The sequence below is a fragment of the Rhizobium sp. P40RR-XXII genome (genome assembly GCF_012641405.1).
Lineage (GTDB): Bacteria > Pseudomonadota > Alphaproteobacteria > Rhizobiales > Rhizobiaceae > Rhizobium.
Map to the genome: position 1 here is coordinate 112,499 of NZ_JABAII010000012.1, position 88,240 is coordinate 200,738.

The window sequence follows — 88,240 nt, forward strand, 5'->3', positions numbered from 1 at the left end:
GCTCGGAATGGAAGCGCTGGCCATCGAACGAAACGATGCCGGCCGCCTCCTGACCGCGATGCTGCAGGGCGTGCAGGCCAAGAGCCGTCAGCGCGGCCGCGTCCGGATGTCCCAGAATGCCGAAGACGCCGCATTCTTCATGCAGCGTATCGCCGTCGATATCGTCCTCGATGGAAACGGAATGGTTCATGGCTGCGGGCCTTTGCTCTCAACGTGGGCGGATCGGGGCGGCGTCACGAGTGACCATTAAAATAGCTTAAAATCCGGCCGGAAAAAATATCGGGCCGGATCTTCTATTGTCACGCCGCTCAAATGGCGATTCTCGGGCGGCAGGTCAAGCCTGTAAACGCACCGTCAATTGTTTGTCTGCGGCGCAGGCGCGTCATCCGACGGCGCGGTATCGTTCGGCGCGGCGTTTTCGCCACCTCCCTGCTGCTGCTGCTGCTGTTGCTGCTGGTTCGGCGCGATCTTGTTGATGATCTCCGGCGGCAGCATGGCCTGGACATTTTCAGGAAGCGCCGACTTCAGCTTTTCGACCATCGAATCCAGGAAGGGCTTGGACTTGGCGTTGTTGACCCAGTCCGGCCGGGCGGCGGGAGCCACCAGCCAGTTCCAGAAGGCCACGACGACGACCATTAAGAGCAGGCCGCGGGCCGCGCCGAAGAGGAAGCCGAGCGTCCGGTCGAGCGCGCCGATCCGGCTGTCGATGATGAAATCGGCAATCCGGATGGTGATGAAGGAAATGATGATCAGCGCCAGCAGGAAGATGACGGCGGCCGAGGCGATCGTCGCGATCTTGGTGTCGGCCTTGTATTGCAGGGCATAGGGAACGAGCAGCGGATAAAGATAGTAGGCCGCGACTGCGGAACCGCCCCAGCTGACGATCGATAGGATTTCGCGCGAAAAGCCGCGAACCATGGCCAAAACGGCGGAGAAGAGAAGAACGCCGATAACAATACCGTCGAAAATCGTAATGGGCATCTATAATCCACTTCAAGACTTGCCAAACCTTATGGTTGGCATCGGCCTCAATCATGAGCCTCTTCCTCGCCAAGAACGGCTGAAGTAAGGCTCAGTCTTCGTCTTCCGCGCGCTTGAGCGCGCCCTTCGATCCAGCAATGCGCGCCACCAGATCCGGCAGGCTGTCGATCTCACTCCAGCGTCCGCCGTTGACCTTCGGCAGGTCGGCGGAAGCGGCAGGCAGGACGGCCCCGGAAAATCCCAGCTTCTCGGCTTCCTTGAGGCGCTGGGCGGTGTGCGCAACCGGCCGGACGGCGCCCGACAGGCTGACTTCGCCGAAATAGACGCAATCGGCGGGCAGGGCAAGACCGGCCAAGGAGGAAACCAGTGCAGAAGCGACGGCAAGGTCCGCCGCCGGCTCGGAAATGCGATAACCGCCGGCAATATTGAGGTAAACATCGTGCTGGCCGAGGCGCACACCGCAATGCGCTTCCAGAACGGCGAGAATCATCGAGAGGCGTGCCGAATCCCAGCCGACGATAGCGCGACGCGGCGTGCCGAGCGATGTCGGCGCGACCAGCGCCTGCACTTCGACCAGCACCGGGCGCGTACCCTCGATGCCGGCGAAGACGGCCGCACCCGGCGATTTTTCGTTGCGTTCTCCAAGGAAGAGTTCGGATGGATTGGGCACGTCGCGCAGGCCGGCGTCGGACATTTCGAATACGCCGATCTCATCGGTCGGACCGAAGCGATTCTTCACGGTGCGCAGAATGCGGTAATGATGGCTGCGATCACCCTCGAAATAGAGGACGGCATCGACCATATGCTCGACGACGCGCGGCCCGGCAATCTGGCCGTCTTTGGTGACGTGGCCGACCAGCACCATCGCAGTACCCGTCTGCTTGGCGAAGCGGATCATCGCCTGGACGCCGGTGCGCACCTGCGTAACGGTGCCGGGCGCGGATTCGGCAAGCTCGCTCCACAGCGTCTGGATGGAATCGATGATGACGAGATCCGGCCGCTTGCCTTCCGCGAGCGTCGCCAGGATGTCCTCGACATTGGTTTCGGCCGCCAGCAGCACTTCGGTATCAGCCGCCTTCAGCCGCTGGGCGCGCAGGCGAACCTGTGCCACGGCTTCTTCGCCCGATACGTAAACGACCTTGTGTCCCTGCCGGGCGAGCGCTGCAGCCGCCTGCATCAGCAGCGTCGATTTGCCGATGCCGGGATCACCGCCGACGAGAACGGCCGAGCCGCGCACGAAACCGCCGCCGGTGGCGCGGTCGAGTTCGGATATGCCGGTATGGATGCGCGGCGCTTCCTCGATCTCGCCGGAAAGCGTCGTCAGCGTGACAGGCTTGCCCTTCCTCGGCGTCTTGGCCGGGCCGCCGCCGATCCCACCCAACGGATCTTCCTCGACGATGGTATTCCATGCGCCGCAGCTGTCGCACTTGCCGGCCCAGCGATTGTGGACCGTGCCGCAGTTCTGGCAAATGAATTGTGTGCGGGCTTTAGCCATCGGATGCTGTTCTCAAACTTCGAATGCTTCGCTTTTTCGCGACGAATCGCGATCGGCTGTCAGATAATGTCTTTCCCGGCCTATCAAAACTAATGATTTCCGTATCAACGATGATCGTGTCAGCTTTTATGCCGGGTTTTTATGGATGATCACCGATGTTCGACTATACGCTTGCTCACTGGATCGCGTTTCTGACTGCCGCAACGCTCCTTAACCTGTCGCCGGGGCCGGATATCGCCTTCATTCTCGGTCATACGATCAGAAGCGGCATGCGCTCGGGCTTTGCGGCTCTGTTTGGGATCTGGAGCGGCGCGTGCTTGCATGTGCTGATGGCCGCCGCCGGCCTGTCGGCGATCCTGGCCGCTTCCGCGCTGGCTTTCTCGACGGTCAAATGGATCGGTGCGGCCTATCTGATCTGGCTCGGCATCCAGGCGCTGCGCTCGAAGGGCGAGGGAGCCTGGATCAAGGAAGCGGGCAAGGCCTTGTCCTTTAGCCGCATCTATCGGCAAGGCATCATGGTCTCGCTGCTCAACCCGAAGGTCGCTATCTTTTTCCTGGCCTTCCTGCCGCAATTCGTCGTCGAAGGCGCCGGTCCGGTCTGGGCGCAGCTTTTGCTGCATGGCAGCCTCATCATCGTCGTCGCCGCCTTCATCGAACCGCCGCTCATCCTGCTCGGCGGTCGTCTGAGCGAGGCTCTCCGGCGCAATCGCAGCCTCGGCCTATGGCTCGACCGCGGTCTCGGCACGCTGTTCGTGGCGCTTGGGATTAGGCTCGCAATCGGTGTTCGCTGAGGCTATTCCTCGGTCTCTTCCGAGATATACCGCCGCTCGTGCCGCAGCCCCATGCTCGTCAGCATCTCGTAACCGATCGTGCCTGCCGCCTTTGCGGCCTCGTCGACCGAGATGTTGCTGCCGAAGAGCTCGACATAGTCGCCGGCTCTGGCCAGGTTTTCCGGCAGGTCGGTGATGTCGAAGATGGTGAGGTCCATGGTGATGCGGCCGGCAACGGGCACCTTGTGACCGGCAATGAAGCCATGACCGCCGGCAATGCCGGTCTGGCGCAGCGGAACGCCGCCGCTCGACTGGCTGCGCATGTAGCCGTCGGCATAGCCTGCCGAGACGATCGCCAGCCGGCTGTCGCGGGTCAATTGAAGCGCGCGGCCGTACCCCACGGTTTCGCCTGATTTGACCGAGCGGGTCTGGATGATCCGCGCCTCCGCCGTCGCAACCGGACGCATCGGATTGGCCAGGCCTGGGACCGCCTCGCCGCCATAGGTGGCGATGCCGGGGCGAGTGAGATCGAAATGATAGTCCGATCCGAGAAAAATGCCGGCCGAATTGGCGAGGCTCGCTTCGATGCCTTCGAAAGCGGCGCTGACCTTGCGGAAGGCCTCGAGCTGCTGCCTGTTCATCGCATTGGAGGGATCGTCGCCACAGGCAAGATGGCTCATGACGAGAACCGGCGCAAAGCTTGCCGGACGAGAGACGTCATCGGCAAGCGCGATTGCATCGTCCATCGGCAGGCCGAGCCTATTGAAGCCCGTATCGACCTGCAGGGCGCAAGGATAGTCGCCATGTTCCGCCAGAACCGACATCCAGAAGGTCAGTTGTTCCTCCGAAGCGATGACGGGCACGAGGTCGTTTTCGAAGAACCGCCGCTCCATGCCCGGCCAGATGCCGCTCAGCACGAAGATGCGCGCTTCCGGAGCATAGAGCCGCAATGTCGCGCCTTCGTCGGCGGTGGCGACAAAGAAATCGCGCGCGCCGGCAGCGTAAAGCGTTTCGCCGACATCCTCGATCCCCAGCCCGTATGCATCGGCCTTGACGACGGCTGACGTGCGCGCCTTCCCCGAGCGGCGGGCCAACTCGCGCCAGTTTTCGACGAGTGCGCCGAGATCGACCGTCAGCCGCAGGCCGGCGAAAGCAAAAGCATCATCGTCATTGAAAATATCTGTCATGGAGCCGCCTGAACAAGGAAATGGCCGGAGGTGATTTTGCTCCGGCCAGGATACTGGTCATCGATGAAAAGAAAAAGTGCTGCGGCGCACATGTGCGCCGCAAAGCGCGGTCGTCAGTGTTCCTCATACTGAATGAAGGAGGAATCGGCGAGATCGGCAAAGCGGGTGAATTCCGACTGGAAGGCGAGGCGCACCGTGCCCGTCGGTCCGTGGCGCTGCTTGGCGATGATGACGTCGGCCGTGCCCTTCACGCGCTCGAACTGTGCTTCCCATTCCGCATATTTCGGATCGTTCACATCGCGTGGTTCGGCGTTCTTCACATAGTATTCCTCGCGGAACACGAAGAGCACCACGTCGGCGTCCTGCTCGATCGAGCCGGATTCACGCAGATCGGAGAGCTGCGGCCGCTTGTCTTCGCGGCTTTCGACGGCACGCGAGAGCTGGGAGAGCGCAACGATCGGAACGTTGAGCTCCTTGCCGAGGGCTTTCAGGCCCGTGGTGATTTCGGTGATTTCCTGAACGCGGTTTTCCCCGGCCTTCTTGGAGCCGGTCATCAGCTGGACGTAGTCGACGACGAGAACGTCGAGGCCGCGCTGGCGCTTGAGTCGGCGGGCGCGGGCGGCAAGCTGGGCGATGGAGATACCACCGGTCTGGTCGATATAGAGCGGCACCTTCTGCATCATCATCGAGCATGCCACCAGCTTCTCGAAATCGGCGTCGTTGATGTCGCCGCGGCGGATCTTTGACGAGGAGACTTCCGTCTGCTCCGAGATGATACGGGTCGCGAGCTGTTCGGACGACATTTCCAGCGAGTAGAAGCCGACGACGCCGCCGTTCTTTGCCTTGGTGGAACCGTCCGCCTGAACCTCGCCTTCGAAGGAGGCGGCGATATTGTAGGCGATGTTGGTGGCAAGCGAGGTCTTGCCCATGCCGGGGCGGCCGGCAAGGATGATCAAGTCGGAGCGCTGCAGGCCGCCCATCTTGCTGTCGAGCGAATGGATGCCCGTGGATATGCCCGAAAGACCGCCGTCGCGCTCCTTGGCAACGGCCGCCATGTCGATCGCGAGCGCGACGGCATCGTTGAACGCCTGGAAACCGCCATCGTAGCGGCCGTTTTCAGCGAGTTCGAACAATCGGCGCTCGGTATCCTCGATCTGCGTCTGCGGCGGCATGTCGAGCGGCGCGTCGTAGGCGATATTGACCATGTCTTCGCCGATGGTGATCAGCGCCCGGCGCAGCGCCAGGTCGTAGATGGCCCGGCCGTAGTCCTCCGCATTGATGATCGACACGGCTTCGACGGCGAGACGTGCAAGATATTGGGCGACCGTCATGTCGCCGACCTTTTCCTCCGCCGGCAGGAAGTTCTTGATGGTGACCGGGTTGGCGGTCTTGCCCATGCGGATGATGTCGCCGGCGACCTCGAAGATCTTCCGGTGCAGCGGCTCGTAAAGATGAATGGGCTTGAGGAAGTCGGAGACGCGGTAATAGGCATCGTTATTGACGAGGATGGCGCCGAGAAGAGCCTGTTCCGCTTCGATATTGTTGGGCGCTTCGCGATAGTGCTGTTCGGCGGGAGCAATGGCGGCGAGCTTGCGCGCAGCTTCGTTCATTTTCCATCTCTTCGTACTTTAGGGTGTCGACTGGTTTGCGACGATCCGATGTCATGGTCAACCAAGCAAATGCGCAGGGCAGGGCGAACGGAATAAATCGGCCTTGGCTATCAACATTGTTCCACTCGTCCACAGGGACAAGTTTCCGCCACTTAAAAAATCCCTTGTCGCCACTTTGCAACGCAAAGATCGACACACGAATCACGTAGCAAACTATCTGTGGGGAATATTTTAGCCGGGTCTTTCGCCGTGTACATCAATTGTTGCGGCTATCATGCTTGAAAAGCTACGGAAATCCGGTTATTCCCTATTAATTAGGGTAGGATGCTAATAGTATAAAGTTGCAATAATGTCCGGTGCGCCATCAAGACAAGAGTTTTTCGACGACCTTTCTGCATTCAATCGCAAGCTGAGGGCGGCCTTTGACGCGCTCGTTCGCGAACACGGCATGACTCTTTCCCGCGCCAGGGTTTTTCGCAAACTCTCCCGTCGGGACGGCATCAACCAACGGGAACTCGCCGACGAACTGGAGCTTGAAACGCCGACGCTCGTGCGCATCCTCGATGCTATGGAGGCGCAGAACTTCATCGAGCGCCGTGCCGCCCTGGCGGATCGCCGCGCCAAGCAGATCTTCATGACCGAAGCTGGAAAACTCGTCGCCGCCGAGGTCGAGGCCCTTGCCACCGGCGTGCGCGCGGATATCTTGGAAGGCATTTCGGACGAGGATGTCGGCGTGGCGCTCAAGGTTGTCCGCGCCATGACGGCGAACCTCCAGAATGTGGGCAAATCATGAGGTAGTGCATGAGCGGTGATCCGGGCCTGGTCGCCAACGCGGAAGCCAACGCCGTCCCACCCGCTCCACCGCCTATGCCGGGCTGGAAAGTGCCGCTCTATATTGCGGCATCCGTCATGTTCTTTCTGACCCAGGGCCTGGGTCTCAATCTCGCTTTCGCCAATCTGACCCAGATCCAGGGAACCATCGCGGCAACGACCACCGAATCCGCATGGCTTTCCGCCGCCTATATGGCGCCCAATGTCAGCCTCGCCATCGCGCTCGTAAAGATCCGCCTGCAATACGGCGTGCGCAATTTCGCCGAGGTCAGCATTCTCGGCTTCGTGCTTGCCTCGCTGCTCAATCTTTTCGTTTCCGACCTGCATTCGGCGATCGTCGTCCGGTTCCTCAGCGGCATCGCCGCAGCGCCGCTTTCGACGCTGGGCTTCCTCTACATGCTGGAGGCCTTCGAGCCGGCGAAGAAGATGACGATCGGCGTCAGCCTGGCGATGATGAATACGCTGCTTGCCGCTCCCATCACCCGCCTCGTCTCGCCTTCGCTGCTGGATTACGGCGAATGGCGCGGCCTCTATACGCTTGAGATGGCGCTGGCGCTGCTCGTCATGCCGATCATCTATCTCTTGCCGCTTACGCCGCCGCCGCGCGTCAAGGTCATCGTCTTAGGCGATATCTTCAGCTACCTGCTTGTCGCGATCGGCTTCGGCTGCCTGGCGGTCGCCCTATCGGTCGGGCGCCTCTACTGGTGGCTGGAAGTGCCGTGGCTGGGGGTCGTATTGGCGATTGCCGTCGCGTCCCTGACCGTCGCCATCGTCGTCGAGCTGAGGCGATCGACGCCGCTGATCGACGTTCGCTGGCTGCTCCGCCCGGAAATTCTGCACCTGACGGCGATCCTTCTGATCTTCCGCCTCATCGCCGCCGAGCAGACCTCGGTCATCATGACCTTTTATCAGAACGCCGTCGGACTGCTCTACGATCAGCTCGCAACGCTCTACTGGATCATTCTGGCCTTCTCCATCATCGGCGGCCTCATCTGTACGGTATTCATGAGTTATGGCTTCAGCTGGCAGATCCAGTTCGTCGCGCTCATACTGATGGGAACCGGGGCGCTGATGGATTCGCAGGTGACGAACCTTACCCGACCGGAACAGATGTATCTCAGCCAGGCGCTGATGGCGGGCGGCGCGGCCCTGTTCCTGCCGCCTTCCATGTCTCAGGGTTTCAAGGCGGCCATAACCAAAGGGCCGCCTTATCTGGTGACCTTCTTTGTCGTCTTCACCTTCACGCAGAGTGTCGGCGGTCTCATCGGCTCGGCCTTCTACGGCACGCTGATCACCATTCGCGAGAAGTTCCATTCGGCCGTTCTGACCGAACGTGTGCTGCTGACCGATCCGCATGTAGCTGATCGCGTCAGCCGGCTTTCGTCTTCCTATGGCAAGGTGATCGGGGATAGCGCGCTCCTGAAGGGGGAAGGGCTGGCGCTGCTCGGCGCCCAGGTGAGCCGCGAGGCTAATATGCTCGCCTATGGAGATGCCTTCTTCCTTGCCGCCGTAATCGCCTTCCTGTCGCTTGCCGGCCTCTCAATCCATGTCTTCTTCCGCTTCATCAGGGCTCGCCTGGCCGACGATCGGGCTGAGGTCGTGACATCTAACTCATGAGGATATGAAATAGCTCCATGTCGAGGCTCGTTCGCTCCCCCATCGAAGTCATCGCGGTTCTCGCCGGCATCGGCGGCGTCATGCTGGTGCTCTATGCCTGGCATCTGCCGCCATTCAAAACCTCCGTCGAAACCACCGACGACGCCTATGTCAAAGGCTATGTCACGACGATCAGCCCCCAGGTCAGCGGCTATGTCACCGACGTGCCGATCAAGGACTACAAGCTCGTCAAGGAGGGCGACGTGCTCGCCCAGATCGACGATCGCATCTACAAGCAGAAGGTGGCGCAGGCGCACGCGACACTTGCCGGACAGAAGGCGGCGCTCGCCAATTCGCAGCAGCAGGAGCAGGCGGCGAAGGCCGGCATCGTTTCAAGCCAGGCGCAGATCGATAGCGCCAATGCAGCGCTCAAGCGCGCCCAGCTTGCCGCCGATCGCGTGACGACGCTGGTCGCCAGGGGCGTATCGACGACAAGTGATTCCGAACAGGCCCAGGCGACGCTGCAGCAGGCCCAGGCCGCGCTGAACCAGGCGAAGGCAGCCCTTGATGTATCCCAGCAGAACCTGACGACCATCATTGTCAACCGTGCATCGCTCGAAGCCGGTGTCAGCGGGGCTGAGGCTGCCGTGCAGCTTGCCGATATCGATCTGGACAATACGACGATCAGGGCGCCGCAGGATGGCCGTGTCGGCGAAGTCGGTGTGCGCCTCGGCCAATATGTGACCCCCGGTACACAGCTCATGGGGCTGGTGCCGAAGGATGTCTGGGTCATCGCCAATTTCAAGGAGACGCAGCTCGACGGCATGAAGCTCGATCAGCCCGCCACCATCGCTGTCGATGCGCTCGGTCATCGCCAGATCAACGGCCGCATCCAGCGCTTCTCTCCGGCGGCGGGTTCCGAATTCGCCGTCATCAGGCCAGACAACGCCACGGGCAATTTTACCAAGGTTGCCCAGCGTATCGGGGTCAGGATCAAGATCGAAGACGGCCAATCCCTGACGGATAATCTGGCGCCCGGCATGTCCGTCGTCGTCTCGATCGACAAGGAGTCGGCTCCATTGCCGGAGCCCAAGACCAGCGATTGATCGAAAGGTGCGCTTTGTCCTTTCAAACAAAAAAAAACCTGGGCCGAAAGACCCAGGCTTCTTCATTCGCAATCCTGCGAAGGCTTGAAGATCAAGCTTCGTCTTCAGCGTTGCCGTCGGCTTCCGGATCGAAGAAGTCTTCCGGACGCAGCGCGTCTTCGTCAACGCCGTAGATGGCGTCGGCGGAGGTGAGGGTTTCGCCCTTGGACTGACGCTCGGCTTCTTCGGCGGAGCGGGCAACGTTGAGCTTGACCGTGATCTCGACTTCAGCATGAAGTCCGATCGCAACATCGTGCAGGCCGATGGCCTTGATCGGCGTGTTCATGTGAACCTGGCTGCGGCCGACGTTGAAGCCTTCGGCGGCGAGGATTTCGACGACGTCACGAGCCGCGACCGAACCGTAGAGCTGGCCGGTTTCGCCAGCCGAGCGAACGACGATGAAGGACTTGCCGCCGAGAACGTCGGCAACCTTCTGGGCTTCGCTCTTGCGCTCGAGGTTACGGGCTTCGAGCGTTGCGCGCTCGGCTTCGAAACGAGCCTTGTTGGCGGCGTTGGCGCGCAGCGCCTTGCCGAGCGGCAGCAGGTAGTTACGGGCAAAGCCGTCGCGAACCTTGACGGTTTCGCCCATCTGGCCGAGCTTGGAGATGCGTTCGAGAAGAATGACTTCCATTTTCTTGTTCCTTTCGATGTCAGATTTTCGTGTCTGTTGTTTTGGGTGTATCGGCATTCTTGTTCGGGGTCAGCGATATCGCCTTGCGGGTATCGTAGAGGCCGAGAACAAGGATGATGAGGAGTGGCAACGTCAGCAGGAATGACGTCAGATAGCAAAGGACAAGCACGGGTATGCGCCAGTCCTTGCCGCGCGTCTGGTAGTGCAGCGACGCAAAGCCGGAAGTGATGAAGCCGGCACCGAAAGCGCCGAGGACGGCGGCGGCGATCAGGCCAATCACACCGCCAAAGAACATGGCGACGATCGCCACGAGAAAGACGAAGATCGCGTTGCGATTCATGCGCAGTGACGAGGGGATATCCTCCCGTGGGCGCAGACTGTGCTTTGAAGCTGCAACGATGCGGATTGCCACGTAATAGGCAGCGAGCAGCATCATGACCCAGATGACCCCCCAGGCGATCGGGATCATGTAGAGCATCAGCGACTTCATCTTTGCGATCGCGACCGGATCGAGCTGAAGGTCGGGAGATTGCTGGTTCACCGCGTTGAGATAGGCGTCGACCACCTGGCCGACCAGATCGGCATTGTAGCCCATGACCGCGCCGGCGATGATGACGGTTACTGCCGTGAGGCCGCAGAGATGCAGCATAATGTCGGAGAGCGGATACCAGGCCATCAGGTGGTCCGGGCCGCCGAGCTCGGAAGCCGGACGCGCCAGATTGGCGAGATGGCTGAGCCAGGCCGGTATCAGCGTCAGTACGAGTGTAAACACTCCAAAATATATCGACTGCCAGACGGCGCCGATGACACTTGCCACCACGACAGCGACAATGACGGCCACGTTGCCCCAGCCGAGACCGACGATCAGGATAGGGAGGGCGGAAAGCGCGCCGAACAGGATAAACAGCAAAGGCTGAGTAGTCGCGCCATACACGAGTAGGGCGGCGGTCAGACCGGCGAGCGCGCCGATACCAAGCTCTTTTGCATTCAACTTCTTCACGTCGCTGTCCTGCTTCATGATCGAGCAGTTAGAGGATGCCTTCGCCACTCGGGCCTGAAAGCCGTCCCCAACATGGGGTTTCAAGGTTCCGATCCGCGCCCATCGCGAAAGGGAGGAGGGAAGGCATCGCTGCCTTCCCTCTAATTCATTCTGCGTCGGCCGCTATTAGGCGACGACGTAGGGCAGCAGGCCGAGGAAACGGGCGCGCTTGATCGCCTGGGCGAGTTCGCGCTGCTTCTTCTGGGAAACGGCCGTAATGCGGGAAGGAACGATCTTGCCGCGCTCGGAAATGTAGCGCTGCAGGAGACGAACGTCCTTGTAGTCGATGCGCGGCGCATTGGCACCCGAGAACGGGCAGGTCTTGCGGCGGCGATGGAACGGGCGGCGGACCGGTGCGGAGGAAACTTCAGACATTCTCAAATCTCCTTATACGCGGTCTTCGCGCGGACGGCGCGGACGGTCTTCGCGGTCACCACGATCCGGGCGCGGACCACGATCGCCGAAGCTGCGCTCCGGGCGGTCGCCATCGCGGCGCGGACGGTCGTCGCGGTCGCGCTTCTGCATCATGGCCGACGGGCCGTCTTCGTGCTTCTCGACAGCGATCGTCATGTAACGCAGGACGTCTTCGCTGATGCGCATCTGGCGTTCCATTTCCTGGATCGCGGCAGCCGGAGCATCGATGTCCATCAGGGCGTAATGAGCCTTGCGGTTCTTCTTGATGCGGTAGGTGAGGGACTTGAGGCCCCAGTTTTCGATACGCCCGACTTTACCGCCGTGAGCTTCGATAACACCCTTGTACTGTTCTACAAGGGCGTCGACCTGCTGAGCGGAAATATCCTGTCGGGCAAGGAATACATGTTCGTAAAGAGCCATGGATAGCTGTGCCTTTCTTGCGTTGGTCTGAACCCGGTATTCGGCGGCTAAGCCTCAACGACTGCTCCTGAGAGGGATAACCCCAAGCAAGAAAAGCGTTTCCGAGACGGTCGAGAGCGGAGACACGGGAGGCTGGAACGCTTCCGTTCCGACGATTCTCCCTGCGAAGAACCGGCCCTCCGTTCAGCCACCAGCCAGAAGACCGGGTTGCGAACAGGGCGGCTTATACGGATTTTTCTCCGAAAGGCAAGGGTGCGAGCGAAATTATGCCGTTTTGCCTGGGAGTGGCGTCGAAGCCCAGGTCAAATCGTGAGCTTCCGCCTGCCGCAGCGTTGCACCGGCCGTACTCTCCCATATGATGAGTGGCGAATTGCAGCAATAGGGATGGTTCATGCGCATCTTTCTCGTTCGGCACGGCGAATCCCTCGGCAATATTGACGATCGGTCCTATCGGCAGTTCGGCGATCACAATGTTCCGCTGACCGAGTGGGGATATCGCCAGGTGCTGCAGGCGGGCCAGGCGATATCAGCCTATCTGAAAGGAGTGCCGGCCGTCGAGCTGCGCAAGCTGAGCGTCTGGTATTCGCCCTTCCTGAGGACGCGACAGAGCAAGGATGCCTTGCTGGAGGTTCTGCCGGCCGATCTGATCGAGGATGCGAGGGAGGATTACCTGCTGCGTGAACAGGACTTCGGGCTCTTCACCGAAATCTACGACCGTGCCGAACAGAGGCGGAAGTTTCCCGACGAGTTCGAGAAATGGGCAAGGCTGCGCAACAACAACGGCAAGTTCTATGCGCGGCCGCCGGATGGCGAGAGCCGCGCCGATGTCGCCCAGCGCCTGCGCCTGTTCCTGCAGACCGTCATGCACGACGCCGAAAGCGGCAGAAACAATGTCATCATCGTCGGCCACGGCGTCACCAACCGGGCCTTCGAGATGAACTTCCTACATCACCCGGTCGATTGGTTCGAGCGTTCGGACAATCCGGGAAATGCCGATGTCACCTTGATCGAGGGACGGAGTTCGGAAGGCTACCGGTCGATCCTGCTGCACAAGGCAAAGGATCGGGTGAAAGGACAGGACGAGTTGCGCGAAGCCCATGGTTCCGAATTGGCGATTGCGCCGAAGACCGCGCAGTAGATGACCTGCGCGGGATGTTTCGCTCTCATATCTGGCATTCTGAGGGACTCCGCCGGCGGCGGAGCGCTTTCATGCCTCACATCGGCATCGGATACTTCCGATGCACCTGCTCGATCTCAGCGAGTGCCTCTTCCGGCAGCGTCACATAAGCGGCGGCGATATCGGTCTCAAGCTGCGGCATCGTCGTGGCGCCGATGATGACGGAAGCCATGAAGGGCTTGGTGAAGCAATAGGCAAGTGCCAGCTTCGAAGGATCGATGCCGTATTTGGCGGCGATTTCCAGATAGGCCTTTACCGGCGGTTCCTGCAGCGGCTGCAGGCGGCCGCCGATGTCGAGGTTGATCGAGCCGCGCGAGCCGGCCGGGCGGGCGCCGCCGACATATTTGCCGCTGAGGATACCGCCGGCGAGCGGCGAATAGGCGAGCAGCCCGACATCTTCGTGATGAGACAATTCGGCCAGATCGAGGTCGAAATGCCGGTAGAGCAGATTGTACTCGTTCTGCGTGGTGGCGACGCGCGGCAGGCCCTTCTGCTCGGAAATCGTCAGATATTTCTGGATGCCCCAGGTCGTTTCGTTCGACAGGCCGATGGCGCGGATTTTGCCGGCCTTTACCAACTCGCCCATCGTCGCCAAGATCTCGGTGATCTCGGCGGCCACTTTGTCGCGATCCTGGTTGAAAGGATTGTAGCGCCAGTTCTGACGGAAATGGAAATGGCCGCGGTTCGGCCAATGGACCTGATAAAGGTCGATATAGTCGGTCTTCAGCCGCTTCAGGCTGGCGTCGATCGCGGCGCGGATATTGGCCGCATCGGCGCCCTGTCCGCCGCGCAGATACTCGCGGCCAGGGCCGGCGACTTTTGTGGCGAGCACGATATCCTTGCGCTTGCCGGTCTTTTCGAACCAGGTGCCGATATACTCTTCCGTGCGGCCCTGAGTTTCCGGCCCGACCGGCGTCGTCGGATACATTTCGGCCGTGTCGAAGAAATTGATGCCCTTCTGAACAGCATAGTCCATCTGCTCGTGCGCTTCGGCTTCGCTGTTCTGCGTGCCCCAGGTCATCGTGCCCAGGCAAATCTGCGAAACGGAAATATCGGTACGGCCTAAATTCTTATATTTCATGGGAAAACCTTGGGGGATGGGAGAAAGCCAAAATGAATGAGGTCGCGAGAATTTAGGCCCGATCTGAGCGAGCGCAAGGGAAAAATCATTGCGTTTCGCAGGCGCAAAAGCCATTGGCGAAAGGGCTTGCGCTATTGACTCCGGCGCAAACAATGTCATTGGGAAGCAAAACGACCCCCAAAAGGACGCTTTATAATGACTGTTGCTTTCACATTTCCCGGCCAGGGCAGCCAGGCCGTCGGCATGGGCAAGGACCTTGCCGACAATTTCGCCGAGGCGCGCGCCGTCTTCGAGGAAGTCGATGAAGCGCTCGGTGAAAAGCTCTCCGACGTCATCTTCAACGGTCCGGAAGACAGGCTGACCCTCACGGCCAATGCGCAGCCGGCGCTGATGGCCGTGTCGCTTGCCGTCATCCGGGTGCTGCAGGCTCGCGGCTTCGACCTGAAGAGCAAGGTCGCCTATGTCGCCGGTCATTCGCTCGGCGAATATTCCGCGCTCTGTGCCGCAGGCACCTTCTCGCTTGCCGATACGGCACGCCTGCTGCGCATTCGCGGCAACGCCATGCAGGCCGCAGTCCCCGTCGGCGTCGGCGCCATGGCCGCGATCATCGGGCTCGAACATGCCGATGTCGCCGCAGTCTGTGCTGAAGCCTCCGCGCTCGGCGCTTGCCAGATCGCCAACGATAATGGCGGCGGCCAGATCGTCATTTCCGGCGAGAAAGCCCCGGTCGAGAAGGCCGCGGAGCTTGCGACCGCCAAAGGCGCCAAGCGCGCGATCCTGCTGCCGGTCTCCGCACCTTTCCATTCCGCTTTGATGACCCCGGCCGCCGAAGCGATGCGCGAGGCGCTTGCCGGCGTCGCCAAGGCCAATCCGGTCGTGCCTGTTGTCGCCAATGTCCGGGCTGCTCCGGTCACGGATGCCGAAGAGATCGCCAAGCTTCTTGTCGAGCAGGTCACCGGCCAAGTGCGTTGGCGCGAGACGGTGGAATGGTTCGCTGCCAACAATGTGACGACATTGTATGAAATTGGCGCCGGCAAGGTGCTGACGGGCCTCGCTCGTCGTATAGATAAATCGGTCAACGGCATTGCCGTCAACAATGCCGCTGATATCGACATGGCGCTCGCCGCATTGCTCGGCTGATAGATTAAGGAACGAGGGACACACATGCTTGATTTGACCGGCCGCAAGGCCCTGGTAACCGGTGCATCCGGCGGCATCGGCGAAGAAATTGCCCGGCTCCTGCACAAGCAGGGCGCGATCGTCGGCCTGCACGGCACGCGCGTCGAAAAGTTGGAGGCGCTGGCCTCCGAACTCGGCGATCGCGTCAAGATCTTCCCGGCCAACCTGTCCGAACGTGACGAAGTGAAGGCGCTCGGTGCCAAGGCGGAGGAGGAGCTCGGCGGCGTCGATATCCTCGTCAACAATGCGGGCATCACCAAGGACGGCCTGTTCGTGCGCATGAGCGACGAGGATTGGGATGCCGTGCTGGAAGTCAACCTCACCGCGGTTTTCCGTCTGACCCGCGAGCTGACCCATCCGATGATGCGCCGCCGCTATGGCCGCATCATCAACATCACCTCCGTCGTCGGCGTGACCGGCAACCCCGGACAGGCGAACTACTGCGCCTCCAAGGCCGGCATGATCGGCTTCACCAAGTCGCTTGCGCAGGAAATCGCGAGCCGCAACGTCACGGTCAACTGCGTCGCCCCCGGCTTCATCGAAAGCGCGATGACGGGCAAGCTGAACGACAAGCAGAAGGAAGCCATCATGGGCGCCATTCCCATGAGACGCATGGGCACGGGTGAGGAAGTCGCCTCGGCCGTCGCCTATCTTGCCTCCTCTGAAGCCAGCTACGTCACGGGCCAGACGATCCACGTCAACGGTGGCATGGCGATGATCTAAACGGAATTGCTCGTTGAAGGGAACTTTCCCTCCAATAGCATGTTGAGCAACCCGGAGCCGGCTATTTTCTGGCTTTGCGACGGACTTAAACCGTGTTAAGCGGGCCATGACTGTGAACAGTCGTCCCGAAAATGCAGACGGACGGCGCCGCGCTCAAGGCGGCTCGACCGGATCTCAGTGCCGGGTTGAACGGGTTTGCCAGCGGCGTCAGGACAGATGCTGCAGGCTTGAATTAGGTAGGGATGTCACAGGGCATTCTGATCAGGACATAAGGTCGAGGAAACCGACATGAGCGATATCGCAGAACGCGTAAAGAAAATTGTTGTTGATCATCTTGGCGTTGACGCCGACAAGGTTGTTGAGAGCGCAAGCTTCATCGACGATCTGGGCGCGGACTCGCTCGACACGGTCGAACTGGTCATGGCCTTCGAAGAAGAATTCGGCGTTGAAATCCCCGACGACGCTGCTGACTCGATCCTGACGGTCGGCGACGCGGTAAAGTTCATTGAGAAGGCCCAGGCCTAATCTTTCGCGCTTTTTGAAGGGGCGGGCTGAAGAGTCCGCCCTATTTCGTCCAGCGCAGCCGGACGAAGCGATTTTATACGCATATCATTATAAAAAGACGGGGGTCTGCGGGCGATGAGACGTGTCGTTATCACGGGTACCGGCATGGTATCACCTTTGGGCTGTGGCACGGAGGTGTCCTGGACGCGTTTGCTCGCTGGGCAGAACGGCGCACGCCTCGTAACCGAATTCGAGGTCGAAGACCTCGCGGCAAAGATCGCATGCCGCATTCCCGTCGGTGACGGTACCGACGGCACGTTCAACGCTGACGATTGGATGGAGCCGAAGGAACAGCGCAAGGTCGACCCCTTCATCATCTATGGCATGGCCGCGGCCGACATGGCGCTGGCCGATGCGAATTGGCACCCGGCAGCGGATGAGGATCAGATCGCCACAGGCGTCATGATCGGCTCCGGCATCGGCGGCCTCGAAGGTATCGTCGAAGCCGGCTACACGCTGCGCGACAAGGGGCCGCGCCGCATCTCGCCTTTCTTCATCCCCGGCCGTCTCATCAATCTTGTTTCCGGTCAGGTCTCGATCCGCCACAAGCTGCGCGGCCCGAACCACGCCGTCGTTACCGCATGCTCGACAGGCGCCCACGCGATCGGCGATGCTGCCCGGCTGATCATGCTCGGCGATGCCGACGTGATGGTCGCTGGCGGCGCCGAAGCTCCGGTTTGCCGTATCTCACTTGCCGGCTTCGCCGCCTGCAAGGCGTTGTCGACGGATTATAATGATGCGCCGCAGAAAGCTTCCCGCCCCTATGATCGCGACCGTGACGGTTTCGTCATGGGCGAGGGCGCCGGTGTCGTCGTTCTCGAGGAGTTGGAACACGCCAAGGCACGCGGCGCCAAGATCTATGCCGAAGTTGTGGGATACGGTCTTTCCGGTGACGCTCATCACATTACAGCACCGTCCGAGGATGGCGAGGGCGCACTCCGTTGCATGACCTCGGCTCTGAAGCGCGCTGGACTGACCCCCGACGATCTCGACTACATCAATGCCCACGGCACATCGACCATGGCCGATACGATCGAACTCGGCGCGGTCGAGCGGCTGGTCGGCAATGCCGCGTCGAAGATTTCGATGTCTTCGACCAAATCGGCGACCGGTCACCTCCTGGGGGCAGCCGGCGCGATCGAAGCGATCTTCGCTACGCTTGCCATTCGCGACAATATTGCTCCGCCGACGCTTAACCTGGATAATCCGGAACGCGAGACCGCTGTCGATCTCGTTCCGCACAAGGCCCGCAAGCGCGAGATCAATGTCGCGCTGTCGAACTCCTTTGGCTTCGGCGGCACGAATGCGTCGCTTGTCCTGCGCCGCTATGAGGCATAATAACGGCGCGTAACTTCAAAGCGGGAGCATTCGCGGCGAGCCTGCGCTCCGCTCTAAATATTGCCGTGCGTCCGTAAACCGCGGATGTCTCGTGGCGATGTCTGATCGGTCGAAGTCGGGACCTGACGGGTTCCGCCTTATCTTCTGAACCTGTTTTTTGCCGCATTGCTTGGCCAAAGAGCAGGCAATCACAAAAAGGAAGGGATTGCCGGTGAGCGATACGAACCAGAGCAACGGAACTTCGAATGGGCAGAAAGGGCCGATTATCCCGAAATCGGCTAATGAAGCCCTGCGTCCGGAGCGTGTTCCGGATCCGCCGAAGCGCTCGCGCAAGGCTCGTAGCCAGATGGTTATCTTCCTGAACTTCCTGATGACGCTGGCGGTTTTTGTCGCTGTTGTCGCGGTCGGAGGTGCCTATTATGCATTTTCGACCTATCAAAGCCCCGGCCCGCTGACGACCAATACGAATTTCATCGTGCGCAATGGCGCAGGCCTCGGCGAGATCGCCAATCGCCTGGAATCCAACAACATCATCACCAATGAGCGGATTTTCCGCTGGCTGACGGCTACCTATCTGCATGATGGCGAGACCCTTCGCGCCGGTGAATATGAGATCAAGGCCGGCGCCTCCATGAAGGACATCATGGAGCTGCTGAAGTCGGGCAAATCGATCCTCTATTCGGTCACCTTGCCGGAGGGACTGACGGTGCGGCAGATGTTCAATAAGCTGCAGGCCGATGTCGTGCTGGAAGGCGATCTGCCGTCGGCGCTGCCGCCGGAAGGCAGCCTGCGGCCGGATACCTATAAGTTCACGCGCGGCACGAAGCGTGCTGAAATCATTCAGCAGATGGCGGCGGCGCAGACGAAGCTGGTCGACCAGGTCTGGGAAAAGCGTGACCCAAGCGTGCAGCTGGCAAGCAAGCAGGACTTCATCACGCTCGCCTCCATCGTGGAGAAGGAGACGGGCCTTGCCGACGAGCGCGCCCATGTCGCCTCCGTCTTCCTGAACCGCCTCGGCAAGGGCATGCGCCTGCAGTCGGATCCGACCGTCATCTACGGTTTGTTCGGCGGCGAAGGGAAGCCGGCCGATCGTCCCATCTATCAGTCCGATCTGAAGAAGGACACGCCTTACAACACCTACGTCATCAAGGGGCTGCCGCCGACGCCGATCGCAAATCCGGGCAAGGATGCGCTGGAAGCCGTCGCCAATCCCTGGAAGTCGCAGGATCTCTATTTCGTTGCCGACGGCAGCGGCGGCCATGTCTTTGCCGCCACGCTGGATGAGCACAATGCCAATGTCCGGCGCTGGCGCAAGCTCGTTGCCGAAAAGGGTGAAGACCCTAACGCCATTGCCGTGGACGGCCAGCCGGACGACGCTGCCGTCGCCCCTGGCTCGGGTACCCAGCAGAAGAAAAAGACCAACTGATCCTTGCTGCGCCGTAGCCTCGATAAGAAGCGCGGCGCGGATTCACTTTACATTGACCCATAATGCGAAGATTTTCGGCGGATTGGGGATAGGAACTATCGGAGGCTTGCATGGCATTGCAGTCCATGACCGGCTTTGCCCGGCGTGAGGGAACCAGCGGTCGCGGTCGCTGGGCATGGGAGCTGCGTTCGGTGAACGGCAAGGGGTTGGATATCCGTCTGCGCCTGCCGCCGGGCCTGGAGCGTCTGGAGGCCGATATCCGCAAATCGATCGCCGACCGGCTTTCCCGCGGCAATCTTCAGGTCAGCCTGTCACTGTCGGTCGAGGAGAGCCGCGTCGAGGTCGTTGTGAACCAGGAAGCGCTGGCGGCGGTCCTGGCGCTGCGCGATCAGCTTGCCGGCATCGTCGATCCCGCGCCGTTGCGGCTGGAGAGCCTCATGGCCGTGCGCGGTCTCGTGGAGTTCAAGGAAGCCGAGGAAGACGAAGAGGCGCTCGCCGCGCGCGATGCCGATATCATGGCGGGTCTCGAAACAGCGCTTGGCGATCTGCGTGACATGCGTCGGCAGGAAGGCGAGGCGCTTGGCAAGGTTCTGCTGGGCCAAGTCTCGACCATCGAGACGCTGACATCGACCGTCGAGCGCGATCCGTCCCGTTCGTCGCAGGAGATTGCCGCCAGACTGGCGACCCAGGTTTCCATGCTGTTGGATGGCTCCTCGGCCCTCGACCGCGACAGGCTGCATGCCGAAGCTGCTCTTCTCGCCACCAAGGCGGATCTGCGCGAGGAAGTCGATCGTCTGAAAGCGCACGTGGCCGCCGCACGCGATCTTATTTCCAAGGGTGGCCCTGTCGGCCGCAAGCTCGATTTTCTTGCACAGGAATTTAACCGTGAATCGAATACTATCTGTTCGAAGTCGAATGCAGCGGCGGTTACCGCCGCCGGCATCGAGCTGAAGGTGGTTATCGACCAGTTCCGCGAACAGGTCCAGAATTTGGAGTAGGCCATGAAGCCGGCGACATCCACATCCATTCCGATCGCCCGCAGGGGGCTGATGCTTGCCATCTCCTCGCCATCCGGCGCAGGCAAGTCGACGATCGCGCGTAACCTGCTGGAGAAAGACGGCGAAGTCAGCCTTTCTGTCAGCGTTACGACCCGACAGCGGCGGCCGAGCGAGATCGAAGGCGTGCATTATCATTTCGTCTCGCAGCGTGAGTTCGAGCGCCTTCGCGATTCCGACTCGCTGTTGGAATGGGCCGAGGTGCATGGCAATTTCTACGGCACGCCGCGCGAGCCGGTAGAGGTGGCCATGGCCGAAGGTCGCGACATGCTTTTCGATATCGACTGGCAGGGCGCCCAGCAGCTGCAGGAGAAGATGCCGGCCGATGTCGTTTCCATCTTCGTGCTGCCGCCGACCATGACCGAGCTGCAATCGCGCCTGCATCGCCGCGCCGAGGATTCCGAAGAGGTGATCGCCAGACGTCTTGCCAATTCGCGCGCCGAGATCGCCCATTGGCGCGAATATGACTATGTCATCGTCAACGACGATCTGACCCTGGCCTTCAACGCCGTCCAGTCCATCGTCAAGGCCGAGCGCCTGCGCCGCGACCGGCGGCATGGCATGTTCGATTTCGTTCGCGACCTGCTGGAAGAGACACCGACGCTCTGATCCCGATCAGAAATTCTGATCCCGATCGGAAGCTCCGATCCAATCAAAGGCAGTTTGCCAGCCGGCAGAATTCTTCCACGGAAAGCGTTTCCGCGCGGCGCTGCGGATCAATCTCCGCCTTCAGCAAAAGCGCCTCGCCGCCGATCGGCTTCAGGCTCTGGCGCAGCATCTTCCGACGCTGGCCGAAGGCGGCCTGCGTGACCTTTTCGAGTTTGCCGACGTCGCATGGGATCGGGTTTTCTCTCGGCGTCAGATGCACCACCGTGGAGGTTACCTTCGGCGGTGGCGTGAAGGCCTGTGGAGGCACGTCGAAGGCCATGCGAGCCTCCGTCCGCCAGCCGCAGAGCACGCCAAGCCGGCCATAATGGTCATCATCCTCCTGCGCAACGATCCGTTGCCCGACTTCCTTCTGGAACATCAGGGTCAGGGATTGCCAGAAGGGAGGCCAGTGTCCGGGCAGCAGCCAATTGACCAGAAGCTGCGTGCCGACATTGTAGGGCAGGTTGGCGATGATCCTGACCGGTCCTTCCGGTGCAAGGGCCGCAAAATCGGTCTTCAGCGCATCGCCCTCGATCACCTCAAGCCGGCCGGGATAGTGATCTGAGATTTCCGCCAGCGCCGGCAGGCAGCGTGCATCGCGCTCGACGGCGATGACCTTGGCCGCGCCGAGCGCCAGGATCGCCCGCGTCAGGCCGCCCGGTCCGGGACCGACTTCGAAGACGGTTACGCCTTTCAGCGATCCGGCCGTTCTGGCGACCTTCTGCGTCAGGTTGAGGTCAAGAAGAAAGTTCTGGCCGAGCGCCTTGCGCGCATCGAGGCCGTGCCGCTGGATCACATCGCGAAGGGGTGGCAAACCATCCAGTGCGGCCATCAGTGAGCGCTTCCGGTCTTGCCGCTGATTTCGCTCGCCAATCTGAGGGCCGCGACAAGGCTGTCCTCCTTGGCGATGCCCTTGCCGGCGATGCCGAATGCCGTGCCGTGGTCCGGGGACGTGCGGACGAAGGGTAAGCCGAGCGTGACATTGACGGAATCGTCGAAGCCGAGTGCCTTGGCCGGGATCAGTGCCTGATCGTGATACATGCAGATAGCGACGTCATAGCGCTGCCGGGCCTCGTCGTGGAACATCGTGTCGGCGGGCAGGGGACCGAAAGCATCGATGCCCTCGCCGCGAAGGATGTCGATCGCGGGACGGACAATCTCATCGTCCTCCTTGCCGAGCGCGCCGTTTTCGCCGGCATGCGGATTGAGGCCGGCAACCGCGAGGCGCGGCTTGGAAATGCCGAAGCGGTGGCGCAGGTCATGGTCAGTGATCCGGCAGGTCTCGACGATCAGGTCGGAGTTCAGCGCCTGCGGCACATCCTTCAGGGGAATGTGGATGGTGACGGGGATGGCGCGGAGCTTCGGACCGGCGAGCAGCATGACCGGCATGACTGGTTTTCCGGTTGCGCGCGTCGCGAGATCCGCGAGGAATTCCGTATGGCCGGAAAAGCCGAAGCCGGCGTCATAGAGCACCGATTTGGCAATCGGATTGGTGACGACAGCGGATGCCTGGCCGCTCATGCAGAGCGACACAGCCATTTCTATGGCTGTAATCGTGCCTTTGGCGGTGGCGACATGCGGTTCGCCGGCAATGACGCTCATTCCGGCCTCGATCGGCAGGACCGGCAGCGCATCCCGAAAGATGCCGCAGGCGGTCGCCGCATCGACTACCTTCAGGGGCACGGTCAAGCCGAGCTGCGCAGCGCGCGCCGCAAGAATGCCCGCGTCGCCGAGAAACAGGAAGGGGGGGAGATCGAGCTCGCCGCGGCGCAGCCAGGCGGCGAGCGTGATGTCGGGGCCTATGCCAGCCGGATCCCCCTGCGTGAGCGCAAGGGGGTGGGAGAAGCGCGGCGGCATCGTCAATCAGCGATAGACGATCTGCGCCTTGGAGCGCAGTTCATCCACGTACTTCTTGTCGTTGGCGCTGACGCCTCCGGCCTTATCCTTGCCGATATCCTCGGCGCGGAACACGGCGGCGGCGGCGACGTCATCGTTCACCTGACGCTGGGAGCAGATGGCGACATATTCGATGCCACGGTCGGTCACGATAGGGGAGGTCGTGTTGCCGGAAGCCTTCTCCAGCAGCGGCTTCCACATTTCGGGAACTTCCGGTGCGAGCACCCGGCCAAGATCCTGAACGGAGACATCGTGCATGGTTGCGGCGAAGACCTTTGCCTGGTCACAGCCGGGGAACTTGGAACGCGATGCTTCAGCCTCGGCCTTGCGCTTGTTCAGGATGGCGTTCCGCTTTGCCGTCGGCACAACGAAAACGATCTGTTTCAGGAAATATTCCGTTGTGACCGGTTTCGTCTTGTTCTCGGTCATGCGTGTTACGAGATCGTCGTTCGACATACGGCTTCTTGCGCCGAAGCGTGCGTTGACAACGCGAGGCCAGCTCATGGAAACGGCGATGTAGGATTTGAAGTGGTCGACACCGACTCCGGCCTTGTCAAGAATTTGACTGAGCTGAGCCGGCGACATCTTGTTGCTGGCAGCGAAACGTCCAAAGGCGGCGTCGACATCAGTGGTAGAAACGGACATGCGCAGGCGGGAGATTTCCGCGCGCTTCAGCGTCTCGTCGACAAGTTGTTCCTTGGCGACCTTGCCGAGGTCGCCCTTCTGGCGCTGCAGCTTGAGGAAAGCGACGCGCTTGGCAATGTCGCCGGACGTGATCACCTGACTGTTGACGAGGACTTTCACCTCGCTGGCCGCGAAAGCGACATCGCTGCTCGGCACGGTGAAACTCGCCATAACCAAAGCTGCTGCTCCGAACAGTAGAGCGCGCATCGGTGTCTTTCCAGAAAACATCAACTACCCCTTCCCAAAGGTCTTTCCTGCCGGCCTTGCGCCATATCGGTACGCCTTGGCGCAATACGGCAACTTTTGCGCCACATGTCTACATCAAGCGCGATGAATTGCAAAATCCTTGCGGCGAAACAATGACACCGCGAATAGCGGGCCGTCTCAACGCAAAAGAGCCGGCGATGAAGCCGGCTCCTTGCAAGTTCGATCTATGTCAGAACGTTGCGTCCTGGACGCTGCCGAGATTGACGTCTCCCAACGTACGGAAGGTCAGACGAGCGCCGATCGACCAATTGCTGGCCGAGCTGGCTGTCGTATCCTTCTTGTCGAGGAATGACACGGTGAAGATCGTGCATTCGTCCTCGTAGGAAAGACCGACGCCCTGGCGAGTGATTTCATTGTTATTGAGATCATAGCTAACGGTACCGAAGACAGACCAATATTCCTTGAACCTGATCTGCGCGCGCGACTGGATTTCATCCTGATTACTGGTGAAACCATATTGCGGCTGAGCTGCAATATGCGTGTAGATCAAGGACGTCTGGAATACATCGTTCGCGAAGCCGACGGATGTATCGCCACGCTTGAAAGCGAAATCCTTCTGGTCGAAGCGATAGGATGTCGCGAGCGAGATACCCTGCGGTGTCGTCAGACCGAACATGGTGACATAGTCGGAGCGAGTCGTTTCAAGCCCCGAATCCGAACCGACACCGGCCAGATCGTCCGTCGCAAACGAGTTGCGTCCCGCGAGCTGATAGGACTGTCCGAAGATATGCTGAAGCTTGTAACCGCTGTCGAAGCTGGCCGTATAACGCCACCCAACATTCGCGCGTGTACCACCCTCGATGCGATCGAAGCCCGAGAACTTGTCACGATCGAAAAGATTGGTGGCGTCAAAAACGAAGCTCTGTGCATCTTCGTTTGGCAACCGACCAGCAAGCTGCTCGTCCGGCCGCACATAGATCTGCGCGATCGGCTCGAACACGTGCGTGCTGTTGCTTGTCGTGATCAGGAACGGGTACTTGGCTTCGAGCCCCGCCGTGACCATGCCACGGGTGGCATAGTCGCTGGTGTCGTAATTGCCGGGATAGCTGAACGATGCGCCGAAAGAGTTGGGCGAGTTCATATCCAGACCATAGACGTCACCGCGCGCCGCCGCCAATGGCGTCAGCACAAGGCCCTCATCGGTCGTAAAGGTACGCTGCCACTGCAGTTCGGTGCTGAGACGCGTATAGTCGCCGGAGAGGCCGAGGAAACGGTCGTTCAAGTTGGCGTCGCCAAGATTGACTACGTTGTCGAGTGCGGATGTCTTCTCACGCGACAGGTGCGTGAAGTTCATCGTTGCCGACAGCTCGCCGCCATAGACCGACTTCGGATCGACATAGTGATAGTCGATGCTCGGATAGACATATGCCTGCTGCTTTTGTGCAGTGGCGTTATTATCCGTGTCCTGCACGTTATAGTAGAAGGCGCGCATATCGAAGAAATTGCGCTTTCCGATACCAGTCAGATAGGCTTGGTTCGTATGGGTGCTCTGGTTGAGCCCGTCCAGTCCATAAGTGCGCGAGAAATTGTTATCGCTCTGCACCATGACATCCCAGCCGAAAGTCCAGCGAGGATTGATCCTGAAGTCGGCCTTGGAATTGATCATGCCGCGCGTTTTGTTCTCGGCATCAGTCGTACCGGCAACGAAGGAGTCCGGATTCATCTGATTGATGCCGGCAACGCGCAGGATATGCGTGCCATTCTCGAAACGCTGGCGGAATTCACCCTCGAGCAACAGCCCCTGGTTGCTGAAGCCCGTGGCGGTGACCGTCGCATCCATGCTCGGTGAGATGACGTAATAGTACGGAACCCTTACGCCAACGCCGAGACGCTGCGAAACGCTCACCGACGGAAACAGGAAGCCGGATTTGCGCTTGACCGTATTGTCGGGAACCGTGACCCACGGAACATAGGCGATCGGCAGACCGAACAGCTCGAAGCGGGCATGCTCCAGACGGATCGTGTGCGTCACGCCGTTCTGGACGACGCGCTGTGCTTTGACCTGCCAAAGCGGCGCACGGCCCTGTTCAGAGCAGGCCATGCAAGCAGTATAGACGCCCTTTGTGAGGATCAGCTGATTGCCACCGACGCGCTCGCCCTTTTCGGCGACCATTCGGGTGTTGTCAGGCATTTCAATGCGAAGGGCGTTCACGAACCCGTCGGAGAAGCTGTCGGTGACGTCCATTTTGTCACCGTACATGCGATTGCCGTCCGGAGTGATCAGCTCGACATTGCCGAGCGCCGTCATTCGTCCGGATTTCTGATTATATTCGACCTTCTGAGCGACCATCCTATAGCCGCCATAGTTGATCTGGACCGCACCGCTTGCGGTGACGATCTGCGTATCCTTGTTGTAGACCAATTCGTTGGACGAAAGGACTAGCTTCGCGCCTTCCGGCACCTTCACCTTGATAGGGGAGGTAACAGTGCCGGCACCGCCATTATTATTGTTGTTGGCCTGGGCGTAAACCACGGCCGGGCTCATAACATATGCGCATGCAGCCGTGCCCGTAACGAGGGCAGCCACAATCTTTTTAATAGTCTCGCGGTTGCCTGCCGCCACTTAGCCATCCTCCTGATGAAGCAGGATCGTTGCTCCGAATGCCAATGCGACGATCACGGGTATCCATGTCGCCACATAGGGAGGAACCACTCCGCTGCTCCCGAATGCCTTTACAAGCACGGTGACAACATAAAGCACGAAGCCGGAGAGGATTCCACCCAGAATAACGGAGCGCGATTGATTGAATCTACTGAATTTTAGGGACACGGTTGCTGCGATCAACGTCATTGCTATGAGAAGGAATGGTTGCGATAGCAGCGAATGAAACTGTGTCTCAAGTGCGTTGGTCGATATCCCGAAGGAATGTGCGATCTTTATTCGATTAGAAAGATCATAAAAAGCAATGGTTTCCGGCTGCGCCAGACGCTGCGAAACGAAATCCTGTTTCAGATTCGTACGAACCTGTACCGAACTTTTATGATCCGGTATCTCGCCTGGCCGACGCTGGACGACATTGTTAAGAAGCCAGTAACCATCTTCCAATTTTGCCGACTGCGCGTCCTGCCGCAGGACGATATTTCCCTGTGAATCGAAGTGGATAAAGACAACGCCCATCAGCGTTGTTCCATTGTCCAAAATGGCCTTGGCGCCGATGATCGTATCGTCCTTGCCGTTCGATTGACGCAGCCACGGGACCGAAAGCTTGTTGTGATAGGAAGGGTCGCCACGCAGATCGGCTTCCATCGTTTCCGCCTGGCGCTGTCCCCATGCGGCAACCGGATTGAGGGCGAGCATGGTCAGCAACCCCACGAAAAAGGCGCCCATGACGAACGGTGTCATGAACTGCCAGACGGAGATGCCGGCCGCACGCGCAATAACCAGTTCGCGACGACGATTGAGCGCGATCAACACCGTCATGCCGACGAAGAGTGCGATGAACGGCACCGTCTGCTGCAGGATGAACGGCAATCGGACTGCTGTCATCACCAGGCCGAGCGAGACAGAATAGCCGGGCAGCCCGGCCAGTCGGCCGGCTGTCTCGCTGAAATCGACGAGATAGACGATCGAGATGACGCCCAGGAAAAACCAGAACGTCGTCACGATGTAACGCGTGAAGAAATAACGCCCGAGCGTGCCGAAAATCATGCGCCGCTCCCGTTGGAGCCGCCCGGCGCCGCCGGCATGCGATCCTGAATCCGTTGCCGCCAGTTACCGAGGCGGTTTCGGATCGATACCGGTATCGACATTTTCCGGTTACGCATGAGCAGCGCGATCGCGACAACAGCGGCGATGATATTGATGGCGTAGAGAATGCCGACGAAGCGAGGCGAATTGTCGATCTGGTTGGCCGCATAGAAATCGGCCCAGCGCAGCGCGAAGGCTATCGTCAACGCCGATACCATAGGGTGCAGCCGCGCCTCGCGATGCGAGCGTGCATCGCCGGCAATCACCAGGGATATAAGCGCGAATATCGCGGGCAGTGCCCATTCGTTGAGGCGCCGATGCAACTCGGCCTGATAGCTGCCAGGTCTTGTCTTGTAATCCGGGTCGTTCGGATCCGGATTGAGGAGGAAGCCGAGGCTGCGATCGCTGGCGCGCAGGTTCGCCTGGCCGCGGCTTTGGGTCATGTCGGAGAGATCGAAGGAATAGGAATCGAATTTGATGACCGAGACATTGCCGTCGGCCGTCTTGCGGTGCACTTCGCCGTCTTTCATCAGCAGCGACGTACCGCTCGGATCGACGGCGCCTTCCTTCGCATAATAGATGAGGTCGAAGGCGGGATCGCGGGAATCGACCACGAACAACCCTTTGAGGATGCGCCCCGACATACGCTGCGAAATCTGTACGTAGAGCCCGTCTTCGATGCGCCGGAAATTCTTCTCTTCGATCACGGTGGAAAGAAGGTCGGCATAGGCCTCGGCTACCATCTGGCGGGCGGCAACGCGGGCTCTAGGCTCGACCGCGTTGTCGACGAAGAAGGAAAATGCGCTGATGGCGATGGCGAGAATCATGATCGGACGGATGATGATGCTGCGTTTTGCGCCGGCCGCCTCCATGACGGTCAGCTCCGAATCGCTGTTCATCGCCGTCAGCGTCTGCGTGATGCCGATGACCAATGCGAAAGGCAGAACGATCGGAATAATCGTCGGCAGAATGAGCGTCGCGAGCTTTGCGAACGAGCCCATCGACTGGCCGCTATCCGTCACGAGATTGATGCGTTGCAGCACCTGGGTCGTCCAGATAATGGCGAGCACCGGCAGCAACGCCACCAGGAACATCATACCGACACGCCGTACGATATATGTCTCGAATAACTTCATGCCGGCCCTTAAACGCAACAGCTGCCGGACCAGCCGACAGAGATTCACCCTCATCTACGCTGTTTAAGTTTTTTTGGCGACAACCAACTCGAAAAAAATCGTTAATTTTCCGAGATTCTTCTGTCGTGTGTCGTTTGGGATAATGCGAGGAGCGCGGCGAATATGACAAGCGATGAAAGCCAGCCGAGCACGGCATCGGAGAGGTAGTGTCCGCCAAAAGCCACCCGAAGGGCGGGAATGAGGATCGAAGCGGCTGCGATCGGCAGCGCGGCAGCCGATCGGTATGGCTGCGGGATGATGAAGATCAGGCAGAACAGCCAGCCGGCAGCCGCTGCTTCGCCCGAGATGAACGAACAGTTGCTGGCGCATTTCCCGGCGAAGGATCCGGCTTGGACGAAATCGAGCGTGCCGCCGAAGAGGTCGGTTTGCCTCGGGCGCGGGCGCCCCGAAAAAGCCTTCAGCCAGAGATTGACGATCAGCACCGGGCCGATCAGCAGCGACTCAAGCGCGATCTTCAGATTGCGCGCCCGCAGCCTGTTGAAGGTCGCTCCGTGATGCTGCCAGCACTGGAACAGCATCCAGACGAGAACGGCGGCTACGATGTAGGGGAGTTGGAAGAATATCTCCCGCAGCAGCCGCATATGCGTGTCCGCATTGTAGGGGAAGATGCCGCATATCTGGTCCAGGCGCGTGCTTGCCAGGCACTGCTGCGGCAGAAAAAACATATTCGCGACCGTGAGATCGATCTGTGGAAAAACCGAGAAGAAGCCGAGCAGTGCCCACCAGAGACAGAAGAGGCCGATGAAGGCATCGCCCGCAGTGCGCGGTCGCAAAATCTCGGGGGAGCGGTCTTCGCGATTGAAACTGTTGAAATCTATGATCAAGGCGGCTTTCCGGCAAAAGATCTGGCCGCCCCGGAGAGCGGCAAAACACCATTGCGCATAGCCTAGCTGCTCTCAATGACAGGGATTTGAAGCCACGGAGCGGGCTTCTTTAGCGAATGCTTTGCCAAACGCTTGTGTTCGCTAGTCAAACCTAGAATGATGGTTGTGCAAACTTCCCTTATTACGACGCATGTTTATCGGAGCAGAAATGTCTGTGAAATTCGAGATTTCCTTCGCCAAGTCGGCTCGCCTCAGCGGCGGTCTGGCCATTCTCCTGAAAGGCACGGACAGTGAGTTGCCGGCGGGCGCCGAGAGCGCCGATCCGGCCAATGTTTTCGCCAGGGCTGCGCCCGTAGCCGGCTTCAAGAGCAAGACGTTAAGCGCTTTGGATATCATCGCTCCCGAGGCCTCGCCCGTCGATCGGATCATTGTCATCGGTGCCGGCAAGGCAAGAGACCTGGCTGCGCACGACTGGCTGAGGCTTGGCGGCAGCGCGGCGGCGAAAATCCGCAATGTTGAGAAAGTCGCCATCTTCCTGGATGCGCCGGCAATCGAGGTCGGTGCCAGGGAAGCCGCCGATTTTGCCCTGGGCATGCTCCTGCGCGCCTATAGCTTCGATACATATAAGACGAAGAAGGGCGACGATGACGACAAGAGCCGCAAGCCAGTGAAGGTCACGATCGTTACCCAGGAGGCCGCGGCCGCCAAGAAGCTCTATGCAACGTCGGAAGCGGTCGCGGGCGGCGTCCTCCTTGCGCGCGATCTCGTCAACGAGCCGCCGAATGTCCTCGGTCCCGTGGAGTTTGCAGCCAAGGCCAAGGAGCTGGAAAAGCTTGGCGTCGAGATCGAGATCTTGACGGAGCGCGAGATGCGCCGGCTCGGCATGGCCGCTCTCCTCGGCGTCGCGCAAGGCTCTGCCCGGCCGCCGCGCCTGGTCATCATGCACTGGAAGGGTGGCAAGGCGAAGGACAAGCCCGTCGCCTTCATCGGCAAGGGGGTTGTCTTCGACACTGGCGGCATTTCCATCAAGCCCGCTGCCGGCATGGAAGAGATGAAGGGCGACATGGGCGGGGCGGCGGCCGTCACCGGCCTCATGCACACGCTTGCCGCGCGGCAAGCCAAGGTCAACGTCATCGGCGTCATCGGTCTCGTCGAGAACATGCCCGACGGCAATGCGCAGCGTCCTGGCGATATCGTCACCTCCATGTCCGGCCAGACGATCGAGATCATCAACACGGATGCGGAGGGCCGGCTCGTTCTTTGCGATGCGCTCTGGTACACGAACGACCGCTTCAAGCCGCAATTCATGATCAACCTGGCGACCCTGACCGGCGCCATCCTCGTCGCGCTCGGCAACCTGCAGGCCGGCCTGTTCTGCAACGATGACAAGCTGGCGGGTGAGCTGACCGCGGCGGGCCTCGTCACCGATGAGCGCCTGTGGCGCATGCCGCTCGGCAAGGACTACGACAAGATGATCGATAGCAAGTTCGCCGACATGAAGAACACCGGCGGCCGCCACGCCGGCTCGATCACTGCCGCCCAGTTCCTCAAGCGCTTCGTCGGTGAAACGCCGTGGGCGCATCTCGATATCGCCGGTACGGCGATGGGGTCGGTCCAGGACGAGATCAACCAGTCTTGGGGTTCCGGTTTCGGCGTGCGCCTGCTCGATCAGCTGGTCCGCGCCAACTACGAATCGTGACCAGCCGGGTTTTGTCAGATAGAAGGGACGGCATGACCGACGTTCTCTTCTATCACCTGACGGAATCGAAGCTTGAAGACGCCCTGCCGCCGTTGATCGACAAGAGTGTCGAGCGCGGCTGGCAGGTCGCCGTGCAGATGCGCGAGCCGGCGCGGCGCGATCTCCTCGATTCCCATCTGTGGACCTATCGCGAAGACAGTTTCCTGCCGCATGGCACGGATGACGGCGGGATGGCGGACCGGCAGCCGGTGCTTTTGACCATCTCGTCCGACAATGTGAATAAGGCGACGGTGCGCTTTTTCATCGACGGCGCCGAGGCTACGGATGTCGCAACGTACCAGCGCGTCGTGCTGATGTTCGACGGCTATGATCAGGAACAGCTGGAAAGCGCGCGTGCGCAATGGAAGCGCCTGAAAGGCGAGGGGCACAACCTCACCTATTGGCAGCAGACGCAGGATGGCCGCTGGGAAAAGAAAGCTTAGGGCAATTCCAGGAAAGGTACCGAGCGGTCTTCCGCCCGGCATTGCGGGAAAATAAAGAGAAAGAGCGGTTCAGAGCTTCCGTGAAAGCTGAACCGCTCAGTCGTCTTCCGCCAGAATCTTTTGGATGAAGTCCTTCTTGGCGGCGGTATAGGCTGCGCGATCATTGGCATATTTTGTCGCAAGCTCGACCTTCAGCGCCTCATAGGCATGCGCGAGGTCCGGACGCGTGCGCATCCGGTCGCGGAAGAGGATGAACTGGCGCCAATTCAGGCCGCCATGCTCCACCACATGCACCAGATGCGTGCGGGTATCCCCTTCGATATCGCGGCCGAAAATATGATCGTCCGCAACGATATTGTTGCCGGCATAGACATAGCCGATCGATGCCATCGGCTCGATACAGGCAAGGCCATCCTCGAAGCGCCGGACACCGACGGCTATGTCGATGATCGGCTTGGCCTTGATTTCGGGAATGGAGGTGCTGCCGAAATGCTGCACATCGACGGCGAGGTCTCCGAGCGCGCTGCGAATAGCAGCTTCCTCCAGCAAATAGGCCTCGCGCCAGCTCTGGTTTGGCTCTGCAAGCTTGACCGATTTATTGCCAACGCCGAGCCCGAAAGGTTGCACATTTTCCGTTGCCATCGGCAACTCCCCGATGAAGATAATGCGCCACGCTAGCATGTTGCGGGGCGCGTTGTCTCCATCGGGTAAAGCCCATCAATCGTAAAATGCTTCGACGAATTTGCGCTTGCCGAGCATGAAGGCATCGGCGACATGACGCAGCGGCGAAACGTCGACATCGGAGGTGCCGGCTTTGACGATCTCGGCAAAGCGGTGATAGAGCGAAGGATATTCGGCCTCAGGCGCGGAGAATTTCAGCTCCCCGTCGACCGAAAGCTTGGAGCCGCCTTCGGCGAGAACCATCTGGCCAGCATCGGTTTCGGCAACGATATCCCAGCTCTGCTTGCCGGTCTGGCGCCAGTCGAATTCGGCATGAACCGGAAGGCCCTGGGCGCTCTTGAAGCGCAGATCGGCGGCGATCGGCGAATCCCGGTTTTCCGGGAATTCGAGCGTCGCGCCGGTGAGGAAGAGCGGCGGCAGGATATGGGTGACGATCGACAGCGCATTGATGCCGGGATCGAAGACGCCGAGGCCACCGGCCTGCCAGATCCACTCCTGGTTCGGATGCCAATGGCGGACGTCTTCCTTCCAGATCACGTGGGCGCTGCGGATGCTGGTGTTGGCGAGGAAGGACTTCGCAGCCTCCACGGCCGGAGCATAGCGCGAATGCCAGCTTGCAAAGAGCGAAGCACCCTTGGCTTTTGCGAGATTCTCGAGATCGGCAACTTCGCTCAGCGTCGCGCCCGGCGGCTTTTCGAGAAAAACGTGCTTGCCGGCCGAAAGCGCCTTGTAGGCAGCTTCATAGCGATATTGCGGCGGCATGCAGAGCGATACTGCATCGATCGCCGGTACGGCATCGAGCATGGCTTCGATCGTCGTGAAGGACGGGATGCCCTCGACGGTGCCATGGCGGCTTGCCGTCGCGATCAGTTTGAAATCCGCGTTGTTCGCGATGGACGGAAGATGCTGGTCGCGGACGATCTTGCCGACACCGACGATAGCGAGGTTGATGGGGGACATGGGTGTCTCTCGATTAGTATGATTATTGATGCGATCTTTATCAGAATGCCGCATGTGGGCAAGGGCGGCAAATCGCAAATGCAACGACCAGGCCCAATATACGAACATTCTACTCGAGCGTCATCACGCTTGGAAAAACCGCGCCGGCTCTTGATTCACCGTTTGAAATCGGCACTCTAGCTCCGGGCAGCAAAAAGAGCTTCGGCAAGAATCGCTGCGGGGGGAAATCATGAAAATATTGCTCGGCTTCAGCCGATTCGTTGACTATGTGACTGAGATAATTGGAAAATCAGTCTCGTGGCTCATTCTGGTCGCTGTCTTGGTCAGCGCTGGAAATGCCATCGTACGCAAGGTCTTCAACACCTCGTCGAATGCATGGCTGGAAGCGCAATGGTATCTGTTCGGCGCAGCCTTCTTGCTCGCCGCCGCCTACACGCTCCGCCAGAACGAACATATCCGCATCGATATCGTCTACGGCTCCTTGCCGCGCCGGGCGCAGCACTGGATCGACTTGCTCGGCCATTGCCTCTTCCTCATGCCCTTCGCACTCCTCATGCTCTATGACCTCGTACCCTATGTCCGCACCTCCTTCCTGTCGGGGGAGGTTTCCTCCAGCGCCGGCGGCCTGATCATCTGGCCGGGCAAGGCGCTGCTGCTGGCCGGCTTCTTTCTGCTGGCATTGCAGGGGCTCTCCGAGATTATCAAGAAGATCGCGGTCATGCGCGGCGATATGGACGATCCGACCCCCTATGTGCCGACACATGCGCCTCTTGATGTCGAAACACCTTCAGAGGAGGCGCGCTGATGATCGAATTCATTGCCGTGAACATGGCGCCGATCATGTTCGCCTCGCTGATCGTCTTTTTGCTGCTGGGTTATCCGGTCGCCTTCGCGCTTGCCGCGAACGGACTGCTGTTCTTCTGGATCGGCGTCGAGCTCGCGCCCTATTCGGGCGGCACCATCAACCTTTCCTGGCCGCTTCTCAACGCCCTGCCGGATCGCTTCTGGGGTGTCATGTCGAACGACACGCTGCTGGCAATCCCGTTCTTCACCTTTATGGGCATCGTGCTGGAGCGATCCGGCATGGCGGAAGACCTGCTCGATACGATCGGCCAGCTCTTCGGGCCTATCCGTGGCGGTCTCGCCTATGCGGTGATTTTCGTCGGTGCGCTGCTTGCCGCCACCACCGGCGTCGTTGCGGCCTCGGTCATCGCCATGGGGCTCATCTCGCTGCCGATCATGCTGCGCTATGGCTATGACCGGCGGGTCGCTTCCGGCGTCATCGCCGCCTCTGGAACGCTGGCGCAGATCATTCCGCCGTCGCTGGTGCTGATCGTCCTAGCCGACCAGCTCGGCCGTTCGGTCGGCGACATGTATGCCGGCGCACTCATTCCCGGCCTGGTGCTGACCGGTCTCTACATGCTCTACGTATTGATCATGTCGATCATCCGGCCGAACTCCATGCCGGCGTTGCCGAAGGAGGCCCGTTCGCTCGGCTCCGGCGTCACGTCTCTTTTCATCGCACTCTTGGTCTGCGCCGGCGTGGCCTATGCCGCACATGTCTACCTGACGCCGAGCTACGGCGAAAATGCCGATATTCTCGGCGCCACGGTCGGTGTCGCCTTCATCTATGCGGTTGCGGTTCTGGACAAGGGGATGAAAGTCAACCTGATGTCCCGGCTGGCGCAGCAGGTCATCATCGTCCTCATTCCGCCGCTCGCTCTGATCTTCCTTGTGCTCGGTACGATCTTCCTCGGCATCGCGACGCCGACGGAAGGCGGCGCGATGGGTGCGGTCGGCGCGCTTGCGATGGCTGCGGCCAAAGGCAGGCTGAACATGGAGGTCGTCCGCTCGGCGCTGACCTCCACGACCAGGCTTTCGGCATTCGTGCTGTTCATCCTGATCGGCTCGCGCGTCTTTTCGCTGACCTTCTACGGCGTCAATGGCCATGTCTGGGTCGAGCATCTGCTGGTGTCGCTGCCCGGTGGCGAAGTCGGCTTCCTGATTGCCGTCAACGCGCTTGTCTTCTTTCTGGCTTTCTTCCTGGATTTCTTCGAGCTTGCCTTCATCATCGTGCCGCTGCTGGCGCCGGCAGCCGACAAGCTCGGCATCGACCTGATCTGGTTCGGCGTGCTCCTCGGCGTCAATATGCAGACGAGCTTCATGCATCCGCCCTTCGGCTTCGCGCTGTTCTATCTCCGCTCGGTGGCCGCGCGCGTCCCCTATCTCGACAGGGTGACAGGCAAGCAGATCGCACCCGTCACGACGGGACAGATTTATTGGGGTTCGGTGCCTTTCGTGGGTATCCAGGTCCTGATGGTGGCGTTGACCATCATGTTCCCGCAGATGGTCATGCACTACAAGGGCGAGGGCGCGGGTGTCGATCCCAACACGATCAAGATCGAGGTTCCCGGTTTCGGCGCTCCTGGCCAGGACAACGGCGGCGGCCTCGGCCTGCCGGGTCTCCAGCCGCCGGGCGGCAATCCGCTTGACGGTAAGCCGGCCGACCAGGGTAACGGGCAGCAAAACCCGCCCGCCAACGATCTCAGTCAGCCGCCGTCTTTCAATTGAGCACGATACGGTTCGTTTTGTCTTGATTGGAGCACAATGAAAAACCCCGGAGCGCCGCTCCGGGGTTGTCTGTCTTGAACCGGGGCGTCAGATCTTCCCGGCGCGCTGCAGCGTCATCATGTAGACGTCGTAGCTGTATTCGGCGACCTGCGTATAGAGATAATGCTGGCCGCGGAAGCCCTTGATCGACCCCCAGATCTTCTTGAAGGTCGGGTTGTTGGCTTCCATTTCCGCATAGACCTCGTTGGCCTTGTCGAAGCAGGCATTCATGATCTCGGTGCTGAACGGCCTGAGCTTCGCGCCCTCGGCGACGACACGCTTGATGGCGGCCGGATTCAGATAGTCGTATTTCTGTAGCATGTTGGCGTCGGTCGCCTGAGCGGCCGTGCGCAACAGAGACTGATAGGCCTTGGGCAGGCCTTCATAAGCGGCCTTGTTGAACATGACATGCACCGTCGGGCCACCTTCCCACCAGCCGGGATAGTAGTAATAGGGCGCCACCTTGTAGAAGCCGAGCTTCTCGTCGTCATAGGGGCCGACCCATTCGGCGGCATCGATGGTGCCTTTTTCCAGTGCCGGGTAGATGTCGCCACCGGCGATCTGCTGCGGCACGACGCCGAGGCGTTCGACCACCTTGCCGGCAAAGCCGCCGATGCGCATCTTCAGGCCCTTGAGATCGGCGACCGTATTGATTTCCTTGCGGAACCAGCCGCCCATCTGCACGCCCGTATTGCCGGCCGGGAAGCCGATCAGCCCCTGCGTCGCCAGGAATTCGTTGAACAGGTCGATGCCGCCGCCGTGATATTGCCAGGCGTTCATGCCGCGCGCGTTGAGCGCGAAGGGAACGGCCGCTCCCAAGGCCCAGACCGGATCCTTGCCCCAATAATAATAGGCGACCGAATGGCAGGCCTCGACCGTGCCCGCCGAAGTCGCGTCGGCTGCCTGCAGACCGGGCACGATTTCGCCGGCCGCAAACACCTGGATGTTGAAATTGCCGTCGGTGGCTTCCGAGACATATTTCGATAGTACCTCGCCGCCGCCATAGATCGTATCCAGCGACTTCGGAAACGACGACGTCAGGCGCCAATTGATCTTCGGATTGCTCTGGGCAATGGCCGGAGCAGCAAGGGTTGCAGCAGCTGCAACCGAGCCGGCGCCGGCGACGCCGGCTTTCCTCAGAAATGAACGACGATCCATATGTTACTCCCCCCGGATACGAGCGGGCGGGCTGGCCCGCTCTTCGTGATCACGCAGCAACTAACCATGCCGCCCGGCGCGTTTCAAGCGTATCTGAACATCACGCAACCATTGATCCACCCGTCCGGGGCTGCGGTCCTCTGCAAGGCCAGCCTCAGCGCACCATCTTGGTGTCGGCCTGGGCAACCAGGTTGGTCGCCGGGGCCGGAGTAGGCTTGTATTTCAGCGTGACGACCTTGAAGCCCTCTTTCTCGAGACGGCTTAGAAGAACAGGCAGCATCCTGACCGTGCGCTGGTGGATATCGTGCATGAGGACGATGCCGCGACCGCGCTGATAGAGCTGCTTCATGGTGCGATCCACCACCGAAAGGGGTGTCGAGGTGAAGTAATCCTTGCTGTCGATATCCACGTCCATAACGATCATCTCGCGAGCGGCAATCGCGGTGCGCAGGCGCTTGGAGTCGGCAAGATAGGGGAAACGGAAGAAGGGTACATCCGTACCGATCGCCTTGGTGACGGCATCCTTGCCACGGGCGATCTCGGTCATCGCCGCGTCGAAGGTCATCTTGTCGAGATCGGGATGGCGGAAGGTATGGCTGCCGATCGCGTCGCCATGGGCGAGAACCTCGCGCGCGGTCGCCGGGTGCGCCTGCGCCATTTCCCCGACCATCATGAAAGCCGCCTTGACGCCGAATTTGTCGAGCGTGGCAAGAATGCGATTCGTCTTGCCGGGAGCCGGGCCATCGTCGAAGGTCAGAATGACCTCTTTGTCGGCGAGTTTGATGTCCTTGAGCGAGGAGACTTCAAGTGTGCGGCCTGCAAGGTCGTGCGGTCCGTTGGCGTCTTCCAGCGCGCGCGTCTCAAGATCGGCGACGAGCCATTTCTTCGGCTCCATTTCGACGGGATCATTGGCCTTCAGCGGCTTGTGACGCGGTTCTTCGGCAGCATAGCCGCTCTTGAGCGACGCGTCATTGACCGGTTTCGTGGCGCACCCTCCCAGAGCCAGGGACACGGCAAGGCCAGCCAGCAAAACACGGTAGTTCATCAGAATCGCTCAACAATTATGTCTATGAAAGTTGAGCGTATTTTCCGCAGTTATGGTTAATGATCGGTTAGGATCGGCCCCTAATTCATTGAGGCCGGTAAGGTTTCAGCCGGCCATGCCGCTTTCGTATTCCGATGAAAGCTCAAGCCATTGCTCCTCGGCGGCGGCAAGCCTCTCAGCGGCATCGGAGCGCTGCTTTGCCTTTTCCGCGGCCTTTGCCGGCGCCTTTTCGTAGAGGGCAGGATCCGCAAGTTCCGCATCAAGTGCCTGAATCAGTTTCTCAAGCTTGCCGGTCAAGGATTCGATTTCATTGATCTTCTTCTTGAGAGGCGCAAGCGACGCGCGCCGATCGGCATTGAGCTTGCGCTGATCGGCCTTGGAAACGGAATCGTCGATGCCGTTCGCTTTCGCCTTGTCGTCCCGCGACTTCGGGGTGGCGACAACGAGGTTGCGGTATTCTTCCAGGTCACCGTCGAAGGTCGTAACGGTACCGTCGCGCACCAGCCAGAGCCGGTCGACGGTGGCCTCGATCAGATGGCGGTCGTGCGAGATCAGGATGACGGCGCCGGAATAGTCGTTCAGCGCCTGGATCAGCGCATTGCGGCTGTCGATATCCAGATGGTTCGTCGGTTCGTCGAGGATCAGAAGGTTCGGCGCGTCGAAGGCGGCAAGGCCCATCAGCAGCCGCGCCTTCTCGCCGCCGGAGAGATCCTTGACCTGCGTGTCCATCTTCTCGGTCGCCAGACCCATCTGCGCGACGCGGGCGCGCACCTTCGCCTCCGGCGTTTCGGGCATGCGGCGGCGAACATGTTCGACGGCGGTCTGGTTGGGGATGAGATCGTCGAGCTGGTGCTGGGCGAAGAAGCCGATCTTCAGGTTCGGCGCCAGCTTGACGTCGCCGCTTTCCGCATCGAGCCGGCTGGAAATGAATTTCGCGAAGGTCGACTTGCCGTTGCCGTTGGAGCCGAGCAGGGCGATACGGTCGTCGGCATCGATGCGCAGGTTCAGGCGCTTCAGGATCGGCTTGCCCGGCTCATAGCCGACGGCGCCGCCACTGACTGCGATGATGGGCGAGGCAGGCTGCTTTTCGGGTTCCGGAAAGCTGAAGCCCATCACATGGTCTTCGATGACGGCGGCGACGGTGCCCATCCGCTCCAGCGCCTTGACACGCGATTGCGCCTGCCGCGCCTTCGACGCCTTGGCCTTGAAACGGTCGATGAAGCTCTGCAGATGCTTGCGGGCAGCGTCGTTCTTCGCCTTCGCCTTCATCTGCAACTCGTCGGCTTCGGCCTTCTGCCGCTCGAACTGATCGTAGGAGCCGCGATAGAAGGTGAGCTTCTTCTGGTCCAGATGCACGATGGAATTGACCGCCGTATTCAACAGGTCGCGGTCGTGCGAGATGATGATGACCGTGTGCGGATAGCGGCGGATATAATCTTCCAGCCAGAGCGTGCCTTCGAGATCGAGATAGTTCGTCGGTTCGTCGAGCAGCAGGAGATCCGGCTCGGAAAACAAGACGGCGGCAAGGGCGACGCGCATGCGCCAGCCGCCGGAGAAGGAGGAAGCGGGTCTCTTCTGCGCCTCGTGGTCGAAGCCGAGGCCGGCAAGGATGCTGGCGGCGCGCGCTTCGGCGGAATGCGCGCCGATATCGGCAAGCCGGGTCTGGATATCGGCGATGCGATGCGGGTCGGTCGCGGTTTCGGCTTCCGCGAGCAAGGCGGAGCGCTCCTTGTCGGCCGCAAGCACGATATCGGTCAGCGGATCCTCCGTACCTGGCGCTTCCTGCGCAACCTGGCCGATGCGGGCATTGCGCGGGATCGAGACCGCGCCGCTTTCGGCGGCGAGATCGCCGGTGATGATCCTGAACAGCGTGGACTTGCCAGCACCGTTCTTGCCGACGAGACCCGCCTTCGTGCCCGCCGGAAGCGTCACGTTGGCATGGTCGATGAGAAGGCGGCCGGCAATGCGGGCGGAAAGGTCGGAAATCGAAATCATGGCGCGGTTTTGGCCGAACTCGGCGCCGAAGGCAAGTGCGGAGACGCTTAGGCTTCAGCGTTTTGCGAGGACTTCGAGAGGTTGGCGCAGTTGCGCAGCCGTTCGGTCAGCTCCGTTTCGTAAAGCATGAGGTTGCTGAGCGACGCATTGAGGCTGTCGAGAGCAGGGTTGGCATCGGCTGCTGCTTCCGTCTCGCGGGCGAAGCGCTGCTTCTTCCTCAGCCCTTTGGCGAGCTGATCCGCGACTTCACGCAGCATTTCGGCCGCATCGCTTTCCGATTTGCGCGCCACCAGCCCGCAATGGCTGACAAGGCGATGCTTCAGGCCGATCTCGTCGAGCCGGCTCTGCGAGGGAAGGGTCCCAAGCGCCTCGATCTCTTCGGCAAGACAACGGTCCTGCCCATAAAGCGCCTCGTAAAAGAGCTGATAGTTGCGCGGCAGGTTCTTCACCTTCAGCCGCGTCATGAAGCGGCCGATAACCTCGAGCTCGGTTTCCGTTTCATCGTCATCGATGGAATATGCCGAAACGCTTTTGTGGGAGTTCTTCATGCCTGCCCGTGACCGTGATCTGATATATCTTATTAATCTGTAGTAGGGCAGGTTAAGGGAACATGAACAAAATGGCCGGTCCTCGCCGCAGCGCAACAAAATGAGGCATGTGGTCAACGCTCGGGCGAAAACAGGAAACCACGGCTCTCCTCTTGGCTACATCCAGTGCAGTCCTTCGCTGCGCAGGAAGTGCAAGAGGTCCAGCACCAGGGAGGGCTTGCCCATGGATGTCAGGATCATGTGGCATTGGCCGCGATGATGGGTGTGGTGATTGAACATATGCGCGATTGCCAGATGGAGAGGGTGGGTAATGGCGCTCGGCCTGAGGATAAACGTATAGGTGACGTCTGCGGCAAGGGCATCGGCATCGAGCGTCTCGATCCAGTCCATGATGCGCCGATCCTCCGCCTCGCGCGCTGTCCGAAGCCCTGCGAGATCCTCATGCAGAACGACGCCGAGTGCGGCGGGCGGCTCGCCCGTGCCGTTGAAACGATGCATCCATAGCCGGTCCGCCACCATCAGATGGTTCAGCGTTCCGTGCAACGAACCGAAGAAAGCGCCACGATCCTCGTGAAATTCCGTATCGCTGAGGCTTGCTGCGGCGTCGTAAACCTGTCCGTTGGCCCAACGATTGTAATCTGCAAGCATTCTGAAATGTCTGAGCATATGCTTCTCCTCCATGGTCATGATGATGCCGCGCGGGAAGTCCGCCAATGAACCGCCGCTTCGCCACCGTGATACTTACGAATCGGGCGCCCGGACTGTGACAGCGGCGTGAAATTGGCCGATCCCCCTTGTTTTCGGGCTTTGAGGCAGGTAAACACCGCCCACTTTTCTCTGATTACAAGGAATGGATCCATGGCGATTGAACGTACTTTCTCGATGATCAAGCCGGATGCGACGAAGCGCAACCTGACCGGCGCCATCACCAAGGTTTTTGAAGACAACGGCCTGCGCGTCATCGCCTCCAAGCGCGTCTGGATGAGCAAGCGCGAAGCCGAAGGCTTCTACGCCGTCCACAAGGAGCGTCCGTTCTTTGGCGAGCTCGTCGAAGGCATGACCTCCGGCCCGACCATCGTTCAGGTCCTGGAAGGCGAAAACGCCATCCTGAAGAACCGCGAAATCATGGGCGCCACCAACCCGGCCAACGCTGACGAAGGCACGATCCGCAAGACCTTCGCTCTGTCGATCGGCGAAAATTCCGTTCACGGCTCGGACGCTCCGGAAACGGCTGCCGTCGAAATCGCCTACTGGTTCTCTGAAACCGAAATCGTCGGCTGAATCGGCCTCTCAGCTCTGTTGCTGAACGATTTGAAATGACTCATGAAAGCCGGGACCTCGATCCCGGCTTTTCTATTATGCGGGGCAGGCGGTATCGTGTCCATAGTCGGCGCTGCCGTCGCCCTTGAAGATATCCGGATTAGCGGTGTAGACCGGGCCGACGACGAGCGGCTTCGTCGGCAGAACCGTCTGGTCAAGGTCGGATTTGACCTCGGTCTTGATCGTCTGGAGCGTCTTGTCGCTGGCATCCACCAGCTTGATGGAGACGGAATAGGGACGGTCCTTCCGCACGCAGCGCAGGTCCGGACTTTCCAGCGTGATCTTGTCCCAGAAAGTATAGATCTTCTGGTTGACGACAAGCGGATCGCCGCCGGCGGGGTTTTCGAATTCCGCAACGGCGGTTGTTCCCTCGGGGATCGGCGCGATTTTCTTCAGCGTGATCATATAGGTCGCGCTCGCCACGCGGTAGTTGAACACGAAGAGGCGGCCGGTAAGCTGTGTCGGACCTTCGTCGTTTTTCCTCTGACAGCCGGCCAGCGCCAGGCCGGCGATTAATGTTGCCAGCATGATGTTTCGCATTGTCATGGCGCAGTCTCCTCCTTTTTGCGCCGGTAGTGCCGGCTTGCCTTGGCGCGGTTGCCGCAGACCGCCATGTCGCACCAGGCGCGGCTCTTGTTCTTGCTGCGGTCGATGAAGAGCCAACCGCAGTTGCGGCAGATCTTCATCCGCTCGGGATCGGGCATCGCGATAAGCCGCAGCGTCGAATGCGCGGTCGCGGCATCGAGCTCATCGGCCGAGGCTTGCCGCAAGACCTTCGCCAAGGCGGCGAGAAGATCGGCCAGAAATAGGTCGGCGGCCTCGCCGAGAACACGTGCCCGAAAGTATCGATCGATCGTCTCGCGCAATGCGATGAAGTCGGCTCTGTTTTCCCGCCGCACCGGCAGGATATCGCCGAAGAGCATGCGCTCGGCGCAGAAATTGGCAGCGGCCTTCGGAAAGCTGTCCATCTGTCCATGAGCTTCGAAACGGTCGATCCGGCGTTCGTCGTCATGGCGCAGGATCACGCTGTTGGCGACATCGAGCGCCAGCGCGCCACCGGAAAAGCGATGTGGGGTCCAGGAAAAGCTCATGGGCAAAATTATAACTGGTAAAAATCATTTTGCCAGTTACTATTTGCTTGTTCCTCGGAGGGGTGAATGGCCTATCTTCTGCAGCAATTGGCGAATGCCGTTCCGCTCGCTGCACTCTATGCGGCGCTGGCCTTCGGCTATTCCATTGCGTTCGGGGTCATGAAGCGGGCAGATATCACCTATGGCGCGCTGTTCGCCTTTGCCGGCCAGATGCTCGTGCTCTTTACCGATGTCGGCTATACGAGACTGTATCTGATCCTGCCGGCCGCCTTTGCCTTCGGCGCCGTGACCGCCGTCGGCTATACGCTCGGCACCAGCCTCCTTGTCGGCCGCGTAATCATGCTGCCTTTGTCGCGCAAATCTCCGAATACCGTCATCGTCGCCGCGCTCGGCATGATGATCATCCTGATGGAAACCGCCCGGCTGGCCTCCAATACGCGCGGCATCTGGCTGCCGCCCTTCCTGAACGGCCCGGTCGTCTTCTGGGACAGCGGCGATTTCCGCGTGACGCTCACCGAAATCCAGCTGCTCAATACGGCGTTGATGATCGTCGTCATCTTTGCGGGCGCGTATATCCTGAAATTCACGGGATGGGGCCGTATCTGGCGGGCGGTAACCGACGACGCTCTCGCCGCCGAACTCTGCGGCGCCAGCGCCAACCGCGTCTTCCTGCTGGCCTATGTCGCCTCCGCGCTCGTCGCGACCATTTGCGGCCTGCTCGCCACGTCCTATTACGGAACCATGGATTTCGGGGCCGGGCTGATGTTCGGGCTCAAGGTGCTGATGATCGCGGCGGTCGGCGGCTATTCCGATCCATTGAAGTCTGCGGGCGGAGCGGCACTGCTCGGCCTGTTCGAAACCATGTGGGGGGCTTACGGCCCGTTCCTGTGGCGCGACTTCGTCATTTTCTCGCTGCTCGTGCTGCTGCTGGTCTTGAGCCGGCGCGAGCGCGTCGTGCCTTAATCTTATTTATTGCCGGCCCACTTTGCCCGTGCCGCATCGTCGGCATCCTTGGCGGAAACCCAGTCGCCTTGCGCGCCATCCCTACCATGCTCCTTCTTCCAGAAGGGAGCCGAGGTTTTCAGGAAATCCATGACAAAATTGGCGCCGTCGAAGGCGGCCTGCCGATGTGGCGCCGCGGCAATGACGAGAACGATGTTTTCGCCCGGCGCGATCTTGCCATAACGGTGGATGGCAGTCAGGCCAAGGAGCTCGAAGCGCTCGATGGCGAGACCGGCGATGCGGGTGATCTCCGCTTCCGCCATGCCGGGATAATGTTCGAGTTCGAGGGCTTCGAGCATTCCGCCTTCGTCGCGGCAAAGCCCCGAGAAGGTCACGACCGCGCCGATATCGCGCCGCCCGTCCGTCAGCCGGTCGATCTCCGTCTGAAGGTTGAAATCCTCGCGCTGAACACGGACAAATGGTGAAATCATCGCAATTTCCTTATCGCCCCTCAAACAGTTTGACGAGCCTCCCGGCCCTTCGCTTTGGCTCAGGGCGTTCGCCGCTGCAATCGATTCACTGGATCGATTGCTCGGCTCGGGCGTTGCCCGACCACGTCTCACCCCCCCGTCATCGGCGGGAAGAGCCCAATCTCCCGTGCTCCGGTGATGGGCTCGTCATGATCGGCATGCTCCATGTCGACGGCGACGCGAATGGCTTCGGGGAATTGAAGTGCTGCCTCGTATTCCTCGCCCAAGCCTTTCAAATGGCTGAGGAGATCGCCGACGGTGACGACATCGGCGGGAAGGGAAATCTCCTCTTCCGCTTTGCCGATTCGCTCGCGCACCCAGGCGAAATAGACGAGCTTCGTCATCATTCCTCATCCACGACATGCTTCAACCCAGCCCGAAAATAATCGTAGCCGGTATAGATGGTCAGCAGCGCCGCGATCCAGAGCAGGACGATGCCCATCTCCGTTGTGTAGGGTAGCACCTTGTCGCCCGCTGGCCCAGCCAGAAGGAAGGCGATGGCCACGAGCTGGGCAGTCGTCTTCCATTTGGCGATGCGTGTCACAGGAACGCTGACCTTCAGTGCCGCCAGATATTCACGCAGGCCGGAAACCAGGATTTCGCGGCAAAGGATGATGATGGCGGCCCAGAGCGACCAGCCGGCAATCGTACCGTCGGCTGCGACCAAAAGCAGGATCGCCGAGACCAGCAGCTTGTCGGCGATCGGGTCGAGCATGCGGCCGATATTCGAGGTCTGGTTCCAGATCCGCGCGAGATAGCCGTCTAGGAAATCGGTAAGCGAAGCGATGACGAAGATCCAGAGCGCGACCCAGCGCGCGAAATCGGAACCTTCCAGCTTGCCTTCGATGAAGAAGCACAGAACGATCAGGGGTACGCAGAGAATGCGGCCGTAGGTGAGCAGATTGGGGATGCTGTAAGCGCGCGAAGCCATGGAAATCGTTTCGTTTCGTTATCTCGGCGGACCGCGATGAGTTTCCGTTTCGGTCTCATCGTGCTCCGGGCATTTGATGATCTCGATCTTCTCCAAAAACCGCTTCGCACTTTTTGGGATCAAATCCTAGATGATGGTTTGCTTAGCTTATCGTCAATATTGTTTCTGTTTTTTCACCGCTATTGCGTGGAATTTGCGACCAGCTTTTTCTATTTCGCGGCGTCTTCGTGAAAATGGTTATAGACTTGACGCGCAACACCCTCCGATATGCCGTCCACCGCCATCAGATCCGAAAGGGCGGCGCGCGATACCGCCTTGGCGGTGCCGAAATGCTGCAGCAACGCCCGCTTGCGCGAAGGGCCGATGCCGCCGATCTCGTCCAGTGGGTTTTTCACCATCTCCTTCTTGCGGCGGGCGCGATGGGAGCCGATGGCGAAGCGGTGCGCCTCATCGCGCAGTCGCTGGATGAAATAGAGCACGGGATCGCGCGGCGGCAGCGTGAAGCTTTCGCGAGAAGGAGCAAAGAAGCGTTCGCGCCCTGCATCACGGTCGACGCCCTTGGCAACGCCGATGGCGATGACGCTGTCGGTAATCCCGAGCTCCTCGAGAATGGCGCGCACGGCCGTCATCTGCCCCTGGCCGCCGTCGATGAGGATGATATCGGGCCAGGCGGGGAAGGGGCGATCGGCGGCATCCACTGTCGCGTCCGCCATGGCAGTGCGGTCGGGCTTGCCTTCCTCCTTCAGCAGCCGGGAGAAGCGGCGGGTCATGACTTCGCGCATCATGCCGAAGTCGTCGCCCGGCGTGATGTCGGTCGATTTGATGTTGAACTTGCGGTACTGGCTTTTCACGAAGCCTTCCGGCCCGGCCACGACCATGCCGCCCACCGCATTCGTGCCCATGATGTGGGAGTTGTCGTAGATCTCGATGCGCTGCGGGGTGTAGGGAAGCTTGAACGTTTCCCTGAAGCCTTCGAGCAGCCGTGATTGCGAGGCGGTTTCCGCAAGCTTGCGGCCATGCGCCTCGCGGGCATTGGCAATGACATGCTCGACCAGATCGCGCTTCTCGCCGCGCTGTGGCACGAGGATCGTAACCTTGTGGCCGGCCTTTTCGCTGAGGGCTGCCGCCAGCAGCTCGATTTCCTCGACCGTCTCCGAAAGCAGAATCTGCCGCGGTACCGGCTTGTCGTCATAGAACTGCGCCAGGAAGGCGTTCAGTACCTCGGCGCCCGAGAGCGAGGGATCTGCCTTCGGGAAATAGGCGCGGTTGCCCCAGTTCTGGCCGGTGCGGAAGAAGAAGACCTGAATGCAGGAAATGCCGCCCTCGTGATGGATGGCGAAGACATCGGCTTCCTCGACGCCGGCGGGATTGATGCCTTGATGGCTCTGTACATGCGACAGCGCCGCCAGCCGGTCGCGAAAAATGGCGGCGCGCTCGAAATCCAGATCTTCGGCGGCGGCATTCATCGCCTCGGCCATATGCGCCTTGACGTTCTGGCTCTTGCCCGAAAGGAAGTCCTTCGCCTCCTGCACCAGCTCTCCATAGCCCGCATCGCTGATCTCGTGCGTGCAGGGGCCGGAACATCGCTTGATCTGATAAAGCAGACAGGGCCGTGTGCGTGTCTCGAAGACGCTGTCGGTACAGGTGCGGATGAGGAAGGCGCGCTGCAGCGAATTGATGGTGCGGCCGACGGCGCCGGCCGAAGCGAAGGGGCCGAAATACTCGCCCTTGCGGGCACGGGCGCCGCGATGCTTGAAGATGGCCGGCGCGCGATGGTCGCCCGTGATCAGGATGTAGGGAAAGGATTTGTCGTCGCGCAGCAGGACGTTAAAGCGCGGGCGCAAGCGCTTGATCAGATTCGCTTCCAGCAGCAGCGCTTCCGTTTCCGTGCGCGTGGTGACGAATTCCATATTGGCGGTTTCGCGCACCATGCGGGCGATGCGGTTGGAATGCACCTTGCCCAATGCATAGTTGGAGACGCGCTTCTTCAGGCTGCGGGCCTTACCCACGTAAAGCACGTCGCCGACCTCGTTGAACATGCGGTAGACGCCGGGGTTGTTCGGCAGCCGCTTGACGAACTCGGCGATCAGCTCGGCGCCGCGAAGTCCTGTCTCGTTCTTGCCGCCTTCGTTCCAATCGACGGGCGCAACAGGGGAGGCGACGGCATCGCCCTCTACCTCGATGTCGTCTTCGATATCGTCTGATTCGTCGTAGAGAATGCCGCCATCGGGCAGCTTTCTTCCATTCATTCCGCACTCTCCGACACGTCTGGCGTTTCCCAGGCAAGGTGCTGGCCGCCATCGAGCGCTATCATTTGGCCGGTGATCGACGGCGTGTCAAAAAGAAAGCGGATGGTCCGGCCGAATTCTTCGAGCCCCGGCGCTGCCTTTAATATGAGGCCGTCGATCTGCGCTTTAAAGTCTTCTTCGCTCTGCCGCACGCTGCGCACCGTCGGTCCCGGGCCGATGGCATTGACGCGGATGCGGGGGGCGAAACTCTGCGCCATTGTCTGCGTCGCGGTCCAAAGCGCTGCCTTCGACAGCGTATAGGAATAGAAGCGCGGATTGAGCGCCCAGACCCGTTGGTCGACTATATTGACGATCAGCCCCGGATGCGGCTCGGGAAGCTGCCGCACGAAATCGGCAGCCAGGATCGACGGCGCGCGAACATGCACCGCGAAATGCGCCTCGAAGGCTTCCGCGTCGAAACGATCGGCGGAATCGCCGAGGAAAGCGGAGGCGTTGTTGACCAGGAGATCGAGCGGGCCGAGGGCATCCGTGGCCCTTTCGACAAGGGCTGACGTCTCGGCCAAATTTTGCAGATCGGCCTTGATCGCAATCGCCTTTCGGCCCATTTGCCGCAATTTCGCCGCGATTTCCGAAGCCTCGGCGAAGGATTGGTTGGCGTGCAGCGCTACCGCAAAGCCGTTAGCCGACAAATCCTCGGCAATTGCCCTGCCTATTCTTTTGGAAGCGCCCGTTATCAACGCCGTGCGTAGTTTTTCCTGGCTCAAGAGATTGCCTTTTGCTCGTCGTTATCCAATCGACGCTCATATAGGGCGTCGATACACCATATGAAAAGATGCGTGAGCAAATGACGCTCTTTGAGGTTTCTTATGTAAAGCTTGAGATATATTTAGATTAAAATAAGTATACACGCTTTAACCATTGGTTATGGTTAACAATTCGTCTGTTGCGATGAAGCAACATCGAAATTCAGCCATGTCTGTGCCACAATGATATCATATTTTGGCTCTTCCAATTCCTCATTTGCATTCCAATTTCAACCTCGATCCGGGAGGGATATTTTTTAATTGCTCGTGACGCTTCGAAGTCAAAGATAGTAGCGAAGCACACGGGCCTGAAAGGAGAAAAGTATGCGTACTCTTATCACGACCCTTATGGTCTCCGCTTTCGCTCTCGGCGGTTACACCGCAGCTCAGGCTGCTGACGCTGTCGAGCAGATTCCGCAGCCGCCCGTCGCTCAGGAAGCAGCTCCGGTCGTCAACAACTGGTCCGGCTTCTACATCGGTGGTGCTGGTGACTGGCACAAGGGTCACTTCAGCCACAACGGCAACGCCTACGGCTTCGGCGGCCAGGCCTTCACCGGCTACAACTGGCAGCAGGGCCAGATCGTATACGGCGTTGAAGCTGACCTTGGCTACTCCGGCGCCGACGCGACCCGCAACGGCCTGACCGCCAAGAACGGCGTCAATGGCTCGGTTCGCGGCCGTCTCGGTTACGACTTCAACCCGTTCATGCTGTACGGCACGGCCGGTCTGGCAATCGGCCAGAACAAGCTCTCCGACGACACCTCGTCTGACAGCAAGACGGCTGTTGGCTACACGGTCGGTGCTGGTGCTGAAACCTTCATCACCAACAACATCACGGCTCGCCTCGAATACCGTTACACTGACTACGGCAAGAAGAACTTCAACCTCGACTCCGGCAACTTCTCGCGTGGTTACGACGAGCAGAGCGTTAAGGTCGGTATCGGCGTCAAGTTCTAATCATTTGACGGCACGGACAGACGAAAAAACCGGGGTTTGCGCCCCGGTTTTTTCGTCTGTCCGTATTGCCAAAATCGGGCAGCGGCATGGCTTGCGTCGCAAGCCGCTGTCGGGACGGCAAAATCAGGCTTGCGGCTTCATCGCCGGAAAATCGGGGAAATGCTTCTCGAACTTGTGCGCCCAGTCGATCAATCCCGCGTGGTCCGCCTCCCATTGCCCCTCGAAGCGGAGTTGCAGATAGCCGACGAGGGCGGCAAGCGCGAAATGTCCCGCGTGCAATTTCTTGCCGATCTTCGGCGGCTCGGCATCGAGATGGGTGAGGGCGCGGCTAACCTTGGTCCACTGCCGGTCGATCCAGGGTTGATGCTGTTTTTCGGGCTCGCGAAGGCGGCGCTCGTAGACGATCGACAGGAGGCACTCATTGGTGCCGTCGATCATCGCTTCCAGAACCTCGATTTCGGTGCGCTTTCCCTTCTTTGAAGGATAGAGCCCGCCCTCGCGACGATCGAAATAATGCATGATGGCGCGGCTGTCGAAAATGGCGCCCTCGTCGGTCAGCAATGTCGGGATCTTGCCCAGCGGATTGTTGTCGATGAGCAGCGTCGGCCCGGCATTCGTATCGACATGGATCTCCTCGAGCTTGATCCCGAGATGGCGCGCCGCCATGCGCACCTTGCTGGAGAAGGGGGAGGTGGACGAGCAGAGAAGTCTCATGAAATCACCTGTTAGGGTATGTGGAGCAAATTCAATGTTCGCCGCGCAGCCAGAAGGCACGCTGCGAGGCGAAGCGGTCTTGCGCCAGAATGTCCTTCAAAGCAGGCAGCAGCGCGTGCAGCTCGTCCTTCAGCGTGAAGGGCGGGTTGACGATGATGAGGCCGGAGCCGGTAAGTCCGGTGAAGCCGCGATCGCTTTTGACCGTCAGCTCGGCGCAGAGCATCTTTGGAATTTCCAGCGCCTGCAGCGCCTCGTGGAACTGTTTGATCGGCGCGTCCTTCTTGATCGGATACCAGAGGCAGTAGGCGCCGCCGGGAAAGCGGCGCCAGGCCTTCGCCAGGCCGTCGATCAACCGCTCATATTCGCCCTCCTCCTCGAAAGGCGGGTCGACGAGCACGATGCCACGCTTCTCCTTCGGCGGCAGATGCGCGCCGAGCGCCAGCCAGCCATCGAGTTCGGTGATGCGCGCGTGGTGATCGCCCTCGAACAGGCGGTGCAACCGATGAAAATCGTCCGGATGCAGCTCCGTGGCCGAAAGCCGGTCCTGCGGGCGAAACAGCATGCGCGCCAGCTTCGGCGAGCCGGGATAGAGCCTGACGCCGCCTTCGGGATTCAGCTGTCGAACGGCGGTAAGATAAGGCTCAAGCAGATCGGCCACCTGCGGTACGAGCTCCGCCTCCAGCAGCCTGCCGATGCCATCGCGCCATTCGCCTGTCTTCTGGGCCTCTTCGGACGAAAGATCGTAAAGCCCGATGCCGGCATGGGTGTCGAGGACGCGAAAGGCCTTGTCCTTGTTCTGCATATAGCGGACAAGGCGCGCGAGGATCGCGTGTTTCAAGACATCGGCGAAATTGCCCGCGTGGTAGATGTGCCGATAGTTCATTGTCGGTGAAGTCCGCATGAATTGTTGAGATGGGCCGGATTGTCTCTAGTGGCCGGACATTGCTTGAAATATACAAACATCATGAACATTGCGACCCCCATCCAAGCCAAATCGCGCGTCGGCCACACTGCCTGCCCGCATGACTGTCCCTCCACCTGCGCGCTGGAGGTCGATCTGACTGAAGACGGCAGGATCGGCCGGGTTCGCGGCGCCAACGATCATTCCTATACGTCCGGCGTCATCTGCGCCAAGGTCGCACGCTACGCCGAGCGGCTCTATCATCCCGATCGGCTGATGAAGCCGCTGCGCTGCGCCGGCGCCAAGGGCGAGGGGCGCTGGCAGGAGATTTCCTGGGACGATGCGCTCGACGAAATCGCCGAAGCCTTCGTCAAGGCCGAAGCCAGGGATGGCAGCGAGGCGATCTGGCCTTATTTCTATGCCGGCACGATGGGCTGGGTGCAGCGCGACTCCATCGAGCGGCTGCGCCATGCCAAGCGCTATTCCGGCTTCTTCTCGTCGATCTGCACCAATCCGGCCTGGACCGGCTTCACCATGGCGACGGGCGTGCTGCGCGGCCCGGACCCGCGGGAAATGGGGCGTACGGATTGCGTCGTCATCTGGGGCACGAATGCCGTGGCAACCCAGGTCAACGTCATGACCCATGCGATCAAGTCCCGCAAGGAACGCGGCGCCAAGATCGTCGTCGTCGATATCTATGACAATCCGACGATGAAGCAGGCCGACATGGCCCTGATCGTCAAGCCGGGCACGGATGCCGCACTTGCCTGCGCCGTCATGCACATCGCCTTTCGCGACGGCTATGCCGACCGCCCCTATATGGCCAGATATGCCGACGATCCCGCCGGGCTTGAAGAGCATCTGAAATCGAAGACCCCGGCATGGGCGGCTGCGATCACCGGCCTTTCGGTCGACGAGATAGAAGCCTTCGCAAAGCTCGTTGGGATAACCAAGAAAACCTACTTCCGTCTCGGCTATGGCTTCACACGCCAGCGCAACGGCGCGATCGCCATGCACGCGGCAGCGTCGATCGCCACCGTTCTCGGCTCCTGGCAATATGAGGGCGGCGGCGCCTTTCATTCGAACAGCGATATCTTCCGCATGGACGCAAGCGAATTGATCGGCCGCGCCATGAAGGACCTCGATGTCCGCATGATCGACCAGTCACAGATCGGCCGCGCTTTGACCGGCGATGCCGTAGCGCTTCGCCACCGCGGCCCGGTCACGGCCATGCTGATCCAGAACACCAATCCGGTAAACATCGCGCCGGAACAGCGGCTGGTGAAGCGCGGCTTTGCCCGCTCCGACCTCTTCGTCGCCGTGCACGAGCAATTCATGACCGATACAGCCGAGATGGCCGATATCGTCATCCCCGCCACCATGTTCGTCGAGCATGACGACATCTATCGCGCCAGCGGGCAGAATCACATTCTCCTCGGCCCGAAACTGGTGGAGCCGCCGCCGACCGTGCGCAGCAATCTTTTCGTGATCGAAGAGCTCGCCAAGCGCCTCGGCGTTGCGGATCGTCCCGGCTTCGGCTTCTCGGCCCGCGAGATGATCGATCGCGTTCTGTCGAGGAGCGGCCTGCCGGATTACGATTATTTCCTCGAGCACAAATGGTTCGACCGCCAGCCGGACTTCGAGGATGCGCATTTTCTCAGCGGTTTCGCTCATCCCGACGGCAAGTTCCGCTTCCGTCCGGATTGGGTCAACCAGCCGGCGCCGAACCGTCCGCCAGAGGCCATCGGCCTGCTCGGCCCCCATGTCGAGCTGCCGGAGTTTCCGGATCAGGTCGATGTCATCGAGGTCGCCGATCCAGAGCATCCATTCCGGCTCGCCACCTCGCCGGCGCGCAACTTCCTGAATTCGAGTTTCGCGGAGACAAAGACATCGCGGCAGAAGGAAGGACGTCCCGAGGTGATGATCAATCCGGCCGATGCCGAGGAGCTCGATATCATCCATGGCGATCTGGTCCACATCGGCAATATGAGAGGCGATATCCGCCTGCATGCGCGCGTGACGGCGGAAGTGAAGCCGGGCGTGCTGATTGCCGAAGGTCTTTGGCCGAACAAGGCCCATGTCGACGGCGAGGGCATCAACGTGCTCACCGGCGCCGATCCCGTCGCGCCCTATGGAGGCGCGGCTGTCCATGACAACAAGGTATGGCTTCGCAAGGACGTGGCATGAGTAAATTCGAAAAGGCGAAAGCCGAAATCGTCAGCGAAAAAACGCTGGCGGATCAATGGACGCGGCTCAGCACTTTTGAAGTCGATTACACGGATTCGCAGGGCGAAAAGCATCGACTGAAGCGCGAAGTCTATCATCGCACGCCTGCCGCCTGCATCCTGCTTTATGATCCCAGGCGGGAAACGGTGGTTCTGGTCCGGCAGTATCGCCTGCCGTCGCAGCTTGTCGGCCTGCCGGAGAGAATGATCGAGGTGCCCGCCGGCTTGCTCGATGGCGACGATCCGGAATCAGCGATCCGCCGCGAAGCCATGGAGGAGACCGGCTTTCGCGTGCGCGACGTCCGTTTCCTGTTCAAGTCGATGACGTCGCCCGGCTCCTCGACCGAGGTCATCCACTTCTTCGCCGCGGTGATCGATATCTCCGATCGCGTTGCCGATGGCGGCGGGCTTGCTGAAGAGCATGAGGACATCGAGGTCCTGGAGGTTCGTCTGTCCGACGCAATTGCGATGATCGAGAGAGGCGATATCTGTGACGCCAAGACGATCATGCTGTTGCAATGGGCGGCTTTGAATGTCGCCAGCCTAAAATAGGTTGCTGCGTGGGGAAGCTTCGTGAAAACTCTGCTCCCCCTTCATCACAATGTCACGAATCGAGCTTACCGGGGCGTGCCGGCCCGAAAACATTCGAATGTTTCCGCGCCTCCTTCGATCATGGACGCTGTTTCAGGAGAAAGCCGATGTGGCTCAGCAATTTCACGCTCGTTCTTCCCAATGAAGTCGTCGGGAGGGGCGCGGTGCGCATCGAGGATGGCGTGATTGCCGAAATCCGCTCCGAGCCGGTGGAGCAGCCGACCTTCGATGGCGGCGGCCGTTTGCTGATGCCGGGCTTCGTCGACCTGCATTGTGACATGATAGAGCGCGAGATCGCGCCGCGACCGAATGCGATGATGCCGATCGATTTCGGCATTCACGAACTGGACAAGAAACTGGCGGCGGCCGGCGTCACCACCGCCTTTGCGGCCCTCTCCTTTGCGACCGAGAGCGTCTACGGTCACGTCCGCTCGCTCGAAACCACCTCGGCGGTGATCCGCGGCATCGGCAGCCTGCGCGATGAGCTTCTGATAGATCATCGCGTCCATGCCCGCTACGAAATCACCAATCTCGGCGCGGCTCCGACCCTGGAGCAGCTGCTGGAAGAAGGCTCCGTCGACATGGTCTCGCTAACAGATCATACGCCGGGGCAAGGGCAATACAACGACATCGAAAGCTATATCCGCAGCATGTCCGAGCGCCGCTCCATGTCGCGCGAAGCGGCCGAGGAAGTCGTGGCGAAACGTATCGCACAGCGGCAGGACCCGGAGATCGAGCGCAAGCTGCACGACGTGGTCGCACTTTCGCTGAACCACAAGCTGTCGCTGGCCTCGCATGACGACGACAGCGCCGAAAAGGTCGCAGCAATGCATGAACTCGGTGTGACGATCAGCGAGTTTCCTGTGACGGGACCGGCGGCCGAAGAGGCCTGCCGCCGCGGCCTCTGGACGCTGATGGGCGCGCCGAATGCGCTGCGCGGCCAGTCCATGTCCGGCAATCTCAGCGCCCTGGATGCGGCTCGCTCCGGTCTGCTCGGCATCATCGCGGCCGACTATCATCCGGCTGCCTTCGTGCCGGCGATCTTCAAGATCGCCGATGTCGTCGGTGGTGGCCTGCCGGCCGCCGTTGCGATGGCAACGTCCAACGCTGCCCGTTCGGCCGGTCTGATAGATCGCGGCGAAATCGCCGTCGGCCAGCTTGCCGATCTGGTGGCCGTCGAGCCTGGCTCGGTCCACCGCATCCGCGCCACCTTTCGCGGCGGCCGCATCGTCTATAGTGACGGCACGCTGCATCCGCTGATGGCAATGGCAGCCTGAGGAAAATGATTGAAGGCGCAAGTTGAGGGGGCGTCTGGCGCCGGAATTCCCTATTTAACCTGCATCACCAAGCAGTGACACAACCTGCCGTCCATGGATGACAGGCGTGCTGGCAAGGCTGACGGCCCGGCCAGCTTCCATCCTGACCCTGCCTTCCGCCAGCAGCCGCAGCGATTGCGGATAGATCTGGTGCTCGACCGTGAGCACGCGAGCGGCAAGGCTATCGGCGGTATCGCCTGTTAGTACGGGCACGGCGGCCTGGCCGACGACCGGGCCATCGTCCATGCCTTCGGTGACGAAATGCACGGTGCAGCCGGCAATGCGCATACCGGCGTCGATGGCGCGCTGATGCGTATGCAGGCCGGGGAAAAGCGGTAGCAGCGACGGATGGATATTGATGATCCGGCCCTCGTAAGCCTGAATGAAGCGGCCGGAGAGCAGCCGCATATAGCCGGCAAGGCAGATGATGTCGGGCGAAAGGGCTTCCAGCTGCGAAAGGATTGCCTCTTCATGGGCTTCCTTGCTTACAAACTCCTTGCGCACGAAAGCGAAGGTCGCAGCCCCCTCGGCGGCAGCCTTTGCCAGGCCGCCGGCATCCGCCTTGTCGGAGATGACGCCGACGATCTCGGCCGGATAGTCGGGCGTTTTCGTGGCTTTCAGCAGAGCCAGCATGTTGGAGCCGCCGCCGGAGATGAAGACGACGACGCGTTTGCGCGGCGTGGTCATAGAGCCAGAGTGCCCTTGTAGACGGTGCCGTGCGCGCCTTCTTCGCGAGCGATCATGCGGCCGAGCGTAACGACTGCTTCGCCTTCCGCCTCAAGTGCGGCCCTCACGGCCTCGACGTTTTCTTGGGCGACGACGACGATCATGCCGACACCGCAGTTGAAGGTGCGCAGCATTTCCTTGGCCTCGACGCCGCCAACCTTGGCAAGCCAGGAGAAGACCGGCGGCACCGTGACGGCGGCAAGATCGATTTCGGCGGCGAGGTGCTTCGGCAGCACGCGCGGAATGTTCTCGGGGAAGCCACCGCCGGTGATGTGGGCAAGAGCCTTGAGGGCATGCGTTTCGCGGATAGCCTTGAGCAGCGGCTTCACATAGATGCGCGTCGGCGTCAGCAGCGCTTCGCCGAGCGCCTTGCCCTCGGCGAAGGGGGCCGGTGCATCCCAGCCGAGGCCGGAAAGCTCGACGATCTTGCGCACCAGCGAAAAGCCGTTGGAGTGAACGCCGGAGGAGGCGAGGCCGAGAATGACGTCGCCTTCGGCAATATCGCCCGAGGGCAGCAGCTGGCCACGCTCGGCGGCACCGACGGCAAAACCCGCCAGGTCGTAATCGCCGTCGGAATACATGCCCGGCATTTCCGCCGTCTCGCCACCGATCAGCGCACAGCCCGCCTCGCGGCAGCCGGCAGCAATACCGCCGACGATCGCCGCACCCTGGTCGGGGTCGAGCTTGCCGGTGGCGAAGTAATCGAGGAAGAACAGCGGCTCGGCGCCCTGGACGACCAGATCGTTCACGCACATGGCCACGAGGTCTATCCCGACGGTGTCATGATAATTGGCGTCGATCGCGATCTTCAGCTTGGTGCCGACGCCGTCATTGGCAGCAACCAGCACCGGATCGGTAAAGCCCGCGGCCTTGAGGTCGAAGAGGCCGCCAAAGCCGCCGATCTCGCCGTCGGCGCCGGGCCGGCGCGTCGAACGGACGGCAGGCTTGATCTTTTCGACCAGCAGGTTGCCGGCGTCGATATCGACGCCCGCGTCGCTATAGGTCAGACCGTTTTTTCCAGACTGGCTCATGCTTCCGCCTCCGATGGCCGCCTGTCCATTATGACAGGGCTTTGATGGCGTCGCCATTGCATGATAGGGGCCTTTATGCAAGGCGCAAGCGCCGCAAACCCTTCGATTTTCCCCGCTTCCCATTGCCCGAGGCAGATTTCCGGCCCCAGGCTTGACCATAAATGCGGCATCATCCTATGTCCTAAGCACACGGCAAACGGGCTGGAAGCAACGGGGAAGATGATGGAGCAAAAGGTCAGCGGGGCGAGCCTCAAGCGCCAAGTCACGTTCTGGGTGATCGTGCTCGTCGTCTTCATCGGCTTCGTCTACATCTTCAGCACGATCCTGCTGCCCTTCATCGCCGGCATGGCGGTCGCCTATTTCCTCGATCCGGTCGCCGACCGGCTGGAGCGGATCGGGCTCAGCCGCCTGATGGCGACAGTGGTCATCCTCGTTTCCTTCGTGCTGATCTTCGCGCTGGCGCTGACGATCGTCATTCCGATCATCATCAACCAGTTCAACGATTTCATTCAACACATACCGACCTATGTGCAGCAAGCGCAGCAGCTGGTCGCCAAGGCGCAGACGATGGTGCTGCCGGACTGGATCCGCAATCAGCTGGGCGCCATCAAGGATAATTTCTCCAGCATCATGTCCGACGGGCTGAGCTTCGTCGGCGGGCTGTTCGCGCAGATCTGGAGCTCCGGCAAGGCGCTGGTCAATATCATCTCGCTGATGGTCGTCACGCCGGTCGTCGCCTTCTACATCCTGCTCGATTGGGATCGTATGATCGCCAAGGTGGACGACTGGACGCCGCGCGATCATGTCGCCACCGTCCGCCAGATCGCCCGGGAGATCGATCAGGCGATCGCCGGCTTCATCCGGGGGCAGGGCTCGCTCTGCATCATTCTCGGCGTCTATTACGGCGTCGGCCTGTCGCTGGTCGGCCTGAACTTCGGCCTGCTGATCGGCCTCTTCGCCGGCATGATCAGCTTCATTCCCTATGTCGGCTCGCTGGTCGGCCTCATCTTGGCGGTCGGCGTCGCGCTGGTTCAGTTCTGGCCCGATTATCTCTGGGTCGGTCTGACGCTCGCCGTCTTCTTCACCGGCCAGTTCCTCGAAGGCAACGTCTTGCAGCCGAAACTCGTCGGCGAAAGCGTCGGCCTGCATCCGGTCTGGCTGATGTTCGCCCTTTTTGCCTTCGGCGCGCTCTTCGGCTTCGTCGGCCTGTTGATTGCGGTCCCGGCGGCTGCCGCTTGCGGCGTCCTTGTTCGCTTCGCCCTTTCGCGGTACCTTCAGAGTGATCTTTATTACGGACGCTCGGAAGCGGGCAAGGCGCGCAGAGCCAAGGCCGGCAAGCCCGAGAACAGCTAGACATGACCGACGCAAAGAACGCTGATCTGAGGCGCAAGGCCGCCGAACAGCTGGCCTTGGCCTTTACGCACGATCCCGCAAACGGGCGTGACGACCTGCTCGTCGCCGATCCGTTGAGCGCGGCGGTGAGGATCGTCGATTCCTGGCCGAATTGGCCATCGCCGGTGGTTGTCCTGGCCGGTCCCGTCGGCTCGGGTAAATCGCATCTCGCCAGCATCTGGAGCGAGCGGTGCGGCGCCGTCCACATCCACCCCGTCGCAGGTTCCGATGCCGCGGTCGCGGCCTCGAACGGTCCTGTTATCTTCGAGGATGTGGATCGCCTCGGCTTTGACGATACAGCGCTCTTTCATGTCATCAACAGCGTTCGCGAAAACGGCACCAGTCTTCTGATGACAAGCCGGCTCTGGCCGATGTCCTGGCCGGTGACGCTGCCTGATCTGCGCTCCCGCCTGAAGGCGGCAACGGTTGTCGAGATCGGCGAGCCGGACGAGGAATTGCTGTCGCAGGTGATCGTCAAGCTCTTCGCCGACCGGCAGCTTTATATCGATGACAAACTCGTCCTTTATATCGTTAATCGCATGGAGCGTTCCTTGAACGCAGCGCAGATGATCGTCGACAGGCTGGACCGGCTGGCACTTGGGCGAGGCACAAGGATCACGCGAGTGTTGGCCGCTGAGGTCTTGAATGAACTGGGCAATTCCGGCCAGCCGGATTGAGCGGATGCCGACTGTCACAGTTCCGTCGTCAAACTGATATACGTGGCACAAGATTGGAAAGAGGGTAGGTGGAACATGGACTCGGCACTCACGGAACATCAGGACGCCAACCAGGAAGCCCCAGAGGCCGCACTTCCCGTCAGCGAGCTGCTGACTAGCCCCGAGCGCTTCATCAACCGCGAATTTTCCTGGCTGCAGTTCAATCGTCGCGTCCTAGAAGAAACGTTGAACACCGTCCATCCGCTGCTGGAGCGCGTTCGTTTTCTGTCCATCTCCGCCGCCAACCTGGATGAATTCTTCATGGTGCGCGTCGCCGGCCTCGAAGGCCAGGTTCGCCAGAAGATCCTGGTGCGCACGCCCGACGGCAAGACACCAGCCGAGCAGCTCGACGACATCCTGCGCGAGATCGACAACCTGCAGATGGAGCAGCAAGCCTCGCTCGCCGTCCTGCAGCAATATCTCGCCAAGGAAGATATTCTGATCGTCCGCCCGGCGGCCCTTTCCGATGCCGATCGCCAGTGGCTCCATACCGAATTCGAACAGGCGATTTTTCCCGTCCTGACGCCGCTCTCCATCGACCCGGCGCATCCTTTCCCGTTCATCCCGAACCTCGGCTTCTCGATCGCGCTGCAGCTTAAGAGCATGAACGGCCGCGAACCCATGACGGCGCTGCTGCGTCTGCCGCCGGCGCTGGATCGCTTCGTGCGCCTGCCGGATGCAAGCAACGTCATCCGCTACATCACGCTGGAAGATGTGGTGAACATCTTCATTCATCGGCTCTATCCCGGCTACGAAGTGCAGGGTTCGGGTACGTTCCGTATCATCCGCGACAGCGATATTGAAGTCGAGGAAGAGGCCGAAGACCTGGTGCGCTTCTTCGAAACCGCGCTGAAGCGCCGCCGCCGCGGTTCCGTGATCCGCATCGAGACCGATTCCGAAATGCCGCTGGAGCTTCGCCAGTTCGTGGTGGACTCGCTGAACGTTCCGGAAAACCGCATCGCGGTTCTGCCCGGCCTGCTCGCGCTCAACACGCTCTCGGAAATCTGTAAGGCCCCGCGGGACGACCTTCGCTTCGAGCCCTACAATGCCCGATTTCCTGAGCGCGTCCGCGAACATGCCGGCGATTGTTTCGCCGCCATCCGCGAAAAGGACATGGTCGTCCACCACCCCTACGAATCCTTCGACGTGGTGGTCCAGTTCCTTCTCCAGGCTGCGCGCGATCCTGACGTTCTGGCGATAAAGCAGACGCTCTATCGTACGTCGAACGACAGCCCGATCGTGCGCGCGCTGATCGACGCGGCCGATCTCGGCAAATCGGTCACGGCTCTGGTGGAGCTGAAGGCCCGTTTCGACGAAGAGGCGAACATTCGCTGGGCGCGCGATCTGGAGCGCGCCGGCGTACAGGTCGTCTTCGGCTTCATCGAGCTCAAGACTCATTCGAAGATGTCGATGGTCGTGCGCCGTGAAGACGCCAAGCTGCGCACCTATTGCCACCTCGGCACCGGCAACTACCATCCGGTCACCGCGAAGATCTATACTGACCTGTCCTATTTCACCTGCGATCCGAAGATCGCCCACGACATGGCGAACATCTTCAACTTCATCACCGGCTATGGTGAGCCGGAGCACGACATGAAGATCGCGGTTTCGCCCTACACGCTCCGCACTCGCATCCTCGAGCATATCGAGGGAGAGATCGAGTTCGCCAAGAGCGGCCACCCGGCGGCGATCTGGATGAAGATGAACTCGCTTGTTGATCCCGACATCATCGACGCCCTCTATCGCGCCAGCAACGCCGGCGTCGAAATCGATCTTGTCGTGCGCGGCATCTGCTGCCTGCGTCCGCAAGTATCAGGTCTTTCGGAAAAGATCCGGGTCAAGTCCATCATCGGCCGCTTCCTTGAGCACAGCCGCATCTTCTGTTTCGGCAATGGCCAGGGTCTGCCGTCCGACAAGGCGCTGGTCTATATCGGCTCTGCGGACATGATGCCGAGAAACCTTGACCGCCGCGTCGAAACCCTTGTCCCGCTCACCAACAAGACCGTGCACGAACAGGTGCTTTCACAGATCATGCTGGGCAATATCATTGACAATCAGCAAAGCTACGAGATATTGCCGGACGGGACTTCACGGCGCATAGAAGTGCGCCAGGGAAAAGAGCCATTTAATGCGCAGCAGTATTTCATGACCAATCCCAGCCTGTCGGGCCGTGGTGAAGCCTTGAAATCCAGTGCACCGAAACTCATCGCTGGGCTGCTGTCGGGCCGCAACAAATAAATTGGACCTGCATGGTTGAATCAGAAGCCCAGGGGCGTCTTCCGGGTATCGCCCCTGTCTCCGTTGTCGATATCGGGTCGAACTCGGTCCGTCTTGTCGTCTATGAAGGCCATTCGCGGTCTCCGACCATCCTTTTCAACGAGAAAGTGCTATGCGGCCTCGGCAAGGGCATAGCGCTGACCGGAAAGATGGACGAGGAAAGCGTGGCGCGGGCGCTGGCCGCGCTGCATCGCTTCAAGGCGCTCTCCGATCAGGCGCGCGCCTCCACCATCTATGTGCTGGCGACAGCCGCAGCGCGCGAGGCCAGCAATGGCCCGCATTTCATTCATCAGGCCGAGGCCATCCTGCAGCGCAAGGTGCGCGTGCTGTCCGGCGAGGAAGAGGCGCGCTTCTCCGCGCTCGGCATCGTCAGCGGCTTCTTTCATCCGGACGGGATCGCCGGCGATCTCGGCGGCGGCTCGCTGGAACTGATCGACATCAAGGACCGGGACATCGGCAAGGGCATTACGCTGCCGCTCGGTGGCCTGCGCCTTTCCGAATATGCCGGCGGCTCGATCGAAAAGGCACGTAGCTTCGCGCGCAAGCATGTCAAGACGGCAAAGCTGTTGAGCAAGGGCGAAGGCCGGACGTTCTATGCGGTCGGCGGCACATGGCGAAACGTCGCCAAGCTGCACATGGAAATCCGCAAATATCCGCTGCATATGATGCAGGGTTATGAAGTGCAGCTCGACGAGATGCTGCGCTTCCTGGATCAGATCGTCGAATCGAAGGATTCAAAGGACCCGGCGTTGCAGGCGGTTTCCAAGCATCGCCGTTCGCTGCTGCCCTTCGGCGCAGTCGCCATGCGCGAAGTGCTGACGGCCATGAAGCCATCGGTTATCTCCTTTTCCGCACAGGGCGTTCGCGAGGGCTATCTCTACTCGCTGCTGACCGAAGCGGAGCGTAACAGCGATCCGCTGCTCGTCGCCGCCGGTGAGCTAGCCATCCTGCGTGCCCGCTCGCCGGAGCATGCCCGTGAACTGGCCGATTGGACCGGGCGGATGATGCCGTTCTTCGGGATCACCGAAACCGATGAGGAAAGCCGCTATCGCCAGGCCGCATGCCTGCTCGCCGATATCAGCTGGCGCGCGCATCCGGATTATCGCGGCTTGCAGGCATTGAACATCATCGCCCATACATCCTTCGTCGGCATCACCCATGCCGGCCGCGCCTTCATTGCGCTTGCCAATTACTATCGTTTCGAAGGATTGAACGACGACGGGGAGACAGAACCGCTGGCGACGATCGCCACCCCACTCTACCTTGAGCGGGCCAAGCTGCTCGGTGGCTTGCTGCGTGTCGTCTACCTCTTCTCGGCGTCGATGCCCGGTATCGTGCGCAACCTGTCGTTCCGCCGCTCGACAAATCCAGATTTGGATCTCGAATTCGTCGTTCCCGCAGAATATCACGATTTTGCCGGCGAGAGGCTGGACGGGCGCCTGCAGCAGCTCGGCAAGCTGACGAACCGCCGGCTGGCCTTCTGCTTTGAATAAATCTGGCTGTTTCCAATAGGTCTGAAGCCTCTCCCCGCATGGCAGGGAGAGGCGATTTTGTCGCGGCTCACTTCGCGTTCAGGAAATCACCGACTTCGAGAAGGCTGAATTCGTTGTCGTCGGCCTTGTCGACGGCGCGGCCCGCCGAGAAGGGCAGGTTGTTGTCGTTGCCGATGATGATATGCGTGGCATCGACGCGGTCGACATTCTCGATGGTGACGAACGGCATGTTGTAGAAGCCTTCGCCGCCGCCCTGGCGGCGCTTGTGATCGGGATCTTCGATGCGCAGCAGGTCGATGTAGCCGATCTTGCGAACGGATTTGCCGACATTGGCATCGCTGAACTCGATCTTGTAGACGCGCTTCAGCTCGGCCGGGGCCTCGAAGCAATCCGGCTTCGGCTGCTTGGGATCGGCGCAAGCCTTGTCCTTCGTGCCGGCGCCGTTGTCGCGTTCGATGACCAAGGCCGTCGTTTCGTCGAGCATGTTGAAGTCGCCGATCGAGACGCCCTTGTCCGCGAAAGGATAGAGCCAGCTGCGGCCGGTCCAGCTCTTGGAGGCGACGTTGAATTCGATGACGCGGATGGCCGTCTTGCCGTCGACGCTCTCCATCTGGCCGTCATCCTTGTAGATCGGACCTTCCAGCAGACCATAGAGCTTGGAGCCGTCCTTCGACATGGCAAGGCCCTCGAAGCCGCCCGAGCGCTTCAGGTTGAAGGCCGGCATCTTCTGCGTGGGGTTGCCGGGCAGCTGCAGCAGGGCATTGTCGGGAGACATGACCGGCTTGCCGTCGAGCGCCGTCGCGAAGACGTCGGTCAGCTGGCCGTTCGTATCGAACTTCAAAAGATAAGGCCCGAATTCGTCGCCGATCCAGAAGCCGTCGGCAACCGGCTGGATCGATTCGATATCGAAATCGGCACCGGTCAGGTAGCGCTTTTCGGCGCCTTCGAGAACGATCGGGAAGGGGGCCTTCTTGTTCGGATCGGAGAGGAACAGGTTCTTGACGACCTCGACCTTGCCGCTATCCCAGTTGAACTTGAGCTGATGCAGGAAGAGCATCGCATCCGAGGAGTTCTGCTTGGAGCCGAAGCCATTGTCGGAGAGCGTCCAGAAGGTTCCGTCCGGCATGGTCTTGATGCCGGAAAAGCCCTGGATCGGCTGACCGGCGAAGGGCAGCTTCAGGTCGGTGACACGGGCGCCGTCCTTGCCGGGCACCGTGCCGGGCGCATCAGTGCGCTTGCGGTCCGGCGTGGTGAACTTGCCGGATGTCTTCAGGAAGTCGGGCGCGTCCGCAGGCGCGTCGGCGATCGTGTTGGCCGGGAGGATGGCCTGTCCCACGAGCTTTGCCTTGAATTGCTGCTCGGCCTGGGCCGAGGCGGCAAGCAGAAGGAAGAGTGCCGTGGAGGCGGAAAGGATTCGGGTCATCATGTCACCTTGTTGGCGAGGAGTGGCGAAAACGATCCGGCTTAGCAGGCGAGCCATGTCGGCGAATTAACGCTCAGGTGAAGATTTGGTGACTGTGGACAACCTATAAGGTGTGAAGCTCAGACGAGCATCGATCTGAAAATGCAGCCAGTATTTTGCATTGCTTACAATCTGCCGCGGACCGTCTTGAGAACTTCTCGGCTCTGCGTATGAAGCGCGATCACGCCGAGAGGCTGATCGCGGCCGCGAACGGCATGCTCGCCGAGCTCTTCCTTGATGATCGCCTCGGGCAGCTCGAGCTGTCTGGCAAGATCGCTCGAAATCAGCACCTGGCGTTCCAGCGTCTTGCAGAGCGATTCCAGCCTTGCGGTGGTATTCACCGTGTCGCCGAAATAGGCGATCTTGTGATGGTCGACGCCGATTTCGCCCGTCACGATGCTGCCGCCATGCAAAGCGGCGCGCAGACGCGGCACCCTGCCATAGGATTTCAGCCACGTCTCGGCGTTCTTTTCGATATCGTCGAGGATATTAAAGACGCAGCGCACGCAATTGGCATTCTTCACGCCGCGGCGAAGCGGCCAGGTGATGATGGCGGCATCACCGATATAATCGTCGATCGCGCCCTTGTGCCGCCGTACGGGCTCCGCTATGGCGCCGAACACTGCGCCCAGGAATTCCTGTGTCTTGAGGTCGCCGTGCTCTTCCGCAAAGGCAGTGGAGCCGACGAGATCGATGAACAGAAAGACGCGTTCCTCCTGCACCGGATTGCGGTATCGGCCGGTCAGCAGGCTGAGGAAGACGTCGCGGCCGAGCAGTTCCCGCACGCGGCCGATGAAGATGATGACGGCGGTCACCAGAACGGCATAGATGTAGACGTCTATCTTCAGTACCGTCACGTCTTTCCATGACGCTTCGACCAGGCCTAGCAATTTCAAAAGACTGCCCGCCATGGCATAGCCGACGCTCATCAGGATGAAATCGACGATGAGAGCCGAAAGAATAAAGGCAGGCGTCGGCAGGCGATGCATCCAGACGTTTAGCCGCGGCAGGATCATGCGGCGTTCAAAGGCGAGCAGCGGCATGCCGCAGAACACGGCGAAGATCGCGCCGATATACATTGGCGATTGCGGGAAGAATATCTTGCCGTAGATCACGCCGGTCGAGGCGACAAGCAGCGATATCAGGATCCAGTTGCGTATCGAATGGAGAACGCCCATTCATTTTTCCGCCGAGAAGCGACGCCTGTCATCGACGCGGAATTGCGTCGGCAAACCGGAACGTCATCGAATAGAACGATTACATCAGACGTTCATTCCACGAGATTTGCGGCGCAATCGTGATTGCAGCCGCCGTAACGCTCCGCGAATCATACGCAATTGCAAGGGATTGGGGAAGGATAATGTCGCCGCTAGAGGGTGACGGTCTCGATCCGCTTGCCGACGAAGCGCAGAGCCACCTGGCCCTGGATCAGCTGCAGGGCCGTCTCGCCGAAAAGATCGCGCCGCCAGCCGGTCAAGGCCGCCACATCGGCTTTCTCTCCTTCGGCGGCGATCTTGTCGAGATCGTCGCTGTTGGCGATCACTTTCGGTGCGACGCCATGCTTTTCGGCGATGAGCTTCAGCAGCACTTTCAGCAGTTCCGAGGCGGCGGCGGTGCCTTCCGGGGCCTGCTGATGGCGCGGCGGATGCGGCATGTCCGATTTCGGCAATGCCAGCGCCGCATTGATCGCCTCGAGCACAGCCGCACCGGCGGCCGAACGCTCCCAGCCCTTGGGGATGGTGCGCAGCCGCGCCAGCGCCTCGCTGTCCTTTGGCTGCTGCTGGGCGATCTCATAGATCGCGTCATCCTTCAGCACGCGGGCGCGCGGCACGTTGCGGGCACGCGCCTCACGTTCGCGCCATGCGGCCACATATTTCAGAACTGCGAGTTCCTGCGGCTTGCGCAGCCGCATCTTCAGTCGCTGCCAGGCGTCGTCGGGATGCAGATCGTAGGTCTCGCGTGCCTCGAGGATTGCCATTTCCTCCTGCAGCCAGGATGCGCGCCCCTCGCGCTTCAGTTGCTCATCGAGCGAGAGATAGACGTCTCGCAGATGGGTCACGTCGGCCAGTGCATAGTCCAGCTGCTTTTCCGAGAGGGGACGCCGGCTCCAATCGGTAAATCGCGAGGATTTGTCGATATGGACGCTCTTGATGCGGCTGACGAGCTGATCGTACGAAACCGAATCGCCGAAGCCGCAGACCATCGCCGCCACCTGCGTATCGAAGATCGGATGCGGAATGAGGTTGCCGCGATGGAAAATGATTTCGATATCCTGGCGCGCGGCGTGGAATACCTTCAGAACCGAAGAATTGGCCATCAGCTCGAAAAACGGCGCGAGATCCAGACCCTTGGCCAGCGGATCCACCAGCACCTCGGTCGTTGGGCTTGCCATCTGTATCAGACACAGCTCCGGCCAGAAGGTCGTTTCTCGCAGGAATTCCGTATCGATGGTAATAAATTCCGACTTGGCCAGCTCTTGGCAGGCCGCCTCCAATTGGGCGGTAGTTTCGATCATCTCAACACATTCATCGGTAAAATAGTTGTTTAACTTCCTTCTCCTTTCAGCCGGATATGTCAATACTTTCGCGAGCAAAGCCTTTGCCGCATTTCGCTTTTGGCTGAAATTAATGGAAGCGAATGGCGCTTCGGTCGCAACCGGATAGGTGTCAGCGCCGTTTGTTGCTGCTTATGCCACACGCACGTAGCTGGTCATGCCCGTCTTCTGATGCTCGATGATGTGGCAATGCAGCAGCCAGTCGCCGGGATTGTCGGCGACGAAAGCGAGCTGAACCTTTTCATCCGGCTGGATCAGATAGGTGTCCGACACGAATGGCTGTACCTGCCGCGTCGAGGAGGACAGAACCGTGAAGCTCATCCCGTGCAGATGGATCGGATGGCTGTGCGGGGTGACGTTTTCCATGTCGATGACATAGCTCTTGCCGAGCTTGAGTTCGGCAAGCGGCGCAGTCGGATCGGGAGTGTCGCCGGGCCACGGCACCTTGTTAATGGCCCAGAAGCTGTAGCCGAGCGAACCGCAGATGCTGTTGTCGGCTGTATTTTCCGCCGTGGCGCTGAGAATGAGCGGGATATGTATTGCCACGCCAAGATCGGCCTTCTGCACGGGATTGTCTTCCAGCGACGCCAGATCGCGGACATCGCGCTTCAGCGAGCTGCCGACCGCGCGCAGCATTGCCAGCACCTTCGGATCGGTGCCCTTGATATCTTCGAGCTTAACGATTGCGCCTTCTCTGTCGGGCATGCGCACGGCTAGCTCCAGCCGCTGTCCCGGTCCGAGCTGCAGCAGATCGAGCGGAAAACGCTGCGGCACCGGATTGCCGTCGATCGCGATCACGGTCGCCTCTGCGCCGTCCATGCGGAAGGAATAGATGCGCGTGACGTCGGTGATCGCGATGCGCAGGCGCACCAGGCCGCCGGAAGGGGCGTCATATTGCGGCTGCTGCTGCCAGTTCGCGGTCCGGACCGTCCCGTAGGTGCCGGATTTGGCCGCATCGCGAGGCCGGAACTGCGCGATGAACTGTCCGTCTCCGCCCAGACGCCAATCGCGCAGATTGAGTACCACTTCCGAATCGAACGCCGGATCCTTGGGATTTTCGACGACGATGACGCCGGTCATGCCATGGCCCATCTGCTCCAGCGTGTTGCAATGCGGATGATACCAGAAGGTGCCGGCATCGGGCGGAGTGAAGGCGTAGTCGAAGTGATCGCCGGTATAGACATAGGGCTGGGTAAGGAACGGCACGCCGTCCATGGCATTCGGAAGGCGAATGCCGTGCCAGTGGATGGTCGTCGGATCGTCTATGCCGTTGATGAGCCGGGTCGCGAAGGCCTCGCCCTTTCTCATGCGCACGACCGGCGGCGTGCCGTTGTCGCCATAGGTGAGCACATTCCTGGTCGCGCCGCCATTCGTCAGATTAGCCTCGATCTTGGCCGTCTTCAACGTGAGCGGCTCGGCCGCCGCCGCCTTGCCCGCAAATTTCCCGGCAATGCCGAGACCAACGCCATAGGCTCCGGCAACGGCTGAAGCTTTCAGGAGATTGCGGCGGGTGAGGATCGGCATGTCATGCTCCGGGGCGAAGATCTATGGATGCCTGTTTAAAGTTGACCTCGATGTTCAGCAATAGCATCGGGGTAGCCAAACTGCCGCAGAGGCTACTTGCGGATGCCGATATGCGTGGCGGATGAAGCAGCTTTAAGCCGACTTCCGGAGTTCGAGCCTTGACAAATCGGGCGCACCATGCGCTTTTCCGCCCGATTTTCTCGTCGGCGGGCGAGGGGTCTGCGTGTCCTTGCGCCGCCGCCCGCCAAGTCCAGGATATATATTATGCATCGTTATCGCAGCCACACATGCGCCGCCCTGCGCAAGTCCGACGTCGGTTCGACCGTCCGCATTTCCGGCTGGGTTCATCGCGTCCGAGATCATGGCGGCGTGCTGTTCATCGACCTGCGCGATCACTATGGCATCACACAGGTCGTTGCCGACCCGGATTCTCCGGCCTTCAAGCTTGCCGAGACCGTTCGCGGCGAATGGGTCGTCCGCATTGACGGTCTGGTGAAGGCTCGTACGGAAGACACCGTCAACAAGAACATGCCGACCGGCGAGATCGAGCTTTATGCTCAGGAGATCGAAGTGCTGTCGGCCGCCAAGGAACTGCCGCTGCCGGTTTTCGGCGAGCCGGACTATCCGGAAGACGTTCGTCTCAAGTATCGCTTCCTCGACCTTCGCCGCGAAACGCTGCATCGGAACATCGTCAAGCGCACGCAGGTTATCTCCTCCATGCGCCGTCATATGGGCGAAGTGGGCTTCACCGAATACACCACGCCGATCCTGACAGCTTCGTCGCCGGAAGGCGCACGCGACTTCCTGGTACCTAGCCGCATTCATCCCGGCACGTTTTACGCACTGCCGCAGGCGCCGCAGCAATATAAGCAGCTCCTGATGGTTGCGGGCTTCGACCGTTACTTCCAGATCGCGCCGTGCTTCCGCGACGAAGACCCGCGTGCCGACCGTCTGCCGGGCGAATTCTACCAGCTCGACCTCGAAATGAGCTTCGTGACGCAGGAAGACGTGTGGGACACGATGGCCCCTCTGATGACCCAGGTGTTCGAAGAGTTCGCCGACGGCAAGCCGGTCACCAAGGAATGGCCGCGCATTCCCTATGACGAGGCGATCCGCAAATACGGCTCCGACAAGCCCGACCTGCGCAACCCGATCGTCATGGAAGCGGTAACCGACCATTTCGCCGGCTCCGGCTTCAAGGTCTTCGCCAACATGATCGCCTCGAACCCGAAGGTTCAGGTCTGGGCGATTCCGGCCAAGACCGGCGGCTCCAGAGCTTTCTGCGACCGCATGAACGCCTGGGCGCAGAGCCAGGGTCAGCCGGGCCTCGGCTACATCTTCTGGCGCAAGGAGGGCGAGACGCTCGAAGGCGCCGGCCCGCTTGCCAAGAACATCGGCGAGGAGCGCACGGATGCGATCCGCACCCAGCTCGGTCTCGATGACGGCGATGCCTGCTTCTTCGTCGCCGGCGATCCCGCCAAATTCTACAAGTTTGCCGGCGAAGCCCGCACCAGGGCCGGCGAGGAGCTGAACCTGGTCGACCGCGATCGCTTCGAGCTTTGCTGGATCGTCGACTTCCCGTTCTTCGAATGGAGCGAGGAAGAAAAGAAGGTCGATTTTGCGCACAACCCGTTCTCGATGCCGCAAGGTGGCCTCGAGGCGCTGCAGAACCAGGATCCGCTCACAATCAAGGCTTTCCAATACGACGCCGTCTGCAACGGCTTCGAGATTGCTTCGGGCTCGATCCGTAACCAGTCGCCGGAAACCATGGTCGCCGCTTTCGAAAAGGTCGGCCTCAGCCAGGCGGATGTCGAGGAGCGTTTCGGCGGTCTCTACCGCGCCTTCCAGTATGGCGCGCCTCCGCATGGTGGTGCTGCCTTCGGTATCGACCGTATCGTCATGCTGCTGGTCGGTGCCAAGAACCTGCGCGAGATTTCGCTGTTCCCGATGAACCAGCAGGCACAGGATCTGTTGATGGGCGCTCCCTCGGCCGCAACGCCGACGCAGCTGCGCGAACTGGCCATCCGTCCGGTACCGCCGGTCAAGAAGGACTGAGCTCCTTCAAGTTTGATGAAATACAAAACCCGGCGACCGAAATCGCCGGGTTTTTGTTTGGCATGTTAATATCAGCTAGATTGCTGCATAGATCGCATCGCGAAGATCGATGGTGAACTGGCCCCACATGCCCTCGAGCGTGGTGTTGGTAAGCGCCACGACCGTCAGCTTTTCCGCAGGGTCGACAAACCAGCTGTGGCCGTAGACGCCGCCCCATTTGATCGTGCCGGCGGAGAAGGGGGCCTGTGCCGCGACAGGATCGGTAACGACGGACCAGCCGTAGCCGAAGCCGAAACCGGCTTGCAGCGGCTGCATATGGCCGCCGGCTTGATCGGTCATCATCGTCCTCACCGTATCGGCCGACAGCAGCGGTGCGCCGCCTTTCCGTATCGCTTCCAGAATGGCAAGGATGTCATCCGCGGTTCCAGCCATGCCCGCGCCGCCGGAGTGGTAGGAGCCGGGATCGAATATCCTGTCCGGCGCAAAGCGGATCGTGCTATCGAGGATCGGCACGAGCGCCTCCTCCTCCATCCGTTGCGGCTCCGACGCGCCATTTACATAGGCGGCAGCTAGGCGACTGCGGTCGCGGACGGAGAAGGCGGTGTCGGAGAGACCGAGCGGCTTCGTGACAAGCTCCGCAACCGCATCGCCGAGAACGCCGCCGGTTTCCTTCTCGATGACGCCGCCGAGCACGTCCATTGCGAGCGAATATTCCCAGCCTTCGCCGGGTGCGAAACGCAGGGAAGCGCTCCCAAGACGGCGCAGGTTTTCCGCAAGCGGCAGGCCGGGTTGGTCGAGCCCGTCCGACACGCCGGCGCGGATGTAGGGGTCATTTTCGTTACTCGAGAATGCGTAGCCCAAGCCGGATGTATGGGACAGCAGATGCCGGATGCGGATCACCGCCTCGCCACCGTCAGGCAACCTTGGCCTGAAATCCGGAAGCCATTTGGTGATCGGATCGTCAAGCCCGATGCGGCCCTGTTCGATGAGCCGCATGGCGGTGATGGTAACGATCGGCTTGGTGACGGAGGCAAGACGGAAGATGGCGTCCTCCTGCATAGCCACCCTGTTTTCACGATCCGCCAGACCGGCGGCGCGGCGATAGACCGGTTCGCCGTCCCGGGCGATCAGGACCACAGTTCCGACCAGTCTTTTATCCGCCAAGGCGGTATCAATGGCCGCATCGATGCCTTTGGTCAGAATACCGTGGCCCGATCGGGCGGAATTTTCCAGGGCAAGACTCATGGTGCAAAACCTTCTATAATCACAATGACCGTTCCTGAATAACCCAGATCGGAGAATAATTCTAGAGTGACCATTGTGAAAAATAGCGGAGTGACCGAAAATTCCCCGCCCCGCAAGCGTGGGCGCCCGCCTGCCTTTGATCGCGAGACGGTTCTTGCTTCAGCGCGGGACACGTTTTGGAAACATGGCTACGATGGCTCATCCATCGCCGATTTGACGGCTGCGATGGGGATCACGCCACAGAGCCTCTATGCTGCTTTCGGTTCGAAGGCGGAGCTTTATCGGGAGACGCTCGAACAGTACCGCCGCATGCCGCGGCCGGAACCCGGCAATCCATTTCAGGAGAAGGTGGATACGGTGGCCGCTTTCGAGCGCTTCCTGACGAACTCCGCCAAGATTTTCACTGCCCCGGAACATCCGAAAGGCTGCATGATATCGACGGCGGTGCTGAACTGCGCCGAGGAGAACGAACCGATCGCCCACCATGTCGCATCGATGCGCTTGCAGACGCTCGATATCTTCACCGCCCGGATCGAGCGCGGTATTGCGGAAGGTGACATGCGACCGGACGCCGACGCTCGTTCGCTTGCCCGTTTTCTGGGCGCAATCGTGCAGGGCATGTCCGTCCAGGCGCGCGACGGTGCGACCACGGATGAATTGCTTGCCTTGTTGTCGCATGCTCTCAGCGAACTGCGGAAATATCAGCTCCGGCAAGAAACCTAACTCGCCGCAAAGGAAAACCCGGCGACCGAGATCGCCGGGTTTCCGAATAGTGCCGGGAGCGGCGGCTTAGTCGTTCGAGGAAACCTTGAGGCCGATGACCTGCGGGATCGAGTTCGGAGCGCCCATGGCGGCGCCGATGATCATCGGCACCGGTACCGGCTTGCCCGGAGCGGCGGTGACGGTCAGGCTCTTCGGATTGTCGAGATAGGCGCTGACAGCTGTGGACACGGCGTTCTGCAGTTCCGGAATGTTGAGCTGCGCCATCATGATCGGCGTCATCGCCTTCAGCGTATCTGCCAGCTGCTTGCCCGTGACGCCCTGCTGCTTGCCGGCGAAATCGAGCGCGCGCGCGGTAATCGAGGCGTCGTCGAAGCGGATCGCAGCGCTGTTGAAGGTCAGCTGCTGGAGGAGGCCTAGCATGGCGAGGCCAGCCGACTGTTGCGCTTCCTGCTGGTTCGGATTGGAGCGAACCGTCTTGAGCGCTTCCTGCATCGACTTCGCGAAAGCGGGCGTGTAGCCGGAAATGCTGAAGGCGAGGTTCAGCTTGCCGATATCCTTGAAGTCGAAGGAATATTCGGTGATGTCGATCGTGCCCGGACCGATCTCCCAGCTGCCCTTCATCGCGATGGTGCCATCGATCTGCTGCAGCTTGAGCGCTTCGATCGCTTCCTTGGACTTCTGGTCGTCGACCTTGCTGAGATCGGCTTTGACACCGTTGATCTTTGCGTCGAAGTCGAGGCCCGACTTGTCGTCGCGCTTGTTCATTGTCGCGTCGGCGCCCTCGATCGAGAACACTTCGGTGCCGTCCTTGGTGACGGAGACCTCTCCTGCATGGGCACTCTTGTAGTAGAGAAGCGAGGCGAGGTCGCCCTTGGTTGCGTCAGCCGGAATTTCGACGCCGCTCAGCTTGAGGTCGCTGGCGGAAACAGCCGCGCCATCTTTTTTGAAATCGACATCCGCGAAGTCGATTTCCTCGATCGTGTAACCGCCGTTGTTTTCTTCGACGCCGTCCATGGTGATGTCGCCGAGCGGGATGCTGTCTTCCATGCCGGCCGCCTTGAAGCTTGCGCCCTTCAGCGTCACGGTGCTACCGTCGACATCGATACCTCCAGCAGCAATCGAAGCGCCCTGCTGGCCGTAGATGTCGTTGATCTTCTTCAGCAGGTCGTTGCCATCAAGGGCGAAGGCCGAGCTGGCGAAGGACAGGATGGCTGCGCTGCAGAGCATCAGCCGCGTGGTCCGATAGAAAGTCATTATGGCGTTTCCTCGTTGAGCCGGTGGTATCGGCGGGGGTGTACAGATTGCGCGTGTACTGCGCCGACTTATATTGGTCTTTCTCCGAAAATCCAATGACAATGAGTGTAGGGCGCGAGTGCAGCAAAAATGTATCTGCAACCATCTCGCCGGACGCCTGAAACGCCTTCATCCACAGGTGCTTTTCGCTGATTTCTTGCCGGGAATCGCCATCTCCGATAGTCAAGGACCATGGGACAAAATCTTACACCGCCGTCCGGTGACGGCGACGACAACATCGTTCCGGTCGACCTGAAGGCCGCGCTCGAAGAGCGCTATCTGGCCTATGCTTTGTCGACCATTACGCAACGCGCGCTTCCCGACGTCCGCGACGGGTTGAAGCCGGTGCATCGCCGCATCGTTTATGCGATGAGCGAGATGGGGCTGCGTCCCAATGCCGCCTTCCGCAAATGCGCCAAGATCGTCGGCGAGGTGATGGGTAACTATCACCCGCATGGCGACCAGTCGATCTATGACGCGCTGGCGCGTCTCGCGCAGGATTTCTCTCAGCGTTACACGCTGGTCAACGGCCAAGGCAATTTCGGCAATATCGACGGCGATAGCCCGGCCGCGATGCGTTATACCGAATCCAAGATGACGGCGGTTTCCGAACTGCTGCTCGAAGGCATCGATCAGGATGCGGTCGATTTTCGCGATACCTACGACGAATCGAATTCCGAACCGATCGTCCTGCCGGGCGCGTTCCCCAATCTGCTCGCCAACGGCTCCTCCGGCATTGCCGTCGGCATGGCGACCTCCATCCCGTCACACAATGCCCATGAGCTTTGCGACGCCGCGCTGCATCTGATCAAGGATCGCGATGCCACCGTCGAGAAGCTGGTGGAACTCTATATTCCCGGTCCCGACTTTCCGACCGGCGGCATTATCATCGACGATCGCCGGAGCATCATTGAAAGCTACAAGACCGGTCGCGGCGGCTTCCGCGTTCGTTCCAAATGGGAGATCGAGGATCTCGGTCGCGGCGGCTACCAGATCGTCGTCACGGAGATTCCGTTCCAGGTGCAGAAGTCGCGGTTGATCGAAAAGATCGCGGAGTTGCTGCTGTCGCGCAAATTGCCGCTGCTTGAGGATATCCGCGATGAATCCGCCGAGGATATCCGCGTTGTCCTGATCCCGAAGAGCCGCACCGTCGATGCGACGATCCTGATGGAATCGATGTTCAAGCTCACCGAGCTGGAGAGCCGCTTCCCGCTCAACATGAATGTCCTGTCCATGGGCCGCATTCCCAAGGTCATGGCCCTGAACGAAGTGCTGAAGGAGTGGCTGGATCATCGCCGCGAAGTCCTGCTGCGCCGTTCGCGCTTCCGGCTGGCGGCAATCGAGAAGCGCCTCGAAATCCTTGGCGGTTTGCTGGTTGCCTATCTCAACATCGATGAGGTCATCGCCATCATCCGCGAGGAGGATGAGCCGAAGCCCGTGATGATGGAGCGGTTCGGCCTCACGGACAATCAGGTCGAGGCGATCCTCAATATGCGGCTGCGCTCCTTGCGCAAGCTGGAAGAGTTCGAGATCCGCAAGGAATTCGAAGGCCTGACCAAGGAAAAGTCCGACATCGAGGCATTGCTCGCCTCGGAAGAAAAGCAGTGGCAGACGGTTTCCTGGGAAATCGGCGAGGTGAAGAAGAAGTTCGCCAAGGCCACCGAAATCGGGCGCCGCCGCACGCAGTTTGCCGAAGCGCCCGAAGCCGACGATGCCGCCATTCAGCAGGCGATGATCGAGAAGGAGCCGATCACGGTCGTCGTCTCTGAAAAGGGATGGATCCGCGCGCTGAAGGGCCACATCTCCGATACCGCGGCGCTCACCTTCAAGGAAGGCGATGGACCGAAGGTTGCCTTCCCCGCGCAGACGACCGACAAGATCCTCATCATCACGACGGGCGGCAAGGCCTATACGCTCGGTGGCGATAAGCTGCCCGGCGGCCGCGGCCATGGCGAGCCGCTGCGCATCATGATCGACATGGAGAATGATCAGGATGTGCTGACCGCCTTCGTCCACGATCCGCAGCGCAAGCAGCTAATCGCATCGACGGTGGGCAACGGTTTCATCGTGCCCGAGGCGGAGCTGGTCGCCAACACCCGCAAGGGCAAGCAGATCATGAACGTCTCCCATCCCGACGAGACCAAGCTTCTCGTGCCGGTTTCCGGCGATCATGTCGCCGTGGTCGGCGAGAACCGCAAGATGGTCATCTTCCCGCTTTCGCAGGTGCCTGAAATGTCGCGCGGTAAGGGTGTGCGCCTGCAGCGCTACAAGGATGGCGGCATTGCCGACATCCGGTGCTTCGTCATCGCTGATGGCCTGACCTGGGAAGACAGCGCCGGCCGCACCTTTACCAAGACCAAGGACGAGTTGGTGGAATGGTTGGCCGAACGCGCCGGTGTCGGCAGAGCCGTGCCGAAGGGCTTTCCCAGAAGCGGCAGGTTTTCAGGGTGAAGCTTGGTTGAGCCGAGCTGAAGGCAATCGACCCGGCGGGTCGATTGCGGCGTCGAACGCTCTGAGCCTTAGCCAAGGGCCGGGTGATGCGGCGAATGGAGCGTCGTCACCCGGCAAGCGGAACGCAGAAATCTTTCAAGAATTGCATTGCGCCTATTTCATCGATTTCTCCGGCCGCAACGCCCTGCACAAAGGCGACAATGGTCCCATCGTCAGCTTCGATAAGGTAGCCATTGATGTAGAGGAACGTGAACGCCGCCAGATAGCTGGCCCGATTGTTTCCATCCGAAAATGGGTGATTCCGAACGATCCCATAGAGGTAAGCGGCAGCTAAGGCGAATAAATCGTTCGCGCCGTATGCAGCCTCGTTTAACGGGCGCGTCATAGCTGCCTCTAAGGCGTTCTCGTCCTTTAAACCCGGCAATCCACCATGTTCGGCGACCTGTTCCGCATGCATGATCTCGACGGCTTCACGGGATAGCCATTTATATTCATTCATTTTGCGAGTTCGCGCAGAGCAGCGCGATATTTCTGCATGCCAAGTCTTGCAGCCTGCAACTGCTCGGTCAGATCAGCGCGCTCGGGAACCAGTTCGATGTTGCCGTTCGCTTCACGTATTTCCAATGCATCGCCGTTTTTCAGGCCGAGCCTTTGGAGAACTTCCTTCGGGATAATCACGCCTTCGGAATTGCCGATCTTGCGGATAGTGACGTTCATATCTGAACTCCCCATGTAATAACTTGGTTATAACATGGGAAAATCATGGCTTCAATGCGCGAGGCCTTGCGCTGTCAGCGCTGCTCTCGCCTTGACCCGCGCCTGCCAGAGCGAATGGGCGGCGAGCGCCAGGATCAGTATCGCGCCGCCGGCCAGCGTCATGTTGGTGGGTGCCTCGAAGAAGATCAGCCAGACCCAGATCGGCGCCAGGATCGTTTCCAAGAGATAGAACATTGCCACTTCCGGTGCCGAGAGAAAGCGTGTGCCTGTCGCAAGGCACCAGAAGGAGAGGGGCATCAGCACGCCGCCATCGAGGAGGATCCAGCCCGGATGTTCGATGGAAAAGCCTAAGGGCGCCATGTGATAGAGACCGACTGCGGCCGGGATGACGGCGGCCAGCAAGGAAGCGAAACCCATATCACGCCCCGAGGCGCGGCTGATGGTGATGGCGCAGGCAATGGAAAACGATGCAAGCACGGAAAGCGCGTCGCCCAGCAGATGGCCACCTTCCATGCCGTCGCCAACGATGAGGCCGACGCCGATGATCATGACGGCCATGGTGATGAAGGTCGAAAGGGCAGGGCGCTCCTTGAGGAAGATCCAGGAAAGAAGCGCGGTGAACATCGGGTTCAGCGCGATGATGAACACCACATTCGCCGCCGTCGTGTAATAGACGGCAAGGAGAAAGGCGATGGTCGTCAGCCCGTAGAAGAAGCCGACGGGAAGCCCGAGCCAGCCCGGCAGCACGCTTCGCAGCGAACCCGTAACACGGCGGATAACGAAAAGTGCCGCGAGCGCCACGACGATGGTTGCAAGGCTGCGCGCCGACAGCACCGACCAGACTTCACCGCTGGAAAGCCGGATCAGCGGTATGTCCATCGACAGGGCCAGGCCGCCGAGCGTCGTCAGCAGCAGGCCCTTTTGATGATCCGAAAGACGGGAGAACATTCAGCGGAAGGTATCTTTATCGCCGTCGGCGGCGGGGTCGAAACGCTCCCAGCCGCGCGGCGTGAGATGTTCCTGCGGCTGAAAGCGCGTCTTATAGTCCATCTTGCGCGAGCCTTTGACCCAATAGCCGAGATAGACATGCGGCAAGCCGAGCGCCTTCGTCCGCTTGATATGATCTAGGATCATGAAGGTGCCGAGCGATCGCTCGTCGAGATCGGGATTGAAATAGGAATAGACCATCGACAGCCCGTCGCTCATGACGTCGGTCAAAGCCGCCGCCAGCAACTCACCTTTCGGGCGTTGTTCCAGCCCCGCCCCTTCCTCACGGCGGCGATACTCGATAATGCGGGTATTCACATGCGTGTCCTCGACCATGATCGCATAGTCGAGCACGGTCATGTCGGACATGCCGCCGTGCTGATGGCGATAGTCGAGATAGCGGCGGAAGAGCGAATATTGCTCGCTGGAAGGCTGCGCGGGAAATTCGGTGGCGATGACGTCGCTATTGGCGGCCAGAATGCGCCGCATCGAGCGGCTGGGCTCGAATTCCTGGGCGAGAATGCGGACCGATACGCAGGCCCTGCAGGATTCACAGGCAGGGCGGTAGGCGATGTTTTGCGAGCGCCGGAAGCCGCCCTGAGTCAGGATATCGTTCATCTCCGCCGCACGGGGGCCGACGAGATGCGTAAAGACTTTGCGCTCCATCTCGTGCGGCAGGTACGGGCAGGCAGCCGGTGCCGTCAGATAAAACTGCGGAGAAGGCGTTGACTGCGTGTTCATCTGCCGTTGATTGCCCTTTCTTTCGGCACCCGTTTTTTACAAGCATGGCTCAAGTTTAGAAAACGTCAACTACGTCCTTCGCTAAAGATCGAAGTTTCCTAATTCATGATGCACTCGGATGCCGCCTCGCGGCTCGTTTGTACCGCGAGGGATCGTATATTTGATATCGCAACGTGCGTGTTTTAGGCGGTACGGGCGATGACCGTGCCGAGCAGCAGGTCGTGCACCAGCCGGCTGCGGTCGGTAAACAGGCCTACCAGCAGGATCAGCGGCGTCAACACCGAGTTCAGGACCCAGAACAGCGCCAGGTGGACGATCGCCGTCAGGAAATCCATCCGGCGCCCGTCGACGCGGACCATGGTGAGGCCCATGGCCCGCATGCCGAGCGAAGCCTGGTATGGGCCGCCGAGCGTCCAGCCGAAATACAATCCGGCTACGATGACGAAGAGCGCGGGATAGAGGATGAAGCCAAGCCCCAGCGTCAGGATCGAAACGAAAAACAGTACGACGGCCGCCGGAATGCAGAGCAGCGCGACGATGATGTAATCGACGATGAATGCGAAGATGCGCCGGCTCAGCACGCCACTATAGGCGCGCCAGTCATCCGGTGCTGCATAGAGCGGGCTGGGGTTCAGGCTCATTGCTTTCCTCCTTGGGAAACATTTGCCGAACATATGGTATCAGGTCCGGCAAATACAATAAGTGAATGGTGCGGAGCTATTTTCTTGCCAGATGCTTTGCAACATCCATGGCGAAATAGGTGAGGATGCCGTCGCAGCCGGCGCGCTTGAAGGCGAGCAGGGTTTCGAGCATCACTCTGTCGCCGTCGATCCAGCCATTGGCGGCGGCTGCCTTGATCATCGCGTATTCGCCGGAGACCTGATAGGCGAAGGTCGGAAGGCCGAAAGCCTCCTTCAGCCGCCAACAAATGTCGAGATAGGGCAGGCCCGGCTTGACCATCAGCATATCGGCGCCTTCCTCGACGTCGAGGGCAGCATCGCGCACGGCTTCGGTGCCGTTGGCCGGGTCGATGTAATAGGTCTTCTTGTCGCCCTTCAGCAGGCCGCCGGTCGAAATCGCCTCGCGATAGGGGCCGTAGAAGGCCGAGCTGAATTTCGTCGCATAGCTCATGATGCCGACATTCTGGTGGCCGGCGGCATCGAGCGCCTGGCGGATTGCGCCGATGCGCCCGTCCATCATTTCCGACGGTGCGATGATGTCGGCACCCGCATCCGCCTGGTAGACGGCGGCCAGCGCCACCTGCTCGACCGTCTCGTCGTTGACGATCTCGTTGCCGCGCAGGATGCCGTCATGGCCGTGGCTGGTGAAGGGGTCGAGGGCGACATCGGTGATGACGCCGATATTCGGAACGGCCTTCTTGATCGCCGCGCTGGCGAGATTGATGAGATTGTTCTTCTCGAGGCTGTTGGAGCCGGTCTCGTCGCGCAAGCCCATTTCGATGTTCGGGAAGGTGGCGAGTGCGGGAATGCCGAGATCGGCCGCTTCCTTGGCCGCTTCCACGGCCTTGTCCACCGTCATGCGATTGACGCCGGGCATTGCGGGGATCGGCTCAAGGATGCCGGTGCCGGGGATAAGGAAGATCGGCCAGATCAGATCGTCGACCGTCAGCCGGTTTTCCTGCACGAGGCGGCGGGTCCAATCGGCCTTGCGGTTACGTCGCATGCGGCGATGCCCGGTGATCTCGTCAACGAGATGCGTCTTGTTCTCCATGATGCCGCCATCCTTCTTCGTCTATTTATGGCATTATATATAGGCCGCGTACCTATCACGCTGTCCCCAGGATTCAAAACCAGGCGAAAGGCCGCAGCCATTATATTCTGGCGAGGCCGATGCCTCCTACGTATTGTTCGCGCATGGAACCTGATTCTTCGACCGTACCCAAGAATACGCTGACGGACATCCTGTTCGTGCTGTTCCTGCGGCTGATCGCGATCGCCTGTTTCTGGCTCGGCCTGCAATATTGGGCGATGCTGGTCGGCTATTCGCTGGAAGGTCATGCCCGCTTCGATCTGCTGGCTCTGCCATGGAAGGTCGCAGGCGCCGGTCTCGCCGTCGTCTTCCCCGTTGCCGCGCTCGGATTGTGGCTCACCGTTTCCTGGGGGCCGGTCATGTGGGTGCTGGCGGCAGGCGGGCAGGGATTGATGTATGGCGCCTGGCCGGAGATATTCGGCTCCAATCCGCTGATCATGATCTTGCATGCCTGCGTCGCAGTGATCTACTGCCTTTTCCGCGTCCTGCTGTGGCAGGAAAAACGCCGGCGCCGGCGGCAGCAGGTAATGGTTGATTTACCCTGAGACACCAAGACTTCGCGGTAAGGTGCTGTTAAGCCTGCAGTTTAAGTAGAATTTTATGTGTATTCGATAGGGTCTCACTCAAGGCGGGAAGAAAACGACACCGCCAAACAAACAGTGAGGCCAAGTCATGATGAACACGAAAATCAAGCCGCAGGCAGTTGCAAACGCTCAGGGTCAGCAGGTTGACGACATCCGGGCTCTCTACATGGAATCCCTTCACCTGGTCGAGCGTCTGCACCGCCGCCTGCTTGATGTTATCAAGGACGAGTTCGACCGTCAGGGTCGCGACGACGTCAACGCCGTCCAGGCGCTTCTCCTCTTCAACATCGGCAATTCCGAACTGACGGCCGGCGAGCTGCGCTCCCGCGGTTTCTACCTCGGCTCCAACGTTTCCTACAACGTCAAGAAGCTGGTCGACCTCGGCTTCATCAACCATCAGCGCTCGCGCATCGACCGCCGCTCGGTGCGCATCAGCCTGACGGAACCGGGCCAGGACATCGCCGAAACCGTCGCCAAGCTCTATGAGCGCCATATCGGCTCGATCGACAAGGTCGGCGGCATCGGCACCGACGAATTCACCCAGATGAACAAGCTCCTGCAGCGCCTCGACCGCTTCTGGAACGACAGCATCGCTTACCGCATGTAAGTAACGGTGGCGGATCGACTATAAGACCTTCCAGTAAAAGCAAGCTGGACACGTTCCCTGCGTGTCCGGCTTGAATGCGTTGCCAAGGCAGCCGTTGTGCGCTTTTTGTCACGTCCGCGCTTCACCTTCCGTCACATGTAACGTCCTGGGCGGCTAAGCCATTGACGCCGGATCAAGACACGTTATGAACCACGCGCAGCTGTGGTATTTTAGCAAAAGCAGTTTGGCTTTTCTTCCGTCCTCGCGTGGCAAGGCAAGTTTCATGCCGGGAGACACGAATTGGCCATATTGCTATGACAGCGGAAATCGACTGCAAGCAGCGTTCTCGAAATACGATCTTCCGACCTGAAGGTCTTGGCTTCGCGATATTGTGATAGTTCGTGGCGAAGTTTTTGGTGGTGCTTTAAGGGAACGGATCGATACTGAGCTGCGTTGCTTGGCGCGAACCGCGCTATTTACTGCTTCCTCTCTAGGCTGCGCATAATTGGATCGCAGCGCTAAACGGTTGGGATATGTCGAAGAAAAACGGAATTGAACCCTTTTCGCGCCGCTCTTTCCTGCGGTCGGCCGTAACTTTTGGCGCTGCCGCATTGGCCGCGCCGGCCCTCGCGCAAAACGCGACGCCGCTGGAGGCGCTGATCAACGACCGGTCCCGCGGCAATTGGGACGACCAATTCGACGCCAAGGCCGCGGCGCGTACGGCAGCTGCCGTGCAGTCGAACACGCCAATTCTCGGACCTGATTCCGTACCGAATATCCAACAGGCAATTGCCCAGTATCAGAGCATCGTTGCAAATGGCGGCTGGCCGCAGGTTAATCCGACCAGCCAGCAGCCGCTGCAGATCGGCGTTACCGATCCCGCCGTGCAATCTTTGCGCCAGCATCTGATGGTTTCAGGCGACCTGCCGCGCGAGGCGGGCATGTCTTCGTCTTTCGATTCCTACGTAGACGGGGCCGTAAAGCGTTTCCAGGCCCGTCATGGGCTGCCGCCGGATGGCGTTATCGGCGATTTCACGCAGAAGGCGATGAACATCCCGGCCAATGTCCGCCTGCAGCAGCTCAACACCAACCTCGTCCGTCTGCAGACGTTCCCGTCCGATCTCGGCCGTCGTCATGTCATGGTGAATATCCCGGCGACCCGTGTCGAAGCCGTAGAGGACGGTCAGGTCGCTTTGCGCCACGAGGCGATCGTCGGCCGGGAAACGCGACCGACGCACATCATCAATTCGAAGATCTACGAGGTCATCCTCAACCCCTACTGGACGGCGCCGCGCTCCATCGTCATCAAGGACATCGTGCCGCTCATGCGGAAGGATCCGACCTATTTGAAGAGAAGCAATATCCGCCTGCTGGACGGCAAGGGTCAGGAAGTTTCGCCTGAGACCATCGACTGGAATTCGGACAAGGCGCCGGATCTGATGTTCCGACAGGACCCCGGCAAGACGAACGCCATGGCGTCCACGAAGATCAACTTCCATAACCCCAATAACGAATATATGCACGACACGCCCGAGCAGGGCCTGTTCAACAAGCTGATGCGTTTCGACAGCTCGGGCTGCGTGCGCGTTCAAAACGTGCGCGACCTTGCGACCTGGCTGCTGGCCGAAACCCCAGGCTGGCCGCGTCAGCACATCGAGCAGGTCATCTCCACGCGCGTCAACACGCCGATCACCTTGGCGACGGAAGTGCCGGTCTATTTCGTCTATATCTCCGCCTGGAGCGCCCGCGACGGCATCGTCCAGTTCCGCGACGATATCTATAATCTCGACGGCAATTCCCAATTGGCGCTTGACACCACCCAGGGCATGGAGCAACCGGTTCAGTAATCGGCATTCCAATCAATTCTTGTCGAAGCCGCGTCCCTGGATGCGGCTTTTTCATTGGCTGGCGGCGCTCTGCGTAGAATGCCCAGCAAATGTCGCTCGTCGTATTGCTCTCCGGCGACCCGGACGCTAATACCGTCTGCATTGCCGTTCCGGCCCGTTCAGGAGCTTTCACGATGACCAATGCGTCCACCGAACCCTTCTTCAATCGCTCGCTTGCCGATACCGATCCGGAAATCTTTGGTGCGATCGGCAAGGAACTGGGTCGTCAGCGGCACGAAATCGAGCTGATCGCCTCGGAAAACATCGTCTCGCGCGCCGTCTTGGAAGCGCAGGGCTCGATCATGACGAACAAGTACGCCGAAGGCTATCCGGGCAAGCGCTATTATGGCGGCTGCCAGTTCGTCGACATCGCCGAGGAACTCGCCATCGAGCGCGCCAAGAAGCTGTTCGGCGTCAATTTCGCCAACGTCCAGCCGAACTCCGGTTCGCAGATGAATCAGGCCGTCTTCCTTGCGCTCTTGCAGCCGGGCGATACCTTCATGGGCCTCGATCTCAATTCGGGCGGCCACCTGACGCATGGTTCGCCGGTCAACATGTCCGGCAAGTGGTTCAACGTCGTATCCTACGGCGTGCGCGAAGGCGACAACCTGCTCGACATGGATGAAGTGCAGCGCAAGGCCGAAGAAACCAAGCCGAAGCTGATCATCGCCGGCGGCACCGCTTACTCCCGCATCTGGGACTGGAAGCGCTTCCGCGAGATCGCCGACAGCGTCGGTGCTTATCTGATGGTCGACATGGCCCACATCGCCGGCCTCGTTGCCGGTGGCCAGCATCCGTCGCCGTTCCCGCATTGCCATGTCGCCACCACCACCACGCACAAGTCGCTGCGCGGCCCGCGTGGCGGCATGATCCTCACCAATGACGAGGATCTGGCCAAGAAGTTCAATTCGGCCGTCTTCCCCGGCCTCCAGGGCGGTCCGCTGATGCACGTTATCGCCGCCAAAGCCGTTGCCCTCGGTGAAGCTCTGCAGCCCGATTTCAAGGATTATGCCGCACAGATCGTCAAGAACGCCAAGGCTTTGGCCGAAACGCTGATATCAGGCGGTGTCGACGTCGTTTCCGGCGGCACGGACAACCACCTGATGCTGGTCGACCTGCGCAAGAAGAATGCCACCGGCAAGCGCGCGGAAGCAGCCCTCGGCCGCGCCTACGTCACCTGCAACAAGAACGGCATTCCGTTCGACCCCGAGAAGCCCTTCGTCACGTCAGGTGTCCGCCTCGGCACGCCGGCCGGCACGACGCGCGGTTTCAAGGAAGCCGAATTCCGTGAAATCGGCAATCTGATCATCGAAGTGCTCGATGGCCTGAAGGTCGCCAATTCCGACGAAGGCAATGCCGCCGTCGAGGCCGCCGTGCGCGAGAAAGTGGTCAAGCTCACCGACCGCTTCCCGATGTACGGCTACATGGGCTAAGGAGAGCGCATGCGCTGCCCTTACTGCGGCTCAGAAGATACCCAGGTCAAGGACTCGCGCCCGGCGGAGGACAACACGTCCATCCGCCGTCGGCGCATTTGTCCAGATTGTGGCGGCCGCTTCACCACCTTCGAGCGCGTGCAGCTGCGCGAGCTCATGGTCATCAAGAAGACGGGGCGCAAGGTGCCGTTCGATCGCGACAAGCTGGTGCGTTCCTTCGAGATCGCGCTGCGAAAGCGCCCGGTCGACCGGGACCGGATCGAGCGCGCCGTTTCCGGGATCGTGCGTCGCCTCGAAAGCTCCGGTGAGACGGAGATCAGTTCCGAGCAGATCGGGCTCCAGGTGCTGGAGGCGCTGAAGAGCCTCGATGACGTCGCCTTCGTGCGTTATGCCTCCGTCTATCGCGATTTTTCGCATGCCGAAGATTTCGAGCACGTGATCGACGAAATCAATGCGAAGATCGCCCGCGATCCGCTGGACCCTTGACCGTGGTGCCGCGGTCCGAAGACGATCGTTTCATGGCTGCGGCCATCCGTCTGTCGCGCCAGCATCTGGGACTGACTTCCACAAATCCGTCCGTCGGCTGCCTCGTCGTCAAGGATGGCGTCATTCTTGGCAGCGGCGTGACCGCGCTGGGCGGACGCCCGCATGCCGAGCCGCAGGCGCTGGCTGCAGCGGGCGAGGCGGCGCGAGGTGCCACCGCCTATGTAACGCTGGAACCCTGTTCTCACTACGGCAAGACTCCGCCCTGTGCCGAGGCGTTGATAGCCTATGGCGTGGCGCGTGTCGTCATCAGCATCACCGATCCCGATCAGCGCGTTTCCGGGCGCGGTATCAATATGCTGCGCGAGGCCGGCATCGAGGTCGATGCCGGCATTCTGGAGACGGAGGGCAGGCGGGCCTTGGCGGGTTATCTCATGCGCCAGACGAGAAACCGGCCCTATGTGACTCTCAAGCTTGCGATTTCCGCCGATGGCATGATCGGCAAAACGGGCGAGGGACAGGTTCGCATCACCGGCGACATCTCGCGGGCGCAGGTGCAGATGCTGCGCGCCGAAAGCGATGCCATTCTCGTCGGCATCGGCACGGCGATATCAGACGATCCTGAATTGACCTGCCGGCTGCCCGGCCTGGAAGACCGCTCGCCCTTGCGCATCGTCATCGATGCAGACCTTCAGCTGCCGCTTGGCAGCAAGCTGGTGCAGACGGCGCGAAAGCATCCGGTCATCGCGGTTGCCGGCCATCAGCCTCCTTTCGACGAGAATACCGATAGCTCCCTCCTGGGGCGCCGCGCCGCCCTCGATGCCGCCGGCGTCGAAGTGTTGCAGTCGAATTTGGACGAACTGGGAGAGTTGCTGGAAGCCCTGGGCACGCGGGGTATTTCTTCCCTGCTGGTGGAAGGCGGTGCCAAGACGGCACGGCGATTCCTCGATGCGGACCTGGTCGATCGCATCCTGTTGTTCCAGGGGCCAGCGGATATCGGCGCGGGCGGTATTGAATCGCCGGTCCTCAAATCCAATATCCCAGCCAGTTTCATGCATATCGGCGAAAGCCGCTTCGGCGATGATCGCTGCGACGAATTTGAAAGAGGTTTTTGATGTTTACCGGAATTGTCACCGACGTCGGCACGGTCGAATCCATTTCCCCATTGAAGGAAGGCATCAAGCTGCGCGTTGCCACCAATTACGATCCGGCAACGATCGACATGGGCGCCTCGATTTCGCATGCCGGCGTCTGCTTGACGGTCACCGGCCTGCCGGAAGAGGGCAGCAATGGACGCTGGTTCGAGGTCGAGGCTTGGGAAGAAGCCCTGCGCCTGACGACCATCGGCACCTGGGAAACCGGAGCCAAGATCAATCTGGAACGTTCCCTCAAGATCGGTGACGAGCTCGGCGGCCACATCGTGTCCGGCCATATCGACGGCAAAGCGGAAATCCTGTCCGTGACAGCCGAGGGCGATGCGACCCGCTTCCGCCTGCGCGCGCCGGAACATCTCGCAAGATTCGTGGCGCCGAAGGGTTCGGTCGCGCTCGATGGCACCTCGCTGACGGTCAACGCCGTCGATGGGACTGAATTCGACGTGCTTCTGATCCGCCATTCCCTAGAGGTCACGACCTGGGGTGAGCGCAAGGCCGGCGACTTCGTCAATTTCGAAGTCGACACGATGGCGCGCTACGCCGCGCGGCTGGCGGAATTCCCGGTCGTTCGGGAAGAAGCCTGAGTTTTACAGGAAGGCGCGGGTCGGCGCCTCGGTAGCCTACGCAAGCGTTTTTTCCATCAGGAAGTTCGACAAGATCTGGCCGTGCTTTTCCACCTGTTGCGCGGTCACGACGACAAAACCCTTGTGCTCGAAGAAGGGGCGGGCGGTCAGGCTCGCTTCGGTGAAAATCCGCTGAACGCCTTGTTCGCGCGCAGCCCTTTCGACGGTCGCAAGCAACAGGCTGGCGACGCCCTTTCCCCGATAGTCGGGCGAAACGAACATCATATCGAGGCAGCCATCCGATTTCAGATCGGTAAAGCCAATGGGCAGTGAACCATCCATCGCAAGCCAGGTCGGCCGGCTTGCGCGATGCTGCGCCCAGACTTCGGCGTCTTCGACCTTTGCCCAGGCAGCGATCTGTGCGGGGCTGTAGTCTGCCGATGCAACCTCGCGAATGGCCCTTAGGAAAATGTCGATCGTGGCTTGAGCGTCACCCGGTTCGTAAGGTTTGACCAAAAACTTATCCCGCGGAACCGGCATAATAGTCCTCTCGGCAGCGCCTACAGAAATTCCAGGAAAAGTGCGGTTTTCCGTCCGGAATTGCGTAAAAATAAAAGGATAGAGCGTTGTCACGATTTGGAGAAAAGCCGAAAGGCTCTAGGAGGTGTGGACTCTTGGGTTTCCAAGGCTGAGCAAATCAGATTCAAGACTGTCTTTTGGAGGCAGTCATGGGTGTTTTGGATCGTCTGATCCTTCGGGACGAACAGTGGGCGCGGATAGC

Annotated in this window: 85 protein-coding genes (1 of these 85 only partly in view); 37 read left to right on the forward strand and 48 right to left on the reverse strand. The window is 60.4% G+C overall.

Translation table 11 applies throughout. The features are described 5' to 3' along the window. The 3 genes from purF to radA form a co-directional block, all read right to left on the reverse strand. On the reverse strand, positions 1–190 hold the start of the coding sequence (gene purF / locus HGP16_RS22005) for an amidophosphoribosyltransferase (RefSeq protein WP_168842115.1). Its footprint begins 1,295 nt before the window's first position; 190 of the gene's 1,485 nt are visible here — the first part of the coding sequence; its start codon is at positions 188–190; its stop codon lies beyond the left edge, outside the window. A 164-nt stretch (positions 191–354) separates the two neighbouring features. Continuing rightward, positions 355–981, reverse strand: a complete 627-nt coding sequence (locus HGP16_RS22010) for a CvpA family protein (RefSeq protein WP_168842116.1) — start codon at positions 979–981, stop codon at positions 355–357. Between the two features lie 91 nt (positions 982–1,072). After that, complete coding sequence (radA, locus tag HGP16_RS22015; RefSeq protein WP_168842117.1) at positions 1,073–2,476, reverse strand: DNA repair protein RadA; 1,404 nt, start codon at positions 2,474–2,476, stop codon at positions 1,073–1,075. Between the two features lie 155 nt (positions 2,477–2,631). On the opposite strand from radA, the gene HGP16_RS22020 reads away from it, so the two are divergent. Beyond that, on the forward strand, positions 2,632–3,267 hold the full coding sequence (locus HGP16_RS22020; protein ID WP_168842118.1) for a LysE family translocator: 636 nt from the start codon (positions 2,632–2,634) through the stop codon (positions 3,265–3,267). Positions 3,268–3,269: 2 nt separating this feature from the next. Here HGP16_RS22020 and alr read toward each other — a convergent pair whose 3' ends face one another. Both alr and HGP16_RS22030 read right to left on the reverse strand, forming a co-directional pair. Continuing rightward, complete coding sequence (gene alr / locus HGP16_RS22025) at positions 3,270–4,433, reverse strand: alanine racemase (RefSeq protein ID WP_168842119.1); 1,164 nt, start codon at positions 4,431–4,433, stop codon at positions 3,270–3,272. 113 nt (positions 4,434–4,546) lie between these two features. Then, positions 4,547–6,043 carry a replicative DNA helicase gene (locus HGP16_RS22030; protein ID WP_168842120.1) on the reverse strand — a complete coding sequence of 499 codons (1,497 nt, stop codon included), beginning with the start codon at positions 6,041–6,043 and terminating at the stop codon, positions 4,547–4,549. Positions 6,044–6,392: 349 nt separating this feature from the next. Here HGP16_RS22030 and HGP16_RS22035 point away from each other — a divergent pair, with 349 nt between their 5' ends. The 3 genes from HGP16_RS22035 to HGP16_RS22045 are packed head-to-tail and all read left to right on the forward strand — an operon-like array spanning position 6,393 to position 9,576. After that, on the forward strand, positions 6,393–6,836 hold the full coding sequence (locus HGP16_RS22035) for a MarR family winged helix-turn-helix transcriptional regulator (RefSeq protein WP_168842121.1): 444 nt from the start codon (positions 6,393–6,395) through the stop codon (positions 6,834–6,836). A gap of 8 nt (positions 6,837–6,844) precedes the next feature. Next, a complete protein-coding gene (locus HGP16_RS22040; protein ID WP_168842122.1) occupies positions 6,845–8,491 on the forward strand; it encodes an MFS transporter in 1,647 nt (548 codons plus the stop codon). A gap of 17 nt (positions 8,492–8,508) precedes the next feature. Next, a complete protein-coding gene (locus HGP16_RS22045) occupies positions 8,509–9,576 on the forward strand; it encodes an HlyD family secretion protein (protein WP_168842123.1) in 1,068 nt (355 codons plus the stop codon). A gap of 91 nt (positions 9,577–9,667) precedes the next feature. Here HGP16_RS22045 and rplI read toward each other — a convergent pair whose 3' ends face one another. The 4 genes from rplI to rpsF form a co-directional block, all read right to left on the reverse strand. Continuing rightward, positions 9,668–10,246, reverse strand: coding sequence for a 50S ribosomal protein L9 (gene rplI, locus HGP16_RS22050; RefSeq protein WP_168842124.1), 579 nt, complete (start codon positions 10,244–10,246; stop codon positions 9,668–9,670). Between the two features lie 19 nt (positions 10,247–10,265). Then, positions 10,266–11,246: a DUF2232 domain-containing protein gene (locus HGP16_RS22055; protein ID WP_168842125.1), complete on the reverse strand. Its 981-nt coding sequence runs from the start codon at positions 11,244–11,246 to the stop codon at positions 10,266–10,268. A gap of 165 nt (positions 11,247–11,411) precedes the next feature. Continuing rightward, positions 11,412–11,660, reverse strand: a complete 249-nt coding sequence (gene rpsR, locus HGP16_RS22060; RefSeq protein WP_004122103.1) for a 30S ribosomal protein S18 — start codon at positions 11,658–11,660, stop codon at positions 11,412–11,414. A gap of 12 nt (positions 11,661–11,672) precedes the next feature. Next, positions 11,673–12,119, reverse strand: a complete 447-nt coding sequence (gene rpsF / locus HGP16_RS22065) for a 30S ribosomal protein S6 (RefSeq protein ID WP_015339354.1) — start codon at positions 12,117–12,119, stop codon at positions 11,673–11,675. A 391-nt stretch (positions 12,120–12,510) separates the two neighbouring features. Here rpsF and HGP16_RS22070 point away from each other — a divergent pair, with 391 nt between their 5' ends. After that, positions 12,511–13,257, forward strand: a complete 747-nt coding sequence (locus tag HGP16_RS22070; RefSeq protein ID WP_168842126.1) for a histidine phosphatase family protein — start codon at positions 12,511–12,513, stop codon at positions 13,255–13,257. A 76-nt stretch (positions 13,258–13,333) separates the two neighbouring features. Here the strand turns inward: HGP16_RS22070 and HGP16_RS22075 are convergent, their stop codons facing one another. Next, positions 13,334–14,377, reverse strand: coding sequence for an aldo/keto reductase (locus tag HGP16_RS22075; protein ID WP_168842127.1), 1,044 nt, complete (start codon positions 14,375–14,377; stop codon positions 13,334–13,336). Positions 14,378–14,572: 195 nt separating this feature from the next. On the opposite strand from HGP16_RS22075, the gene fabD reads away from it, so the two are divergent. The 7 genes from fabD to gmk all read left to right on the forward strand — a co-directional run bounded on the left by fabD (position 14,573) and on the right by gmk (position 21,271). Further along, on the forward strand, positions 14,573–15,517 hold the full coding sequence (fabD, locus tag HGP16_RS22080) for an ACP S-malonyltransferase (protein WP_168842128.1): 945 nt from the start codon (positions 14,573–14,575) through the stop codon (positions 15,515–15,517). Positions 15,518–15,541: 24 nt separating this feature from the next. Further along, the gene (gene fabG / locus HGP16_RS22085; protein WP_168842129.1) at positions 15,542–16,279 is read left to right on the forward strand and encodes a 3-oxoacyl-[acyl-carrier-protein] reductase; all 738 of its coding nucleotides are present in this window, start codon (positions 15,542–15,544) and stop codon (positions 16,277–16,279) included. Positions 16,280–16,567: 288 nt separating this feature from the next. Next, a complete protein-coding gene (locus tag HGP16_RS22090) occupies positions 16,568–16,804 on the forward strand; it encodes an acyl carrier protein (RefSeq protein ID WP_004122114.1) in 237 nt (78 codons plus the stop codon). 114 nt (positions 16,805–16,918) lie between these two features. Further along, on the forward strand, positions 16,919–18,181 hold the full coding sequence (gene fabF, locus HGP16_RS22095) for a beta-ketoacyl-ACP synthase II (RefSeq protein WP_168842130.1): 1,263 nt from the start codon (positions 16,919–16,921) through the stop codon (positions 18,179–18,181). Between the two features lie 211 nt (positions 18,182–18,392). Further along, positions 18,393–19,607: an endolytic transglycosylase MltG gene (mltG, locus tag HGP16_RS22100; protein ID WP_168842131.1), complete on the forward strand. Its 1,215-nt coding sequence runs from the start codon at positions 18,393–18,395 to the stop codon at positions 19,605–19,607. A 110-nt stretch (positions 19,608–19,717) separates the two neighbouring features. Beyond that, positions 19,718–20,605 carry a YicC/YloC family endoribonuclease gene (locus HGP16_RS22105; protein WP_168842132.1) on the forward strand — a complete coding sequence of 296 codons (888 nt, stop codon included), beginning with the start codon at positions 19,718–19,720 and terminating at the stop codon, positions 20,603–20,605. Positions 20,606–20,608: 3 nt separating this feature from the next. Further along, complete coding sequence (gene gmk / locus HGP16_RS22110; protein ID WP_168842133.1) at positions 20,609–21,271, forward strand: guanylate kinase; 663 nt, start codon at positions 20,609–20,611, stop codon at positions 21,269–21,271. Positions 21,272–21,314: 43 nt separating this feature from the next. On the opposite strand, the gene rsmA is transcribed toward gmk, so the two are convergent. From rsmA to HGP16_RS22145, 7 genes are all read right to left on the reverse strand, one after another. Next, positions 21,315–22,142: a 16S rRNA (adenine(1518)-N(6)/adenine(1519)-N(6))-dimethyltransferase RsmA gene (rsmA, locus tag HGP16_RS22115; RefSeq protein ID WP_168842134.1), complete on the reverse strand. Its 828-nt coding sequence runs from the start codon at positions 22,140–22,142 to the stop codon at positions 21,315–21,317. Then, a complete protein-coding gene (gene pdxA / locus HGP16_RS22120; protein WP_168842135.1) occupies positions 22,142–23,167 on the reverse strand; it encodes a 4-hydroxythreonine-4-phosphate dehydrogenase PdxA in 1,026 nt (341 codons plus the stop codon). The genes rsmA and pdxA overlap by 1 nt, the downstream gene beginning before the upstream one ends. Before the next feature lie 6 nt (positions 23,168–23,173). Further along, positions 23,174–24,118 (reverse strand): peptidylprolyl isomerase, encoded by a 945-nt coding sequence (locus tag HGP16_RS22125; RefSeq protein WP_168842136.1) that lies wholly within the window; start codon positions 24,116–24,118, stop codon positions 23,174–23,176. 208 nt (positions 24,119–24,326) lie between these two features. Continuing rightward, a complete protein-coding gene (locus tag HGP16_RS22130; protein WP_168842137.1) occupies positions 24,327–26,720 on the reverse strand; it encodes an LPS-assembly protein LptD in 2,394 nt (797 codons plus the stop codon). Further along, entirely contained in the window at positions 26,721–27,806 is a 1,086-nt protein-coding gene (lptG, locus tag HGP16_RS22135; RefSeq protein ID WP_168842138.1) for an LPS export ABC transporter permease LptG, read from the reverse strand. Continuing rightward, positions 27,803–28,981, reverse strand: coding sequence for an LptF/LptG family permease (locus HGP16_RS22140; protein ID WP_168842139.1), 1,179 nt, complete (start codon positions 28,979–28,981; stop codon positions 27,803–27,805). Before HGP16_RS22140 ends, lptG begins: the two co-directional genes overlap by 4 nt. Before the next feature lie 101 nt (positions 28,982–29,082). Further along, positions 29,083–29,727, reverse strand: a complete 645-nt coding sequence (locus HGP16_RS22145; protein ID WP_312862925.1) for a phosphatase PAP2 family protein — start codon at positions 29,725–29,727, stop codon at positions 29,083–29,085. Between HGP16_RS22145 and HGP16_RS34580 the strand changes: the two genes are divergently transcribed. The 3 genes from HGP16_RS34580 to HGP16_RS22155 all read left to right on the forward strand — a co-directional run bounded on the left by HGP16_RS34580 (position 29,623) and on the right by HGP16_RS22155 (position 32,046). Continuing rightward, on the forward strand, positions 29,623–29,931 hold the full coding sequence (locus HGP16_RS34580; RefSeq protein WP_312862926.1) for a hypothetical protein: 309 nt from the start codon (positions 29,623–29,625) through the stop codon (positions 29,929–29,931). The genes HGP16_RS22145 and HGP16_RS34580 overlap by 105 nt on opposite strands. A 142-nt stretch (positions 29,932–30,073) precedes the next feature. After that, positions 30,074–31,564 (forward strand): leucyl aminopeptidase, encoded by a 1,491-nt coding sequence (locus HGP16_RS22150; protein WP_168842141.1) that lies wholly within the window; start codon positions 30,074–30,076, stop codon positions 31,562–31,564. Positions 31,565–31,596: 32 nt separating this feature from the next. Beyond that, positions 31,597–32,046 carry a DNA polymerase III subunit chi gene (locus HGP16_RS22155; RefSeq protein ID WP_168842142.1) on the forward strand — a complete coding sequence of 150 codons (450 nt, stop codon included), beginning with the start codon at positions 31,597–31,599 and terminating at the stop codon, positions 32,044–32,046. 96 nt (positions 32,047–32,142) lie between these two features. On the opposite strand, the gene HGP16_RS22160 is transcribed toward HGP16_RS22155, so the two are convergent. Beyond that, positions 32,143–32,688 (reverse strand): GrpB family protein, encoded by a 546-nt coding sequence (locus HGP16_RS22160; RefSeq protein ID WP_168842143.1) that lies wholly within the window; start codon positions 32,686–32,688, stop codon positions 32,143–32,145. Positions 32,689–32,763: 75 nt separating this feature from the next. Next, positions 32,764–33,687 (reverse strand): Gfo/Idh/MocA family protein, encoded by a 924-nt coding sequence (locus HGP16_RS22165; RefSeq protein ID WP_168842144.1) that lies wholly within the window; start codon positions 33,685–33,687, stop codon positions 32,764–32,766. A gap of 229 nt (positions 33,688–33,916) precedes the next feature. Here HGP16_RS22165 and HGP16_RS22170 point away from each other — a divergent pair, with 229 nt between their 5' ends. Continuing rightward, complete coding sequence (locus tag HGP16_RS22170; RefSeq protein ID WP_168842145.1) at positions 33,917–34,492, forward strand: TRAP transporter small permease subunit; 576 nt, start codon at positions 33,917–33,919, stop codon at positions 34,490–34,492. Further along, on the forward strand, positions 34,492–36,258 hold the full coding sequence (locus HGP16_RS22175; RefSeq protein ID WP_168842146.1) for a TRAP transporter large permease subunit: 1,767 nt from the start codon (positions 34,492–34,494) through the stop codon (positions 36,256–36,258). The genes HGP16_RS22170 and HGP16_RS22175 overlap by 1 nt, the downstream gene beginning before the upstream one ends. 87 nt (positions 36,259–36,345) lie before the next feature. On the opposite strand, the gene HGP16_RS22180 is transcribed toward HGP16_RS22175, so the two are convergent. The 5 genes from HGP16_RS22180 to HGP16_RS22200 all read right to left on the reverse strand — a co-directional run bounded on the left by HGP16_RS22180 (position 36,346) and on the right by HGP16_RS22200 (position 41,709). Then, positions 36,346–37,455, reverse strand: coding sequence for a TRAP transporter substrate-binding protein (locus HGP16_RS22180; RefSeq protein ID WP_168842147.1), 1,110 nt, complete (start codon positions 37,453–37,455; stop codon positions 36,346–36,348). 154 nt (positions 37,456–37,609) lie between these two features. Next, a complete protein-coding gene (locus HGP16_RS22185; RefSeq protein ID WP_168842148.1) occupies positions 37,610–38,500 on the reverse strand; it encodes a polysaccharide deacetylase family protein in 891 nt (296 codons plus the stop codon). Between the two features lie 105 nt (positions 38,501–38,605). Next, complete coding sequence (locus HGP16_RS22190) at positions 38,606–40,495, reverse strand: ABC-F family ATP-binding cassette domain-containing protein (protein ID WP_168842149.1); 1,890 nt, start codon at positions 40,493–40,495, stop codon at positions 38,606–38,608. Between the two features lie 47 nt (positions 40,496–40,542). After that, the gene (locus HGP16_RS22195; RefSeq protein ID WP_168842150.1) at positions 40,543–41,043 is read right to left on the reverse strand and encodes a hypothetical protein; all 501 of its coding nucleotides are present in this window, start codon (positions 41,041–41,043) and stop codon (positions 40,543–40,545) included. A 156-nt stretch (positions 41,044–41,199) separates the two neighbouring features. Beyond that, entirely contained in the window at positions 41,200–41,709 is a 510-nt protein-coding gene (locus HGP16_RS22200; RefSeq protein WP_168842151.1) for a DinB family protein, read from the reverse strand. A gap of 192 nt (positions 41,710–41,901) precedes the next feature. Between HGP16_RS22200 and ndk the strand changes: the two genes are divergently transcribed. Further along, positions 41,902–42,324 (forward strand): nucleoside-diphosphate kinase, encoded by a 423-nt coding sequence (ndk, locus tag HGP16_RS22205; protein ID WP_004122188.1) that lies wholly within the window; start codon positions 41,902–41,904, stop codon positions 42,322–42,324. A gap of 75 nt (positions 42,325–42,399) precedes the next feature. Here the strand turns inward: ndk and HGP16_RS22210 are convergent, their stop codons facing one another. Beyond that, the gene (locus HGP16_RS22210; RefSeq protein WP_168842152.1) at positions 42,400–42,909 is read right to left on the reverse strand and encodes a hypothetical protein; all 510 of its coding nucleotides are present in this window, start codon (positions 42,907–42,909) and stop codon (positions 42,400–42,402) included. After that, the gene (locus tag HGP16_RS22215) at positions 42,906–43,454 is read right to left on the reverse strand and encodes a CGNR zinc finger domain-containing protein (protein ID WP_168842153.1); all 549 of its coding nucleotides are present in this window, start codon (positions 43,452–43,454) and stop codon (positions 42,906–42,908) included. Before HGP16_RS22215 ends, HGP16_RS22210 begins: the two co-directional genes overlap by 4 nt. A 66-nt stretch (positions 43,455–43,520) precedes the next feature. Between HGP16_RS22215 and HGP16_RS22220 the strand changes: the two genes are divergently transcribed. Further along, entirely contained in the window at positions 43,521–44,417 is an 897-nt protein-coding gene (locus HGP16_RS22220; protein ID WP_168842154.1) for a branched-chain amino acid ABC transporter permease, read from the forward strand. A gap of 2 nt (positions 44,418–44,419) precedes the next feature. On the opposite strand, the gene HGP16_RS22225 is transcribed toward HGP16_RS22220, so the two are convergent. From HGP16_RS22225 to HGP16_RS22245, 5 genes are all read right to left on the reverse strand, one after another. Then, positions 44,420–44,887, reverse strand: a complete 468-nt coding sequence (locus tag HGP16_RS22225) for a molybdenum cofactor biosynthesis protein MoaE (RefSeq protein ID WP_168842155.1) — start codon at positions 44,885–44,887, stop codon at positions 44,420–44,422. 128 nt (positions 44,888–45,015) lie between these two features. After that, positions 45,016–45,270, reverse strand: a complete 255-nt coding sequence (gene moaD / locus HGP16_RS22230; protein ID WP_168842199.1) for a molybdopterin converting factor subunit 1 — start codon at positions 45,268–45,270, stop codon at positions 45,016–45,018. Further along, positions 45,270–45,857, reverse strand: coding sequence for a CDP-diacylglycerol--glycerol-3-phosphate 3-phosphatidyltransferase (pgsA, locus tag HGP16_RS22235; RefSeq protein ID WP_168842156.1), 588 nt, complete (start codon positions 45,855–45,857; stop codon positions 45,270–45,272). The genes moaD and pgsA overlap by 1 nt, the downstream gene beginning before the upstream one ends. A gap of 209 nt (positions 45,858–46,066) precedes the next feature. Beyond that, positions 46,067–48,106: an excinuclease ABC subunit UvrC gene (gene uvrC / locus HGP16_RS22240; protein ID WP_168842157.1), complete on the reverse strand. Its 2,040-nt coding sequence runs from the start codon at positions 48,104–48,106 to the stop codon at positions 46,067–46,069. Then, a complete protein-coding gene (locus HGP16_RS22245) occupies positions 48,103–48,870 on the reverse strand; it encodes an SDR family oxidoreductase (protein WP_168842158.1) in 768 nt (255 codons plus the stop codon). Before HGP16_RS22245 ends, uvrC begins: the two co-directional genes overlap by 4 nt. 363 nt (positions 48,871–49,233) lie before the next feature. On the opposite strand from HGP16_RS22245, the gene HGP16_RS22250 reads away from it, so the two are divergent. Next, positions 49,234–49,866, forward strand: a complete 633-nt coding sequence (locus tag HGP16_RS22250; protein ID WP_168842159.1) for an outer membrane protein — start codon at positions 49,234–49,236, stop codon at positions 49,864–49,866. Positions 49,867–49,989: 123 nt separating this feature from the next. Here HGP16_RS22250 and HGP16_RS22255 read toward each other — a convergent pair whose 3' ends face one another. Both HGP16_RS22255 and HGP16_RS22260 read right to left on the reverse strand, forming a co-directional pair. Beyond that, a complete protein-coding gene (locus tag HGP16_RS22255) occupies positions 49,990–50,580 on the reverse strand; it encodes a glutathione S-transferase (RefSeq protein ID WP_168842160.1) in 591 nt (196 codons plus the stop codon). 31 nt (positions 50,581–50,611) lie between these two features. Then, positions 50,612–51,463, reverse strand: a complete 852-nt coding sequence (locus tag HGP16_RS22260; protein WP_168842161.1) for a 23S rRNA (adenine(2030)-N(6))-methyltransferase RlmJ — start codon at positions 51,461–51,463, stop codon at positions 50,612–50,614. 81 nt (positions 51,464–51,544) lie between these two features. On the opposite strand from HGP16_RS22260, the gene HGP16_RS22265 reads away from it, so the two are divergent. The 3 genes from HGP16_RS22265 to HGP16_RS22275 all read left to right on the forward strand — a co-directional run bounded on the left by HGP16_RS22265 (position 51,545) and on the right by HGP16_RS22275 (position 55,574). Then, positions 51,545–53,668 carry a molybdopterin-dependent oxidoreductase gene (locus HGP16_RS22265; protein WP_246703508.1) on the forward strand — a complete coding sequence of 708 codons (2,124 nt, stop codon included), beginning with the start codon at positions 51,545–51,547 and terminating at the stop codon, positions 53,666–53,668. Continuing rightward, positions 53,665–54,258 (forward strand): NUDIX domain-containing protein, encoded by a 594-nt coding sequence (locus HGP16_RS22270; protein WP_168842163.1) that lies wholly within the window; start codon positions 53,665–53,667, stop codon positions 54,256–54,258. The genes HGP16_RS22265 and HGP16_RS22270 overlap by 4 nt, the downstream gene beginning before the upstream one ends. A 146-nt stretch (positions 54,259–54,404) precedes the next feature. Continuing rightward, positions 54,405–55,574: an alpha-D-ribose 1-methylphosphonate 5-triphosphate diphosphatase gene (locus HGP16_RS22275; protein ID WP_168842164.1), complete on the forward strand. Its 1,170-nt coding sequence runs from the start codon at positions 54,405–54,407 to the stop codon at positions 55,572–55,574. 54 nt (positions 55,575–55,628) lie between these two features. On the opposite strand, the gene purN is transcribed toward HGP16_RS22275, so the two are convergent. Both purN and purM read right to left on the reverse strand, forming a co-directional pair. After that, positions 55,629–56,300 (reverse strand): phosphoribosylglycinamide formyltransferase, encoded by a 672-nt coding sequence (gene purN, locus HGP16_RS22280; RefSeq protein WP_168842165.1) that lies wholly within the window; start codon positions 56,298–56,300, stop codon positions 55,629–55,631. Then, positions 56,297–57,370: a phosphoribosylformylglycinamidine cyclo-ligase gene (purM, locus tag HGP16_RS22285; RefSeq protein ID WP_168842166.1), complete on the reverse strand. Its 1,074-nt coding sequence runs from the start codon at positions 57,368–57,370 to the stop codon at positions 56,297–56,299. Before purM ends, purN begins: the two co-directional genes overlap by 4 nt. Before the next feature lie 222 nt (positions 57,371–57,592). On the opposite strand from purM, the gene HGP16_RS22290 reads away from it, so the two are divergent. The 4 genes from HGP16_RS22290 (at position 57,593) to ppx (ending at position 63,248) form a co-directional block, all read left to right on the forward strand. Further along, on the forward strand, positions 57,593–58,723 hold the full coding sequence (locus tag HGP16_RS22290) for an AI-2E family transporter (RefSeq protein ID WP_168842200.1): 1,131 nt from the start codon (positions 57,593–57,595) through the stop codon (positions 58,721–58,723). Between the two features lie 2 nt (positions 58,724–58,725). Continuing rightward, positions 58,726–59,439, forward strand: a complete 714-nt coding sequence (gene hdaA, locus HGP16_RS22295; protein WP_168842167.1) for a DnaA regulatory inactivator HdaA — start codon at positions 58,726–58,728, stop codon at positions 59,437–59,439. Between the two features lie 75 nt (positions 59,440–59,514). Continuing rightward, positions 59,515–61,716: an RNA degradosome polyphosphate kinase gene (locus HGP16_RS22300; RefSeq protein ID WP_168842168.1), complete on the forward strand. Its 2,202-nt coding sequence runs from the start codon at positions 59,515–59,517 to the stop codon at positions 61,714–61,716. 11 nt (positions 61,717–61,727) lie between these two features. After that, positions 61,728–63,248 (forward strand): exopolyphosphatase, encoded by a 1,521-nt coding sequence (ppx, locus tag HGP16_RS22305; protein ID WP_168842169.1) that lies wholly within the window; start codon positions 61,728–61,730, stop codon positions 63,246–63,248. Positions 63,249–63,315: 67 nt separating this feature from the next. On the opposite strand, the gene HGP16_RS22310 is transcribed toward ppx, so the two are convergent. The 4 genes from HGP16_RS22310 to HGP16_RS22325 all read right to left on the reverse strand — a co-directional run bounded on the left by HGP16_RS22310 (position 63,316) and on the right by HGP16_RS22325 (position 68,788). Then, positions 63,316–64,671, reverse strand: a complete 1,356-nt coding sequence (locus tag HGP16_RS22310; RefSeq protein WP_168842201.1) for an esterase-like activity of phytase family protein — start codon at positions 64,669–64,671, stop codon at positions 63,316–63,318. A gap of 164 nt (positions 64,672–64,835) precedes the next feature. Further along, complete coding sequence (locus HGP16_RS22315) at positions 64,836–65,888, reverse strand: adenylate/guanylate cyclase domain-containing protein (protein ID WP_168842170.1); 1,053 nt, start codon at positions 65,886–65,888, stop codon at positions 64,836–64,838. 191 nt (positions 65,889–66,079) lie between these two features. After that, the gene (gene rnd, locus HGP16_RS22320; RefSeq protein WP_168842171.1) at positions 66,080–67,225 is read right to left on the reverse strand and encodes a ribonuclease D; all 1,146 of its coding nucleotides are present in this window, start codon (positions 67,223–67,225) and stop codon (positions 66,080–66,082) included. A 171-nt stretch (positions 67,226–67,396) separates the two neighbouring features. Then, the gene (locus HGP16_RS22325; protein WP_168842172.1) at positions 67,397–68,788 is read right to left on the reverse strand and encodes a multicopper oxidase family protein; all 1,392 of its coding nucleotides are present in this window, start codon (positions 68,786–68,788) and stop codon (positions 67,397–67,399) included. 264 nt (positions 68,789–69,052) lie between these two features. On the opposite strand from HGP16_RS22325, the gene aspS reads away from it, so the two are divergent. Further along, positions 69,053–70,843 (forward strand): aspartate--tRNA ligase, encoded by a 1,791-nt coding sequence (gene aspS, locus HGP16_RS22330; RefSeq protein WP_168842173.1) that lies wholly within the window; start codon positions 69,053–69,055, stop codon positions 70,841–70,843. Positions 70,844–70,918: 75 nt separating this feature from the next. On the opposite strand, the gene HGP16_RS22335 is transcribed toward aspS, so the two are convergent. Continuing rightward, positions 70,919–72,088 carry a serine hydrolase domain-containing protein gene (locus HGP16_RS22335; protein ID WP_168842174.1) on the reverse strand — a complete coding sequence of 390 codons (1,170 nt, stop codon included), beginning with the start codon at positions 72,086–72,088 and terminating at the stop codon, positions 70,919–70,921. A gap of 66 nt (positions 72,089–72,154) precedes the next feature. Here HGP16_RS22335 and HGP16_RS22340 point away from each other — a divergent pair, with 66 nt between their 5' ends. Beyond that, positions 72,155–72,811: a TetR/AcrR family transcriptional regulator gene (locus HGP16_RS22340; RefSeq protein ID WP_312862924.1), complete on the forward strand. Its 657-nt coding sequence runs from the start codon at positions 72,155–72,157 to the stop codon at positions 72,809–72,811. 66 nt (positions 72,812–72,877) lie between these two features. On the opposite strand, the gene HGP16_RS22345 is transcribed toward HGP16_RS22340, so the two are convergent. After that, positions 72,878–74,065 carry a hypothetical protein gene (locus HGP16_RS22345; protein ID WP_168842175.1) on the reverse strand — a complete coding sequence of 396 codons (1,188 nt, stop codon included), beginning with the start codon at positions 74,063–74,065 and terminating at the stop codon, positions 72,878–72,880. A gap of 231 nt (positions 74,066–74,296) precedes the next feature. On the opposite strand from HGP16_RS22345, the gene parC reads away from it, so the two are divergent. After that, the gene (parC, locus tag HGP16_RS22350) at positions 74,297–76,555 is read left to right on the forward strand and encodes a DNA topoisomerase IV subunit A (protein WP_168842176.1); all 2,259 of its coding nucleotides are present in this window, start codon (positions 74,297–74,299) and stop codon (positions 76,553–76,555) included. A gap of 106 nt (positions 76,556–76,661) precedes the next feature. On the opposite strand, the gene HGP16_RS22355 is transcribed toward parC, so the two are convergent. The 6 genes from HGP16_RS22355 to hemB all read right to left on the reverse strand — a co-directional run bounded on the left by HGP16_RS22355 (position 76,662) and on the right by hemB (position 80,731). Further along, entirely contained in the window at positions 76,662–77,054 is a 393-nt protein-coding gene (locus HGP16_RS22355; protein ID WP_168842177.1) for a type II toxin-antitoxin system death-on-curing family toxin, read from the reverse strand. Further along, the gene (locus tag HGP16_RS22360) at positions 77,051–77,272 is read right to left on the reverse strand and encodes an AbrB/MazE/SpoVT family DNA-binding domain-containing protein (protein ID WP_168842178.1); all 222 of its coding nucleotides are present in this window, start codon (positions 77,270–77,272) and stop codon (positions 77,051–77,053) included. The genes HGP16_RS22355 and HGP16_RS22360 overlap by 4 nt, the downstream gene beginning before the upstream one ends. 51 nt (positions 77,273–77,323) lie before the next feature. Continuing rightward, on the reverse strand, positions 77,324–78,220 hold the full coding sequence (locus HGP16_RS22365; RefSeq protein ID WP_168842179.1) for a DMT family transporter: 897 nt from the start codon (positions 78,218–78,220) through the stop codon (positions 77,324–77,326). Further along, a complete protein-coding gene (locus HGP16_RS22370; RefSeq protein ID WP_168842180.1) occupies positions 78,221–79,000 on the reverse strand; it encodes an arginyltransferase in 780 nt (259 codons plus the stop codon). A 182-nt stretch (positions 79,001–79,182) separates the two neighbouring features. Beyond that, positions 79,183–79,641, reverse strand: a complete 459-nt coding sequence (locus tag HGP16_RS22375) for an RDD family protein (RefSeq protein ID WP_168842181.1) — start codon at positions 79,639–79,641, stop codon at positions 79,183–79,185. A 76-nt stretch (positions 79,642–79,717) separates the two neighbouring features. After that, a complete protein-coding gene (gene hemB / locus HGP16_RS22380) occupies positions 79,718–80,731 on the reverse strand; it encodes a porphobilinogen synthase (RefSeq protein ID WP_168842182.1) in 1,014 nt (337 codons plus the stop codon). A gap of 143 nt (positions 80,732–80,874) precedes the next feature. Between hemB and HGP16_RS22385 the strand changes: the two genes are divergently transcribed. The 7 genes from HGP16_RS22385 to HGP16_RS22415 all read left to right on the forward strand — a co-directional run bounded on the left by HGP16_RS22385 (position 80,875) and on the right by HGP16_RS22415 (position 87,480). Then, positions 80,875–81,315, forward strand: a complete 441-nt coding sequence (locus tag HGP16_RS22385) for a DUF6163 family protein (protein WP_168842183.1) — start codon at positions 80,875–80,877, stop codon at positions 81,313–81,315. 130 nt (positions 81,316–81,445) lie between these two features. Then, a complete protein-coding gene (gene ldtR / locus HGP16_RS22390) occupies positions 81,446–81,961 on the forward strand; it encodes a transcriptional regulator LdtR (protein WP_168842203.1) in 516 nt (171 codons plus the stop codon). A 512-nt stretch (positions 81,962–82,473) separates the two neighbouring features. After that, positions 82,474–83,787, forward strand: coding sequence for a murein L,D-transpeptidase (locus HGP16_RS22395; RefSeq protein ID WP_168842184.1), 1,314 nt, complete (start codon positions 82,474–82,476; stop codon positions 83,785–83,787). 173 nt (positions 83,788–83,960) lie between these two features. After that, positions 83,961–85,259 carry a serine hydroxymethyltransferase gene (glyA, locus tag HGP16_RS22400; protein WP_168842185.1) on the forward strand — a complete coding sequence of 433 codons (1,299 nt, stop codon included), beginning with the start codon at positions 83,961–83,963 and terminating at the stop codon, positions 85,257–85,259. Positions 85,260–85,268: 9 nt separating this feature from the next. Beyond that, a complete protein-coding gene (gene nrdR, locus HGP16_RS22405) occupies positions 85,269–85,745 on the forward strand; it encodes a transcriptional regulator NrdR (RefSeq protein WP_015339425.1) in 477 nt (158 codons plus the stop codon). Between the two features lie 32 nt (positions 85,746–85,777). Further along, the gene (gene ribD, locus HGP16_RS22410) at positions 85,778–86,857 is read left to right on the forward strand and encodes a bifunctional diaminohydroxyphosphoribosylaminopyrimidine deaminase/5-amino-6-(5-phosphoribosylamino)uracil reductase RibD (RefSeq protein ID WP_205926586.1); all 1,080 of its coding nucleotides are present in this window, start codon (positions 85,778–85,780) and stop codon (positions 86,855–86,857) included. After that, positions 86,857–87,480 carry a riboflavin synthase gene (locus tag HGP16_RS22415; protein ID WP_168842186.1) on the forward strand — a complete coding sequence of 208 codons (624 nt, stop codon included), beginning with the start codon at positions 86,857–86,859 and terminating at the stop codon, positions 87,478–87,480. The genes ribD and HGP16_RS22415 overlap by 1 nt, the downstream gene beginning before the upstream one ends. 36 nt (positions 87,481–87,516) lie before the next feature. Here HGP16_RS22415 and HGP16_RS22420 read toward each other — a convergent pair whose 3' ends face one another. After that, a complete protein-coding gene (locus tag HGP16_RS22420) occupies positions 87,517–87,999 on the reverse strand; it encodes a GNAT family N-acetyltransferase (protein ID WP_168842187.1) in 483 nt (160 codons plus the stop codon). Positions 88,000–88,240 lie beyond the last annotated feature (241 nt).

Coding starts and splice junctions, on each gene's coding strand:
- HGP16_RS22010 (WP_168842116.1), bottom strand. CDS start 981: ATGCCCATTACGATTTTCGACGGTATTGTTATCGGCGTTCTTCTCTTC.
- radA (WP_168842117.1), bottom strand. CDS start 2,476: ATGGCTAAAGCCCGCACACAATTCATTTGCCAGAACTGCGGCACGGTC.
- HGP16_RS22020 (WP_168842118.1), top strand. CDS start 2,632: ATGTTCGACTATACGCTTGCTCACTGGATCGCGTTTCTGACTGCCGCA.
- alr (WP_168842119.1), bottom strand. CDS start 4,433: ATGACAGATATTTTCAATGACGATGATGCTTTTGCTTTCGCCGGCCTG.
- HGP16_RS22030 (WP_168842120.1), bottom strand. CDS start 6,043: ATGAACGAAGCTGCGCGCAAGCTCGCCGCCATTGCTCCCGCCGAACAG.
- HGP16_RS22035 (WP_168842121.1), top strand. CDS start 6,393: ATGTCCGGTGCGCCATCAAGACAAGAGTTTTTCGACGACCTTTCTGCA.
- HGP16_RS22040 (WP_168842122.1), top strand. CDS start 6,845: ATGAGCGGTGATCCGGGCCTGGTCGCCAACGCGGAAGCCAACGCCGTC.
- HGP16_RS22045 (WP_168842123.1), top strand. CDS start 8,509: ATGTCGAGGCTCGTTCGCTCCCCCATCGAAGTCATCGCGGTTCTCGCC.
- rplI (WP_168842124.1), bottom strand. CDS start 10,246: ATGGAAGTCATTCTTCTCGAACGCATCTCCAAGCTCGGCCAGATGGGC.
- rpsR (WP_004122103.1), bottom strand. CDS start 11,660: ATGTCTGAAGTTTCCTCCGCACCGGTCCGCCGCCCGTTCCATCGCCGC.
- rpsF (WP_015339354.1), bottom strand. CDS start 12,119: ATGGCTCTTTACGAACATGTATTCCTTGCCCGACAGGATATTTCCGCT.
- HGP16_RS22070 (WP_168842126.1), top strand. CDS start 12,511: ATGCGCATCTTTCTCGTTCGGCACGGCGAATCCCTCGGCAATATTGAC.
- HGP16_RS22075 (WP_168842127.1), bottom strand. CDS start 14,377: ATGAAATATAAGAATTTAGGCCGTACCGATATTTCCGTTTCGCAGATT.
- fabD (WP_168842128.1), top strand. CDS start 14,573: ATGACTGTTGCTTTCACATTTCCCGGCCAGGGCAGCCAGGCCGTCGGC.
- fabG (WP_168842129.1), top strand. CDS start 15,542: ATGCTTGATTTGACCGGCCGCAAGGCCCTGGTAACCGGTGCATCCGGC.
- HGP16_RS22090 (WP_004122114.1), top strand. CDS start 16,568: ATGAGCGATATCGCAGAACGCGTAAAGAAAATTGTTGTTGATCATCTT.
- fabF (WP_168842130.1), top strand. CDS start 16,919: ATGAGACGTGTCGTTATCACGGGTACCGGCATGGTATCACCTTTGGGC.
- HGP16_RS22105 (WP_168842132.1), top strand. CDS start 19,718: ATGGCATTGCAGTCCATGACCGGCTTTGCCCGGCGTGAGGGAACCAGC.
- gmk (WP_168842133.1), top strand. CDS start 20,609: ATGAAGCCGGCGACATCCACATCCATTCCGATCGCCCGCAGGGGGCTG.
- rsmA (WP_168842134.1), bottom strand. CDS start 22,142: ATGGCCGCACTGGATGGTTTGCCACCCCTTCGCGATGTGATCCAGCGG.
- pdxA (WP_168842135.1), bottom strand. CDS start 23,167: ATGCCGCCGCGCTTCTCCCACCCCCTTGCGCTCACGCAGGGGGATCCG.
- HGP16_RS22125 (WP_168842136.1), bottom strand. CDS start 24,118: ATGTTTTCTGGAAAGACACCGATGCGCGCTCTACTGTTCGGAGCAGCA.
- lptG (WP_168842138.1), bottom strand. CDS start 27,806: ATGATTTTCGGCACGCTCGGGCGTTATTTCTTCACGCGTTACATCGTG.
- HGP16_RS22140 (WP_168842139.1), bottom strand. CDS start 28,981: ATGAAGTTATTCGAGACATATATCGTACGGCGTGTCGGTATGATGTTC.
- HGP16_RS34580 (WP_312862926.1), top strand. CDS start 29,623: ATGCGTGTCCGCATTGTAGGGGAAGATGCCGCATATCTGGTCCAGGCG.
- HGP16_RS22150 (WP_168842141.1), top strand. CDS start 30,074: ATGTCTGTGAAATTCGAGATTTCCTTCGCCAAGTCGGCTCGCCTCAGC.
- HGP16_RS22155 (WP_168842142.1), top strand. CDS start 31,597: ATGACCGACGTTCTCTTCTATCACCTGACGGAATCGAAGCTTGAAGAC.
- HGP16_RS22160 (WP_168842143.1), bottom strand. CDS start 32,688: ATGGCAACGGAAAATGTGCAACCTTTCGGGCTCGGCGTTGGCAATAAA.
- HGP16_RS22165 (WP_168842144.1), bottom strand. CDS start 33,687: ATGTCCCCCATCAACCTCGCTATCGTCGGTGTCGGCAAGATCGTCCGC.
- HGP16_RS22170 (WP_168842145.1), top strand. CDS start 33,917: ATGAAAATATTGCTCGGCTTCAGCCGATTCGTTGACTATGTGACTGAG.
- HGP16_RS22175 (WP_168842146.1), top strand. CDS start 34,492: ATGATCGAATTCATTGCCGTGAACATGGCGCCGATCATGTTCGCCTCG.
- HGP16_RS22180 (WP_168842147.1), bottom strand. CDS start 37,455: ATGGATCGTCGTTCATTTCTGAGGAAAGCCGGCGTCGCCGGCGCCGGC.
- HGP16_RS22185 (WP_168842148.1), bottom strand. CDS start 38,500: ATGAACTACCGTGTTTTGCTGGCTGGCCTTGCCGTGTCCCTGGCTCTG.
- HGP16_RS22190 (WP_168842149.1), bottom strand. CDS start 40,495: ATGATTTCGATTTCCGACCTTTCCGCCCGCATTGCCGGCCGCCTTCTC.
- HGP16_RS22195 (WP_168842150.1), bottom strand. CDS start 41,043: ATGAAGAACTCCCACAAAAGCGTTTCGGCATATTCCATCGATGACGAT.
- HGP16_RS22200 (WP_168842151.1), bottom strand. CDS start 41,709: ATGCTCAGACATTTCAGAATGCTTGCAGATTACAATCGTTGGGCCAAC.
- ndk (WP_004122188.1), top strand. CDS start 41,902: ATGGCGATTGAACGTACTTTCTCGATGATCAAGCCGGATGCGACGAAG.
- HGP16_RS22210 (WP_168842152.1), bottom strand. CDS start 42,909: ATGACAATGCGAAACATCATGCTGGCAACATTAATCGCCGGCCTGGCG.
- HGP16_RS22215 (WP_168842153.1), bottom strand. CDS start 43,454: ATGAGCTTTTCCTGGACCCCACATCGCTTTTCCGGTGGCGCGCTGGCG.
- HGP16_RS22220 (WP_168842154.1), top strand. CDS start 43,521: ATGGCCTATCTTCTGCAGCAATTGGCGAATGCCGTTCCGCTCGCTGCA.
- HGP16_RS22225 (WP_168842155.1), bottom strand. CDS start 44,887: ATGATTTCACCATTTGTCCGTGTTCAGCGCGAGGATTTCAACCTTCAG.
- moaD (WP_168842199.1), bottom strand. CDS start 45,270: ATGACGAAGCTCGTCTATTTCGCCTGGGTGCGCGAGCGAATCGGCAAA.
- pgsA (WP_168842156.1), bottom strand. CDS start 45,857: ATGGCTTCGCGCGCTTACAGCATCCCCAATCTGCTCACCTACGGCCGC.
- uvrC (WP_168842157.1), bottom strand. CDS start 48,106: ATGAATGGAAGAAAGCTGCCCGATGGCGGCATTCTCTACGACGAATCA.
- HGP16_RS22250 (WP_168842159.1), top strand. CDS start 49,234: ATGCGTACTCTTATCACGACCCTTATGGTCTCCGCTTTCGCTCTCGGC.
- HGP16_RS22255 (WP_168842160.1), bottom strand. CDS start 50,580: ATGAGACTTCTCTGCTCGTCCACCTCCCCCTTCTCCAGCAAGGTGCGC.
- HGP16_RS22260 (WP_168842161.1), bottom strand. CDS start 51,463: ATGAACTATCGGCACATCTACCACGCGGGCAATTTCGCCGATGTCTTG.
- HGP16_RS22265 (WP_246703508.1), top strand. CDS start 51,545: ATGAACATTGCGACCCCCATCCAAGCCAAATCGCGCGTCGGCCACACT.
- HGP16_RS22270 (WP_168842163.1), top strand. CDS start 53,665: ATGAGTAAATTCGAAAAGGCGAAAGCCGAAATCGTCAGCGAAAAAACG.
- HGP16_RS22275 (WP_168842164.1), top strand. CDS start 54,405: ATGTGGCTCAGCAATTTCACGCTCGTTCTTCCCAATGAAGTCGTCGGG.
- purN (WP_168842165.1), bottom strand. CDS start 56,300: ATGACCACGCCGCGCAAACGCGTCGTCGTCTTCATCTCCGGCGGCGGC.
- purM (WP_168842166.1), bottom strand. CDS start 57,370: ATGAGCCAGTCTGGAAAAAACGGTCTGACCTATAGCGACGCGGGCGTC.
- HGP16_RS22290 (WP_168842200.1), top strand. CDS start 57,593: ATGGAGCAAAAGGTCAGCGGGGCGAGCCTCAAGCGCCAAGTCACGTTC.
- hdaA (WP_168842167.1), top strand. CDS start 58,726: ATGACCGACGCAAAGAACGCTGATCTGAGGCGCAAGGCCGCCGAACAG.
- HGP16_RS22300 (WP_168842168.1), top strand. CDS start 59,515: ATGGACTCGGCACTCACGGAACATCAGGACGCCAACCAGGAAGCCCCA.
- ppx (WP_168842169.1), top strand. CDS start 61,728: ATGGTTGAATCAGAAGCCCAGGGGCGTCTTCCGGGTATCGCCCCTGTC.
- HGP16_RS22310 (WP_168842201.1), bottom strand. CDS start 64,671: ATGACCCGAATCCTTTCCGCCTCCACGGCACTCTTCCTTCTGCTTGCC.
- HGP16_RS22315 (WP_168842170.1), bottom strand. CDS start 65,888: ATGGGCGTTCTCCATTCGATACGCAACTGGATCCTGATATCGCTGCTT.
- rnd (WP_168842171.1), bottom strand. CDS start 67,225: ATGATCGAAACTACCGCCCAATTGGAGGCGGCCTGCCAAGAGCTGGCC.
- HGP16_RS22325 (WP_168842172.1), bottom strand. CDS start 68,788: ATGCCGATCCTCACCCGCCGCAATCTCCTGAAAGCTTCAGCCGTTGCC.
- aspS (WP_168842173.1), top strand. CDS start 69,053: ATGCATCGTTATCGCAGCCACACATGCGCCGCCCTGCGCAAGTCCGAC.
- HGP16_RS22335 (WP_168842174.1), bottom strand. CDS start 72,088: ATGAGTCTTGCCCTGGAAAATTCCGCCCGATCGGGCCACGGTATTCTG.
- HGP16_RS22345 (WP_168842175.1), bottom strand. CDS start 74,065: ATGACTTTCTATCGGACCACGCGGCTGATGCTCTGCAGCGCAGCCATC.
- parC (WP_168842176.1), top strand. CDS start 74,297: ATGGGACAAAATCTTACACCGCCGTCCGGTGACGGCGACGACAACATC.
- HGP16_RS22355 (WP_168842177.1), bottom strand. CDS start 77,054: ATGAATGAATATAAATGGCTATCCCGTGAAGCCGTCGAGATCATGCAT.
- HGP16_RS22360 (WP_168842178.1), bottom strand. CDS start 77,272: ATGAACGTCACTATCCGCAAGATCGGCAATTCCGAAGGCGTGATTATC.
- HGP16_RS22365 (WP_168842179.1), bottom strand. CDS start 78,220: ATGTTCTCCCGTCTTTCGGATCATCAAAAGGGCCTGCTGCTGACGACG.
- HGP16_RS22370 (WP_168842180.1), bottom strand. CDS start 79,000: ATGAACACGCAGTCAACGCCTTCTCCGCAGTTTTATCTGACGGCACCG.
- HGP16_RS22375 (WP_168842181.1), bottom strand. CDS start 79,641: ATGAGCCTGAACCCCAGCCCGCTCTATGCAGCACCGGATGACTGGCGC.
- hemB (WP_168842182.1), bottom strand. CDS start 80,731: ATGGAGAACAAGACGCATCTCGTTGACGAGATCACCGGGCATCGCCGC.
- HGP16_RS22385 (WP_168842183.1), top strand. CDS start 80,875: ATGGAACCTGATTCTTCGACCGTACCCAAGAATACGCTGACGGACATC.
- ldtR (WP_168842203.1), top strand. CDS start 81,446: ATGAACACGAAAATCAAGCCGCAGGCAGTTGCAAACGCTCAGGGTCAG.
- HGP16_RS22395 (WP_168842184.1), top strand. CDS start 82,474: ATGTCGAAGAAAAACGGAATTGAACCCTTTTCGCGCCGCTCTTTCCTG.
- glyA (WP_168842185.1), top strand. CDS start 83,961: ATGACCAATGCGTCCACCGAACCCTTCTTCAATCGCTCGCTTGCCGAT.
- nrdR (WP_015339425.1), top strand. CDS start 85,269: ATGCGCTGCCCTTACTGCGGCTCAGAAGATACCCAGGTCAAGGACTCG.
- ribD (WP_205926586.1), top strand. CDS start 85,778: ATGGCTGCGGCCATCCGTCTGTCGCGCCAGCATCTGGGACTGACTTCC.
- HGP16_RS22415 (WP_168842186.1), top strand. CDS start 86,857: ATGTTTACCGGAATTGTCACCGACGTCGGCACGGTCGAATCCATTTCC.
- HGP16_RS22420 (WP_168842187.1), bottom strand. CDS start 87,999: ATGCCGGTTCCGCGGGATAAGTTTTTGGTCAAACCTTACGAACCGGGT.